The 113,091-nt window shown below is 73.0% G+C and carries 108 protein-coding genes and 2 pseudogenes (2 of these 110 only partly in view); 50 read left to right on the forward strand and 60 right to left on the reverse strand.

Features of this window, described 5'->3' with window-relative positions; translation table 11 throughout:
* The 4 genes from ASG88_RS18905 to catC all read left to right on the forward strand — a co-directional run.
* Positions 1-588: the 3' portion of a LysR substrate-binding domain-containing protein gene (locus tag ASG88_RS18905; RefSeq protein WP_056888999.1), read on the forward strand. The gene continues 339 nt to the left of window position 1, outside the view; 588 of the gene's 927 nt are visible here — the last part of the coding sequence; its start codon lies beyond the left edge, outside the window; it ends in the stop codon at positions 586-588.
* Positions 585-1,685 carry a mandelate racemase/muconate lactonizing enzyme family protein gene (locus ASG88_RS18910; RefSeq protein ID WP_056889000.1) on the forward strand — a complete coding sequence of 367 codons (1,101 nt, stop codon included), beginning with the start codon at positions 585-587 and terminating at the stop codon, positions 1,683-1,685. Before ASG88_RS18905 ends, ASG88_RS18910 begins: the two co-directional genes overlap by 4 nt.
* A gap of 61 nt (positions 1,686-1,746) precedes the next feature.
* Positions 1,747-2,610: a catechol 1,2-dioxygenase gene (gene catA / locus ASG88_RS18915; RefSeq protein WP_056889001.1), complete on the forward strand. Its 864-nt coding sequence runs from the start codon at positions 1,747-1,749 to the stop codon at positions 2,608-2,610.
* 5 nt (positions 2,611-2,615) lie between these two features.
* On the forward strand, positions 2,616-2,897 hold the full coding sequence (gene catC, locus ASG88_RS18920; protein ID WP_056889002.1) for a muconolactone Delta-isomerase: 282 nt from the start codon (positions 2,616-2,618) through the stop codon (positions 2,895-2,897).
* A gap of 5 nt (positions 2,898-2,902) precedes the next feature.
* Here the strand turns inward: catC and ASG88_RS18925 are convergent, their stop codons facing one another.
* The 3 genes from ASG88_RS18925 to ASG88_RS18935 are packed head-to-tail and all read right to left on the reverse strand — an operon-like array spanning position 2,903 to position 7,418.
* Positions 2,903-4,930: a glycosyl hydrolase gene (locus ASG88_RS18925; protein ID WP_157559827.1), complete on the reverse strand. Its 2,028-nt coding sequence runs from the start codon at positions 4,928-4,930 to the stop codon at positions 2,903-2,905.
* 56 nt (positions 4,931-4,986) lie between these two features.
* Complete coding sequence (locus ASG88_RS18930) at positions 4,987-5,712, reverse strand: HlyD family efflux transporter periplasmic adaptor subunit (protein WP_056889004.1); 726 nt, start codon at positions 5,710-5,712, stop codon at positions 4,987-4,989.
* Entirely contained in the window at positions 5,709-7,418 is a 1,710-nt protein-coding gene (locus ASG88_RS18935; RefSeq protein ID WP_056889005.1) for a glycosyltransferase, read from the reverse strand. Before ASG88_RS18935 ends, ASG88_RS18930 begins: the two co-directional genes overlap by 4 nt.
* 362 nt (positions 7,419-7,780) lie before the next feature.
* Between ASG88_RS18935 and ASG88_RS18940 the strand changes: the two genes are divergently transcribed.
* Positions 7,781-10,477 (forward strand): GNAT family N-acetyltransferase, encoded by a 2,697-nt coding sequence (locus ASG88_RS18940; RefSeq protein WP_056889006.1) that lies wholly within the window; start codon positions 7,781-7,783, stop codon positions 10,475-10,477.
* Positions 10,478-10,487: 10 nt separating this feature from the next.
* On the opposite strand, the gene ASG88_RS18945 is transcribed toward ASG88_RS18940, so the two are convergent.
* From ASG88_RS18945 to ASG88_RS18955, 3 genes are all read right to left on the reverse strand, one after another.
* A complete protein-coding gene (locus ASG88_RS18945; protein WP_235534923.1) occupies positions 10,488-11,210 on the reverse strand; it encodes an FAD-binding oxidoreductase in 723 nt (240 codons plus the stop codon).
* Positions 11,207-11,818, reverse strand: a complete 612-nt coding sequence (locus ASG88_RS18950) for a sulfite oxidase-like oxidoreductase (protein WP_056889007.1) — start codon at positions 11,816-11,818, stop codon at positions 11,207-11,209. Before ASG88_RS18950 ends, ASG88_RS18945 begins: the two co-directional genes overlap by 4 nt.
* Positions 11,819-11,881: 63 nt before the next feature.
* Positions 11,882-12,328, reverse strand: a complete 447-nt coding sequence (locus tag ASG88_RS18955; RefSeq protein ID WP_162259876.1) for a cyclic nucleotide-binding/CBS domain-containing protein — start codon at positions 12,326-12,328, stop codon at positions 11,882-11,884.
* 198 nt (positions 12,329-12,526) lie between these two features.
* Between ASG88_RS18955 and ASG88_RS18960 the strand changes: the two genes are divergently transcribed.
* The gene (locus ASG88_RS18960; RefSeq protein WP_056889009.1) at positions 12,527-14,206 is read left to right on the forward strand and encodes a long-chain-fatty-acid--CoA ligase; all 1,680 of its coding nucleotides are present in this window, start codon (positions 12,527-12,529) and stop codon (positions 14,204-14,206) included.
* A gap of 108 nt (positions 14,207-14,314) precedes the next feature.
* Positions 14,315-14,935: a YceI family protein gene (locus ASG88_RS18965; RefSeq protein WP_056889010.1), complete on the forward strand. Its 621-nt coding sequence runs from the start codon at positions 14,315-14,317 to the stop codon at positions 14,933-14,935.
* A 48-nt stretch (positions 14,936-14,983) separates the two neighbouring features.
* Here the strand turns inward: ASG88_RS18965 and ASG88_RS18970 are convergent, their stop codons facing one another.
* Positions 14,984-15,649, reverse strand: a complete 666-nt coding sequence (locus ASG88_RS18970) for a hypothetical protein (RefSeq protein WP_200956503.1) — start codon at positions 15,647-15,649, stop codon at positions 14,984-14,986.
* Positions 15,650-15,957: 308 nt separating this feature from the next.
* Positions 15,958-16,416 (reverse strand): DUF6325 family protein, encoded by a 459-nt coding sequence (locus ASG88_RS18975; RefSeq protein WP_056889012.1) that lies wholly within the window; start codon positions 16,414-16,416, stop codon positions 15,958-15,960.
* 412 nt (positions 16,417-16,828) lie between these two features.
* Between ASG88_RS18975 and ASG88_RS18980 the strand changes: the two genes are divergently transcribed.
* Positions 16,829-17,068, forward strand: coding sequence for a hypothetical protein (locus ASG88_RS18980; RefSeq protein ID WP_056889013.1), 240 nt, complete (start codon positions 16,829-16,831; stop codon positions 17,066-17,068).
* Between the two features lie 33 nt (positions 17,069-17,101).
* On the opposite strand, the gene ASG88_RS18985 is transcribed toward ASG88_RS18980, so the two are convergent.
* The 5 genes from ASG88_RS18985 to ASG88_RS19005 are packed head-to-tail and all read right to left on the reverse strand — an operon-like array spanning position 17,102 to position 22,177.
* Complete coding sequence (locus ASG88_RS18985) at positions 17,102-18,181, reverse strand: sulfite oxidase (protein WP_056889014.1); 1,080 nt, start codon at positions 18,179-18,181, stop codon at positions 17,102-17,104.
* A 39-nt stretch (positions 18,182-18,220) separates the two neighbouring features.
* Positions 18,221-19,081: an enoyl-CoA hydratase/isomerase family protein gene (locus ASG88_RS18990; protein ID WP_056889015.1), complete on the reverse strand. Its 861-nt coding sequence runs from the start codon at positions 19,079-19,081 to the stop codon at positions 18,221-18,223.
* A 24-nt stretch (positions 19,082-19,105) separates the two neighbouring features.
* A complete protein-coding gene (locus ASG88_RS18995) occupies positions 19,106-20,452 on the reverse strand; it encodes a Dyp-type peroxidase (RefSeq protein WP_056889016.1) in 1,347 nt (448 codons plus the stop codon).
* A gap of 16 nt (positions 20,453-20,468) precedes the next feature.
* On the reverse strand, positions 20,469-21,605 hold the full coding sequence (locus ASG88_RS19000) for a DUF4331 family protein (RefSeq protein WP_056889017.1): 1,137 nt from the start codon (positions 21,603-21,605) through the stop codon (positions 20,469-20,471).
* Positions 21,606-21,631: 26 nt separating this feature from the next.
* Positions 21,632-22,177, reverse strand: coding sequence for a hypothetical protein (locus ASG88_RS19005; protein WP_157559830.1), 546 nt, complete (start codon positions 22,175-22,177; stop codon positions 21,632-21,634).
* Between the two features lie 253 nt (positions 22,178-22,430).
* Here ASG88_RS19005 and ASG88_RS19010 point away from each other — a divergent pair, with 253 nt between their 5' ends.
* Positions 22,431-24,548 (forward strand): PP2C family protein-serine/threonine phosphatase, encoded by a 2,118-nt coding sequence (locus ASG88_RS19010; RefSeq protein WP_056889019.1) that lies wholly within the window; start codon positions 22,431-22,433, stop codon positions 24,546-24,548.
* Positions 24,549-24,551: 3 nt separating this feature from the next.
* Here the strand turns inward: ASG88_RS19010 and ASG88_RS24110 are convergent, their stop codons facing one another.
* Positions 24,552-24,686, reverse strand: a complete 135-nt coding sequence (locus tag ASG88_RS24110; RefSeq protein ID WP_268791602.1) for a hypothetical protein — start codon at positions 24,684-24,686, stop codon at positions 24,552-24,554.
* 150 nt (positions 24,687-24,836) lie between these two features.
* On the opposite strand from ASG88_RS24110, the gene ASG88_RS19015 reads away from it, so the two are divergent.
* The 4 genes from ASG88_RS19015 (at position 24,837) to ASG88_RS19030 (ending at position 31,108) form a co-directional block, all read left to right on the forward strand.
* Positions 24,837-25,319 carry a DUF6328 family protein gene (locus ASG88_RS19015; RefSeq protein ID WP_056889020.1) on the forward strand — a complete coding sequence of 161 codons (483 nt, stop codon included), beginning with the start codon at positions 24,837-24,839 and terminating at the stop codon, positions 25,317-25,319.
* A gap of 84 nt (positions 25,320-25,403) precedes the next feature.
* Complete coding sequence (locus tag ASG88_RS19020) at positions 25,404-26,081, forward strand: hypothetical protein (RefSeq protein WP_056889021.1); 678 nt, start codon at positions 25,404-25,406, stop codon at positions 26,079-26,081.
* Positions 26,078-27,670 carry a Y-family DNA polymerase gene (locus ASG88_RS19025; protein ID WP_235534925.1) on the forward strand — a complete coding sequence of 531 codons (1,593 nt, stop codon included), beginning with the start codon at positions 26,078-26,080 and terminating at the stop codon, positions 27,668-27,670. Before ASG88_RS19020 ends, ASG88_RS19025 begins: the two co-directional genes overlap by 4 nt.
* Before the next feature lie 27 nt (positions 27,671-27,697).
* A complete protein-coding gene (locus tag ASG88_RS19030) occupies positions 27,698-31,108 on the forward strand; it encodes an error-prone DNA polymerase (protein WP_056889022.1) in 3,411 nt (1,136 codons plus the stop codon).
* Between the two features lie 19 nt (positions 31,109-31,127).
* On the opposite strand, the gene ASG88_RS19035 is transcribed toward ASG88_RS19030, so the two are convergent.
* Together ASG88_RS19035 and ASG88_RS19040 are read right to left on the reverse strand one after the other, a co-directional pair.
* Positions 31,128-34,814, reverse strand: a complete 3,687-nt coding sequence (locus ASG88_RS19035) for a PKD domain-containing protein (protein ID WP_162259877.1) — start codon at positions 34,812-34,814, stop codon at positions 31,128-31,130.
* 142 nt (positions 34,815-34,956) lie between these two features.
* A complete protein-coding gene (locus ASG88_RS19040) occupies positions 34,957-37,134 on the reverse strand; it encodes a glutamine synthetase III (RefSeq protein ID WP_056889024.1) in 2,178 nt (725 codons plus the stop codon).
* A 194-nt stretch (positions 37,135-37,328) separates the two neighbouring features.
* Here ASG88_RS19040 and ASG88_RS19045 point away from each other — a divergent pair, with 194 nt between their 5' ends.
* From ASG88_RS19045 to ASG88_RS19060, 4 genes are all read left to right on the forward strand, one after another.
* Positions 37,329-39,347: an MFS transporter gene (locus ASG88_RS19045; RefSeq protein ID WP_056889025.1), complete on the forward strand. Its 2,019-nt coding sequence runs from the start codon at positions 37,329-37,331 to the stop codon at positions 39,345-39,347.
* 76 nt (positions 39,348-39,423) lie between these two features.
* The gene (locus tag ASG88_RS19050) at positions 39,424-41,022 is read left to right on the forward strand and encodes a GMC family oxidoreductase (RefSeq protein WP_056889026.1); all 1,599 of its coding nucleotides are present in this window, start codon (positions 39,424-39,426) and stop codon (positions 41,020-41,022) included.
* Position 41,023: 1 nt separating this feature from the next.
* Positions 41,024-42,580 (forward strand): aldehyde dehydrogenase family protein, encoded by a 1,557-nt coding sequence (locus ASG88_RS19055; protein ID WP_082600753.1) that lies wholly within the window; start codon positions 41,024-41,026, stop codon positions 42,578-42,580.
* Between the two features lie 3 nt (positions 42,581-42,583).
* A complete protein-coding gene (locus ASG88_RS19060; protein ID WP_056889027.1) occupies positions 42,584-42,991 on the forward strand; it encodes a YccF domain-containing protein in 408 nt (135 codons plus the stop codon).
* Between the two features lie 11 nt (positions 42,992-43,002).
* Here the strand turns inward: ASG88_RS19060 and ASG88_RS19065 are convergent, their stop codons facing one another.
* The 3 genes from ASG88_RS19065 to ASG88_RS23945 all read right to left on the reverse strand — a co-directional run bounded on the left by ASG88_RS19065 (position 43,003) and on the right by ASG88_RS23945 (position 46,416).
* On the reverse strand, positions 43,003-43,662 hold the full coding sequence (locus ASG88_RS19065; RefSeq protein WP_056889028.1) for a maleylpyruvate isomerase family mycothiol-dependent enzyme: 660 nt from the start codon (positions 43,660-43,662) through the stop codon (positions 43,003-43,005).
* Positions 43,659-44,459 carry a disulfide bond formation protein DsbA gene (locus tag ASG88_RS19070; RefSeq protein ID WP_200956504.1) on the reverse strand — a complete coding sequence of 267 codons (801 nt, stop codon included), beginning with the start codon at positions 44,457-44,459 and terminating at the stop codon, positions 43,659-43,661. The genes ASG88_RS19065 and ASG88_RS19070 overlap by 4 nt, the downstream gene beginning before the upstream one ends.
* A 61-nt stretch (positions 44,460-44,520) precedes the next feature.
* A complete protein-coding gene (locus ASG88_RS23945; protein WP_056889029.1) occupies positions 44,521-46,416 on the reverse strand; it encodes a helix-turn-helix domain-containing protein in 1,896 nt (631 codons plus the stop codon).
* A gap of 117 nt (positions 46,417-46,533) precedes the next feature.
* Between ASG88_RS23945 and ASG88_RS19080 the strand changes: the two genes are divergently transcribed.
* Positions 46,534-46,776: a hypothetical protein gene (locus tag ASG88_RS19080; RefSeq protein ID WP_157559831.1), complete on the forward strand. Its 243-nt coding sequence runs from the start codon at positions 46,534-46,536 to the stop codon at positions 46,774-46,776.
* On the opposite strand, the gene ASG88_RS19085 is transcribed toward ASG88_RS19080, so the two are convergent.
* Both ASG88_RS19085 and ASG88_RS19090 read right to left on the reverse strand, forming a co-directional pair.
* Positions 46,773-47,672 (reverse strand): NAD-dependent epimerase/dehydratase family protein, encoded by a 900-nt coding sequence (locus ASG88_RS19085; protein ID WP_056889031.1) that lies wholly within the window; start codon positions 47,670-47,672, stop codon positions 46,773-46,775. The two genes, ASG88_RS19080 and ASG88_RS19085, sit on opposite strands and share 4 nt — an antisense overlap.
* A gap of 41 nt (positions 47,673-47,713) precedes the next feature.
* Entirely contained in the window at positions 47,714-48,553 is an 840-nt protein-coding gene (locus ASG88_RS19090) for a universal stress protein (RefSeq protein WP_056889032.1), read from the reverse strand.
* 400 nt (positions 48,554-48,953) lie between these two features.
* Between ASG88_RS19090 and ASG88_RS19095 the strand changes: the two genes are divergently transcribed.
* Entirely contained in the window at positions 48,954-49,691 is a 738-nt protein-coding gene (locus tag ASG88_RS19095) for a GAF and ANTAR domain-containing protein (RefSeq protein ID WP_056889033.1), read from the forward strand.
* Between the two features lie 48 nt (positions 49,692-49,739).
* Complete coding sequence (gene uvrA / locus ASG88_RS19100) at positions 49,740-52,187, forward strand: excinuclease ABC subunit UvrA (protein WP_414858649.1); 2,448 nt, start codon at positions 49,740-49,742, stop codon at positions 52,185-52,187.
* A gap of 1 nt (position 52,188) precedes the next feature.
* On the opposite strand, the gene speB is transcribed toward uvrA, so the two are convergent.
* Positions 52,189-53,202, reverse strand: a complete 1,014-nt coding sequence (gene speB, locus ASG88_RS19105; protein WP_056889035.1) for an agmatinase — start codon at positions 53,200-53,202, stop codon at positions 52,189-52,191.
* Positions 53,203-53,206: 4 nt separating this feature from the next.
* Positions 53,207-53,830: a hypothetical protein gene (locus tag ASG88_RS19110; protein WP_056889036.1), complete on the reverse strand. Its 624-nt coding sequence runs from the start codon at positions 53,828-53,830 to the stop codon at positions 53,207-53,209.
* A gap of 143 nt (positions 53,831-53,973) precedes the next feature.
* Between ASG88_RS19110 and ASG88_RS19115 the strand changes: the two genes are divergently transcribed.
* Positions 53,974-54,366, forward strand: coding sequence for a PLDc N-terminal domain-containing protein (locus ASG88_RS19115; RefSeq protein ID WP_056889037.1), 393 nt, complete (start codon positions 53,974-53,976; stop codon positions 54,364-54,366).
* A 38-nt stretch (positions 54,367-54,404) separates the two neighbouring features.
* Here the strand turns inward: ASG88_RS19115 and ASG88_RS23190 are convergent, their stop codons facing one another.
* Complete coding sequence (locus ASG88_RS23190) at positions 54,405-54,584, reverse strand: hypothetical protein (RefSeq protein WP_056889038.1); 180 nt, start codon at positions 54,582-54,584, stop codon at positions 54,405-54,407.
* A 226-nt stretch (positions 54,585-54,810) separates the two neighbouring features.
* Between ASG88_RS23190 and ASG88_RS19125 the strand changes: the two genes are divergently transcribed.
* The 7 genes from ASG88_RS19125 (at position 54,811) to ASG88_RS19155 (ending at position 62,522) form a co-directional block, all read left to right on the forward strand.
* The gene (locus ASG88_RS19125; RefSeq protein ID WP_056889274.1) at positions 54,811-55,347 is read left to right on the forward strand and encodes a DUF1269 domain-containing protein; all 537 of its coding nucleotides are present in this window, start codon (positions 54,811-54,813) and stop codon (positions 55,345-55,347) included.
* Positions 55,348-55,361: 14 nt separating this feature from the next.
* On the forward strand, positions 55,362-56,495 hold the full coding sequence (locus tag ASG88_RS19130; RefSeq protein WP_056889039.1) for an aminopeptidase P family protein: 1,134 nt from the start codon (positions 55,362-55,364) through the stop codon (positions 56,493-56,495).
* Between the two features lie 7 nt (positions 56,496-56,502).
* Entirely contained in the window at positions 56,503-57,816 is a 1,314-nt protein-coding gene (locus ASG88_RS19135; protein ID WP_056889040.1) for an APC family permease, read from the forward strand.
* A gap of 147 nt (positions 57,817-57,963) precedes the next feature.
* Entirely contained in the window at positions 57,964-59,400 is a 1,437-nt protein-coding gene (locus tag ASG88_RS19140) for an APC family permease (RefSeq protein ID WP_056889041.1), read from the forward strand.
* Positions 59,397-59,843, forward strand: coding sequence for a hypothetical protein (locus ASG88_RS19145; protein ID WP_056889042.1), 447 nt, complete (start codon positions 59,397-59,399; stop codon positions 59,841-59,843). The genes ASG88_RS19140 and ASG88_RS19145 overlap by 4 nt, the downstream gene beginning before the upstream one ends.
* Before the next feature lie 3 nt (positions 59,844-59,846).
* The gene (locus ASG88_RS19150) at positions 59,847-61,193 is read left to right on the forward strand and encodes a dipeptidase (RefSeq protein ID WP_056889043.1); all 1,347 of its coding nucleotides are present in this window, start codon (positions 59,847-59,849) and stop codon (positions 61,191-61,193) included.
* Between the two features lie 18 nt (positions 61,194-61,211).
* The gene (locus tag ASG88_RS19155; protein ID WP_056889044.1) at positions 61,212-62,522 is read left to right on the forward strand and encodes a threonine/serine exporter family protein; all 1,311 of its coding nucleotides are present in this window, start codon (positions 61,212-61,214) and stop codon (positions 62,520-62,522) included.
* Here ASG88_RS19155 and ASG88_RS19160 read toward each other — a convergent pair.
* Complete coding sequence (locus ASG88_RS19160; protein ID WP_056889045.1) at positions 62,478-63,911, reverse strand: WS/DGAT/MGAT family O-acyltransferase; 1,434 nt, start codon at positions 63,909-63,911, stop codon at positions 62,478-62,480. The two genes, ASG88_RS19155 and ASG88_RS19160, sit on opposite strands and share 45 nt — an antisense overlap.
* A 129-nt stretch (positions 63,912-64,040) precedes the next feature.
* Here ASG88_RS19160 and ASG88_RS19165 point away from each other — a divergent pair, with 129 nt between their 5' ends.
* On the forward strand, positions 64,041-64,442 hold the full coding sequence (locus ASG88_RS19165) for a hypothetical protein (RefSeq protein ID WP_056889046.1): 402 nt from the start codon (positions 64,041-64,043) through the stop codon (positions 64,440-64,442).
* Here ASG88_RS19165 and ASG88_RS19170 read toward each other — a convergent pair.
* The 7 genes from ASG88_RS19170 to ASG88_RS19200 are packed head-to-tail and all read right to left on the reverse strand — an operon-like array spanning position 64,408 to position 69,656.
* Complete coding sequence (locus tag ASG88_RS19170) at positions 64,408-64,848, reverse strand: hypothetical protein (RefSeq protein WP_157559832.1); 441 nt, start codon at positions 64,846-64,848, stop codon at positions 64,408-64,410. The genes ASG88_RS19165 and ASG88_RS19170 overlap by 35 nt on opposite strands.
* 59 nt (positions 64,849-64,907) lie before the next feature.
* Positions 64,908-65,513 carry a GTP cyclohydrolase II gene (locus ASG88_RS19175; protein WP_082600820.1) on the reverse strand — a complete coding sequence of 202 codons (606 nt, stop codon included), beginning with the start codon at positions 65,511-65,513 and terminating at the stop codon, positions 64,908-64,910.
* A gap of 50 nt (positions 65,514-65,563) precedes the next feature.
* Positions 65,564-66,259: a RibD family protein gene (locus ASG88_RS19180; RefSeq protein WP_056889049.1), complete on the reverse strand. Its 696-nt coding sequence runs from the start codon at positions 66,257-66,259 to the stop codon at positions 65,564-65,566.
* The gene (locus ASG88_RS19185) at positions 66,252-67,205 is read right to left on the reverse strand and encodes a lysylphosphatidylglycerol synthase domain-containing protein (protein ID WP_056889050.1); all 954 of its coding nucleotides are present in this window, start codon (positions 67,203-67,205) and stop codon (positions 66,252-66,254) included. The genes ASG88_RS19180 and ASG88_RS19185 overlap by 8 nt, the downstream gene beginning before the upstream one ends.
* A complete protein-coding gene (locus ASG88_RS19190; RefSeq protein WP_056889051.1) occupies positions 67,202-68,266 on the reverse strand; it encodes a glycosyltransferase family 4 protein in 1,065 nt (354 codons plus the stop codon). Before ASG88_RS19190 ends, ASG88_RS19185 begins: the two co-directional genes overlap by 4 nt.
* Positions 68,263-68,649 (reverse strand): 6-pyruvoyl trahydropterin synthase family protein, encoded by a 387-nt coding sequence (locus ASG88_RS19195; protein WP_235534926.1) that lies wholly within the window; start codon positions 68,647-68,649, stop codon positions 68,263-68,265. The genes ASG88_RS19190 and ASG88_RS19195 overlap by 4 nt, the downstream gene beginning before the upstream one ends.
* On the reverse strand, positions 68,646-69,656 hold the full coding sequence (locus tag ASG88_RS19200) for a zinc-dependent alcohol dehydrogenase (RefSeq protein WP_056889053.1): 1,011 nt from the start codon (positions 69,654-69,656) through the stop codon (positions 68,646-68,648). Before ASG88_RS19200 ends, ASG88_RS19195 begins: the two co-directional genes overlap by 4 nt.
* A gap of 85 nt (positions 69,657-69,741) precedes the next feature.
* Here ASG88_RS19200 and ASG88_RS19205 point away from each other — a divergent pair, with 85 nt between their 5' ends.
* From ASG88_RS19205 to ASG88_RS19215, 3 genes are read left to right on the forward strand one after another with little or no spacing between them, the layout of a single operon-like run.
* The gene (locus ASG88_RS19205) at positions 69,742-71,457 is read left to right on the forward strand and encodes a sulfatase-like hydrolase/transferase (RefSeq protein WP_200956506.1); all 1,716 of its coding nucleotides are present in this window, start codon (positions 69,742-69,744) and stop codon (positions 71,455-71,457) included.
* Between the two features lie 42 nt (positions 71,458-71,499).
* The gene (locus ASG88_RS19210; RefSeq protein ID WP_056889055.1) at positions 71,500-72,012 is read left to right on the forward strand and encodes a sigma-70 family RNA polymerase sigma factor; all 513 of its coding nucleotides are present in this window, start codon (positions 71,500-71,502) and stop codon (positions 72,010-72,012) included.
* A complete protein-coding gene (locus ASG88_RS19215) occupies positions 72,009-72,716 on the forward strand; it encodes an anti-sigma factor family protein (RefSeq protein ID WP_056889056.1) in 708 nt (235 codons plus the stop codon). The genes ASG88_RS19210 and ASG88_RS19215 overlap by 4 nt, the downstream gene beginning before the upstream one ends.
* Here the strand turns inward: ASG88_RS19215 and ASG88_RS19220 are convergent.
* The 3 genes from ASG88_RS19220 to ASG88_RS19230 form a co-directional block, all read right to left on the reverse strand.
* Entirely contained in the window at positions 72,663-73,070 is a 408-nt protein-coding gene (locus ASG88_RS19220; protein ID WP_056889057.1) for a hypothetical protein, read from the reverse strand. The two genes, ASG88_RS19215 and ASG88_RS19220, sit on opposite strands and share 54 nt — an antisense overlap.
* An 87-nt stretch (positions 73,071-73,157) precedes the next feature.
* Positions 73,158-73,928 (reverse strand): class I SAM-dependent methyltransferase, encoded by a 771-nt coding sequence (locus tag ASG88_RS19225; RefSeq protein ID WP_200956507.1) that lies wholly within the window; start codon positions 73,926-73,928, stop codon positions 73,158-73,160.
* On the reverse strand, positions 73,925-74,650 hold the full coding sequence (locus tag ASG88_RS19230) for a CDP-alcohol phosphatidyltransferase family protein (RefSeq protein WP_056889058.1): 726 nt from the start codon (positions 74,648-74,650) through the stop codon (positions 73,925-73,927). The genes ASG88_RS19225 and ASG88_RS19230 overlap by 4 nt, the downstream gene beginning before the upstream one ends.
* A 76-nt stretch (positions 74,651-74,726) precedes the next feature.
* Between ASG88_RS19230 and ASG88_RS19235 the strand changes: the two genes are divergently transcribed.
* Complete coding sequence (locus ASG88_RS19235) at positions 74,727-75,527, forward strand: class I SAM-dependent methyltransferase (RefSeq protein WP_056889059.1); 801 nt, start codon at positions 74,727-74,729, stop codon at positions 75,525-75,527.
* 12 nt (positions 75,528-75,539) lie between these two features.
* Here ASG88_RS19235 and ASG88_RS19240 read toward each other — a convergent pair whose 3' ends face one another.
* Positions 75,540-76,022: a MarR family winged helix-turn-helix transcriptional regulator gene (locus ASG88_RS19240; protein WP_056889060.1), complete on the reverse strand. Its 483-nt coding sequence runs from the start codon at positions 76,020-76,022 to the stop codon at positions 75,540-75,542.
* A gap of 84 nt (positions 76,023-76,106) precedes the next feature.
* On the opposite strand from ASG88_RS19240, the gene ASG88_RS19245 reads away from it, so the two are divergent.
* The 6 genes and pseudogenes from ASG88_RS19245 to ASG88_RS19265 all read left to right on the forward strand — a co-directional run bounded on the left by ASG88_RS19245 (position 76,107) and on the right by ASG88_RS19265 (position 79,537).
* Positions 76,107-77,009 (forward strand): dioxygenase, encoded by a 903-nt coding sequence (locus ASG88_RS19245; RefSeq protein WP_082600758.1) that lies wholly within the window; start codon positions 76,107-76,109, stop codon positions 77,007-77,009.
* A gap of 90 nt (positions 77,010-77,099) precedes the next feature.
* Positions 77,100-77,861: pseudogene (locus ASG88_RS24240) on the forward strand (alpha/beta fold hydrolase); the annotation flags it as partial.
* Between the two features lie 84 nt (positions 77,862-77,945).
* Positions 77,946-78,299: pseudogene (gene pcaC / locus ASG88_RS24245) on the forward strand (4-carboxymuconolactone decarboxylase); the annotation flags it as partial.
* Between the two features lie 25 nt (positions 78,300-78,324).
* A complete protein-coding gene (locus tag ASG88_RS19255) occupies positions 78,325-78,876 on the forward strand; it encodes a TetR/AcrR family transcriptional regulator (RefSeq protein ID WP_056889062.1) in 552 nt (183 codons plus the stop codon).
* Positions 78,873-79,217 carry a DMT family transporter gene (locus ASG88_RS19260; protein ID WP_056889063.1) on the forward strand — a complete coding sequence of 115 codons (345 nt, stop codon included), beginning with the start codon at positions 78,873-78,875 and terminating at the stop codon, positions 79,215-79,217. Before ASG88_RS19255 ends, ASG88_RS19260 begins: the two co-directional genes overlap by 4 nt.
* Positions 79,217-79,537, forward strand: a complete 321-nt coding sequence (locus ASG88_RS19265) for a DMT family transporter (RefSeq protein WP_056889064.1) — start codon at positions 79,217-79,219, stop codon at positions 79,535-79,537. The genes ASG88_RS19260 and ASG88_RS19265 overlap by 1 nt, the downstream gene beginning before the upstream one ends.
* Before the next feature lie 24 nt (positions 79,538-79,561).
* Here the strand turns inward: ASG88_RS19265 and aroQ are convergent, their stop codons facing one another.
* Together aroQ and ASG88_RS23200 are read right to left on the reverse strand one after the other, a co-directional pair.
* A complete protein-coding gene (aroQ, locus tag ASG88_RS23195) occupies positions 79,562-80,002 on the reverse strand; it encodes a type II 3-dehydroquinate dehydratase (RefSeq protein WP_056889065.1) in 441 nt (146 codons plus the stop codon).
* Positions 80,003-80,022: 20 nt separating this feature from the next.
* The gene (locus ASG88_RS23200) at positions 80,023-80,307 is read right to left on the reverse strand and encodes a DUF2218 domain-containing protein (protein WP_056889066.1); all 285 of its coding nucleotides are present in this window, start codon (positions 80,305-80,307) and stop codon (positions 80,023-80,025) included.
* 41 nt (positions 80,308-80,348) lie between these two features.
* On the opposite strand from ASG88_RS23200, the gene ASG88_RS19280 reads away from it, so the two are divergent.
* The 3 genes from ASG88_RS19280 to ASG88_RS19290 all read left to right on the forward strand — a co-directional run bounded on the left by ASG88_RS19280 (position 80,349) and on the right by ASG88_RS19290 (position 83,328).
* Positions 80,349-81,014, forward strand: a complete 666-nt coding sequence (locus tag ASG88_RS19280; RefSeq protein ID WP_056889067.1) for a pyridoxamine 5'-phosphate oxidase family protein — start codon at positions 80,349-80,351, stop codon at positions 81,012-81,014.
* A gap of 16 nt (positions 81,015-81,030) precedes the next feature.
* Positions 81,031-81,762 carry a nucleotidyltransferase domain-containing protein gene (locus ASG88_RS19285; protein WP_056889277.1) on the forward strand — a complete coding sequence of 244 codons (732 nt, stop codon included), beginning with the start codon at positions 81,031-81,033 and terminating at the stop codon, positions 81,760-81,762.
* A gap of 102 nt (positions 81,763-81,864) precedes the next feature.
* Complete coding sequence (locus tag ASG88_RS19290; RefSeq protein ID WP_056889068.1) at positions 81,865-83,328, forward strand: hypothetical protein; 1,464 nt, start codon at positions 81,865-81,867, stop codon at positions 83,326-83,328.
* A 155-nt stretch (positions 83,329-83,483) separates the two neighbouring features.
* On the opposite strand, the gene ASG88_RS19295 is transcribed toward ASG88_RS19290, so the two are convergent.
* From ASG88_RS19295 to ASG88_RS19310, 4 genes are all read right to left on the reverse strand, one after another.
* Positions 83,484-84,785: a serine hydrolase domain-containing protein gene (locus tag ASG88_RS19295; RefSeq protein ID WP_056889069.1), complete on the reverse strand. Its 1,302-nt coding sequence runs from the start codon at positions 84,783-84,785 to the stop codon at positions 83,484-83,486.
* 6 nt (positions 84,786-84,791) lie between these two features.
* Entirely contained in the window at positions 84,792-85,550 is a 759-nt protein-coding gene (locus tag ASG88_RS19300) for an MOSC domain-containing protein (protein ID WP_056889070.1), read from the reverse strand.
* A 322-nt stretch (positions 85,551-85,872) separates the two neighbouring features.
* The gene (locus ASG88_RS19305; RefSeq protein WP_056889071.1) at positions 85,873-86,103 is read right to left on the reverse strand and encodes a hypothetical protein; all 231 of its coding nucleotides are present in this window, start codon (positions 86,101-86,103) and stop codon (positions 85,873-85,875) included.
* Positions 86,103-86,348: a hypothetical protein gene (locus tag ASG88_RS19310; RefSeq protein ID WP_056889072.1), complete on the reverse strand. Its 246-nt coding sequence runs from the start codon at positions 86,346-86,348 to the stop codon at positions 86,103-86,105. Before ASG88_RS19310 ends, ASG88_RS19305 begins: the two co-directional genes overlap by 1 nt.
* A gap of 94 nt (positions 86,349-86,442) precedes the next feature.
* Between ASG88_RS19310 and ASG88_RS19315 the strand changes: the two genes are divergently transcribed.
* Together ASG88_RS19315 and ASG88_RS19320 are read left to right on the forward strand one after the other, a co-directional pair.
* On the forward strand, positions 86,443-87,492 hold the full coding sequence (locus tag ASG88_RS19315; protein WP_082600764.1) for a 5'-3' exonuclease: 1,050 nt from the start codon (positions 86,443-86,445) through the stop codon (positions 87,490-87,492).
* Positions 87,493-87,618: 126 nt separating this feature from the next.
* On the forward strand, positions 87,619-88,524 hold the full coding sequence (locus ASG88_RS19320; RefSeq protein ID WP_056889073.1) for a universal stress protein: 906 nt from the start codon (positions 87,619-87,621) through the stop codon (positions 88,522-88,524).
* A 6-nt stretch (positions 88,525-88,530) separates the two neighbouring features.
* Here ASG88_RS19320 and ASG88_RS19325 read toward each other — a convergent pair whose 3' ends face one another.
* From ASG88_RS19325 to ASG88_RS19335, 3 genes are all read right to left on the reverse strand, one after another.
* Entirely contained in the window at positions 88,531-89,421 is an 891-nt protein-coding gene (locus ASG88_RS19325; RefSeq protein ID WP_056889074.1) for a GerMN domain-containing protein, read from the reverse strand.
* A gap of 65 nt (positions 89,422-89,486) precedes the next feature.
* Positions 89,487-90,089, reverse strand: coding sequence for a hypothetical protein (locus ASG88_RS19330; RefSeq protein WP_056889075.1), 603 nt, complete (start codon positions 90,087-90,089; stop codon positions 89,487-89,489).
* Positions 90,090-90,131: 42 nt separating this feature from the next.
* The gene (locus ASG88_RS19335) at positions 90,132-90,566 is read right to left on the reverse strand and encodes a hypothetical protein (protein ID WP_056889076.1); all 435 of its coding nucleotides are present in this window, start codon (positions 90,564-90,566) and stop codon (positions 90,132-90,134) included.
* 120 nt (positions 90,567-90,686) lie between these two features.
* On the opposite strand from ASG88_RS19335, the gene ASG88_RS19340 reads away from it, so the two are divergent.
* Complete coding sequence (locus ASG88_RS19340) at positions 90,687-91,904, forward strand: MgtC/SapB family protein (protein WP_056889077.1); 1,218 nt, start codon at positions 90,687-90,689, stop codon at positions 91,902-91,904.
* An 8-nt stretch (positions 91,905-91,912) separates the two neighbouring features.
* Here the strand turns inward: ASG88_RS19340 and ASG88_RS19345 are convergent, their stop codons facing one another.
* The gene (locus ASG88_RS19345) at positions 91,913-93,295 is read right to left on the reverse strand and encodes an MBL fold metallo-hydrolase (RefSeq protein WP_056889279.1); all 1,383 of its coding nucleotides are present in this window, start codon (positions 93,293-93,295) and stop codon (positions 91,913-91,915) included.
* Positions 93,296-93,300: 5 nt separating this feature from the next.
* Entirely contained in the window at positions 93,301-94,311 is a 1,011-nt protein-coding gene (locus ASG88_RS19350) for a magnesium transporter (protein ID WP_200956508.1), read from the reverse strand.
* A gap of 173 nt (positions 94,312-94,484) precedes the next feature.
* On the opposite strand from ASG88_RS19350, the gene ASG88_RS19355 reads away from it, so the two are divergent.
* Together ASG88_RS19355 and ASG88_RS19360 are read left to right on the forward strand one after the other, a co-directional pair.
* The gene (locus ASG88_RS19355) at positions 94,485-95,549 is read left to right on the forward strand and encodes an NAD(P)-dependent alcohol dehydrogenase (protein ID WP_056889078.1); all 1,065 of its coding nucleotides are present in this window, start codon (positions 94,485-94,487) and stop codon (positions 95,547-95,549) included.
* Positions 95,550-95,553: 4 nt separating this feature from the next.
* Positions 95,554-98,289, forward strand: a complete 2,736-nt coding sequence (locus ASG88_RS19360; RefSeq protein WP_056889079.1) for an HAD-IC family P-type ATPase — start codon at positions 95,554-95,556, stop codon at positions 98,287-98,289.
* Between the two features lie 13 nt (positions 98,290-98,302).
* On the opposite strand, the gene ASG88_RS19365 is transcribed toward ASG88_RS19360, so the two are convergent.
* Genes ASG88_RS19365 through ASG88_RS19385 form a run of 5 tightly spaced genes read right to left on the reverse strand, consistent with a single transcriptional unit; the run spans position 98,303 to position 102,674 of the window.
* Positions 98,303-99,094, reverse strand: coding sequence for a putative hydro-lyase (locus ASG88_RS19365; protein ID WP_056889080.1), 792 nt, complete (start codon positions 99,092-99,094; stop codon positions 98,303-98,305).
* Positions 99,087-100,031, reverse strand: a complete 945-nt coding sequence (locus tag ASG88_RS19370; RefSeq protein ID WP_056889081.1) for a biotin-dependent carboxyltransferase family protein — start codon at positions 100,029-100,031, stop codon at positions 99,087-99,089. Before ASG88_RS19370 ends, ASG88_RS19365 begins: the two co-directional genes overlap by 8 nt.
* Complete coding sequence (locus ASG88_RS19375; protein WP_056889082.1) at positions 100,031-100,639, reverse strand: 5-oxoprolinase subunit B family protein; 609 nt, start codon at positions 100,637-100,639, stop codon at positions 100,031-100,033. Before ASG88_RS19375 ends, ASG88_RS19370 begins: the two co-directional genes overlap by 1 nt.
* A complete protein-coding gene (locus ASG88_RS19380) occupies positions 100,636-101,415 on the reverse strand; it encodes a LamB/YcsF family protein (RefSeq protein ID WP_056889281.1) in 780 nt (259 codons plus the stop codon). The genes ASG88_RS19375 and ASG88_RS19380 overlap by 4 nt, the downstream gene beginning before the upstream one ends.
* Entirely contained in the window at positions 101,415-102,674 is a 1,260-nt protein-coding gene (locus tag ASG88_RS19385) for an NRAMP family divalent metal transporter (RefSeq protein WP_056889083.1), read from the reverse strand. The genes ASG88_RS19380 and ASG88_RS19385 overlap by 1 nt, the downstream gene beginning before the upstream one ends.
* 112 nt (positions 102,675-102,786) lie before the next feature.
* Between ASG88_RS19385 and ASG88_RS19390 the strand changes: the two genes are divergently transcribed.
* Complete coding sequence (locus ASG88_RS19390) at positions 102,787-103,506, forward strand: GntR family transcriptional regulator (protein ID WP_056889084.1); 720 nt, start codon at positions 102,787-102,789, stop codon at positions 103,504-103,506.
* Here ASG88_RS19390 and ASG88_RS19395 read toward each other — a convergent pair.
* On the reverse strand, positions 103,491-103,952 hold the full coding sequence (locus ASG88_RS19395; RefSeq protein ID WP_056889085.1) for a MarR family winged helix-turn-helix transcriptional regulator: 462 nt from the start codon (positions 103,950-103,952) through the stop codon (positions 103,491-103,493). The genes ASG88_RS19390 and ASG88_RS19395 overlap by 16 nt on opposite strands.
* Positions 103,953-104,009: 57 nt before the next feature.
* On the opposite strand from ASG88_RS19395, the gene ASG88_RS19400 reads away from it, so the two are divergent.
* On the forward strand, positions 104,010-105,233 hold the full coding sequence (locus ASG88_RS19400; RefSeq protein ID WP_056889086.1) for a hypothetical protein: 1,224 nt from the start codon (positions 104,010-104,012) through the stop codon (positions 105,231-105,233).
* Here ASG88_RS19400 and ctlX read toward each other — a convergent pair.
* From ctlX to ASG88_RS19420, 4 genes are all read right to left on the reverse strand, one after another.
* Positions 105,208-106,245, reverse strand: coding sequence for a citrulline utilization hydrolase CtlX (gene ctlX, locus ASG88_RS19405; RefSeq protein ID WP_056889087.1), 1,038 nt, complete (start codon positions 106,243-106,245; stop codon positions 105,208-105,210). The genes ASG88_RS19400 and ctlX overlap by 26 nt on opposite strands.
* Before the next feature lie 30 nt (positions 106,246-106,275).
* Positions 106,276-107,493 carry a hypothetical protein gene (locus ASG88_RS19410; RefSeq protein WP_056889088.1) on the reverse strand — a complete coding sequence of 406 codons (1,218 nt, stop codon included), beginning with the start codon at positions 107,491-107,493 and terminating at the stop codon, positions 106,276-106,278.
* A gap of 116 nt (positions 107,494-107,609) precedes the next feature.
* Complete coding sequence (locus tag ASG88_RS19415; RefSeq protein WP_056889089.1) at positions 107,610-108,488, reverse strand: glycerophosphodiester phosphodiesterase; 879 nt, start codon at positions 108,486-108,488, stop codon at positions 107,610-107,612.
* 118 nt (positions 108,489-108,606) lie between these two features.
* Positions 108,607-109,548, reverse strand: coding sequence for a universal stress protein (locus ASG88_RS19420; RefSeq protein WP_056889090.1), 942 nt, complete (start codon positions 109,546-109,548; stop codon positions 108,607-108,609).
* Between the two features lie 283 nt (positions 109,549-109,831).
* On the opposite strand from ASG88_RS19420, the gene ASG88_RS23950 reads away from it, so the two are divergent.
* Positions 109,832-110,107 (forward strand): HU family DNA-binding protein, encoded by a 276-nt coding sequence (locus ASG88_RS23950; protein ID WP_056889091.1) that lies wholly within the window; start codon positions 109,832-109,834, stop codon positions 110,105-110,107.
* 79 nt (positions 110,108-110,186) lie between these two features.
* Here the strand turns inward: ASG88_RS23950 and ASG88_RS19430 are convergent, their stop codons facing one another.
* The 3 genes from ASG88_RS19430 to ASG88_RS19440 all read right to left on the reverse strand — a co-directional run.
* On the reverse strand, positions 110,187-111,284 hold the full coding sequence (locus ASG88_RS19430; RefSeq protein ID WP_056889092.1) for a threonine aldolase family protein: 1,098 nt from the start codon (positions 111,282-111,284) through the stop codon (positions 110,187-110,189).
* Positions 111,281-112,687, reverse strand: a complete 1,407-nt coding sequence (locus tag ASG88_RS19435) for a PepSY-associated TM helix domain-containing protein (protein WP_056889093.1) — start codon at positions 112,685-112,687, stop codon at positions 111,281-111,283. The genes ASG88_RS19430 and ASG88_RS19435 overlap by 4 nt, the downstream gene beginning before the upstream one ends.
* A gap of 71 nt (positions 112,688-112,758) precedes the next feature.
* Positions 112,759-113,091 carry the 3' portion of a hypothetical protein gene (locus ASG88_RS19440; protein ID WP_157559834.1) on the reverse strand. Its footprint extends 366 nt past the window's final position, so 333 of the gene's 699 nt are visible here — the last part of the coding sequence; its start codon lies beyond the right edge, outside the window; its stop codon occupies positions 112,759-112,761.

The raw sequence follows: 113,091 nt of genomic DNA on the forward strand, positions 1-113,091 counted from the left end.
AAGCGGGACCTGCCGGGCGTCGCGCTGGAGATCCACGCCGACCTGCTGACGCCGGCCCAGGCCGCCGGCCTGCGCGAGGGCAGCCTCGACATCGGCGTCCTCCGCCCGCCCGTCTCCGGGGACGGGATCGCCCTGCGCACCATCGAGATCGAGCCGCTGGTGCTGGCCGCCCCCGCCGACCACCGGCTCGCCACCGAGCCCGTGCTGGCGATGACGGACCTCCGTACCGAGGACTTCATCCTCTACGCCGACAGCCACTCGGCCGTCAACGACGCCGTCCTGCGCAGCTGCTCCGAGGCCGGCTTCGCCCCTCGCCGCGAGCACGAGGCACCGGGCACCTCCGCCCTGCTGGCCCTGGTCGCCGCCGGCCTGGGCATCGCCCTGGTGCCGGCCTCCGTGCGCGCCGTCCCCCTGGCCGGCGTCGTGTTCCGCGACATCGCCGACAGCGCGTCGGTCGAGCTCGCCTGCGCCTGGAGCGAGGACGTCGACTCCACCCTGATCCGCTCGGTGCTGCAGGTCCTCGAGACCGCCGGCCTGTTCGCCGACTCCCCCACCCCCGCACCCGTCCCCGAAGAGGCCGACCGATGAAGATCACCGCCGTCGAGGCGATCCCCTACGCCATCCCCTACGCCAAGCCGTTGAAGTTCGCCAGCGGCGAGATCCACGTGGCCCAGCACGTCCTCGTGCGCGTGCACACCGACGACGGCGTCGTCGGCGTCGCCGACGCGCCCCCGCGGCCGATGACCTACGGCGAGACGCAGGCCGGGGTCGTCGCGGTGATCGACACCATCTTCGCCCCGGCCGTGGTCGGCCTCGGCCTGATGGAGCGCGAGGAGATCCAGTCGCGCCTCAACCGCACGGTCGCCAACCCGGTCGCCAAGGCCAGCCTCGACATGGCGATCTGGGACGCGATGGGCAAGACCATGGGCTACCAGGTCACCGAGCTGCTGGGCGGCTACACCGACCGGATGCGCGTCTCGCACATGCTCGGCTTCGACTCGCCGGCAGCGATGGTGACCGAGGCCGAGCGGATGCGCGACACCTACGGCATCACCACCTTCAAGGTGAAGGTCGGCCGTCGCCCCTACACGCTGGACACCGCCGTCGTCCGCGCCCTGCGCGAGGAGCTCGGCGACGGCATCGAGCTGTACGTCGACGCCAACCGTGGCTGGTCGGCCTCGGAGTCGGCCCGCGCCATGAAGGAGATGGCCGACCTCGGGCTCACGTTCGCCGAGGAGCTCAACCCCGCCGACGACGTCCTCGGCCGCCGCTGGCTGGTCCAGCAGCTCGACGTCCCCTTCATCGCCGACGAGTCGGTCTCGACCGCGGCGGAGGTCACGCGCGAGGTGCTCGGGGGGTCGGCCACGGCCATCAGCATCAAGACCTCCCGCACCGGCTTCACGCAGAGCCGCCGCGTGCACCACCTCGCCGAGGGCCTCGGACTGGAGGTCGTGATGGGCAACCAGATCGACACCCAGCTCGGCTCGATCTGCACGGTGGCCTTCGGCGCCGCCTTCGAGCTCACCTCGAGGCGCGCGGGCGAGCTGTCCAACTTCCTCGACATGAGCGACGACCTGCTCGCCGAGCCGCTGGAGATCCACGACGGCGAGCTCACGATCCGGCCCGGAGCCGGGCTCGGGGTCGAGATCGATCCCGACAAGCTCTCGCACTACCGCCAGGACTGAACGCACCAGCCACACGCAGGCATCGAGCACCCGTCACACCACCCACCGAAGGAGCACCACCATGAGCACCACCACCCCCGAGTCCGCGACCGCTGCCGCTTCCGGAGCGAGCGCGACCGAGCGGTTCCACACCGACAAGTCGCCGTACGCCGCCGTCAAGGACGTCCCCGCCGAGCGGGTCGACGCCATGGCTCGCGAGGTCCTCGAGGCCATCTACGCGACGGTGCGCAAGCACAAGGTCACCTACGACGAGTTCAACGCCCTCAAGGCGTGGATGATCAACGTCGGGGAGGACGGCGAGTGGCCGCTGTTCCTCGACGTGTGGCTCGAGCACGTCGTGGAGGACGTCAACACCGAGCACCGCGAGGGCAACAAGGGCTCCATCGAGGGCCCCTACTATGTGCCCGACGCCCCGGAGCAGGGTGCCCACGGCACCATCCCCATGCGTGACGGCGAGGGCGGCACGCCCCTCTCCTGGTCCGGCAGCATCACCTCCACGGACGGCAGCGTGCTCGGCGGCGCCAAGGTCGAGCTCTGGCACGCCGACGCCGACGGCTTCTACTCGCAGTTCGCCCCCGGGATCCCGGAGTGGAACCTCCGCGGCAGCTTCACCACCGGCGAGGACGGCACGTTCGAGATCCACACGGTCCAGCCCGCGCCGTACCAGATCCCCACGGACGGCTCCTGCGGCAAGCTGATCAAGGCAGCCGGGTGGCACGCGTGGCGCCCCGCGCACCTGCACGTCAAGGTCTCCGCACCCGGGCACGAGCTCCTCACCGCCCAGCTCTACTTCCCCGGCGACGAGCACAACGACGACGACATCGCCTCGGCGGTCAAGCCGGAGCTGGTCCTCGACCCGACGACCCACGACGACGGGACGGCCACCGTGCGCTACGACTTCGTGCTCGACCCGGTCAAGGGCTGATCGCGGTGCTCTTCCTGGTCCGCATGGACGTCGCCCTGCCCGACACCCTGGTCGGGCAGGAGCGCGACGAGCTCCTCGCCCGTGAGAAGGCCTACAGCCAGGAGCTCCAGCGTGCCGGGTCGTGGCCGCACATCTGGCGGGTCGTGGGCGAGTACGCCAACTACTCGGTCTTCGACGTGGGGTCCAACGACGAGCTGCACGACCTGCTCTCCGGGCTGCCGCTGTTCCCGCACATGGCCATCACCGTGACACCGCTGGCCACCCACCCCAGCGACGTGCACGCCTGAGCAGGTCAGCCGGGTCCTTGCAGCTGACCTGCTCGGGCGGCGAGCAGCCACGCCAACAGGTAGCTGCGCGTGTTGCCGTCGTCGATCGCGGAGTCAGGCAGCCTCCGGCCGACCGCGAGGGCGCGTCCGGGGTCGGCCAGGGCGAGGTACATCGTCAGGGAGTCACCGAACATGGTGTCGAACCCGGCGACGGAGGCCTCGGAGACGCTGGCGCGCACGCGCTTCTCGTCGACCCGCCCCTGTGCCAGCACCGGCGACATGGGCAGCAGCTGGATGCCGAGCATCGCCGACGGCTCGGCGCTGAACCACGTGGCCCACTCCCGCTTGCCGCCCCAGTTGAGGGCGAAGATCGAGTGGTCGTAGGCGGCCGGGAGGTTCCGCGGCTGCAACCAGTAGGCGCGCGCTGACGCGGCTTCCAGGCTCAGCTGCCACGTCGCCTGCCGGGCGAGCGCCCGGTTGCCGTCCGCCTCGGCCCACAGCGCCAGACCGTTCCAGGCGTTCACCGCCTCGGAGCTCGACTCCTGGTTGTTGCCGTCGGCGAAGTCGGAGCGCCCCGCGGCCCACGAGTGACCGGCGTACGGGTCGAAGCTGCGCAGTGCGGGCAGCGTGCTGTTCGTCGCCGGGGAGGCGATGTCCTCCGCCAGCGCGGTGAGCGTGGGTCGCCACCGGTCCAGCAACCGGGGCTCGCCCTCGGCGAGCAACGCGGCCGCAGCGAGGAAGTAGCCGTAGTGGAAGTGGTGGTCGTTGAACTCCTCCGAACCGAATGCCGCGGTCCGGCCCACCACTCCCTTCCACGCGGTGTCGTAGGAGAAGCACCGGGTCGAGGTCTCCGTGCACTCGGCGGAACCCCCGAGCCATGCGTCCAGCTCCGAGACCGCGCGCTCGCGGATCGTGCGGGCGGCAGCGTCGGCCCCAGCAGCCTCGGCGATCCGGGTGAGCTGCGCCATCCGGTGGACGTCCTTGCCGCCGAAGTAGGTGTCCTGCCTCGGTGGGGTCCCGGAGACCTCCCGCGCCACGTCCGCGACGACCTGCCGCCGCACCTCGGCGCGGGCGTCCTCGTCGAGGCGGGCGACGTCCGGCGTCGCATCCGGCTCGAGGGTCGAGACGCTCGAGACGAGCGAGCGCGAGCTCACCAGCCGCAGCGGTCCGTACAGCGAGTCGACGCGACCGACGACCTGCGGGCGGTCCAGGCGCTGGTGCGGCATCGCCGCCAGCACGGTGCGCCGGCCTGGTGGGGTCGCGTAGGTGATCCTGGTCCGGGCCTGTCCCCCGCTGATGTCGTAGCTGGTGGACGTCCCGTGCACGGGGACCGCCCCGCGGGCGAGGTGGGCGAGCGTCCGCTCCCCGCGGGCGGCGAAGGCGAGCAGGGTCTCCCCGCGATCCAGCCCGACGACGTCGCCGGAGGACTCGACCACACGACGGCTGCCGTCGGAGCCGGCGACCGCGAGCCCGTACGTCGTGTCGCCGACGCCCATCGCCAGCCACCGGCCGCCGTCACGCGGGACGAGACCCGCGGGCACGGTGACCTCCTGGTCCTGCAACGCGGTGTAGCCGACGTACGGCCAGCCCTCGGCCAGGTCCAGCTCGCCGACCGGGGTGCCGGACGAGGTGTAGGTCGAGGTCACCGAGACGGGGTCGGCACGCGTGGCGGTGAAGGCGTCGGCCGCCAGTCCGAGCCGCAGCTCGGGGATGAACGGGGCGGTGATGGTCCGCTCCGAGGCGGACACCCGGGGCAGCCCCACGGCCACGCCCGTGTCGTCGGCCTGGGCAGCCAGCGGCATCGCGAAGACCGGCTGCGGCTCGGCACCGAGGAACATGCCCGAGTACCACCGGTTGGTCGGCGGCGCGAGGTCCTCGTCCACGCGGATCGCGCCGGGCGCGCCCTCCGTCCGGGGCAGTCGTGCCGCGGCAGGCGTCCACGACGGCGGCGCCTCCCGCGACACCGAGGTCCACCCCGAGGAGTCCGCGGGCCGGAAGGGGTGGAAGGCCTCGCGCCCGGTGGACGGGTCGCCCCCGCCGAGGAGGGAGCCCATCCCCACTCCGCCGACGACGACCAGCGCGACCACCGCGGCCGCGCCGGTGCGGCCGCTCAGCGGAGACCCCCCGGGGTGAGCAGTCCGGCCAGGGCGGCGCGGACGGAGTCGACGAGCCCGTCCCTGCGCAGCGCGACATCGACGTTGACCGGCGTCCCGGACGCGAAGAGGCCGCGGTTGTTCAGGGCCGGCGACACCGCACGCAGGCGCGTGGCGGCGCTGTCCCCGTCGGTGTGCACGCGGATGCGGTCGATCTCGGCCTGCACCGTCTCCTCGTCCGGCAACCGGACCGTGACCTCGTCGGCACCGCGCATCAGCGCGTACTGCTTCGGGGTGAGCCGGAAGTCGGCCTGCACGTAGCTCGTCCCCTGCTCCTGGACGGTCGCCATCGACGAGTTGGCCGCCACGAACGCGCCCTCGATCGGCGCGACCTCCGAGACCTTCCCGGCCGAGGTCGCGCGGATCACGACCTTGCTCCCGCCGCGGATGTCGTAGGGCGACTCCTCGGGCTCGAGCGCGTCGTTCGCGATGTCGCGGGCGAGCTCACTGCTCTGGACGACGAACAGGCGGTCGCCCTCGTCGACGTGGTCCCCCACGTCGACGGTGCGCCGGAGCACCATGCCGGCGTACGGCGTGCCGACGGTGTAGTCGTCGGTGCGCACGGTGGCACTGACGTCGTGGACGGTGCTGATGCGGTTGTTCATGCTCAGCGTCAACGCGGCCACGGCAGCGACGACGACGAGCACGCCGATCAGGTACTTCAGACGGGTGAGAAAGGTCATCGGGTGCCTCCAACGAGGTTCGTGGACGGGTCGGACGTGGGCGGAAGGGGTGCCGGGACTGACGTGCGCCGAGCGCCACGCCGGGCCTCCCGGCGGGTCCTCCGGCGGGAGGCACGCGCGGTGCGCGCCTCGCGGTAGGTGATCGTCAGGAAGCTCCCGAGGACGACCGTGTTCAGGGCGTTCCAGACGAGCGCCACGTTGAACGTGCCGGTCACCTCGGCCTTCCAGGCGCCCACGACCGTGGTGAGCAGCAGGAACAGGAAGACCAGCACCTGCGGGAAGGTGAAGTTGAACGGGGACCGGGCCTCGCCCAGGCGACCGGTCACGTGCCACTGGCGATCGCGCCTGGTGATGGCGTTCCACATGGCCTGGATGTAGATCGGGAAGGAGGCCGAGGCCAGCATCAGCGTCTCCCAGCGGAAGCTGCCCATGGTGTAGAGCGCCACGACGATCTGCATGAAGTAGAAGCCGGCGTAGTACATGAGCCAGGTGCCGGTGGGCACCCCGAGGGCGACCGGGGTGAGGTCGAAGTAGATCTGCAGCGGCGGCACCATCAGGAGCAGCGCCGGTGCGATGCCGTTGAGGTAGAACGTCGCCGTCGTGAGGTACTGGATCCGCTGGTCGGTGGTCAGCTGGCGCTTGCGGCTCAGCGGGTTGTGCCGCAGCAGGATCTCGAAGGCGCCGGTGGCCCAGCGCAGCTGTTGCTTGCTGTAGGCCTCGACGGACTCCGGGGTGTCGCCGACGGCCAGCACCGCACCGGTGTAGATGGACCGCCAGCCGCGCTCGTGCAGGTGGATCGAGGTCCAGATGTCCTCGGACTTCGACTCCTGGTAGATGCCGCCGATGTCGGCGACCGCGTTGCGGCGGAAGACGACGTTGGTCCCCACGCAGAACGCGGCGTTGAAGCGGTTCTTCCCGGACTGGATCAGGGAGTAGAAGACCGACTGCATGTAGCCGGACCCGCGGGACAGGACCGTGTGGAGGTTGCCGTACGTCTGGGGCGTCTGGACGAAGGCGACCTTGTCGGTCGCGAAGTACGGGAGCGTCTCGTGGAAGAACTCCGGCCGCGGCGCGAAGTCGGCGTCGAAGACGGCGAAGAACTCGCCGTCGGTGATCGAGAGCGCGTGGTTGAGGTTCCCGGCCTTGGCACCACTGTTGTCGGGACGACGCACGTACTCGGCCCCGAGCTCGAGCGCCAGCTCGCGGACCTCCTCCGAACGTCCGTCGTCGAGCACCAGCGTGCGATGGCGACCGCGGATCGCCAGCGCCGCGGAGACGGTACGGCGGATCACGTCGAGGTCCTCGCCGTAGGTGGTGACGAAGACGTCGACGGAGGCTTCTCCGTCATTGATGCGCATCGGCCACAGGCTCGGGCTGGACTCCAGTCCCCGGGTCGTGATCTGCCCGGGATCGAAGAGGCTGCGCTTGGCCTGGTGGTAGGAGAAGTCGCGGGCGTCGTACCCGCTGGAGAGGATGGTCCACAGGGCGAGCAGCGCCTGCGCGATCAAGAACGTCTCGGCGGTGACGACGAGGGCGAACGGCAGGAGGTCACCGTGGTGGGAGGGCCGGAAGATGAACGTCGCGTAGGCCAGCACACCGATCGTGGCCAGCAGGACCAGCATCATCAGGGACGGTGAGCTGGACTTGGTGGCGTCGCGGGTGTGCGCGGAGCTCAGTCCTTCCGTGCCCGGTGCGGGGCGGAGCAAGTGTTCGAAGTCTGCGGTGGTGATGCTGTTCTCCTTCGGTGGTACCGCTGCCCGAGCACAGCGAAGCGTCGGCCGGGGGGCCGGGGTCAGGGTGTCCGGGCGGGGGGCCGCGGAGACGTCCGGCTGCGTGAGCGGACGCGTACGGGGGGCACACATCGCGTGCCTCGCACCGGTGTTTGGATCGATCCAACGTAACGACCGGAAGGAGCCTGCGGCCAATCGAAACACCCCGGAGAGGCGTCGACGTGGGGACACTCACAGTGTGTGACGGCGTGCCTCGACGCGCTCGTGCAGCCCGGGCCGGCGCCTGCGGTGGCCGCACGAGGCTGGCACACCGCCGCCGGCTCTGACACGTTGGTGACGTGACCTCCGAGGCTGGCCCGACCGTCGCCCCGCGGGACTGGAGCGCCGAGCCGGCGGACGTGCTGCTGGCCGACGGAACGATCGCCGTGATCCGATCCGCGCACGAGGACGACCGCGACGCCGTCCTCGATCTGCACGAATCGGTCTCGGAGGACACGCTGCGGCTGCGCTTCTTCTCCGCCAGCCGGGACGCCGGGCGCCGCTACGTCGACCACCTCTTCGCTCCCGACAACACCGCGTCGGCTGCGCTGGTCGCGCTCGTCCGCGGACGCGTCGCCGGCCTGGCGACAGCCGAGCTGCTCTCCCCGGACAGGGCCGAGGTGGCCTTCCTGATCGCCGACCAGGACCGTGGCCGCGGTCTGGGGAGCCTGCTGCTGGAGCACCTCGCCGCCCTCGGTCGGCGCCACGGGGTCAGCCGCTTCGAGGCCGAGGTCCTCGGCGACAACTACGGCATGCTGCGCGTCTTCCGCGCGGCCGGGTTCGCCGCGACCCGCAGGACGGTGGCCGGCGAGGTGGAGGTCGAGCTGCGCACGGACGTCTCCCGCGAGGCCGTGGAGGCGGCCGACCGGCGGGAGTGGCGGGCCGCCGCACGGTCCCTCCGTCCGCTGCTCCACCCGACCAGCGTGGCGGTCGTCGGCGTACGACGCTCCGCGGGCGGCTTCGGCCACGGCGTGCTCGAGGCGATCCGCAGCTCGCCGTACGCCGGGACGCTCCACGTGATCCACCCCGAGGCGGACTCGATCGACGGCCTCCCCACGAGCCGCAGCCTCGGCGACCTGGACGCCCCGGTCGACCTGGTCGTCGTCGCCGTTCCGGCCGACAGGGTGGCCGACGTGCTCCGCGACGCGGCCGCGAACGGCGCGGGCGCCGCCGTGGTCATCTCGTCCGGCTTCTCCGGCACCGGCAGCGACGAGCGTCGCCTGGAGCTGCTGGGGATCGCCCGCGCGCACAGCCTGCGCCTGGTCGGCCCCAACTCCCAGGGCGTCCTGGACAACGGTGACGGCCTCGACGCGACGCTGCTCCACGACGTGCCCGAGGTCGGCGGCCTGGCGGTGGCCTCCCAGTCCGGCGGCATGGGCTTCGCGCTCCTCGACCTCGCCCGCGACGTGGGCCTCGGGGTGCAGTCCTTCGTCTCGCTCGGCGACAAGCTCGACGTGTCCAGCAACGACCTGCTCGCCGCCTGGATGGAGGACGACCAGGTCGCGGCCGGTGCGCTCTACCTGGAGTCGTTCGGCAACGCCCTCAAGTTCGCTCGCACCGCTCGCCGCTTCGCCGAGCAGAAGCCGCTGCTGGCCGTGATCGGGGGCCGGTCCCGGTCCCGTCGGGACCCGACCGTCGCCTCCACCGTCGGTGTGGGCGTCGATGCGCTGCTCGACCAGTCCGGGGTGATCGCCTGCCGGACCGGTGCCGAGCTGACCGAGACCGCGCTGCTGCTCGTGGAGCAGCCGCTCCCCGCCGGGCTCCGGGTGTGCATCGTCTCCAACACGGGCGGCGTGGGCGCGCTCACGACCGACCGTGCCGACCTGCAGGGCATGATCGTCACGACGACCTCCGACGAGCTGGGTGCCGTCCTGCGCGCCGAGGTCCCCGGTGCGGTCGACGTCCGCAACCCGGTCGACCTGGGAGCCGACGTCACGCCCGGGGAGCTCACGGCCGCGCTGCGTGCAGTGCTCGAGGCCGGCGAGGCCGACGCCGTCCTGGTCCTGCTCGTCGCCAACCGGCTCACCGACCGCGACGCGCTGTTCGCGGCGGTCGGTCAGGCGCGGCCCTCGGGGGCCGACGTCCCGCTGCTCCTCGTCACCCCCGGCGCCGCGTTCGACACGGCGCGCGGCCTCGACGGCGTCGACGGCGTCACCGTCTTCCGCACGACCGATGCGGCGATCGGGGCGCTGGGTCGGGCGATGCGGTACGCCGCGTGGCGGCGTGTCCCGGCGGACCGCCCGGAGGTCGAGCTCGGCACCCGCGGCGTCCACGCCCGCACCTGGGTGCGGTCACGACTGGCCGCCCGCGAGGGCGAGCCGGAGTGGCTCGCCCCCTCCGCCCAGGCAGAGCTGCTGGCGCCCTACGGCATCCACCTCGTCGGCCGGCTCGCCGCCGGACTGGAGGAGGCCGAATCGGTCGCGGCGGAGATCGGCTACCCGGTGGCCGTCAAGGTGGCCGACCCGACGGTGCTGCACAAGTCCGACCGCGGCCTCGTCCGCATCGACGTGCGCACCGGCGACGACGTCGCCGATGCCGTACGACGCTTCGCCGAGGAGGTGGGCCACGACCACGTCGACGTGCTGGTGCAGCCGCTGGTGCTCGGGCACGTCGTCTCGGTGGGCCTCGTGCGCGACCCGCAGCTCGGCCCGCTGGTCCGGGTCGGCGGAGGAGCCCCGGGACCGGTCGGCACCTGGGCCGAGGAGGTGCTGCTGCTGCCACCCGTCGAGGCCGCCGACGCCGCCCGCGCCGTGCGTGCCCTGAGGATCTGGCCGCAGCTGGTCGGCGACCACGGCCTGGAGGAGGTGGACCTGGCCCCGCTCGAGGCGCTGTTGATGTCCGTGGGTCGGCTCGCCGTCGACGTGCCCCACGTCGCCGACCTCACGCTCGAGCCCGTGGTCCTCAACGCGCACGGGATCTTCTGCGTCGACGTGAAGGTCCGCATCGCCGAACCGCCCGAGCTCGACACGGGCGTCCCGCGGCGGCTCCGCTCCTGACGACCCTGGATCAGCCGGTGACGCCGAATCTCTCGACCCGGATCGCCTCCGGGCTCATGCCCGCATCGATCAGGAGGTTCTCGGCGAACTCGGCGAACCGGGCGGAGCCGCAGACGTACGCGACGTCGGCACCGGCGAGGAGCGGGGTGATCTCAGCCTCGGTCGGAGGGCCTGCCGGTCGGTCGCTCGTGGCGTGCCGGGTGAAGGCGGTCGCGGCACCCGCTTGCGCGAGCTCCTCGGCGTACGGCAGGTCCTCTGGGCTGCGCCCGACGGCCATCACGCGAAGCAGGTCGGGACGGCCGAGGTGTCGTGCCGCACGCAGCATGGCGACCGCCGGGACGACGCCGGTGCCACCGACGAGGCACACCGCCGGGGTGTGGGTGTCCCACCTGAACCAGCGCCCGATCGGGCCGCGCAGCTCGAGGACGTCGCCGACCTCGGCCACGTCGGCGAGGAACTCCGAGACCTCCCCGTCCGGGAGCCGCTCGACGAGGAACTCCACGAGCGGGTCGCTGTCGTCGGACGCGACGGAGTAGGACCGCTGGGCGGTGTAGTCGTCGGGGGCACGCAACCGGATGAGGTAGTGCTGTCCGGGCCAGTGGCGTTGCCGGTCGTCGACGTGCATGCGGAGCCGCACGAGGTGCGGGGCGGGGAGGTCCTTGGTGATGATGCGTCCGGTCGTCCACGCCGTCGCACCCGTGCCGCCCGGCTCGAAGGACTCGTCCCCGCTCACGGATCACCCTGGTAGCGCTGCTCGAGCCACGGGTCCCCGCGGTCGTGGTAGCCGTTGCTCTCCCAGAACCCGGGGCGGTCCTCCGCCGTCAGCTCGAGACGGCTGATCCACTTCGCGGACTTCCAGAAGTAGAGGTGCGGGACCAGCAGCCGCACCGGCCCTCCGTGCTCCGGGGTCAGCGGTCGCCCGTCGTACTCCCACACGACCCATGCCTTGCCGCCGGTGACGTCCGACAACGGCAGGTTGGTCGTGTAGCCGGTCGTGGAGTGGGCCATCACGAAGCCCGCCTCCGCCCGGGGTCCGGCGGCCTCGAGGAGGCTGTCGACCGAGACACCGCCGAACGCCACGTCGAACTTCGACCAGGTCGTCACGCAGTGGATGTCACCGCGGTACGTCGACCGCGGCAGCTGCTGCACCGTGTCCCAGGTCCAGGTCGTCGGCCGGTCCACGAGGCCGTCGACACCCAGGGTCCAGGACTCGCGGTCGATCCGCGGGGTCGCCTCGGCCGTCAGGACCGGCCAGTTCCCACCGACGTCGTACTGCCCGGGAGGCAACCGGCCTGCGGGGCCGTCGGGTCGACGTCGGAAGAAGCCTCGCGTCACCGGCATCGGGCGCTCCTCTGGGATGGGGTGGCCGACGTGCTGTCGACGACAGCCTACGTGCGCACGGCCTCACTCCTGCCGCACCACGACCCGGGTCCCGCTCGGAACCACCACCACGTCCTCCTCGTGCGACGCGACGTCGAGGAGCACCGCGAAGATGTCGCGCATCGAGACGAAGCCGGCGATCTTCTCCTCGTCGACGACCGGCAGGTGCCGGATCTCCGCCTCGAGCATCCGCCGGGCCGTGTCGAGGATCGGGTCGTCCTGGTGGGCGGTCACCAGGTCGGTGGTCATCATCTCCGCGGCCGTCACGTGCTCCGGGTTCGCCCCCTGTGCGAGGTGGTTCACGACGTCGCGCTCGGACACGACACCGGCCAGGTGTCCGTTCTCCACGACGCCCACGGCACCGATGCCGTCGGCTGCGAGCGACTCCGCGACCTCCCGCAGGGAGGCCTCACCGGGCACCGTGGCCACCGGCCACACCATGATGCGGGCGACCACATCGGTGGGGTGCATGCTGCGTCTGCTGCTGGTGTACATGGTGGCCTCCACGGGTCGATGCCCTGTTGCTGATGGCCCCAGCCTCCACCCTCGACGGACCCAGGATCAGGGGACTTGGTCCTCAGCGGGTGGACCGAACTGCTCCCGGCACCGGGGCGATACGTTGGCTCCAGTCGCGCACCCCGTCACGCGACACAGGACGTGAGGAACGCCGTGTCGGCTCGAGAGCCCCTCTGGGCAGACTCCTACGCACCCGGGGTGCCCCTGCACCTCGACTACGGCGACACCACGGTGCTCGACCTGTGGGAGCGCTCGGCGCAGCACCACCCCGACCGTCCCGCGCTGGACTTCCTCGGCCGTGCCTCGACCTACGCCGAGGTCGACGACGAGGTACGCCGCGTGGCGGGCGGGCTGCACGCACTCGGCGTACGTCCCGGCGACAACGTCGCCCTGGTCATGCCCAACTGCCCGCAGAACGTGATCGCGTTCTTCGCGGTGCTGCGGCTCGGTGCCGCCGTCGTGGAGCACAACCCCCTCTACACCGCCGCCGAGCTGCGGCACCCGTTCGTCGACCACGGCGCCCGGGTGGCGATCGTGTGGGACAAGGTGGTGCCCGTCATCGAGGCGCTCAGGGCCGGTTCGGCCCTGGAGCACGTGATCGCCGTGGACATGACCACGCGGTTGCCGTGGCGCAAGCGACTCGCGCTGCGGCTGCCGATCCCGAAGGCACGTGCGGCCCGGGACCAGCTGACCGCCCCGGCCCCGGAGGCCATGCAGTGGGCCGAGCTGGCCTCGGCAGCACCGCTGGCCGACTCGCATCCCCGCCCCGGCAAGGACGACGTCGCGCTGCTGCTCTACACCTCCGGAACGACCGGGGTGCCGAAGGGGGTGCCGCTGCTGCACCGCAACCTCGTCGCCAACGTGGTCCAGGGTCGCGCCTGGGTGTCGGGGCTGCAGGAGGGCAGGGAGTCCTTCCTGGTGGCACTGCCGTTGTTCCACGCCTACGGCGTCACGGTCAGCGTGCTGCTGGGCGTTGCCCTGGCCGCAAAGCTGGTGCTGCTGCCCAAGCCCGAGATCGGCCTGATCATGGACGCGATCTCGCGCGAGGTGCCGAGCTTCGTGCCCGCAGTGCCGCCTCTCTACCAGCGCATCGTCGACGAGGCGGAGCGCCGCCATGTCTCGATCACCGGCATCCGCTATGCGCTGTCGGGCGCGATGCCGCTCCCCGCCGCCCTCGTGGAGCGCTGGGAGTCCGCCACGGGCGGGCTGCTGGTCGAGGGGTACGGCCTGACCGAGACGTCACCGGTCATCGTGGGCAACCCGATGTCCGGCGCGCGCCGCCCGGGCGCGATCGGGGTGCCCTTCCCCGACGTGGAGATCCGCATCGCGGACTCCGAGGACCTCGACCACGACGTCCCCCTGGGTGAGCGCGGCGAGCTGCTGGTGCGCGGCCCGCAGGTCTTCTCCGGCTACCGCGGACTCCCGGAGGAGACGGCAGCCGCCTTCCACGACGGGTGGTTCCGCACGGGAGACGTGGTGACCATGTCGCCGGACGGGTTCCTGACGATCGTCGACCGGATCAAGGAGATCATCATCACCGGCGGCTTCAACGTCTATCCCTCGGAGGTGGAGGGGGTCCTCCGTACCCACGCCGGGGTCGTGGACGTGGCGGTCGTGGGCCTCCCCCACGAGGACGGCGGCGAGGAGGTCGTCGCCGCAGTGGTGCTGGTCGAAGGGGTCCCGGTGCAGCCGGAGGAGCTGCGGGCCCACACCCGGCAGGAGCTGACGCCCTACAAGGTGCCGCGGCGGGTCGTCTTCATGGACGAGCTGCCGGTCAACCCGATGGGCAAGGTCCTGCGCCGCGAGGTGGTGGCCCGGATCCGGGAGCACTGAGCCCCGCACCCGGCACGTGACCCAGATCACGGCGGGGCGGGAATGAACCAGACAGGTGAGGACTTCTATTACTTGAAGCGTCAACCAATCCCTCTGTCTGGAGTTCCCATGTCGTTCTTCCGCCGCAAGCCCAAGACCACCGCCGCCGCCCCCGCGGCCGCTGCCCCCGCCGCCGTGGCCGTCGTCGAGAGCGGCTCCGTCGTCACCGGTGACTACGCCGTCGACGCCAGCCACAGCCGCCTCGGCTTCTCCGCCCGCCACGCCATGGTCACCACCGTGCGCGGCGACTTCACCGACTTCGAGGGCACCGCCCACGTCGACGCCGAGACGCCCGCCAACTCCAGCGTCCGTCTCACCATCCGCACCGCGAGCATCAACACCGCCTCCGCGGACCGCGACGGCCACCTGCGCTCGGGCGACTTCTTCGACACCGAGACCCACCCCGAGATCACCTTCGTCTCCACCGACGTCGAGCGTGACGGCACCGACTGGACCATCTCCGGGGACCTCACGATCAAGGGCATCACCCGTCCCGTCACCATCCCCTTCGAGGAGAACGGCACCGCCGTCGACCCCTTCGGCAACACCCGCGTCGGCTTCGAGGGTGCGACCACGATCAACCGCAAGGACTGGGACCTGACCTGGAACGCCGCCCTCGAGACCGGCGGCGTCCTCGTCTCCGAGAAGATCAAGCTCGAGTTCGACGTCTCCGCGATCAAGAGCGCCTGACGCTCGGCAGGTGGGGCTCGCGCACCTCGTCGTGCGGCCGACCGGCCGTCAGGGGGTGACCTCGCGGGCCTCACCGACCGTGTCGACCACCGGGTGCCTGGGCGGGGTGAACAGGATCGCCAGGCTGACCACCAGCACCCACGCGGGGAAGAGCAGCTGGGTCCACACCTGCTCCCCGGCGGACAGGAACAGCATGAGCGCCACCAGGTACCCGAGGTAGGAGACCCAGCGCGGCATCGCTCCCGTGCGCATGCCGACGGTGCTCACCGAGAGGGTGAAGACCGCCGCCATCCGCATCGCGTACACCGAGACGAGCACCTGCGTGCTGCTGCGGCCGAACGCCCACACGTCAGGGTTGGCGTTCGGCCCCTCCACCATGCTCAGCAGGCTGCTGGTGGTCACGGCACTGATGAAGATCATGGCGAGGAAGAGCAGCCCGCTGCCGAGGAACACCGTCGAGAACAACCGGTCCTCCATCGCGCCCAGCTGGTCACGGACGACGCCGATGAACCACAGGAACGCGATGCCGGCGAACGGCACCAGGTTGAGGCTCGTCCGGATGAGACCCCGCCGGTCCGCGTCGGACTGCAGCGACGTGAAGCTCCCGCCGGACACCGCCATGCGCATCATGACCATGGCCGCGATGAGCAGCACCGCGAAGGCGAGGCCCGCCACTGCTGCTGCGCGTCGGCTCCGCCACAGGCTCCGGGTCACTTCGGGCGGGTGTGCGCCACGGACCATGGAGCACCTCCGTGGCGTGCGATGAGGAGACGTGGAGGATGGCGATCGCCGGTCGAGCGCGGGCTGCCGGGCGATCCGGGTGAGGGCCGACGCTCAGGTCGGCCCCCTCACGTGGTGGAACGGATCAGCGACGGCGGTCGCGCCGGTCCTCGCGGCGATCGCCTCGGTCGTCGCGGCGGTCCTCGCGTCGGTCGCCTCGACGGTTGATGCCGTGTGCGACCACGACGGCCCCGCCCACTGCGGCGACCGTCCTTCTCCTGCGCCTGGCTGCCATGGGCATGTCAGTCTCCTTCCTCGTCGGTTTCTGCGGCGTCGGCCTCTGCGGCCGCGATCACTGCCTGGATCGGGATTCGACCGCTGGCGGCCAGCTGGCCACCGGCGCGACGCACGGCCGACCCGAAGGGTGCGGCCCACAGGTTCTCCCACACCAGGACGGCGGCCGAGCTGCCGGGCTCGATGGTCTCGACGAGGTCGATGACGTCCTGCTCGCTGAGCAGCATCGCCAGCTCCGTCTCGTAGGCGCGCAGCTCGCCGATCTCGCTGTCCTCCATGTCGGTGACCTCGAGGACCTCGAATCCTCCGTCGAGGTCCTTGGTCAGGAAGATCAGGTCCAGGACGCGTATCAGCTCACGGTCGACGAGGTCCTTCAGGATCGGGGCGATCTCGCCGGTGAGCTTGGTCTCCGGGAACTCGACGACGATCCAGTCGACCGGGCCGAGCTCGTCGATGTTGATGCTCATGCATGACTCCTCTCGTGCTCGGTGTTCTGCAGACCGGGGGTTCGAGGCCCGCCTCTCAGGTATCCCAGCGCCGAGGACGGTTGGCCAAGTGCCGAAGGTCCCGAGCCCGTGCCCGTGCCGGCGAGAGGGGCTCGAGGGGTCGGGACCTTCGGCTCTGCCACGCCACCGGGACCGGTGGTGGGATTCGTACAGACGCACCGGGCGGGCCCCACCCGCCGTCGCCACCGCGATCGGAGGATGGGCATGATCTGGCTGATCCTCGCGTTCCTCGGCGTGCCCCTGTGGCTGTGTGCCCTGGGCATCGCTGCCCTGGTGCTCCGCAACCGCGCTCTTCGCAACCGGTTCGGGGACCTGCCGGTGCGGGTGCTCCGGGCCCGGCCACACCCGGTGGACCCGAGGGCACGGCGTCTGGGTGAAGGACGTGTTCGCCTGGCGAGGCAGTCCCGCCGCCTGGACCGAGCAGCTGGTGCCCGTCGAGTCGGTGGAGGCGCGGCCGGCAACGAAGGCCGAGCTCGCGTCGCTGCGTCGACTGGGCGAGAGTCCGGCGCTGGCGGTGCTCACCGCGACGGACGGTACGACGCTCGTCGTGGCGACCGCGTCAGAGCAGCGGACGGCGCTCCTGGGCCCGTTCGCCCCTGAACCGGTCACCTGATCCGCCCGCCGGTGTGGGTGCCGCGCGCCGCGCTCAGGCCCGGTCGACGTAGATGACCTCGACGGCGTTGTTCCCGTAGCCGAGGCGGTTCCACGGGGGCACCTCGGGTTGCACGTTGCCGGCGGCGTCGGTCGCCCTCGCCCGCAGGGTGTGGCGCCCGACGCCGATCGCGTCCCAGGTGAAGCGCCACTCCTGCCAGTGGTGGTCGCTGGTCGCGGCTTCGAGATGCGCGGGCTGCCAGTCGCCCTCGCCGGTGAGGCTGACCTCGACGCGGGTCACGGGACCGGTGCCCGACCAGGCCTTGCCCCGGACGGTGTACGTCGCCCGGTCGATGACCGACCCGGGTCGCGGGTCGGTGATGCGGGCACGCACGCGCATCAACGAGACGGGCTCGTGGGGGCGGTCCGGCCACTCGTAGATGTAGTGCCCCGTCTGGAACTCACCGGAGTACGGCTCGGTGAGGACGTCCAGGCGCTTCAGCCACTTCACGGACGCGACGGCGTACCAGTGCGGCACGATCAGCCGGAACGGAGCGCCGTGGTCGCGGCCGAGGGGCATCCCGTTCATCTCGTAGGCGATGAGGATCCCCGACGCGGGATCGGTGGCCTGCTCGATCGGGAGGGACCGGGTGAAGGACAGGTTGTCCTGGTCGGTCTCGGGCAGGATCGCCTGGAGGTGGTACGGACCGTGGTCGGCCCCCTGCGCGAGGAGCTCGACCCCCCGCGCGTCCGGCGCGACCCTGGCCAGGACCTCGTGCAGGGGGACGCCGGTCCAGCGCGCCGTCGAGACGGCGAAGTCGCCCCAGGGCTCCCCGGTGGGCAACGGCCGCATCTCCAGGCGACCGTTGCCCGCGCACTCGAGGGTGACGGTGGCGTCGTGGGCCGGCATCGACCGCAGGTCGTCGAGGGTCAGCCTCGTCGGGGCGCCGACCGCTCCGCCGATCTCCAGGACACCGTCGTGCTCCGGCACGGCGAAGTTGCTGCGCACGTAGTGCAGCTCGGTGGGGGTGATCTCACCGAGCAGGGCCTCCGGTGGTGCCTCCGCGTTGTACGGCGCGGGGTTGATCATCACGAGCGACGCGCGGGCCGCCTCGAGATCGTCAGCAGCAGTCATGGGACCAGCCTCCTTGGGACGGGTGAGGACGAGGACGTCTCAAAAGTCGGAGTCGTCGAAGGTCGGTTCGCGACCGTCGTTGAAGGCACCGATGCCCTCGACGCGGTCGGGATGGACGGCCGAACGCCAGTGGGCGTCCATCATGATCGCGATCGCCTGCTCGACCGGTTGACCCTCGCCCAGCTGCACCGCACGCTTCACCGACTGCACGGCGGTCGGTGAGTTGGCGGCGATCTTGTCGGCGATGCGCAGCGCCGCCGGCATCAGCTCACCGGGGTCGTGGAGCTCGTTGACCATGCCGAGCCGGTACGCCTCCCGGGCATCGACGGGGTCTCCGGTCATGAGCATCTGCAGGGCCTTGCCGCGGGGCAGCAGACGCGGCAGCAGCGCCGGCGAGCCGCCGCCGGCCGCGAGTCCCAGCATGGCCTCGGGCTGCCCGAAGGTCGCACTGGTCGAGGCGATGATGAAGTCGGTGCTCTGGGCCAGCTCGCAGCCGCCGCCGTACGCGATCCCGTTGACGGCGGCGAAGATCGGCTTGCGCAGCTGCCGGACCGTGTAGAGGGTGCGGTCGAAGGCCTGGCGTTGGCGCAGCCAGTCCTCCTTGGTCATGGCCTTGCGTTGGCGCAGGTCGCTGCCCACCGAGAAGGCGCGGTCGCCGGCGCCGGTGAGGACGACCACGCGCACCGCCGTACGCACGGCGACCTCCTCGACGACCTCGGTCAGCAACGCGCCCATCTCGGTGGTGATCGCGTTGTCGGCGTGCGGCCGGTTCAGGGTGATCCGGGCGACCCGCCCGTCGGACAGGTAGTCGAGGAGCACGGGCGCCTCGGTCTCCTCGACGTCGGGGGCGGGCGGCCCGAAGTCGAGCGCTGCCCAACGGTCGGTGGGTGGTGAGCTCATCGTGCGTCCTCTCTGTGGAGCAGGTCAGGTGTCCAGCTCGGCGAGCCAGCGCAGCGCGCTCAGGCTCGGCGCGAAGCAGTACTCACCGCCACGGGTGATCACGAACGGCGGCAGGTCGTGCAGCTTCCGGCGGATCGGGCGCTGCGGGATCGTGAAGCTGCTGGGGTCGTGGTGAGGGCCGACGAGGGGGTCGGACTCGAGCGGGGCGCCGATGAAGATGCCGTCGTTGAGCCACTGCGTCTTGACGAACTCGAACTGACGCTTGAGGTGGGCGCCGGCGAAGACGAAGACGATGCCCCGGTCGACGCCGTCGTCCTCGGTCACCCCGTCGGGCAGCATCGGCCCGTAGCTGGTGCCCCGTCGGATCATCCGGTGCAGCCGGACGTCCACGCTGCCCTCGTCGTCGAGGGCGTCGCGCGGGTTCGCCCGGCGCGCGTGGGCACCCACCGGGCACTTGAACCCGCGGGGGTCGTCGCCGAAGCCGAAGTCGTTGTTGCGCCGTGGGTCTCCCCCGAGCTCCGGGTCGTCCGCGTCGGGCGAGACCGCGAGGGGTGCGCCGCTCTGCCAGCGCCCGACCATCTTGGCCCCGAGCAGGTCCTCCTCGGCCCGGGTCGCGGCCCGGGCGCGGAGATAGCTGCGGTACGCCGCCACCTTGGTGTGCAGCTTGCGGAACACGACGTACGTGCCGTTGCGTCCCAGCACGTCGGGGCTCGGCATGGGCGGCAGCTCTCCCGTCTCGTCGGGATAGCCGAGGATGATCTCGCCGGCCCGCAGTGGCCGCTCGCGGGCATCCGTGGCAGGTCGCCCGCTCCCCTCCACCGCAGGCTGGCCGATGCCGTCCTTGAAGCCGAACGACGTCCGCCCGGTCGCGAGCTGGTAGCAGTCCTGGCGCCAGACCAGGTCGATCCCGGGGAGCTCGGCGTGGGCCGCGCGGGCCTTCTCCGCGACGGCAGCGAGCCGGTCCTCGTCGGAGGACAGGACGGCGATGGCGACGTGCACGTCGTCGGTGCCCAGGGGCTTCTCCCACTGGTCGGGAGCACTCTCGCCCGTGTCCCCCAGGATCTCGGCCCGGGCCGCCATCCCCTGACGGAACTCGGGTGCGAACGTGTCCAGGGACTCTTGCGGCACCCCGAGCGCCTCGAGCCCGCGGTAGGTGAAGGCGACCGTCAGCGAGGTCTCACCGCCTCCGTCGGCACCCCCGGCCGGGTTGACGATCCGGTGCAGCCGACGGACGAGCTCACGACCGTCGGCGCGGTCGGCGATGCGCAGGAGCAGGTAGGTGCCGACGTAGGGAGAGGGGCGCTCGTACAACGCGCCGGCCTGGATGTCCTCGAGCTCCAGGGTCACACCCGGGGTGGCGTCCACCCGCATCACGCACCTTCCATGCTCAGTGGTGCTCGGGCGGCTCGGGCGGGTCCGGGTTCGGCCGCGCCAGGTACGGGAAGGCGTCGGTCCCCGGACGGGTGGCGCCGTCGACGCCGTCGCGGATCGTGGGGCCGCGGCCGGCGTTGACGAGCTGGGTGAAGATCGTGTCCATCACGTCGTCGTTCAGGGTCCGGCCCCCGCACGTCGCGTGGGGCTCACCTCGTCGGGCGGCCAGCTCGATCTCGAGGAACGACCCCGTCTCCACGTAGGGCCTGGTGATGTCGAGGACGAGGTGGTCGGCGAGCACCAGGTCGGTGAGCGGGTGGCTGCCGTCCTCGCCGACCGGCCAGTCCTGGGTGCCGTCGAGGCCGTCCCAGAAGGCGAGGTTGGCGTCGAGCCGGGCCCGGAAGGCGCCTGCGTAGGAGTCGCCGAGGTGGAACGCGTCCTCCATGTTGTAGAGGTCGCGGATCTCCAGGTCCCTGTTGACCGGATCGAACTCCTTCGGGGCAAGCATCATGTTCTTGACCTCGGGGCGGCCGACCCGCTCGATCCGGACGTTGAACTCGCCGCGGGTCAGGGTCTCGGCGACGACCCCCACGAGCTCCCAGCCCGGCAGGAAGCCGGTGTCGAGCTCGATGACGAGGCCCAGCACGTTCTTTCCGTCCAGGAAGATCGAGCCGGGATCGGTGAACGCGAGCTTCCGCGTCGCGATCGTGGCCAGGGCCGCGCGGGCGTCCATGATGAACGGGTCCCACCGGACACCGGCGAAGACCCTCAGGCCGCGCCCCTCACCACCTGCCTCGTCGTTGACGAGGAAGGACACCTGCTCCCCACCGGGTGTCACGCACGTCCCCCGTTGCCGATGCTCACCCGTCCCGTCCGCCACGTGCTCCGGCGCGTCGAACACGCAGTCGAGCACCAGCTCCTCGTCGCCGGGCACGAAGCCCCACCCGGACCCGTCGTCCGAGCGCGTGAGCGGCCTCAACCGGAAGCGGTAGAGCAGACCGGCGGAGAACAGCGCGTCCGGCGCTGCCATCGGCAGGGTGTTGACGACCAGCACGAGGCGCCCCGCGGTCTCGGGACTGGGGAAGGCATAGACGTCGGTGATGTCCGCGATCGGGTCCGAGAGGGCGCGGGGTCCGGAGATGTGGTCAGACACAGCGGCACCTCCACGCCCGCACGCCGCTAATCGGCGGCCTCGTCCAGCAGGGGCTGCAGAGCCGGGTGGGCCAGGGCCTCGGCGGCCTGAGGATGGTCGAGCACCTGCTGGAACGCCGCACTGACGCGCTGCGCCTTGCGGATCTCCTTGACCGTGCCCGGGTAGTTGCGGGCGTACGCCGCCGCCGGCTGCTCGGCGCCGAGGACGAAGGCTCGCACGGCCGCCAGGTCGGGGAGCCCGTCGTACCCCTCGACGTGTCGGAAGATCACGTCGAACAGGGCCAGGGTCGGCCCGGAGGTGAAGAAGTCCTCCATGTAGGCGTCCCACGGTCCGTCGAAGCTGGTGATGAAGGCGAGCCGGGTGTCGTCGTCGAACAGCACGAACCGGGCCTCGTGGATCGTCTGGATCGCCATCCCGTAGTCACCGGGGCGATAGCCCGGCGTCCCCTGCAGCTCCAGGAGGGCGGCCCGGAGGGAAGGCCCCTGGCCGTCCAGGACCCGGAAGAACAGGCTGAACTCGCTCGTCGGCCCGACACGCATTCCGGGCTCGGTGGTCTCCGCGTCTGCTGCCATCGTGAGCCGCCTCCACGCTCCCCCGCACCGTTGGCAGCGCACCGCCACGAGCGGATCCCGGCTGGAGGGACCCAGCCGATGTCGACACTAGGCGTCCCCGTCGCGGGTCGTCCCCACCCGCTTAGGGTGAGCCCGCACGTACTTCCGGAGAACCGCGACCGGGCGGCCCCGACGGGATTATCGTGGGCACACGGTCATCAGTGCGGCGCCCGCGACCGGCTGACCCTGGCGCCCCGGAGATCCGAGGGACACCGTGGCCTCACCCACCCCAGCGCGCGGCGAGCCCGGGGGCCTGTCCTGGGTCACCGGGGTGCTGCTGCTCGGGGTGATGATCGCCGTGGACGTCGTCCTCGGACGCCAGATCAACGGCGCCTACGCCGGCGCGGCCGTGCTGACCGCGATCAACGCGGACCTGCGCCGCACGGCAGGCGTCGCCGGCCTGACCCTCGTGGCCTCGATCGCGTCCGGCGTCTGGAACGACAACCTCGGCGAGCGCGACTGGGCCATCCGCTTCGCCACCTGCGTGCTCATCTGCGGCCTGGCCCTGCTGGCCGCCCGGGCCAACACCGCCCGTCGCGAACGCCTCGTCCGCACGACGACCCTTGCACAGCGAGTGCTCGACGCCCTCGCCGTGGAGCTGACCGGCGCCCGCACGGTCAAGGACGTGGCGGAGGGGTTCGTCGGCCACACGATGGGCACCCTGGGCGCCACGTCGGCCATGGTGCTCACCCTGGACGCCGACGGCGTGCTGAGGACCCTCACGTGGCACGGGCGGTCCGGGAGCGGGGCGGACCACTATCAGGAGGTCCCGCTCACCAGCGACCTGCCCGGCGCGGTCGCGGTGCGCGAGGGCAGGGACGTGCACTACCGGTCGGTCAAGGAGATCGTGGCTGCCTTCCCCGACCTGGCCGGCTACTACTCGACCGACCGCAGCCTCCACCTGCTCCCCCTCCACAGGGACGGCACGACGTACGGGCTCCTGGCCATCACCTTCCCCCCGGACCTCTTCACGCCGCACGAGGACGGGTTCCTCCACTCGCTCGCGGGGGCCCTCACCAGTGCCGTACGCCGCGCCGCTGAGCTCCAGGACCACGATGCCGCCACGCAGCGCACCGTCCTGCTCGCCGAGGCCTCGATGAGCCTGTCCCGCAGCCTCGACATGGACACCACGGTCACGGAGGTCGGTCGACTCCTCGTGCCGCGCTTCGCGGACTGGTGCTCGCTCCAGCTCCTCCGCGACGGCCGGCTCGAGACCGTGTCCCTCCAGCACCGTGACCCCGACACCACGGAGTGGGCACGCTCGCTGATGGGAGCCTTCCCGACCCGGATGGACGCACCCGAGGGGTCCGCCCTCGTCGCGCGCACCGGGCAGACGGAGATCTACCCGTTCATCCCCGCCGAGCTCATCGAGGCGTCCGCCACCAGCGCCGAGCACCTGGAGCTCCTCCAGGGGCTGGGCCTCACCAGCGCCATCATCGTGCCGCTCATCGGGCGCGACGGCGTGGTGGGGACGCTCACGCTCATCCACGCCGAGTCGGGCCGACGCTACGGCGAGGAGGACGTCGCCTTCCTCGAGGCGGTGGCCGACCGGGTGGCCGTCGCCCTGGACACGGCCGCCACCTTCGAGCACCAGTCCGAGCGGCTCGCCGGAGTGACCCTGGTCGCCGAGGCCGCGCAGCGTGCCATCCTGGCACCACCGCCCGCCCGGGTCGGGCCGGTGGCCCTGTCCGCCCGCTACCTGTCCGCGGCCGTCGAGGCACAGATCGGCGGCGACCTCTACGAGATCGTCCCCGGCCCCTCGTCCGTGCGCATGCTGGTCGGCGACGTGCGGGGCAAGGGCCTCGCCGCCGTCCGCACCGCGACCGTGGTGCTCGGTGAGTTCCGGGCGGCCGCCGCCGGCACCGGCGACGTCGCCCACGTGGCCCGGGAGATCGATCGCCGCATCCTGCCCTACCTGCCGGACGCCGAGGACTTCGTGACCGGGATCCTCGTCGACATCCGTGCCGACGGCTGCTTCGACGTCGTCTCGTGCGGACATCCCGCGCCGGTCCTGCTGTCCGCCCGGGGCGTGGTCGAGGCGATCGCCCTGGACCACTCACCGCCGCTCGGCCTCGGCGTCGATCCCGTGGTCGGCCGCGGCAGGCTCGCCCCCGGGGACCGCCTGCTGCTGTTCACCGACGGGCTGATCGAGGCCCGCTCGCCCGGTGGCGGCTTCGTCGACCCGACGCCGTTCCTGCCTTCGGTGGGCCGGTCGGACTTCGGCACGGCGCTGGACGGCCTGCTGGCGTCGCTGAAGGAGGCCGCGGGCCACGCCCTCGACGACGACCTGGCGCTGCTGCTCGCCTGCTACGACCCCGAGGGCGCGACGTAGCCGTCAGGTGCGCGCGTCGTACGCCGGGAGCTCGGTGCCGGTCAGCTTGCGGTAGATCCGGTCGGCCTCCTGCTCGCACTCCCAGAAGTCGCGCTCGGAGAATCCCATGGCCTGTCGCATCGCGTCGATCAGCTCCACCGTGCACCTGCTTTCGTCGTCAGCTGCCCCTCGGGGAGTGGGACGACCGAGGAGCGCATTCATGACACGACGAGTCGAAGGTGATCTGCAGATCCCCCCAGGGGTGGTCGGACCGCGCTCGGCGCGTCGCGGACGTCGTACGCTCGGAGCGTGACGCAAGGCCACGACGAGGGCCGGAGCGAGACCCGCGAGGAGCGCGCCGACCGCAACTGGATCGACCTGCTGCAGGAGCTGCGGGTCAGCCAGACCGGCGTGCAGCTCTTGGCGGGCTTCCTGGTGACGCTCCCCTTCCAGTCCGGCTTCGGCGACCTCGACGCCTTCCAGCGACGGTGGTACGTCGGCTTGCTCGGGCTCGCCTTCCTGACCGTCGGGGTGACGTTGTCGCCCGTGGCCATCCACCGGCGCCTGTTCCGGGACGGGAGCAAGCCCGAGCTCGTCCACGCGGCCCACCTGCTGACCGAGCTGGCCCTCGCCCTCATCGCCCTGCTGCTGGCGGGCATCGCGTTCCTCGTCGTCGACGTGGTGCTCGACCGGAGCGCCGCGGTCGTGGCCGGCACGCTCTCGCTGCTCGTGCTCCTGGTGCTGCTGGTAGGTCTGCCTCGCCTCGTGGCGCACCGGGCGGACTCGCGCTGACCCTGTGTACGGTGGCGCCCTCGTCACCTGTCCACCGGTGGGCGCGCGCTTGACGGACTCGAACACGTGTTCGATCATGGACGCATGTCGTCCGCCCGCTCCGTCACCCCGCTCGACCCCGGGCGTTCGGTGGTCGAGCAGCTGCGCGAGCGCATGGTCGCCATGGAGGGCCGGACCGCACGCCAGCCCGTGGCGACGTTGCCCGGGCTCGCCGACCTCGTGTCGCTGCAGGCCGGCTCGACGTACGCCGTCGACTCCGCCTCGCTCGCGCTCGCGCTGGCCGCCGGAGCCTCCCGGGCCGGGGAGTGGATCGGCTTCGCCGGGTGCGCCGACTTCGGTGCCGAGGCGGCCGCCGAGCTGGGCATCGAGCTGTCGCGCACCGTGCTGGTCCCGGACCCGGGCGAGCACTGGCTCGAGGTGACGGCGGCGCTGGTCGACGTGCTCCGGGTCGTGGTGCTGCGGCCCCCGGCCTCCGTCGACGAGAAGACGGCGGGGCTCCTCGACTCGCGCCTGCGGACGCGCTCCTCGGTGCTGGTGGTCCACGGCGACTGGCCGCGGGTGGAGGCCAGGGTCGGCGTCGAGGCCTCCGACTGGGACGGTCCGGCGGCCGGCACCGGGCACCTGCGGGAGCGGCGTGGTCGCGTCGTCGTACGCCGCGGAGCGCGCCCGCCGCGGCGGGAGGACCTGACCTGGCCGGGGGTGCACCGGGTCGAGCCACGCGTCGACCGCCAGGTGCGCGAGATCCGCCAGGCGTCCGGGTGAGCCTGGCGATGAGGGTCATGGTGGTCTGGTGCCCCGACTGGTCGGTGGTGGCCGCGCTCGACGAGGCCGGACGGTCCAACCGCTCCCCCGCCGCCGTGCTCTCCGCCAACGTCGTCGAGGTGTGCAACGGCCCCGCCCGCAGCGAGGGCGTGCGGCGCGGACAACGCCGACGAGACGCCCAGTCCCGGTGCCCCGAGCTGGTGCTGCTGCCGGCCAACCCCGACCGTGACGCCCGGGCCTTCGAGCCGGTCCTGGCCCTCGTCGAGGACCTGCGTCCCGGGGTGGCCGCGCTGCGCCCCGGCCTGCTCGCCGTGCGAGCCCCCGGCAGCTGGTACGGCACCGAGACCGCGGCCGCCGCGACGGCGTGCCAGGCCCTGGTCGAGGGCGGCGTCTGGGACGTGCGGGTCGGCATCGCCGACGACCTCTTCACCGCCGAGCAGGCGGCTCGCACCTCCGAGGTCCAGTCGTGGGTGGTCGTCCCGGCCGGCGGTTCCGCGTCGTTCCTGCGCGGCCTGCCCGTGCACGTGCTGCAGGACGACGGCAGCCGGGGCCGGGAGCTGGTCGGCCTGCTGCAGCGGCTCGGCCTCCGTACGCTGGGCGACCTGGCCGACCTGCCGGGTGACGCCGTCGAGCACCGGCTGGGCAGCTACGGCGCCGAGGTCCGGCGGCGGGCCCGCGGAGAGGACCGCGCCCTCTTCGCCGCCCGCACCCCTCCCCCCGAGCTCGACGCCGACGTGTCGTTCGAGCCGCCCCTGGACTCGGTCGAGGCGATCACGTTCAGCGTGCGCACCACCGCCGAGCGGTTCGTCTCGCAGCTGGCGCACCACCAGCTCGTCGCCACCGGGGTGCGCGTCGAGGCCGAGGCCGACGGGGTCGTCTGCTCGTCCCGCGCGTGGCTGCACCCGCGCCACTTCGGTGCCCGCGACCTGGTCGACCGGGTGCACTGGCAGCTGCAGGGGGCGGGAGTCGGCGGCTCGCTGCGCGCGCGCAAGCAGTCCGGCACGGTGCGTGCCCCGATCGACCGGGTCCGCTTCGTGCCCGAGGTGGTCGAGCCGGCGGCCGCCCACGGCGAGGCGCTGTGGGGTGCGGCGTCCGACGACCTCGTCGAGCGGGGCGTGGCCCGGGTGCAGGGCATGGTCGGTTTCGACGCCGTACGCCGTCCGGTGCTGCAGGGCGGTCGCAGCCCCGCGGCCCGGCAGGCGCTGGTGCCGTGGGGCGAGCGCGCGGTCGACCTGCGCCCGGTCGACCGGCCGTGGCCGGGTCGGGTGCCGGGGCCCGCCCCGGTCCGCGTGTTCGCGACGCCACCGGTCGCCGAGGTCGTGGACGACGCGGGCCGCGAAGTCTGCGTCACCGACCGGGGCGTGGTCACCGGCGAGCCCCGGCGCTTCCGTGTCGGGGGCGGCGCAGGAGGGCAGGGCCTGCCGTGGCAGCCGGTGACCGCCTGGGCCGGGCCGTGGCCCACCGACGAGGGCTGGTGGTCGGGAGGGTCCGGCCCCAGCGCCCGCTTCCAGCTGGTCGGGGCCGACGGACGGGCCTGGCTGCTGCTGCGTGGGCCGGAGGGCTGGTCCCTGGAGGCCGGTTATGACTGACCGACGTCTCGCCGAGGGGGCGCGCTGATGGGCTGGAACAACCCCGCCATGCACTGGAAGGAGCTCGAGCGCCGGCTGAGCGGCCTGCCGGGGGCCGACGACGCGCCGGTGTCCCGACGCAAGCGCGCCTCCACCGAGGCCAGGTCGATCGAGCGACCCGCGGCCGTCACGCCGTACGCCGAGCTGCACTGCCACAGCCACTTCAGCTTCCTCGACGGGGCCAGCTCCCCCGCCGAGCTCGTCGAGGAGGCCGTGCGCCTCGGCCTGCACGCCCTCGCGGTCACCGACCACGACGGCTTCTACGCCGCGCCGATGCTCGCCGAGGCCGCGGCGGCGTACGCCCTGCCCACCGTCTTCGGCGCCGAGCTGTCCCTCGACCTCACCGCGCCGCAGAACGGCGTGCCCGACCCCGAGGGGAGCCACCTGCTGGTGCTGGCCCGGGGGGTCGAGGGCTACCACCGGCTCGCCGCCGCGATGACCGACGCCCACCTGCGCGGCGACGAGAAGGGCCGCCCCCACTACGACCTCGACGACCTGGCCGAGCGCGGCCGCGGTCACTGGGTGGTGCTGACGGGGTGCCGCAAGGGCACGGTCCGGCAGGCGCTCGCACAGGGCGGTGAGGGCGCGGCCGGCTTGGCTCTCGACCGGCTGACGGCCCTCTTCGGACCCGAGCACGTCCTCGCCGAGCTCTCCCCGCGCCCCGGCGCCGACGCCACCAACGAGTCGCTCGTCCGGCTGGCCGCTGCCCGCGGCCTCGACGTCGTCGCGGCCGGCAACGTCCACCACGCCACGCCCCGGAAGCACCGGCTGGCCTCGGCGATGGCCGCGGTGCGCGCTCGCCGCAGCCTGGCCGAGCTGGACGGCTGGCTCGACCTGTCCGGCTCGGCCCACCTGCGCAGCGGCGCCGAGACGGCCGCGGCGCTCGCGGCGTACCCCCACGACATCGGACGCAGGGCGGTCGCGCGCAGCGTCTCGCTCGCCGACGAGCTGGCCTTCGACCTGCGCAAGGCGTCGCCCGCGCTGCCCAAGCGGCAGATCCCCGACGGCCACACCGCGGACTCGTGGTTGCGGGTGCTCGCCGAGCGTGGCTTCACCGAGCGGTACGCCGGTGTGCCCCACGAGCGTGAGGCGCGCGAGCGCCTCGAGCACGAGCTGCGGGTCATCGCGGACAAGGACTTCGCCGGCTACTTCGTCATCGTCCACGACATCGTCGCCTTCGCCCGCGAGCAGCGCATCCTGTGCCAGGGCCGGGGATCCGCGGCGAGCTCCGCGGTCTGCTACGCCCTCGGGATCACCGCGGTCGACGCCGTCTTCTACCGGCTGCCCTTCGAGCGGTTCATCTCCGCCCACCGCGACGAGGAGCCCGACATCGACGTCGACTTCGACTCCGACCGGCGCGAGGAGGTCATCCAGTGGGTCTACGACACCTACGGTCGCCGCAACGCCGCCCAGGTCGCCAACGTCATCACCTACCGGCCGCGGATGGCGGTGCGTGACGCCGCGAAGGCGCTCGGCTTCTCCCCCGGCCAGCAGGACGCCTGGTCCAAGCAGATCGACGGATGGCAGTCCGTGGTGGCAGGAGACCAGGGCGACCCGGCTGCCCACGACGTCCCGCCGAGCGTCGTGGCGCTCGCCGAGGAGCTGATGGGTGCCCCCCGCCACCTCGGCATCCACTCCGGCGGGATGGTCCTCACCGAGCGGCCGATCGGCGAGGTCTGCCCGATCGAGCGGGCCCGGATGGACCGCCGCACCGTGCTGCAGTGGGACAAGGACGCCTGCGAGTCGATGGGCCTGGTGAAGTTCGACCTGCTCGGCCTGGGCATGCTCGGCGCGCTCGACCACATGATGCGCCTGGTCGCCGACCACCTGGGCGAGCAGTGGGACCTCGCGACGATGCCCAAGGAGGAGCCCGCGGTCTACGACATGCTCTGCCGGGCCGACTCGATCGGGGTGTTCCAGGTCGAGAGCCGGGCCCAGATCGGCACGCTGCCGCGACTGCGCCCGCGCGAGTTCTACGACCTCGCCATCGAGATCGCCCTCATCCGCCCCGGCCCTATCCAGGGCGGCGCCGTCCATCCCTACGTACGCCGGGCCACCGGGCAGGAGGCGGTCACCTACGACCACCCCGAGCTCGTCCCCGTGCTGGAGCGCACCAAGGGCGTGCCGTTGTTCCAGGAGCAGCTGATGGCGATGGCGGTCACCCTGGGCGACTGCAGCCGCGACGACGCCGACCTGCTGCGGCGCGCCATGGGCTCAAAGCGCGGTGTCGAGCGCATCGAGTCGGTCAAGCAGAAGCTGTACGCCGGCATGGAGCGACGCGGGATCACCGGCGACCTGGCCGACTCGATCTACGTCAAGATCCTCTCCTTCGCCAACTTCGGCTTCGCCGAGTCGCACGCCCTGTCCTTCGCGCTGCTGGTCTACGCCTCGTCCTGGTTCAAGCTGCACTACCCGGCGGCGTTCCTGGCCGGCCTGCTGCGCAACCAGCCGATGGGCTTCTACTCCCCGCAGTCGCTGGTCGGCGACGCGCGGCGGCACGGGGTCGACGTACGCCGTCCGGACGTCACCCGGTCCGCGGCACAGGCCGACCTCGAGGCGGTCGTGACCGGCCCGGTCGCCGCCACCGGGATCGACGGGTGCTGCCGGCCCCGATTCGAGCGCGTCGAGTGGGTGCCGGGCACCCCGGACCCGGTCCCCGCCCACCGGCGGGACGGCGCGCTGGCCGTGCGGCTGGGGCTCGACTCGGTGCGCGGCATCGGCCTCGAGGTGGCGCGCCGGATCGTCGCCGCCCGCGACGAGGCGCCGTTCACCGGCATCACCGACCTGTCCCGCCGGGCGGACCTGACCACCGGCCAGCTCGAGGCGCTGGCCACGGCGGGCGCGTTCGACGCGTGGGGGCTGGACCGCCGGGAGGCCCTCTGGGCGGCGGGCTTCGCCGAGGGCGCCGAGCACCTGCCCGGCACCACCCCGTCCCCGGCCTCGCCCACCCTGCCCGGCATGAGCGAGCCGGAGATCACCCTGGCCGACCTGTGGGCCACGGGGGTCTCGCCCGAGCGGCACCCGATCGATCACCTGCGCGCCGACCTGCGCCGCGCCGGAGTCCGGTCGGTCGCCGAGCTCGACGACGTCGAGCACGGGCGCCGTGTCCACGTGGGTGGGCTGGTCACCCACCGCCAGCGTCCGGGCACCGCCATGGGCGTCACCTTCCTCAACCTCGAGGACGAGACGGGCATGCTCAACGTCGTGTGCTCGATCGGGGTGATGAAGGCCCACCGGCACGCCGCCCGCAACCGCGTGGCCGTGGTCATCCGTGGGCGGCTCGAGCGCAACGAGGGCGTCACCAACCTCGTCGCCGACCGGGTTGAGGCCATCGACGTCGTCGTGCCGGGGGCGGACGCCGTGCTGCAGGCGCGGGCGTCGTCGCGCGACTTCCGCTAGCCGCGCCCGCGCTCGTCCCTCAGCCGTTGGGCGCGGGCCGCAGCATCACCGTCCACGTGCTCGCCATCCCGGTCGTGTCGTCGGTCCGGGCCTCGAGACCACCCTGCGACCCGGCGGACCCCGCCCCGCCACCGTCGGTGACGAGGGTGAGGACCCGGCCGCTGCCCTCGCCGGTGGTGGAGTCGCGCACGACCTCCTGGGCGGGACCCGTCAGTGTCGTGACGGTGGACGACTTGACCGCCCAGTAGGAGATCCGCCAGGCCCCGTCGTCGACGTTGGCGACGACCGGCGTCTGGTGGGTCGCGCTGGTGCCCTGCTTGGCCGCACCGGCCCAGGCTCCCACCGGGTTGTCGGGGTGCGCTCCGCGGTAGACGAGCAGGGTCGTCGCTGCCTTGGTCCGGAGGTCGACCGAGACGGACACCTGGTCGCCGGCGTCCCCGTCCTGGGCGACCCGGGACCACGCGGTCGTCCTCGACGTGCCGTCGACGACGGGAGCACCGAGCCGGCTCCACCCCGGGCCCGGGCCCGTCACCACGGTCTCGGAGCGGTTCTCGGTCAGGAAGAGGAGCATCGCGTCACCCTGCTCCGTCGTGGCGGGCACGGTCACCGGGAAGGTGAGCGCGTTGCGGTTGACCGAGCTGGCACCGACCGGCGTGATCTCCCCCGGCTGGGTGGCCCCGGTCTCGACCTCGACGGACCGGGTGGTCGCGTCGGTCGCGCCGAGCGGGTCGGTCACCGTCAGCGTCACGTCGTAGGCACCCGCAGCCCCGTAGGTGTGGCTCGGCGTGCTCCCGGCCCCGGTGTCACCGTCACCGAACGACCATGCGTACTGCAGGTCGTCGCCGTCCGGGTCCTGCGAGCCCGAGGCGTCGAACGTGCACGCGAGCCCGTCGCAGCCGGAGGTGAAGGCGGCGACGGGGTCGCCGTTGGCGCGCACCGCACCGACCACGACCGTCGAGGTCGCCGTCGCTCCCGCGTCGTCGGTGACCGTCAGGGTCACCTCGTAGTCGCCCGGGGCGTCGTAGGTGTGGGTGGGCGCAGCCCCGCTGCCCGACGTGCCGTCCCCGAAGTCCCACGCGAGCTGGAGCGGGCCGCCCTCGGGGTCGGAGCCGCTCCCGGTGAACCCGCAGGTCAACACTGTGCAGGACCCGGCGGCGGCGGCGGTCGGCGGCTGGTTGACCGCGACGGTGCCCTCCCCGGCCACGATGGTGCGGTAGCGCCACGTCCCGTCCGTGCTGAGCGTGGTGGGACCTCCGGTGACGCGCCCGTCCGCGAACGGCACCGAGCGCAGGGCACCGTCGGCCGAGGAGCCGTAGAGGACGCGGTCGCCCGCGAGGGTCATGCCGGCCACGGCCCCGAGGCCCACCCCACCGGAGTCGGCGACGAAGGTCTGGGCTCCGACCACCCGGCTCTCGGGGGTGAAGTAGCGGTAGAACAGCCGGTCGTCGTTGAAGACGGTGTAGTAGATCCGGTGGGTGCCGGGGTCGTAGAAGGTGCCGGTGAGGTTGGCGATCGCGAACGGGATGCGCTCCCCGGTGTCGGGGTCGTCGTAGAGGTTGACGGTCTGCTGGCTGCCCACGGCGCCCGTGGACGGGTCGAACGAGCGACGGTAGAAGCCCCCGTCGGGCAGGCCGTAGTAGAGCGTCCCGTCGACCAGGAAGCCTCCGCGCAGCCGCGACCAGTCGATCGCGGTGTTGACCGGGGTCGCGGCACCGGTGGGCGCGCCGGTGGCGTCGACGGACCGTCGCAGCAGGGCACCCTCGGTGGCGGTCGGGTCGGCGGCCGCGGGGTCGACGATCTCGATCGCGTTGATCAGGGGGTTCTCGGTGATCGCGCGGAGGTCCACGTCGATCCCGTCGGCGTCGGCGGTGATCGGGAACGACCGCATCGTGCCGCGGTTGTCGCCCGCCGCGGCGACGATGTCGAAGCGCGACAGCCTCGTCACGCCGTCGATGAGCACGTCGAACACCCGGGCGCCGACGGTGCCGGTGCCGTCGTACTGGTTGGCGAAGTAGAGGCGCACCTCGACCGCTCGACCCGGAGCGACCGGGAAGTTCCAGTCCTGGGCGCCGTAGCGCTCCGTCACGAACACCTCCGGCGGGGTGCCGTCCGGCACCGTGCTGTCGACCGGCACCGCAGCGCCCCAGCCGGCAGCGCTGCCTCCGCTGACGACCCCGTTGTCGGTGCTCCACTCCGGGCCGCCGTCCCCGGACTGCAGCGCAGGTCCGCCGGCGTTGGACCGGAAGAGCACTCCCGCCCCCGCGCCCGTGGTGCGCTCGGCGAGGAACAGGTCGTTGGGCAGCCGGGCCGCCTCCACGGCCGGCACCGTGGTGCCGCCGGCCAGCGGCATGAACGCGATGCGCGCATGCCTCTCCCCGCCCAGGGAGTTGGTGTCGCTGCCGACCCAGAGGCCCTGGGGCGTCGCGTGCAGGGCCTGCGCCCCGACCCCCCGCGCGCGTCCCGGGTTCCACGAGAGCGGCAGGCCGTTGACCGGGTCGAGCGCGGCGATCCCTTCGCGCGGGACCGCGCCGGGCCCGGCCTGGTCACCCTGGAAGGAGTTGTTGGACCAGCGCTGGTGGCCGCCGACGTAGACCGCGCTGCCGGTGACCGCGACGCCATAGAGGGTGTCCCCACCGCTGTAGTTGGCCCATGTGGGGTCGTTGCCCGACGACGACGTCTCCCAGCGCGTGGTCGTGTCGCACAGGGTGCCGCTCGACGCACCGCCGGCGAACGCGCCGGTGGTGTTGACCGCGAACCAGCTGCCGTCGGGGGCGAAGTCGACGTCGCGCATGAACGTGTCGAACACGGCGGCGCAGTTGTTGTGGGCCCGGTCGAACCGGTTGGTCGCCCACGACGCGACCGTCGCACTCGGACCGCTGGTGTCGAGCATCGCGATCTGCACCCGCGGCTGGCCGCCGACCGTGGCGAAGTTGCCCACGGCGACCAGGCGGCTGCCGTCGGCGCTGACGTCGAACCGCTTGATGACCGTGCCGCCCCCACCGCCGTTGGCGGGGTCGTAGACGCCCGTGAACGGGACGTCGAGGCTGGACGACACCGCCCCGGTCGAGGCGTCGAGCACGGCCAGCCTGCTGCGTGGCGTCGTCGTCGTGCCCGAGCGGATGCCGGAGAAGCTGCCGCCGACGTAGAGGCGGGATCCGCGGACCACGACCTCGTTGACGCCGCCGTCGGGCACCGCGTTGAAGGAGCCGACGACCGCGCCGCCGGCGGTCAGCTTGACCACCCGCCGGATCGCGCTGTTGCCGCCGACGGAGCCGAAGCTGCCCCCGACGTAGACGTGGGTCCCGTCGGTGTCGAGCGAGTTGACCGCCCCACCGAGGTTGGGGTTGAAGGCGGTGTCGATGGCTCCGGTGGTCGCGTCGAAGGCGAAGATGCGGTTGCGGACCAGGTCGTCGCCGGTGTTGGTGAAGGTGCTCGACGGGCTGACCGAGGTGAAGGTCCCGGCCGCGATGACCTTGTTGCCGATCTGCGTCACCGCGTCGACCGAGCCGTTCATGACGTGCGGTGTCACGTTGACCGGGTCGTCGGAGACCACCTGCTGACCGTGGTCCGCGTTGACCGCCACGGCCGGTGCCGGCACCGCCGCACCGGCGGCGAGGAGGAGCCCGCTCGCGAGCACCGCCCCCGCGGACCGTCCTCGGGACCGGCGGGCACCGAGCGGGTGGTGGGCATGGTGGTGCGTGTGCATCGGACCTCCGAGTGGCAGCGCCGTCCCCCGTAGGCCGACTGTCTGCTCGACCCTAGGAGCCGATCCGGCCCCCGACATCGTCGAAGGTGGGTATGTGCCTCACCCCGCCGGAGCCCGCCCGGCGGCTGCCGCGGAGCACGACTCAGAGGATGTAGAGCATCTCCTGGTAGGTCGGCAGCGGCCACAGGTCGTCGGCGACGAGGGTCTCCAGCGTGTCGGCCGCGGCGCGGACCGAGGCCATCGCGGGGATGACCGAGTCACGCATGAACGTCGCGGCCTCGAGCAGGTCCACCGGGTGCTCGTGGGCGATCGCCGCCGTCAGGTCGGCGAGACCGGCCCGCAGCTCCGTGATGTGGGCGCTGATGGTCTCGAGGCCCGAGGAGTCGGCGTCGATGCCGGCGGCCTTCAGGGCGACGACGTTCTGGGCGAGCTCGGTCTGGTAGCGCGTGGCCGCCGGCAGGATCGTCGTCGTACCGATCTCGAGGGTCAGGTTGGCCTCGACCGCGACGGCGAGGACGTACTGCTCGGCACCGATCTCGAAGCGGCTGTGGGCCTCGTGCTCGTTGAACACGCCGTACGTCGCGAACAGCTCGATGGCCTCGGGCGAGATCAGCTCGGGCAGCGCGTCGACCGTGGTGCGCAGGTTCTTCAGCCCGCGCTGCTCGGCCTCGATCGGCCACTCGTCCGAGTAGCCGTTGCCGTTGAAGATGACCGCCCCGTGGTCGGCGACGATCTCGGCCAGCAGCGTCTGGACCGCCTCGTTGAAGTCGGTGCCGGCGGCGACGGCCTCCTCGAGCGTGGTGGCGCAGTGGTCGAGCGCCTCGGCCATGATCGTGTTGAGCATGACCATCGGGCCGGCGACGGTCTGGTTGGAGCCCGGGGCGCGGAACTCGAACCGGTTGCCGGTGAAGGCGAACGGCGAGGTGCGGTTGCGATCACCCGGGTCCTTGGTGAGGTTGGGCAGCGTGTCGACGCCGATGGTGAGCGTGCCCTTCTCCTTGGAGCGGGTCGCGCCACCCTTGGCGATCTGGTCGAACACGTCGGCCAGCTGGTCGCCGAGGAAGATCGAGATGATCGCGGGCGGGGCCTCGTTGGCGCCGAGGCGGTGGTCGTTGGACGCCGAGGCGACCGAGACACGCAGCAGGCCGCCGTACTTGTGCACGGCGCGGATGACCGCGGCGCAGAACACGAGGAACTGGGCGTTGTCGTGCGGGGTGTCGCCGGGCACGAGCAGGCTGCCGAGCTCGGAGCTGCCGAGGGAGAAGTTGACGTGCTTGCCCGAGCCGTTGACGCCCTCGAACGGCTTCTCGTGGAAGAGGCACTCCATGCCGTGCTTCTTGGCGACGGCCTTGAAGGTGGTCATCAGCAGCTGCTGGTGGTCGGAGGCCTCGTTGGCCCGCTCGAACATCGGCGCCACCTCGAACTGGCCGGGCGCGACCTCGTTGTGGCGGGTCTTGGCGGGGATGCCGAGCTTGAAGAGCTCCCGCTCGGTGTCCATCATGAAGCCGAGCACGCGCGAGGGGATCGCCCCGAAGTAGTGGTCGTCGAACTCCTGGCCCTTCGGCGGCTTGGCCCCGAAGAGGGTGCGACCGGCGTTGAGCAGGTCCGGGCGGGCGAGGAAGAAGTGGCTGTCGACCAGGAAGTACTCCTGCTCGGGACCGCAGTAGGCCACCACGTTCTCGGGGTCCTGGTGGCCGAAGAGCTGGAGCACCCGCCGGGCGTGCACCGCCATCGCCTGCTGCGAGCGCAGGACCGGGGTCTTGTGGTCGAGCGCCTCCCCGGTCATCGAGATGAAGATGGTGGGGATGCAGAGCGTGTTGCCGTTGGGGTTCTCGAGGATGTACGCCGGGCTCATCACGTCCCAGCCCGTGTAGCCGCGTGCCTCGAACGTGTTGCGCAGGCCGCCGTTGGGGAAGGACGAGGCGTCCGGCTCGCCCTGGGTCAGGGTCTTGCCGGAGAACGACGCGAACGCGGTGCCGTCGCCGACCGGGTCGAGGAAGCTGTCGTGCTTCTCCGCGGTCAGGCCGGTCAGCGGGTAGAAGACGTGGGCGTAGTGGGTCGCGCCCTTCTCCAGGGCCCAGTCCTTCATCGCCGACGCGATCGCGTCCGCGACGTCGGGGTCGAGGGGCGTGGACTTCTCGATGGTCGAGAGGACCGACTTGTAGACCGCCTTCGGCAGCCGCTTCTGCATCACGGTGAGGCTGAAGACGTTCTCGCCGAAGATCTCGCCGGGCTCCTCGCCGGGGTCGAAGGTGATCGGCGGCGGCACGAAGGCCTCGACGGCGGTGATGGCAGACAGTCGGACCGGGTTGGCGCTCACAGCAGGCTCCTCAGGCGTACGCCGCTCTCCGCGGCACTGCGGCGACCGTACGGCGGCCACATGTCGGTCTCGTTTCGTGGCGGTGACGTCCGGAGGCAGGGACGGGACTGTGTCGGAGGACACACAGGGTGCGCCGAGGGCACCCGCGGCCGCCGCTAGGGTCGCCGCATGGGAGTCGACGGGCGGGATCACCGGTGACGGCGACCGCGACCACCTCGACGGTGGCGCCCGAGCAGACGGGTCGCTCCCGGCAGATCGTGCTGGTGCTCGCCCTCTGCGGCACGGCGGTCTCGCTCATGCAGACGCTGGTCGTGCCCCTGCTGACCGACTTCCCCCGGCTGCTCGGCACGACGCCGGACAACGCCGCGTGGCTGGTGACGGTCACGCTGCTCACCAGCGCCGTCGCGACGCCGATCCTGTCCCGCCTCGCCGACATGCACGGCAAGCGCCGGATGATCGTCGTCTCGCTGGTCGCCCTGCTCCTCGGGTCCCTGCTCGGCGCTCTGAGCGACTCGCTCGCGCTCCTCATCGTGGCCCGGATGCTCCAGGGCTTCGCGCCGGCCCTCATCCCGATCGGCATCTCGACGATGCGCGACGAGCTGCCGCCGGAGCGGATCGGCGGCGCCGTCGCCCTGATGAGCGCCACGCTGGGCATCGGCGGCGCCGTGGGGCTCCCCCTGTCGGGGGTGATCTACGAGGCCTTCGGCTGGCAGGCCGTCTTCTGGGGCAGCGTCGTCATGTCGGTCGTGATGCTCGTGCTCGTCCTGACGGTGGTGCCGGAGTCGGGGGTCCGCACGCCCGGTCGCTTCGACTGGCTGGGCGCGATCCTCATGTCCATCGCGCTGACGGCCCTCCTGCTCGGCATCTCCAAGGGCGGCGCCTGGGGCTGGACCTCCCAGTGGACGGTCCTGTCCTTCGTGGTCGCCGTCCTGGTCTTCTCGATGTGGGCCCCGTGGGAGCTCCGCACCGGCGAGCCGCTGGTGGACCTGCGCACCTCGACGCGTCGGCCGGTGCTGCTCACCAACATCGCGTCGCTGCTGGCCGGCTTCGCGATGTTCACCAACCTGCTCGTCGCCACCCAGCAGCTGCAGATCCCGGTCGAGACCGGCGTGGGGTTCGGGCTCGGGGTCACCGAGGCCGGTCTGGCGATGCTCCCCGGCGGCATCCTGATGGTCCTGATGGCGCCGGTGTCGGCGTCGATCACCCGCCGCTTCGGGGCCCGGATCACCCTGATCCTCGGTCTGGGCATCACGGGCCTGGGGTACGTCGTCCGGGTGCTGCTCGACGCCTCCCTCGGACAGCTGGTCCTCGGCGTGGCCGTGGTCTCCGTCGGCATCGCGGTGAGCTTTGCCGCGATGCCGGTGCTGATCATGCAGTCGGTGCCGATCAGCGAGACGGCGGCGGCCAACGGGCTCAACACCGTCGTGCGCTCCATCGGCACATCGACGTGCTCGGCGACCGTCGCCGCGGTGCTGACGGCCGGGACCGTCGCCGGCGGGCTCTATCCCTCCGAGGGTGCCCTGCACTCGATGAGCTGGCTCGCCGCAGTCGCGGCGTTCCTCGGCGCCGGCGTCGCCTTCCTCATCCCCGCCCGCCTCTCGCCCGTCCTGGCCGCGCGTGCCGCCGGACCCGTCGTACGACCCGCGCCCGCGCGCGGCGACTCGGTCCGCCGCGCGGACTCCGGCACCGAGGTGGTGGTGCGCGGCCGGGTGCGTCGCCCGGACGGCCAGGCGGCCCGGTTGGCGGTGGTCTCGGTGCTCGAGCCGAACGGTCGCCAGGCGGACTGGGCACGCGCCGACAACGACGGCCGCTGGTCGGTCGTGCTGCCCGGCGCCGGGGAGTACCTCGTCGTCTACGCGGCCGAGGGGTGGGCGGCCCGATCCGAGCTGCGGCACCTCTCCCCCGACTCCGCGCCCCTGCTCGAGATCGACCAGCGGCTCACGGTGGCCGGCGTGGTGTCCCGCGGGGGCTGGCCGATCGACGACGCGCTCGTCGTGCTCACCGACGCCTCCGGCGAGTCCGTGGGGGCGACCCGGACCGACGACGAGGGCCACTACGAGCTCGGCCTCCCGCCGCTGGGGCGCTACGTCCTCACCGCCCTCGACCCGCGCACCGGGACCGCCGAGTCCGAGGACGTCGTCATCAGTGCCCAGCGGCGACGCTTCAACGTCGTCCTGCCCGACCTGCCGGACCGCCCGGAAGGGGCCGACTGACCCTTGCTGCCGGTGGTCGCCCTCCCTAGGGTGCGAACGAGGGGCCACGCGGGCCGCTCTGGGCGAGGAGGATGTCGTGGGCGACCGGGAGAGCTTCGACTACATCGTGGTGGGAGCCGGCAGCGCCGGCGCCGTCGTGGCGGCGAGGCTGAGCGAGGATCCGGGCACCTCGGTGCTGCTGCTCGAGGCGGGCGGTGAAGCGGTCGGTGACGAGATCACCATCCCGGCAGCCTTCCCCAACCTCTTCAAGACGAAGTGGGACTGGAACTACACGACCAGCGAGCAGAAGCAGCTCGAGGGCCGTCGTGCCTACTGGCCGCGGATGAAGGCGCTCGGCGGCTGCTCGTCGATGAACGCGATGATCTACATCCGTGGCCACCGGGCCGACTACGACGCCTGGCGCGACGCGTACGGCGCGACGGGCTGGGGGTACGACGACGTGCTCCCCGCCTTCGTCCGGTCGGAGGGCAACACCCGCCTGGGCGGGCCGTTCCACGGCCAGGACGGGCCGCTGCACGTCGAGGACCGGCGCTACACCCACCCGTTGACGACCGCCTGGGTCGAGTCGGCGGTGGCCGCGGGCTTCAAGCCCACCGACGACTTCAACGGCGCCGAGCAGGAGGGTGCCGGGCTCTACCAGGTGACCTGCCGCAAGGGCCGCCGCTGGTCGACCGCGAACGCCTACCTCGACCCCGCCCGGGACCGGCCCAACCTCACCATCCGCACCGGCGCGCTCGTCGAGCGGATCCTCGTCGAGGGCGGCCGCGCCGTCGGCGTGACCTACCAACACGGACCCGCCACCCACACGACGTACGTCGACGCGGAGGTCGTCCTGTCCGGGGGTGCCGTCAACTCCCCCCAGCTGTTGATGCTGTCCGGCATCGGCCCCGGCGCGCACCTGCGCGAGGTGGGCGTCGACGTCCTGGTCGACCTCCCCGGCGTCGGCCAGAACCTCCACGACCACCCGGCCGCCCCGCTCGTCTTCCGCACCCGCGGCGTCTCGGACCTGGCGGACCACAACAACCTCGTCCAGTTCGCCCGGGCGAAGGCGACCGGCACCGGCCCGCTCGTCTCCAACATCGGCGAGGGCGGCGGGTTCTGGCGCACCCGCGACGACCTCGAGGCCCCCGACCTGCAGGTGCACGTGGCCCCGAGCGGCTTCTACGACAACGGCCTGCACGAGGCGACGAGCCGCAACGTCACCGTCGCACCGACGCTGGTCAGCGTGCAGAGCCGTGGCACCCTCCGCCTGCGTTCCACCGACCCGCGCTGGCACCCGGACATCGACCCCGGCTACTACGACGACCAGGCCGACCTCGATGCCATGGTCGCCGGCGTCCGCCGCCTGCTCGAGACGGTCTCCACGGGTCCGCTGGCCGAGCACGTCGCCGGTCCCGGGCTGCCCACGATGGAGGGCTGGGGCCCGGATCCCTCCGACGCGCAGATCGAGACCCACCTGCGCGCCTACACGCAGACGCTCTACCACCCGGTCGGCACCTGTGCGATGGGCGGCGACGAGCGCGCCGTCGTCGACCCCGAGCTGCGGGTGCGGGGCGTCGAGGGCCTCCGCGTCGCCGACGCCAGCGTGATGCCGGTCGTCCCGCGTGGCAACACCAACGCCCCCTCGGTCATGGTCGGCGAGCGTGCCGCCGACCTCCTGCGCGGAAAGGCCTGACATGACGACCCACGACAAGCTCGAGTCGATCAACCCCGCCACCGGCGACGTCGTCGGCATCCACACCGTCGACGACACCGCCTCCGTGGACGCGGCCGTCGCCCGTGCCCGGGAGGCCAGCCACTGGTGGGCCGGCCTCGGCTTCGACGGCCGCGCGGAGGTGCTGGGTCAGTGGCGCGGCGTCCTGACCCGCCGGATGGCCCAGCTCGGTGACGTCGTGCACCAGGAGACGGGCAAGCCCCACGGCGACGCGCAGCTCGAGATCGGGCTCGCGATCGACCACCTCGCCTGGATCGGGTCGCACGCCGGGAAGGTGCTCGGTCGACGGCGCGTCTCCCCGGGTCTGCTGCTGGCCAACCAGGCCGCCTCGGTGGAGTACCTCCCGCTGGGCGTCGTCGGGGTCATCGGCCCCTGGAACTACCCGGTCTTCACCCCGATGGGCTCGATCGCCTACGCCCTCGGCGCCGGCAACGCCGTGGTCTTCAAGCCCAGCGAGCTGACGCCCGGCGTCGGCGTCTGGCTGGCCGAGAGCCTGCGCGAGGTGGTGCCGGACCGCGACCTCCTGCAGGTCGTCATCGGCGGCGGCGAGACCGGCGCGGCGCTGTGCCGGGCCGACATCGACAAGCTCGCCTTCACCGGGTCGACCCGGACCGCCAAGGTGGTGATGGCCACCTGCGCCGAGAACCTCACTCCGGTGCTCATCGAGGCCGGCGGCAAGGACGCGATGCTCGTCGACCACGACGCCGACGTCGACGCCGCCGCCGACGCGGCCGCCTGGGGTGCGTTCTCCAACGCCGGCCAGACCTGCACCGGCATCGAGCGGATCTACGTGCACGACCGGGTCCACGACCGGTTCGTCGCGGAGCTGACCCGGCGGGCCGGCACGATCCACGCCGGCACCGACGCAGAGGCACAGCTCGGGCCGATGACGATGCCGAGCCAGGTCGACGTCGTACGCCGCCACGTCGAGGACGCGCTGGCCCGGGGAGGTCGGGCCGTGGTCGGCGGGGTCGACGCCGTGGGCGACCGGTTCATCCAGCCGACCGTGCTCGTCGACGTGCCCGAGGACTCCGCCGCGATCCGCGAGGAGACCTTCGGGCCGACCGTCACCGTGCGCCGGGTGCGTGACATGGACGAGGCCGTCGAGCTGGCCAACGCCACCCGCTACGGCCTGGGTGCGTCGGTGTTCTCCGCGGCACGCGGCCCCGAGCTGGCCCGTCGCCTGCGGTCGGGGATGACCTCGATCAACTCCGTGATCTCGTTCGCCGCCGTCCCCGGTCTGCCCTTCGGCGGCGTCGGCGATTCCGGCTTCGGCCGCATCCACGGCCCCGACGGGCTCAAGGAGTTCACCTACGCCAAGGCCGTCACCCGGGTGCGGTTCAAGCCGGTGCTCAACCTGACCACCTTCGACCGCACGCCGGAGCAGGACAGTGCGATGGCCTCCTTGCTCACCGCCCTGCACGGGCGCGCGACCCAGCTGCCGAAGGTGCCCCGCCGTCCGATCGCCACCCTGCGCGAGCGCGCCGGCCGGGGTCCGCGACAGTCCGGGCGGTCCTGACCCGTGCAGACGATCGGCAACATCCTGTGGCTGGTGCTCGCGGGGTTCTGGCTCGCGATCGGCTACGTCATCGCCGGGTTGCTCGCCTTCGTGCTCATCGTGACGATCCCCTTTGGGATCGCCTCCTTCCGGTTGGCCGCCTTCGTCCTGTGGCCGTTCGGCCGGACGACGACCTGGCGCCGCGACGCGGGCATCTGGTCGGTCATCGGCAACGTCGTGTGGGTCGTCTTCTTCGGCTGGGAGCTGGCCCTGCTGCACCTGGTCACGGGTCTGTTGCTCATGATCACGATCATCGGGATCCCCTTTGGCATCGCCTGCTGGAAGATGATCCCGCTGTCGCTGCTCCCCCTCGGGCGCCAGATCGTCCCGCTCTCCAGCGTGTCCCGGGACCCGTACGGCCTCCCGACCTGACCGGGCGGGGCTCAGCGCTTGGCCCGGGCCAAGCGGAGCCGCTCGGCCAGGACGCCGGCGCCCTCGCCCTCGAGCTGCGGCAGCACCACGGGACGACCGGTGATCAGCAGCAGCAGGGCCAGCACGGGTCCCCGGACCTCCGGTCCGTCACTGACCGTCCAGTCGGTGTCGGTCGCGGCCAGGCGGAGGCCGTCGTGGGGCAACGCCCGGAAGACCTTCGCCTTCCGCGAGTTCCGGTCGCCCCACACCCGCGACGCGGCCGTCGCCGCGACCGTGGGCGGCACCTCGAGGGCGCGGCCCGTCGGAACGGCGATGTCCTGGCCGTGGACGACGATGTCGATGAGGGTCTCGTACGGCGTGACCCCGACGTTGTGCCGGCGCGAGCCGACCATGGCGCGGATCTCCGCGACGATCTCCTCGGGCGCGAGCGCGGCCCGGTCCCGGGCGGACGCGTGGATGACGTGGTTCAGGCTGCCGGGGTGCCGCAGGGCGCTGTGGACGGCCGACCCGAGCCCCATCTGCTGGAGGGTGAGGTGGGCCGCCACGTCGCGGACGCTCCAGCCCTCGCACAGTGACGGTCGGCCCCACTCCCTCGGTGTGAGCTCGCCGAGCAGGTCCGCCGTCCGCAGCCGCTGCGCGTCGATGGCGGCCCAGAGCTCGTCGTCGTTCATGGGTGTTCACCCTGGTGCTGGTCCTCCGGCTGGTAGAGCACGTCCGGAGGGGAGGTGCGGGTGCGCTTCAGCTCGAAGAAGTCGGGTGATCCGGTCACCAGCCTGATGCCGTCGAAGAGGCGGAGCGCCGCGTCCCCCCGGGGTACGGCGTTGAGGACCGGGCCGAAGAAGGCGGCTCCGTCCACGTGGACCACGGGCGTACCGACGTCCGGTCCGACGGGGAGGATGGCCTCGTCGGTGCTGCGGCGCAGCGCGTCGTCGTAGTCGTCGACCCCGGCAGCGTCGGCGAGGTCGGCCGGCAGGCCCGTGGCGACCAGCGCGTCGAGCGTGGCGGCGCGGTACTCCTGCGGCGACGGGAAGCGCCACCGGTCGAATATCCTGTCGCCGAACTCGCCGTGCCAGGCGCGCAGGGCCTCGGGACCGTGGTGCGTGGTCACGGCGGTCGCCACCCGGGAGGGTCCGACCATCCCGCGGTAGCGGTCCTGCAGGACCCCGCCCTCGTTGAGGAGGTGCAGGCTCATGACGTGGTGGCGCACGTCTACCTCCCGATGACGGCCCACCTCCCGCAGCCAGCACGCGACCAGCCAGGTGTAGGGACACACCGGGTCGAGGTAGAGGTCGACGACGGTCGTCGGACCCCGAGGTGCCGTGAGCCTCGCCCGCGCGACCTCGGTGCGATGGTTCGAGCCCGGCGGCGGGGCGTGGCCGTCGACCTTGGTCCGGTACGCCGTGGTGACGGCCTCCCACAGCGCCAGGTCGGACCTGCGGTCCACAGGACGGGTGTCGGGCTTCTGCATGGGTCCCAGAGTCCTCGTCCACGGTCGTCGACCGCATCGTGCGAACTACTCATCGACGTGCTCATCGGGGCCGGGTCCGCTCGATCCACACCGCGATCTGGGCCCGGTTGGTGAAACCGAGCTTGCCCAGGACGTGCTGCACGTGGTTCTGCGCGGTGCGCTCGGAGATGACCAGCCTCTCGGCGATCTCCCTGTTGCTCAGGCCGTCGGCGACCAGGCCGGCGATCTCGCGCTCCCGGGCGCTGAGCGGGTCGTCGGCCGCGGCCAGCCGTTCCAGGCGCTCCACCCACGGTGGCATGGCCAGCGTGCGGGCCAGCGGCAGCGCCTCGCGGGCCAGGATCCGCGCGGCGAGCGGGTCCCCCGCACGGTCCAGCGTCTCGGCGAGCAGGCAGTCGGCCTCGACCCGCGTGGCGGGCGCACCCACCTCCGCGCACAGGGCGCTCGCCCGCCGCAGGTCCGCCAGTGCCGCACCCCAGTCGCCGAGGGCGCTCGAGCACACGCCGGTCGTCAGCTCGACCGGCCCGAGGAAGTTGGTGGCCCCGGCCCCGCCGACGACGTACCGGCCGCGATAGGGCTCGAGCGCCGCGCGGAAGTAGCGGACGTCGTCGACCGCGCCCACGCCGGAGGCCACCCGGGCGCCGATCGCCCACACCAGCAGCAGGCTCATCCGGGGGGCGTCCCACCGTTGTGGCGCACCACAGCGCTGGTAGAGCGCGGCCGCCTCGTCGGTGCGGCCGTTGTCGACCAGCGCGAACGCCCGGCCGAGGTGGGCGAACATCGTCCAGCGCGCGTCCGGGCCGAACTCCCAGGACGCGGGATCGAGCAGCGCGGAGTGACCGCGGTAGTGACCGAGCCACATCTGGAACGACACCGCAGCGCCATGGGCGGCCGGATGGCCGATGCCCTCGAACAGGGCGACCGCCTCCTCCTCGAGGCGCTCGGCCGCCTCGAACTCGGCCCGGACCTCGGCCAGCGCCGCCCGGGTCACCAGCAGGTGCCACCGCGCGTAGGGACCACCGACGCGTCCGACGCAGCTGGCGAGCCGGCTCGTCTCGGCCGCGATCGAGCCGAGGTCACCGCCGAACCACAGCGCGTCGATGCGCCACAGGCGTCCCCACATCTCGACCTCCGCGCGCCCCGTCGACGTCCCGAGGTCCACCATGCGCCGGGCGAGGTGGGCCAGCTCCTCGACGTCGTCGGGTCCGCTGGTGGCCAGCTGGCGAGCCGTGAGCGCCTCGACGAGGAGGTCCGGCTCGCCGAGCTCCTCGGCGCGACGGAGGCAGTCCTCACTCGCCGCGAACGCCTCGTCCCAGCGTCCCGAGTACGCCGCCGCCTGCGTGCGTCGGGCCAGCAACCGGACGCGGGTCCCCGCGTCGAGTGCCGGGTCGGCCAGGGCCTCGGTGCACCACTGGTAGACGTCGCCGTCCCACGTGGCGTCGCCCACCGGCCACAGGGTCGACGCAGCGGCCGCGAGCAGCTCCGTCGAGCCGGACCGACGGCCGGCCGCCACGGCGGCACGTGCCGCCGCACGCGCGGTCGTGAGATCGCCGTCGCGCAGCGACGCGGCTGCGAGGCGGATCTGGAGCCGCGCGCGGTCCTCCGGGTCGAGGGCGCCGGCGACGGCTGCGGACAGGTGCCGCGCGACCTGGGCGTCGTCGGCGTCGGGCTCGGACTCGAGCACCTCGGCGATCCGCCCGTGGAGGGCCGACCGGGAGGCCAGGGGCAACCGGTCTTCGATCGCCCTCCGGGCGTGCTCGTCGGCGAACCACACCTCGCCGGTCTCGGTCTCGGCCACCAGCGCGCCTGCTCGCACGGCGCGGTCCACCACCGCGAGACCCTCGCCCGGATCGAGGTCGAGGACCCTCGCGACGACGGCGAGGCGGCACCGCGGCCCTGCGACAGCGACCACGTCGAGCAACCGGTCCAGGACCGGGTCGTCCGCAGCCGCGGTGGTCATCCGCCCAGTCTGGCAACCCGGGGCCCGTGCGGGCAATCACCCCCACTCAGCCCTCAAAATTGAGCAGGTTCGCGTCGTGGCCACCCTGCGTGGCCCCACGTCGGGAAACATCGCGCCATGACAGAGGTGACCGTCGACTGGCGGACCGTGGCCATCGACTCGCTGAGGGGCGCGGCCGACGACTTCGCCGTCCGCGCGCAGCTGCAGGAGACGTCCCGGGACAGTGCGCGGCCCGGCACCGGCCGGCACCACCACCACGCCCACTCGGCCACCCTGTGGCGCCTGGCCGAGCAAAGCCTCCGGGCCCGCATCAGCGAGCTGGAGCTCCCGTCCGCCCCGTGGACCCGGGCTGGTCCCTAGGAGGCGGCGGGGTCCGGCAGGACGTCGCGCCAGGAGTGCTCCGGAGCGAAGCCGACGAGCTCGCGTGCCTTGTCGATGGAGTAGAACGTCTCGTCGCGGCCCATCTCGCGGCGCAGCTCCACCCCGTCGTAGAACCGCTCGCGGATCTCGTCTGTCGTCGCGGCCACCGACATGTCGGCGTTGGCGACGTTGAAGACCTCGTAGCCCAGCCCGTCGGTCTCCAGGCAGCGCTGCACCATCCGGGACAGGTCCCGGGTGTCGATGTAGGCGAAGACGTTGCGACGCCGCAGCGCGGGGTCCTCGAGGAAGGCCGGGAACATCTCGGCGTACTCGTGCGGCTCGATGACGTTGTTGATCCGCAGGCCGTAGATGTCGGCACCGGTGCGGGCATGGAAGGACCGCGCCGTCACCTCGCCGGCGACCTTGGACATCGCGTAGGAGTCCTCCGGGACGGTCGGGTGCTCCTCGTCGACCGGCAGGTAGAGCGGCCGACGCTCGCCCTGGGCGAAGCAGATCCCGTAGGTCGTCTCCGAGGAGGCGAAGACGACCTTGCGGATGCCGAGACGCGTCGCCGCCTCGAGCACGTGGTAGGTGCTCAGGACGTTCGTCGCGTACGTCGCGGAGTCGGCAGTGCGCAGGATGGCGGGCACCGCCGCGAAGTGCACGACCGCGTCGTACGACGGCTTCTCCGGCAGGTCGAGCTCGTCGAAGGTCGCCAGCCCGGCCAGCGCCGAGTAGGTCTCCCCCGCGTCGGTGAGGTCGACCCGGAGGTCGGCGACGTCGGGATGTCCCAGCGGGACGAGGTCGGCGTTGGTGACCTGGTGGCCCTGGGCTGCGAGGAAGGGGGCGACGTGCTTGCCGGCCTTGCCGCTGCCGCCGGTGAAGAGGATGCGCATGGCTCACCCAACCAGCCCCGACGCCGGATCCTTCCCCCGGGTCAGCGGGGACCGTGCACGAGGCGGGCGGGCACCAGCTCCACGGCGCACCGCGCCAGGTGCAGGACACCGCGCGAGGTGGGACCGAGGGCCGGGGCGGAACTCGCGTCGGACGTGCGCGACACCAGGAGCACGGTGCCCGGACCGACGCTGTCCATCAGTGCCTCGGCAGGGGACGACCGCACCACGTCGACCCGCACGTGGACCCGGGGGTGCCTCCGACGGGGCACCACCAGGTGCTCCTCGACGAGCGCCGTCAGGCCGGGCACCCAGCCCGGGTCGTGTCCCCGCGGGGTCGGTGGGTCGCGGCGGGACCCCTGCGCGCGACCGGCGTGCACGACCTCGAGGTCGCAGTGCCACCGCTCGGCCGCGGCGAAGGCCTCCTCCAGCAGCGCCTCGTCCTCGTGCGGCGGCCACCTCAGGCCGACCACCACCCGGCGGACCACCGTGGGTCCGGCCTCGCGCGGCACCACCGTGACCGGGCAGGCGGCCCTGGTCGCGAGCACCGAGGACAACGCCCCCGGTCGCCATGGGTCGGTGGGTGCCTCCTCGGAGGAGCCGACGACCAGCAGCGCCGCGGACTCCGCGTGCGCCACCAGGGACTCGGCGACGGGCCCGCTGAGCAGGGTCGGGATCACCGGCACGAGCGGAGCCTCCGCGGCGGCCACCTGCTGGGCCCGCCGCAGCGCACCCACCCGCACCTCCTCCAGCCCGCCTGCGGGCCGCGCGGTGCCGGGACGGAGGACGTGGACCAGCTCCAGCGGGGTGCCGCGCGCGGCGGCCTCCCGAGCGGCGTACGAGGCCGCGACGTCGGCGTCCCGACCGCCGGCGACCGCGGCCACGACGTGGTCCCGTCGGCGCGAGTCCCCTCCCCCTGCGGGGGGGCTCGAGCCGACGGGACCTGGTGCGGATGGCGCACCGATCCCCGTCGGCGACCGGTGTCGACTGCTGGCTGCGTGAGCCGTGGGCATCATCAACTCCGGTCATCTCACGGAGCGGTGCTCGGCGTGGGCACCGTCCCCCGCGGGCTCTCGGTGTCCGTCCGAACGGGCGCCTATCCACACCCGAGGTCGAAGTTAGCAGCCGTCCTGCCGGGCAGGAAGAGGACCAAAGTCCCTAGGTGCGCACCCTCAGCGGCGTAGCGTGGACTTACCGAGTCACAGGAGTGGCGACAGGGGTCGGGTGGCACCACCTGGTGCCACGTGACCGCCCTTCGGACGACCTTGCAGGCGGGACCCGACAGTGGACCAGCAACCGCTCGACCTCTCGACGGCCTGCGTCGAGCTGCAGAACCTCATCCTCGACAGCCCCGACGTCACCGACTTCCTGCACCAGCTCGCGATGCTGGCCGCCGCGATCGTGCCCGCCACGCACTGCGGCATCACGATGCACCGCGCCGGCCAGGTCGCCACCGTGGTCAGCAGTGACGACGTCGCGACGCGGATGGACGAGGTCCAGTACACCCGCGGCCACGGACCGTGCCTGGAGGCCATCGCCCGGGGGGTCCGCGTCGAGGTGCCCGACATGTCGCTCGAGGTGAGGTGGGGCGACTACGCCGCCCACGCCGTGGCCCACGGCATCCTCAGCGTCGTCTCCGTGCCCCTGCGCATCGACGGCCACCCCGTGGCCGCCCTCAACCTCTATGCCGCTGTCCCCCGCGCCTTCACCGACGACGACGTCACCCGGGCCGAGGCGTTCGCCGGCCAGGCCGCCACCGCGCTGACGATCCTGCTGCGCCACGCCGGGCACACCGTCCTCGACGACGAGCTGCGTGAGGCGCTGGCCACCCGGGCCGTGATCGACCAGGCCCTCGGGATCCTCATGGTGACGCGCAGGATCACCTCTCGCGAGGCGTTCGAGGTCCTGCGCCATGCCTCGCAGACCACCAACCGCAAGGTCAGCGTCATCGCCGCCGAGCTCATCGAGACCATGACGGGCCACCCGCCCCAGCCGCCCCGCCCCCTCGCCGGGCGGCGGTGACCCGCCCGCAGGACACGGCGGGTCGTCCGTTAGACAGAGGCGGTGAACATCGAGGAGCGGGCCGGCTTCGTGCGCGTCCGCGGAGCACGCGAGCACAACCTCCGTGACGTGGACGTCGACCTGCCGCGCGACGCGATCGTCGCGTTCACCGGGGTCTCCGGCTCCGGCAAGTCCTCCCTCGCCTTCGGCACGTTGTACGCCGAGGCGCAGCGTCGCTACTTCGAGTCCGTCGCGCCCTACGCCCGTCGCCTGCTCCACCAGGTCGGGGCGCCCCACGTGCAGGAGATCACCGGCCTGCCCCCGGCGGTCGCGTTGCAGCAGCGGCGCGGCGCGGCCAGCTCCCGCTCCACGGTCGGCACCATCACCACGCTCTCCAACCTGCTGCGCATCCTCTACTCGCGGGTCGGCACCTACCCCGCCGGCGCCGACCACCTGGCGGCCGAGGCCTTCTCCCCGCACACCGCCGCCGGCGCCTGCCCCGAGTGCCACGGCCTCGGGGTCGTGCACGACGTGGCCGAGGACCTGCTCGTCCCCGACACGTCGCTGAGCATCCGCGACGGCGCGATCGCGGCGTGGCCGGGTGCCTGGCAGGGCCACAACCTGCGCCGGATCGTCAAGAACCTCGGCATCGACGTCGACCGTCCGTGGCGCGAGCTGTCGCCGGAGGACCGGCAGTGGCTCCTCTTCACCGACGAGCAGCCCTCGGTCCTGATCCGGCCGCAGGACAAGGACGGCGGCGGGGGCCGGGACTACCACGGCACCTTCCGCAGTGCCCGGCGGCACGTGCGCCAGGTGCTGGCCTCGTCGCCGAGCGAGGCGATGCGGGCCAGGATGACGCCGTTCGTCCGCAGCACCCCCTGCTTCACCTGCCACGGCAGCGGCGTGCGTCCCGAGGCCCTCGCGGTCACCTTCGCCGGGGCCTCGATCGCGGAGGTCAACGCGCTGCCGTTCACCGAGCTCGCCGACCTGCTCCGACCGTCGGTCACCGACGACGGCGACGACGTCGCCGGACGCATCAGCGGCGACCTGGTGGCCCGCATCGAGGTGCTGCTGGACCTCGGTCTCGGCTACCTCTCCCTGGGCCGCAGCTCGACGACGCTGTCGCCGGGCGAGGCGCAGCGCCTGCGGATCGCCACCCAGCTGCGCTCGGGACTCTTCGGCGTCGTCTACGTGCTCGACGAGCCCTCGGCCGGCCTGCACCCCGCGGACGCCGAGCCGCTGCTGGCGGTGCTCGACCGGCTCAAGGCGGCGGGCAACTCGCTCTTCGTGGTCGAGCACGACATGGACGTCGTACGCCGCGCCGACTGGGTCGTGGACATCGGGCCCGCCGCGGGCGAGGGCGGCGGCCGGGTCCTCTACTCCGGACCGATCGCCGGGTTGGAGGAGGTCGCCGAGTCCCCCACCAGTGCCCACCTCTTCGGTCGTGCCGAGCGGTTCCAGCACGCCCCCCGCACACCTGCGGGGTGGATCCACCTCGGCGGCGTCTCGCGGCACAACCTCCAAGACGTGTCCGTCGACCTCCCCCTGGGGACCCTGACCGCGGTGACCGGCGTCTCGGGCTCCGGGAAGTCGAGCCTGGTCGTCCAGGTCCTGGCCGAGGTCGTCCGGCGCCACCTCGGCCACCCGCCGGTCGACGTCGGGGACGAGGAGGAGGACCGGGACGCCGCGACCGGCGACCTCGACGTCCGCGAGGTGTCGGGCATCGACTCCTTCGACCGTCTCGTCGTCGTGGACCAGCGGCCCATCGGCCGGACGCCCCGGTCCAACCTGGCGACGTACACCGGGCTCTTCGACGCGGTCCGCAAGGTGTACGCCGCCACCCCCGAGGCGAGGGAGCGCGGCTACAACGCCGGCCGCTTCTCCTTCAACGTCGCCGCCGGACGCTGCGAGACCTGCCAGGGCGAGGGCTTCGTCTCGGTCGAGCTGGTGTTCCTGCCGAGCACCTACGCCCCCTGCCCGACCTGTCACGGCGCGCGCTACAACGCCGAGACCCTCGAGGTGACCCATCGCGACCGGACGATCGCCGACGTGCTGGCGATGTCGGTCGACGACGCCGCCACGTTCCTGGCCGACGTGCCGTCGGCCGCCCGCGGCCTGCAGACCCTGCGCGAGGTCGGGCTGGGCTACCTGCGGCTCGGACAGCCCGCGACCGAGCTCAGCGGCGGCGAGGCCCAGCGGATCAAGCTGGCCACCGAGCTGCAGCGCGCCAACCGCGGCCACTCGCTCTACCTCCTCGACGAGCCGACCTCGGGCCTGCACCCCTCCGACACCGACCTGCTGATGCGCCAGCTGCACCGGCTGGTGGACGCGGGCAACACGGTCGTGCTGGTCGAGCACGACCTGGACACCATCGCGACCGCCGACTGGGTCGTCGACCTCGGCCCCGGCGGTGGCGACGCGGGCGGGCAGGTCGTCGCCACCGGCACCCCGCGCGACGTGGCGGCGGCCGGCGTCGGGGTCACGGCGACCTACCTGGCACGCCGCATCCAGGGGTAGCTCAGCGACCGTCGAGCAGCGGCTGGGCGGGGTCCCACGTGGTCCCGTCGCGCTCGTCGCGGCGCCGCCGCGCGATCGCCGAGAGCGCCTCGAGCACGACCCGGTTGGCGAGCGCCGCGGTGATGTCGGCGTGGTCGTAGGGCGGGCTGACCTCGACCACGTCGATCCCGACGACCGGCAGCTCGAGGCAGATGCGGCGTACGGAGTCGAGCAGCTCGCGCGCCGTCAGGCCGCCGGGCTCCGGGGTGCCCGTGCCCGGTGCGTGCCCGGGGTCGCAGACGTCGATGTCGACCGACAGGAAGACGCCGTCGCACTCGTCGGTCGCGATCGTGAAGGCCTCGGTCAGGACGTCGGACAGCCCGCGGTGGACGATCTCGGTCATCTCGTAGGACCGCATCCGCTGCTCGGCCATCCAGCCCAGGGTCTCCGGCCCCGGCCAGTAGCCCCGCAGCCCGACCTGGAGGAACCGGTCGCCGCGCAGCGCGCCCGACTCGATCAGCCGGCGCATCGGCTGTCCGTGCCCCCACAGCGAGCCGAACTCGATGTCGCCGGTGTCGGCGTGCGCGTCGAAGTGGATCATCGACACCCGTCCGTGGCCGAGCACGTTGGCGACCCCCTTGGCGTCGGGGAAGGCGATCGAGTGGTCGCCCCCGAGCACGACCGGGATGGCCCCGGCACGGGTGACCTTCTCGACCGCCGCCTCGAGCACCCCGAGGGCCTTCTCGATGTCGCCGGGCGGCATCTCCACGTCGCCGGCGTCGAGGACCGTGAGGTCGGTGAGCCCGTCGGTCCGCAGCGCCAGGGACGGCCGGGACCCGTCGTGGCCCAGGTAGTCGGTCATCCGGATCGCCTGCGGCCCGAAACGGGTGCCGGGACGGTGGGAGGTGCCGCCGTCGAAGGGTGCGCCGACGATCACCACGTCGGCACCGGCGTACGACGCCTCGTCGTCCAGGTCGCAGGGGGCGACGCCGAGGAAGGTGATGTCGGGGCCGTACTGCCCGCCGTACCTGGTCATGCGGTCATGATGCTCGCGCGCCGGGGCCCTGACCAGCCGGCTCGCCCTGGTGCACGTCGAGGTGGAGCAACCGGCTGGCCAGGTCGACCCCGGGGCCGAGCAGCAGGATGACCGCGACCGTGCCGACGCCGACGGTCGCGCCGAGCAGCCATCCGAGGAGCGCTCCCCCGCCCTGCACGGCGCTGTAGCTCCACCGGAACGGCACGGGCGGGTCCCACGCCAGCGCGGCCGCCTCGGCCGGGCCCGCACCGGTGTGGCTGCCGAGGTAGACCGCGATCCCCACGGCGAGCACCGGGAACGCCCCGGCCAGCAGCAGCAGCCGCGGGCCCAGGCCGTCCGGGGTGTCGAGCACGTCGACGAGCAGCGACACGGTGACGCCCACGACGACCACCTGGACGACCGTGCCGACGCCGGGGAACACCCGTCGTACGGCGGCGAGGGCGACCAGCGTGACGCCGACCAGCAGGTTGGCGACCCAGAAGGCCAGGCCGGTGGCCAGGGCGATGCCGTTGACGAGCGTGGAGTAGCCGTCCGAGCCCAGGTCCGCGGTGAGGAAGAGGGCGACACCGGCGCCGAGCACCACACACCCCACCAGCAGCACGAGCAGTCGCCCCGGTGCGTACGTCACCAGCCCAGCATGACAGTCCGTCCACCGCCCCCGGACGCCGCAGGGTCATCCGAAACGTGGGATGTGGACGTCGTCGCGGCCGGGCAGGCTGGACGGGACGGGCCTGGAACCAGGCATCCTGCCGTCACGACTCAAGGACTGACATGGACTCGATCACTTCGGACTTCGGAGAAGTCCTCCTCTGGAGCTTCTGGTTCTTCATCTGGTTCGGCGCCATCATGGTGTGGTTCCGCTGCCTCTTCGACATGTTCGGCGACACCACGCTCAGCGGCTGGGCCAAGGCCGGATGGGCCATCGTGCTCGTCTTCCTGCCTTGGCTGGGCGCCCTGATCTACCTGATCGCCCGGGGCCGCAGCATGCAGGACCGTCAGGCGGCGGCCGTGCAGAAGCAGATGGACGAGCAGGCCAGCTACATCAGGTCGGTCTCGGGCACGCAGGCGGCGCCCGACCAGATCGCGAGCGCGAAGGCCCTGCTGGACGCCGGGACGATCGACGAGAGGGAGTTCGCCGCCCTCAAGGCCAAGGCACTGGCCTGAGCCCGGCCGGCCCGCCGGCCAGCCGGCGGGTCGGTCACTCAGGACGTGCTGGGGCGACCGGCGCCGAACCGAGCTCGGGGCCGGTCCCCGACGGTCGGCCGGTCGATGACGGCGTCGTGCCGGCCCACCGAGTTCAGCACCCGGGCGGCGTGGACGGCGGACCGGTAGCGCCACCGGTCGACTCGGGTGACGGACGGTGCGGTCGGTCGCTGCTTCAACGTCTGCTCCTCGGTGCGGATGGCATCGCTGGGGTTGCGCTGCCGAGGCTAGGCAGGGGCCCGGGGACCCTGAAGGGCCGAAGGTCCCGACTCCCGTCCCTCGTGGAGGTAAGGCCACCCTGTGCGGCCCACCCGCTCCCGGCCGCCGACCTCACCCGGAGCGGATGAGGCGTCCTCCCCGGGCGCGGTGCCACCGTGGGCCTCCACCCACCTGGAGGTCCTGCACATGGCACTCGACACCCTCATCGTCTTCGCCGGGGTCTACCCGGACCTCGACTCCGCCGAGGCCGACTACGACCTCGTGAAGGCCCTGCACAGCAGCGCGGGGCTCATGGACGCCTACGACGCCGCGGTCATCCACCGTCGTGAGGACGGCAAGGTCAAGATCACGCGCAAGCACGAGACCCCGACCAGGGTCGGCGGCGTCCTCGGCGGCGGCACCGGGCTCGCCACGGGCCTCGTCGTCGCCCTGTTCCCGTTCGCCGCGATCGGCGGCGGCCTGCTCGCGGCCACGACCGCGGGCGGCGCGATCCTGGGCGCCGTGGCCGGCCACGCCGCCGCCGGGATGAGCCGCGACGATCTCAAGGAGCTCGGGGAGTCGCTCGACAAGGGCGAGGCCGGCCTGGTCGTCGTGGGCGTGATGGACATGGAGTCGCGGATCGAGGAGTCCATGCAGCGCTCGGACACGCTGGAGAAGAAGGAGCTCCAGGCGGACGTCGAGGCCCTCGAGCGCGACGCGAAGGACGCCGTCGACCAGTCGTGAACGGGAGAGCCGCGATGAGCGCAGCCGTCGAACCGCCCCGGGCGTTCACCGCCGAGGACTACGCCTCCCGCATGGCGCGGGTCGTCGACCAGGCGGTGGAGGTCGGGCTCGACGGGGTCGTCGTCGCTCCCGGGCCCGACCTGGTGTGGCTGACCGGCTACCAGCCGACCGCCATCACCGAGCGCCTCACGATGCTGGTGCTCGCGCCGGGCGCGACGCCCACCTTGCTGGTCCCGGTCCTCGAGCGACCGGACGCCGAGGCGGCCGTCGGCGCGCCCGCGCTCACGGTCCGCGACTGGACGGACGGCACGGACCCCTACGCAGCTGCGTTCGAGATCCTGCGGACCGAGGGGCAGTACGGGATGTCGGACGCCACCTGGGCCGCGCACCTGCTCGGGCTCCAGCGGGTCCTCCCGGGCTCCGTCTTCCGTGCCCTCGGCGAGTGCCTGCCCATGCTGCGGGCCGTCAAGGGACCCGACGAGCTCGAGCGGCTGGTCGCTGCGGGCGCGGCCGCGGACGCGACGTACGAGGCGATCGTCGGGCTGCCGTTCGCCGGGCGCCTGGAGACGGAGGTGGCGGCCGACCTGGCCCGACTCCTGCGGGAGCACGGTCACGAGCAGGTCGACTTCACGGTGGTCGGCTCGGGACCCAACGGCGCGAACCCGCACCACGAGGCCGGCGACCGGAGGATCGAGCCCGGCGACGCCGTGGTCCTCGACTTCGGCGGCCTCATGTACGGCTACGGCTCGGACACCACCCGCACGGTCTCGGTCGGCGAGCCGACCCAGGAGGTGCGCGACGTCCACGACATCGTGCGACATGCCCAGCAGGCCGCCTTCGAAGCGGTGCGTCCGGGCGTGTCCTGCCAGGAGATCGACCGGGTCGCCCGGGCCGTGATCACCGAGGCGGGGTACGGCGAGCAGTTCATCCACCGCACCGGCCACGGCATCGGGGTCACGACCCACGAGCCGCCGTACCTGGTCGAGGGCGAGCAGCAGGCCCTGCGCCCCGGCATGTGCTTCTCGATCGAGCCGGGGATCTACCTGGGCGGTCGGTTCGGGGTGCGCATCGAGGACATCGTCGTCGTCACCGAGGACGGCGGACGACGGCTCAACAACACCGACCACCGCCTCCACCTCGTCGGCTAGGCGTGACATGACATCCGCGCAGCAGGGCACCGAGGCCGCAGCCGGGGGCGGCATGTCCGTGCGCGGCGCCGCCTTCCTGGGCGTCGGCTCGATGGTGGGGGCCGGCATCTTCGCCCTCCTCGGCGAGGCCGGTGCCGTCGCGGGGTCGGCCGTGTGGCTCTCCTTCCTCGCCGCCGGCACGGTGGCCGCCCTCCAGGGATACGCCGTGGCCAAGCTCGGCGCCACCTATCCCTCGTCGGGTGGCATCGTCACCTTCCTCATCCAGGGCTTCGGTCGCGGACACATCTCGGCGGTGACGTCCTGGCTGCTGTACTTCGCAGCCGTCATCGTGACCGCGATGGTGTCCGTGTCCTTCGGCAGCTACGGCTCCGCGCTGTTCTTCGACGACTCGACGACCTGGAGCAAGATCCTCACGGTCGTGGTCGTGCTGCTGGTCGCCGTGGTCAACATCGCCGGGGCGAAGTTCATCGACCGGGTGCAGAGCCTCATCGTCTTCGTGCTGCTCGCCGTCTTCGCCGTGTTCATCGTGGTCACCCTGCGCCAGGTGGACCCCGAGCTCCTGGCCCCCTCGACCTACCCACCGACCACGGACATCGTCTCGAGCGTCGCCCTGACGTTCTTCGCCTACCTCGGCTTCACCGTCATCAGCTTCACCGGCGCCGACCTGCCCGACCCGAAGCGCAACCTGCCCCGGGCGATGTACCTTGCGCTCGGGATCACCACCGTGCTCTACGTCCTGATCGCCATCGGCGTCTTCGGCACCCTCACCGTCGACGAGGTGATCGCCAACGGCGACACCGCACTGGCCGAGGCGGCCAAGCCGGCCCTGGGACAGGCCGGCTTCGCGATGATGGCGGTGGCGGCCCTGCTGGCGACGTCCTCCTCGGTGAACGCCAACATCTACGCGGCCGCCGGGTCGACGGCCAAGCTGGCGGAGACCGGCACCTTCCCGCCCGTGTTCGGGCAGGCCGCCCGGGTCGGCGGCACCCGGGGACTCGTCATCTCCGTGGTGCTGGTGCTGCTGCTGGCCGCCTTCGTGGACCTCACCGCCATCGCGTCCCTCGGCAGCGCCGTGGCACTGGCCATCTTCCTGGTCGTGTCGATCGCCGCCTTCCGGCTCCGCCGGGAGACGGGATCCAGCACGCCGGTCCTGGTGGCGGCGATCGTGCTGACCGTGCTGGTCCTGCTGGTGTTCGCAGTCCAGACGTTGCGCACCGAGCCGGAGACCTTCGTCGCGATCGTCGGCATCCTCGTCCTGGCCGTCGGCCTCGACCTGGTGTGGTCCCGCGTGCGCGCCGGGCGCGCCGCCTCCGGCGGCTGATCCTGATCGGCATCTCATCCGAACGGGATGATCCCGGTCCCCTCGGCACCTGCCTAGCGTGACGGCAACGAAGCCATCGTCGCGTGACCGAGGAGTGATGAGCGTGCTCAGGAACCGAGTTCTCCAGACACCGCCGGGTCGAGCCACATGAGCACCGCCGAGGTGACGGCGCGCGCCAAGGTCCCCGCCGCCAAGTACATCTCCTGGGTCGCCCTGGCGATGATGACCACGAGCTCCGTCGCGAGCCTGCGAGCGGCACCGACCATGGCCGTCTACGGCCTGGCCTGCGTGTTCCTCTACCTGCTCCCGGCCCTCGTGTTCCTCCTGCCCACCTCGCTGGTCTCGGCGGAGCTCGCCTCCGGGTGGGAGGGCGGCATCTACAAGTGGGTCTCGGAGGGGATCTCCAAGCCGATGGGCTTCCTGGCCGTCTGGTGCCAGTTCGCGATGACGATCTTCTACTATCCGAGCCTCCTCGGATTCGTGGCCAGCACCCTCGCCTACGTGTTCAACCCCGAGCTCGCCAGCAGCGGCGTGTGGACGGCGTGCGTGATCATCGTCGTCTACTGGTCCGGGGTCTGGGTCTCCTCGCGCGGCACCAAGGGCGTGGCGGGTCTCGCGAGCGGTGGCCTCATCATCGGGACCCTGATCCCCGGCGTCGTCCTGGTCCTGCTCGGCATGGTCTTCCTCGGTCAGGGCAACGAGTCCGCGGCCCCGATGACCTCGGACAACATCTTCCCGGTGTGGGCCGGTCTCGCGAGCCTCGTCCTCATCGTCAACAACTTCCTCTCCTACTCGGGCATGGAGATGAACGCGGTCCACGTGTCCTCGCTCAAGGACCCGGGCCGGGAGTTCCCCAGGTCGATGTTCCTGGCCATGGGCCTGGTCCTCGCGATCTTCATCCTCCCGGCACTGGCGATCAGCTGGATCGTGCCCGCCGAGGAGCTGTCCCTCACCGCGGGCGTGATGCAGGCCTTCGACGCGGTCTTCGCCAACTTCGGGTGGCAGTGGCTCACCCCGATCGTCGGCATCATGCTGGTCGCCGCCTCCCTCGGCGGCATGCTGACCTGGCTGGCCGGCCCCTCGAAGGGCCTGCTGCTGATCTCCCGGCAGGAGGGCTACCTTCCCCCGTACCTGCAGCGGCTGAACAAGAACGGCGTCCAGCAGAACATCCTGGTCGTCCAGGGGCTGGTCACCACCGTGATCGGTCTCGCCTACGCCCTGATCCCCGACGTCTCCAGCGTCTACTGGATCTTCTCGGTGATCACCACGCAGGTCTACCTGATCATGTACCTGCTGATGTTCGTGGCCGCGATCCAGCTGCGCCGCAAGCACCCCGACCACCCCCGCGGCTACCGCGCTCCCATGCTCGTCGGCATGTGCGGCATCGGCTTCGCCGCCTCGCTCGCCGCGCTGCTCGTCGGGTTCATCCCTCCGTCGCAGTTCTCGAACGGCAGCGGCGGCGTCTACTTCGCGATCGTGGCCGGAGGTGCCCTCGGACTCGGTCTCGTCGTGCCGTTCATCTTCTACAAGCTCCGCAAGCCGTCCTGGAAGCAGCCTGAGCCGCAGGAAGTGAGCCCGTCATGAGCACCGGAGTCGAGACCCAGGGGCAGCGCGAGCGCAACTGGATCTACATCACCGCCTGGGTCCTCCTCGCTGCCTTCGTCCTCGCCGGACTGATCGCGTTCAGCTCGGCTCGGGAGACCGCCGAGGCGCAGGACAAGGCCGACGAGCTCATCGCGGCGATCGAGGACGCCGGTGCGACCGCCCCGTCGAAGGACCAGATCGTGCGCGTCCTGGGTGACGACGGCGGGGCCACGTGCGAGGACCCGAACGAGGCCCTGAGCCGGGCGGCGCTGCTCGCGCAGCTCGCCAACGGGGCCAGCGGACCCGGGTCCCGTCCGGTCATCTCGGACAGCAGGGTCTTCCAGGGCCAGCTGCTGATCATCGAGGTCTACTGCCCCGACGAGCTCGAGGACTTCCAGGAGTTCGTGGACGACCTCAAGACCGATGACGTGGCGGGCGGCTGACCCATGGACCTGAGGACCCGTATCGCCGAGCTCATGCCCCAGGCACGCGAGGAGCTCGCCGAGCTCGTCGCCATCCCGTCGGTCGCCGACCCCCGCCAGTTCCCGCCCGAGGAGTGCGAGCGCGCCGCGCAGTGGGTGCTCGACCGCTTCGCCGAGGTCGGCTTCACCGACGCGCGGCTCGAGGAGACCGCGGACGGCAGCAACGCCGTCGTCGGCTCCCGCCCGTGCGGGCGTGAGGATGCGCCGACGGTGCTGCTCTACGCCCACTACGACGTGCAGCCACCGCTGGACGACTCCGCCTGGGCGACACCGCCCTTCGAGCTGACCGAGAAGGACGGACGCTGGTACGGCCGCGGGACGGCGGACTGCAAGGGCAACATCCTCATGCACCTCCTCGCCCTCCGAGCACTGGGGGACGACGTGCCCGTCAACCTCAGGCTCGTCGTCGAGGGCTCGGAGGAGCAGGGCACCGGAGGGCTGGAGGCCTACGTGGTCGACCACGCCGACCTGCTCCGCGCCGACGCCATCCTGGTCTGCGACACGGGCAACGCGGCCGTCGGCCTGCCCGCCGCGACCGTCAGCCTGCGCGGGATGGTCAACGTGGTCGTCACCGTCGAGGCACTGGCCTCCGAGGTGCACTCCGGCATGTTCGGCGGCGCCGCCCCGGACGCGCTCGCGGCCCTGGTCGCGATGCTGGCCAGCCTGCGCGACGCGGCCGGCAACACCACCGTCGAGGGCCTGGACAACACCCGTCGCTGGGAGGGCCAGCCCTACCCGCCCGAGCAGTTCCGCGGCGACGCCGGCCTGCTGGACGGCGTGGAGCTGCTCGGCGACGGCACGGTGTCGGACATGTTGTGGGCGCGCCCGGCGATCACGGTGCTGGGCATCGACTGCCCGCCCGTGGTCGGCTCGGCGGCCGCGATCGTCCCGAAGACCGCGGCCCGCCTCAACCTGCGCATCCCGCCCGGGCTCGCTCCCGACGTGGCCGAGAAGGCGCTGCGGGCGCACCTCGAAGCCGCCGCCCCGTGGGGTGTCCACGTCACGGTCGAGGTGGAGGCCACCGGGTCACCGTTCCGCGCCACGACCGACGGACCGGCGTACGCCGCGATGGGGGCGGCGATGCAGGAGGCCTACGACCGGCCGATGGCGAGCCTGGGACAGGGCGGCTCGATCCCGCTCTGCAACGTGTTCACCGACACCTATCCCGACGCCGAGATCATCCTGATGGGCGTGGAGGAGCCGCTGGCGCTGATCCACGCCCCGAACGAGAGCGTGGACCCGAGCGAGATCTCCGCCATGGCCCTGACCGAGGCGCTGTTCCTCCAGCGCTACGCCGCCGCGACGACCTGATCGACCAGCGTCCGAGGCATGGCCATGTCCCAGCCACGGGACGTCTACGGCAGCCTCGACCTGGCCCTGCGCATCGGCGACCTGATGCTCTCCTCGGGAGGCGGGGCCGCCGACGTCGAGGCGACGATGCTCGCGGTCGCGCGCGCCTGCGGACTGCACGGGGTCGATGCCGACGTCACCTTCACCGAGCTGAGGCTCCAGCAGCAGTCGCGCATCGACGTGCCGGCGTCGATCCTCGTCCGCCGGGTGCGCCGTCGACCGGTGGACTACGACCGGCTGATCCGGGTCGACCTGGTCGTCCAGGACCTGCTCGACGGGACGACCACCCCGGACGAGGCCCGGCACCGCACCGTCGCCATCGAGTCCTCCCGCCACCCGCGAGCGCGCTGGCTGGTGACCATGAGCTGGGGCGCCGTGGGCGCCGCGCTCGCGATCACCCTGGGCGGAGGCCCGGTGGTCAGCCTGCTGGCCTTCGTGGCGGCGTGCAGCATCGACCTGGTCGGGCGTGCCACCCGCAACCGGGTGCCGTCGTTCTACCAGCAGGCCGCCGGCGGGTTCCTCGCCACGCTCATCGCGGTGGGCGCCGCCGCCACCGGGATCGAGGCGGACCCCTCCCTCATCGTGACCGCGGGCATCATCGTCCTGCTCGCCGGGATCGGGCTGATGGGCGCCATGTCCGACGCCCTCACGGGCTACCCGGTCACGGCGAGTGCGCGTTTGCTCGAGGCGATGCTGGCGACCACAGGCATCATCGCCGGTGTGGCCGCGGGGCTGACGGTCGCCGACCTGGCGGGTGCCGACCTGGGGCGCGTGGTGCCCGGTGCCACGGGCTTCGTGCAGGGGTCCGCCATGACCGTGGGCGCCGCGCTCGCCGCGGCGGCGTACGGGTTGGCGAGCTACGCCCCGATCCGCGCGGCCTCGGCCGCGGCGGTCGTCGCAGGCTGCGGCCAGGCGCTCTTCCTGGTCGTGGAGAGGGCGCCCGTGGCCCAGACCTGGGCGGCAGCGGCCGCGGCGGTGGTCGTCGGCACGACGAGCTACGGGATCGCCCGCCGCGTGCGCGTCCCGCCCCTGGTCCTCATCGTGCCCGCCATCGTGCCGCTCCTGCCGGGCCTGACCATCTACCGCGGGCTGGCCCTGCTGGCCGAGGGCAAGAAGGACGGCGTCCTGGAGCTGGCCGCCGCGGGGGCCACCGCGATCGCGCTCGCCGCGGGGGTCATCCTCGGGGAGTACCTCGTGCAGCCGCTCCGGCGGGGCAGCCGCATCGCCGGACCCCGCCTCGCCGGGTCACACCTGCCCGGCCCGCGCCGGCGGCGCTCCCGGCCCCGGTGAGCCGGCCTCCCGGGCGATGGCCAGCAGCTCCGCCATGGACGCGGAGATGCCGTCCGCGAGCACGTGCAGGTCGGGCGTCGTGTCGTAGTCGCCGGTGATCCCGAAGGTCAGGGTGTCCCGGTAGGAGAACATGGCCACGCCGATGCGCACCCGGTCCGCGATCGGGACGTAGGGCAGCATCTCCTGGACCTCCCGGCCCAGTGCGTACAGCGTGCTGCGGGGACCGGGCACATTGGTCGTCACCGTGGCGACCTGCCGCTGCGGCAGCCGCATCCCGAGCCGGATCCCCCACGACACGGGCGGGAACGGGCCGTACTCCGCGACCGTCGTGACGCTCCCCCCGGCCTCGGGCTCGTGCCGCGCCCGCAGGCCGCGCACCCGCTCCCGCACGGCCTGCAGCCGCTCGTGGGGATCGGCGAGATCCACGGGGAGGTAGGGCAGCATCAGCGAGACCCGGTTGTCGGGGATCGACTCGGCGCCGGGCTCACGGGTCGAGACCGGGACCAGGGAGCGCAGCGCGTGCGCGTCGGGCTCCTCGCCACGAGACAGCAGCAGCTGCCGGAAGCCGCCGGTCACCGCGGCCAGCGCCACGTCGTTGACCGTCACGCCGTACCTCGCCCGCACGATGCGTACGTCGGCCAGCGAGATGTCCGTCCAGGTGTACCGACGGCTGCCCTCGAGAGGACCCGTCAACGACGTGCTCCGGACCGGGCGCAACGCGGCCGACATGGACAGCAGCCCCCGTGCCGTCTCGACGGTGAGACGAGCCAGGCGACGAGGGTCGGCGAGCGAGCCGGCCACCGCGCGCACCGCTGGGACCGGCGAGGTCGCCAGCTCCCAGGCCGCCTGTGCCGTGACGGACAGGGTGGAGGGCTCGGCCGCGGGCACCCAGGTGTCGGGCACGGGCGGTCGCGGCGTCCGGGTCGGGTCGAGCACCAGCTGGTAGAGGTCCGTGCCGGAGACGCCGTCGACCACGCTGTGGTGCAGCTTGGACAGCAGGGCCCACCTGCCGTCGGGGAGCCCCTCGCAGAACCAGTACTCCCACAGCGGTCGGTCGCGGTTCATCCGGCGCGACATGACCCTGCTCATCAGGCGGCCGATCTCCTGCGGGCCGCCGGGGTGGGGCAGCGCCGTGTTGCGGATGTGCCAGCGGATGTCGAAGTCGGGGTCGTCGACCCACGCCGGTGCCGCCAGGCCGAACGGGACCGTGCGCAGCTTCTGGCGGTAGCGCGGGATCAGGACGAGGCGACCGGCGATGAGCTCGACGAACTCCTCGAACGGCGGCGCCGGCCCCTCGAAGACGGCCAGCGAACCGATGGCGAGCGAGGCCCGGGGATCCACGTCCTCCGCGTCCAGAAAGGCAGTGGCGAGTGGGGTGAGTCGCTCCATGGGGTCTCCTCGGTCGTACGACGGGCACTCCCAGTCTTCGCGCGGCCAGTCCCGCCGCACCAGAGCCCTTCGGCCCTGTCGAGGCCCCTGCAGGCGTCCTAGCGTCGACAGTGACCGGAGGAGGACGTCATGTGGGCAGGGACGGACGGCAGGCGCAGGGTCCTGCTCGGGCTGCTGGTCTTCAACGCACTCAGCGCGACGATCGGCGGTATCGCCCTCATGACCGCCTGGATCCCCGAGCAGCCGGTGTGGGTCCGGGCCACCGACTTCCCCAGCAACTACCTTCCCGGCGTGATCCTGATGGCGATCGTCGGCGGCAGCTCGCTGGTCGCCGCGATCGCCCAGGTGAAGGGCAGCGACGGCTGGCCGCTCGCCAGCATCGTGGCCGGGACCGTCATGGGCTACTGGATCGTCGGCGAGATCGCCTCGATCCGCGCGTTCCACCCGCTACAGGTGGTCTACCTGGTCACGGGCGTCCTCGTGGTGGTGCTCACGCCTAGTACCCGTCCTCCGGGTCACCGTGGACCGTGACGGCGTAGATCACGAGGACGTCGAGGATGATCATGAGCGAGAACCACCACGGGTTGGCCGACAGGAAGGCGAGGTTGGTCAACGCGCTCACCATGGCCACGAGGACCGCGACGATGCGCGCCCACGTGCGCCGGAAGAACAGCCCGTACCCCGTGAACCACATCGCCACTGCGATGGCCATGTGCGCGAATCCCCACAGCTGGTAGTCGGTCTGGATGAGCAGGTCCGACTCCCCCACGAGGTACTGGTCGTCCTCGAGCAGGGCGACGAAGCCGCCGAGGAAGTGGAAGCCTCCGACCAGGAGGAACATGAAGGCGGCGAAGGCGATCATGCCGCTCCAGAACCTCGGGTCCTCGTCCTCTTCCGGACCTCGGGTCGTCTTCGGTGGGGTGGGGCTGGTGGCCATGGCGGATCTCCTCTCCCGGCTCTGTCTCGTCACCATGGCACCGCGGCGGTCCCCGGGGATCACCCTCTTGGGGTGAGGGTGCTGCCGCCGGGGAGGAACAGCCGGTGACCGCCGCGGCCGGCCTTGGCCGCCAGGTAGTCCGCGTTGACCGGTGACAGGTGCAGCCCGGTCGGGACGCGCCTCGCGACGCCGATGCCGGCGGCGCGGAGCTGGTCCGCCTTGTCGGGGTTGTTGGAGAGGAGGTCGATCCGGTCCGCACCCAGGCCGAGCAGCATCTGGGCGGCCACCGTGTAGTCGCGGTCGTCCTCCCCGTAGCCGAGGGCGACGTTGGCCTCGTAGGTGTCCAGCCCGGCGTCCTGCAGGGCGTAGGCGTCGACCTTGTTGTAGAGGCCGATCCCTCGTCCCTCCTGGCGCAGGTAGAGCAGGAAGCCCCCGACGCGGCTGATCCGGTCCACCGCCTCCTGCAGCTGCGGCCCGCAGTCGCACCGCTCGCTGCCCAGCACGTCCCCCGTCAGGCACTCGCTGTGCACCCGGACCAGCGGCACGTCCGGGTCCGACGGCCCCAGGGCCAGCGCCACGTGCTCCCGTCCGTCCCGGAGCCCGTCAAAGGTGAAGAGCCGCGCCTCGACGCTCGACCCGTCCCGCAACCGGACCGGCAGCGGCACCTCCCGGCGGACCAGGGCCGGGACGGGTCGGCGGGGCCCGACTACGCCGGTCACGATGGCCCCTCGAACCGTGCCGAGAGGGCGTAGCGGAGCAGCACCACGTCCCCGATCTGGCACGTCTCGACCAGGCGGGCCCGGTGCGCGGGGTTCCACGGGAAGTCGCCGTCCCCGACGAACCGGCGGGCGTGCGAGCTGCCGACGAAGAAGGGGGCGACGACCAGGTGCAGCTCGTCGGCGATCCCGGTGGTGAGGAACTGGGTGTGGACCCGGCCCCCGCCCTCGACCATGAGGCGTCGTACGCCGCGCGCGTAGAGGTCCTCGGTCAGTCGCGGCACCTCCACCGGCTCGCCGCCGTCCACGACGGTGGCCACCGCGGCCAGCCGACGACGTGCCGCGGGCACCGAGGGGCTCGCGCAGTAGACGATCTTCTCGCCGTCGCCGGCGGCGAAGAAGTTGCTGCAGGCGTCGAGCCGGGCGTGCTCGGTGACGGTCACCTTGGTCGGTGTCTCCTCCATGCCGCGGCTGCGGCGCTGGAGGCGCAGCCGGGGGTCGCGCACCAGCAGCCGGGGGTTGTCCGCGCGCACGGTCGCGGCGCCGACCAGGATCGCGTCGCACCCGGCCCGGACGTGGTCGACGCGGTGGAGGTCGGCCTCGTTGGAGAGCACCAGCCGCTCCGGGGTGGCGCCGCCGAGGTAGCCGTCCAGCGAGACGCTGCAGCTCAGGATCGTGTACGGACGCTCAGCCACGGGACACCACCGGCACGGGTCGTGGTGCTCCGGCGGCCCGCTCCCGCGTGGACAGCAGCACGACCAGACCCGGGAGGTTGGCCACCAGCACCAGCGCGCCGTACGCGACGGCCGTCGCCACGCCCTGCGCGGCGCCCACCCCCGCGGCTGCGAAGGACCAGGCAGCCATGCCCTCCCGGGGCCCCCAGCCGGCGAGGTTGAGCGGCAGTCCCGCGGCGACCAGGACGAGGACGGCGAGCGGCAGCAGCTCGGCCAGGGGCAGGGTGACGCCGACGGCACGCGCGGCGACGACGAACGTCGCCACGTGACAGGCCGTCGCCACGCACGACGCGACCACCACGCCGGGCCACGCCCGGCGCACGAGGAGCCCGCACCGGACGTCGTCGCGCACCGTGGCCAGCAGCCGACCTGTCCGGGACGGGCGCGGGTCCCGCGGACGTCGCGCCACCAGCGCGACCGCCAGCAGGATGACGAGTGCCGGTACGGCGACCACCGGGACCACCTGCTGCAGCGGTGACGGGAGCACGAGCAGGACCACCACCGCGAGGACGAGCTGGACCACCTGCCCTGCGGTGCGCTCCCAGGCGACGGCGCGCAACGCGGGGCCGGTCGCGCCGACGGCCCGACCGTGCAGGACGCCCCGGTGCACGTCGCCGAGGATCCCGCCGGGCAGGACCGTGTTGAGGAACTGGGCGCGGTAGCAGGAGGCCACCGCGGCGGGCACCCCGATCTCGACTCCCAGCCCCCGCGCGACGAGGTGCCACCGCCAGGCACCGGCGACGGTGGTGACGAGGGCCAGCACGGTGCCCCAGGCCAGCGTCGTGGCGTCGAGGGCCCGGACCCCGGCCACGAAGGGAGCGCTGCCGGTCTGACGCACGACGGCCACCAGGACCGCCGCGCCGACGAGGGAGCGCCACGGCATTCGGGACCAGGTCGGGGACGTCATGCCGCCACCTCCCGGAGCACGCGCCCGACGCGGTCCGCGGTGTCCGCCCAGGACGCGAGGTTCGTACGCCGCTCGCGCGCGGCCGCACGGAGGGCGGCGCGCCGGTCCGCGTCGGAGAGCCAGAGCCGCAGCGCCTCGGCGAGGGGCGGGACGTCACCGGGCGGGACCAGGAGGCCGGGCTGCGCCCCGCCGGGTGCAGCACCGAGCGCCTCCGGCACGCCGCCGACGTCCGAGGCGATCACCGGGATGCCCCGGGAGAGGGCCTCGGTGACGACCATGCCGTAGGTCTCCTTCCGGCTGGGCAGCACGAGCACGTCCGTGGCCGCCCAGCGGCGCGCGAGCTCGTCACCGACGAGCGCCCCGGTCAGCACGAACCGCTCGTCCAGCTGGTGGTGCCGGGCGTCGCGCCGCGCCCGGTCGGCGTACTCCGGGAACACGCTCAGGGAGCCGACGCACGTGCACCGCCACGCGAGGTCGGCGACGCGCGACAGCGCCGCGACGAGCACGGCCTGACCCTTGTCCGGCGTGACCGCGCCGACGCAGAGCAGGGCACCACCAGCCTCCGTGCCGTCGACCCGGGGCACCGGGTCCACCCCGGGACGGGCGACGTGGACGAGGTCGGGGTCCAGGCCGTAGGTCGCCAGCAGCCAGGACCTCGCCCAGGCGCTCGGGGTGACGACCGCGGCGGAGGCGCGCAGCAGGGTGCCCTCCTCCGGGTGCAGCCCGCCTGCGGCGTCGAGCCCCAGCGGCATGTGCATCAGCACGACCACCCGCAGCCGGTGGCACGCGGGCACCACGACCGTCCCGAGGGCCGACGCGACGAGGCCGTCGACGAGGGCGACCGACCCGTCGGGCAGGGCCCGGAGCTCCCGCTCCAGCGTGTCCCGCTCCGCCTCTCCGTCGTCGGGCCAGGACCCCGCCAGCTCGACGAGGCGCACCGACCACCCGGCTGCCTCCAGCTCCTCGACCAGGCGCCGGTCGTAGGTGTTGCCGCCACTCGGGCGCAGCGGGTCGTGGATCCCCTCGGGGACCAGCACGTGCACGACCTCGCCCGCCGTCACAGCGACCGCTCGTAGCTCGCCCACGCGACGTGGGACTCGTGCAGGGTCACGACCAGGCCGGTGACCGGGACCGCCGGGCCGAGCGCCCCGGCCCGGATGCCTGCGGCGAGCCGGTCCGCGACGTGCCGGGCCAGCACCTCGGTGGTCGTGTTGGTGCCGGCGAACGCCGGCTCCTCGTCCAGGTTGCGGTAGGACAGCTCCCCCACCACGGAGCGCAGCAGCTCGGTCGCCCGGCCGATGTCGACGAGGATCCCGTCGTCGTCGAGGTGCTCGCCGCGCAGCGTCGCATCGACGACGAACGTGGCGCCGTGCAGCCGCTGGGCCGGTCCGAAGACCTCGCCCGCCAGGCTGTGCGCCACCATCATGTGGTCGCGGACGGTCACGCCGAACACGGGACCTCCACGGTGTCGTAGGTGACCGCGTGGCACAGCGCCGGCAGCGTGCGGGACACGAGGCGGGGCATCACGTCGGGCAGCGTCTCGAAGGGCGACTCCCCGGTGAGCAGGCAGTCGAAGGCCGGGTCGCGGAGGAGCTCGAGGGCGAGCGCCAGCCGGTCGCCCGTCGTACGACGCCCCCGCCGGGCCGGCGACACCGTGCCCACCTGGCTGGCCCGGACGGCGAGGCGCCCCGAGTGGAAGGCGCCCCCGAGGGAGACCGACGTGGCGGCGTCGCCGTACCAGCTGAGCTCGATGACGGTGCCCTCCGCGGCCAGCAGCTCCAGCGAGGCCTGCAGGCCCGCCGACGTCGCGCTGGTGTGGAAGACCAGGTCGCGACCACCCTCGGCGCGGTCGGGAAGGGCGAAGTCCGCGCCGAGGGTGGTGGCCACGGGTGCCCGGCCCGGGTCGACGTCGACCAGCGTCACGGTGACGCCGGGGATGCGCGCCAGCAGCCGGGCCACGCTGCAGCCGACGGCGCCGGCGCCCACCACCGCCACCCGGTCGCCGACAAGGGGCCCGGCGTCCCACAGCGCGTTGACGGCGGTCTCGACCACCCCTGCGAGGACGGCCCGGGCGACGGGTACGTCGTCCGGCACCACCGTGACCGCGGTGGCGGGGACGACGTACGCCGTCTGGTGGGGGTGCAGGCAGAACACCGTGCGGCCGAGGAGCCGGGACGGGCCGTCCTCCACCACGCCGACGTTGAGGTAGCCGTACTTCACCGGTCCGGGGAAGTCGCCGTCCTGGAAGGGGGCGCGCATGGCGTCGTGCTGGCTGCGGGGCACGCGGCCGGAGAAGACCAGGCTCTCGGTCCCCCTGCTCACCCCCGACCGGAGGGTCCGCACGATGACCTCGTCGGGTCGCCGCCCGGGCAGCGTGCTCCGGCGGATCTCGCCCGCGCCCGGCTCCCTCACCCAGAAGGCCAGCGCCTCACCACCCGTGCCACCGCCCATGCGACCACCTCGCGTCCGCTCCCTCGGCCCGCCCCGGGTGAACCGGAGCGTCGCCGTCCTCGTTGCACGACGTGAACCTCCCTGCGTGACCTTGAACGGAGTGGCCGTGCCCCTGGTTCAACGCCGACCTGTCTCGTGGTGGTCGAGGGCCGCCGTCACGGCGGTCGGTGTGCTGGTGACCGGAATGGCGGCGGCCCTGGTCGTGGCCGTCCTGGCGGTCCCGAACCGGCTCGAGGACGTGGAGCGGACGTCGTTCGTGCGGCTGCCGGTGGAGGCCCTCGTGTTCCTGGCGGTCGTGCTCCTGCTGCCCTCCACGATGCACCGGCTGCGGGCCGTGATGGTCGCCGCCGCGTGCGTCCTGCTCGCCCTGGTCGCCGTGTCCACGCTGCTGGACATCGGGTTCTTCCAGGTGCTGAACCGGCCCTTCGACCCGATGATCGACTGGCAGTACGCCGGGTCGCTGGTGGAGACGGTCCGCGGCTCGGCCGGGGGTGCCTGGGGCGAGGGCCTGCTCGTGGCGGCGGCAGCCCTCCTCCTGGCCCTGGTTGTCCTGCCGCCGCTCGCGGTGCTGCGGGTCACGCACGTCGCCGAGCGGCACCGGCGCGGTGCCCTGCAGGCGATCGCGGCCCTCTCCGTCCTCTGGCTGGTGCTGGGTGTGCTGGACGCGCGCACGGGCTCGGGGCCGGTGGCGTCGCACCGGGCCTCCGCCTACGTCTACGACCAGGTGAGCCGGGTCCCGTCGGTCCTGCGGGACCGGCGCGAGTTCGCGCGGGCCGCCGAGGCGGACCCGGTGCGCGACGTGCCGGCCGACGACCTGCTCACCGGGCTGCGGGGCAAGGACGTGCTCGTCGTGTTCGTCGAGAGCCTGGGCCGGGTCGCCCTGGAGGACCCGGCCGTCTCCCCGAGCGTGGTGGACGTGCTCGACGCGGGCACCCGGCGGCTCGAGCGGGCCGGCTTCGCCGCTCGCAGCGCGTTCCTCACCTCCCCGACCTTCGGTGCGGGGAGCTGGCTGGCGCACGCGACCCTCCAGACCGGGCTGTGGGTCGACAGCCAGCAGCGCTACGACCTGCTCGTGACGAGCCCGCGCCTGCCCCTGACGCGCCTCTTCGCGCGGGCGGGGTGGCGGACGGTGGCCTCGGTCCCGGCCAACAACCGGGACTGGCCGCAGGGCGCCTTCTACGGTTTCGACCAGCTGTACGACTCACGCAACGTCGGTTACCGCGGACCGCGGTTCGGCTACCCGACCATGCCGGACCAGTACACCCTCGACGCGTTCCACCGCCTCGAGCTGGCAGCCGAGGTCCGGCGGCCGGTGATGGCCGAGATCGACCTGATCACCAGCCACGCCCCGTGGTCGAAGGTCCCGCGGATGGTGCCCCCGTCCGAGGTCGGCGACGGCTCGGTCTTCGACGGCATGCCCCCCACGCTGCAGTCGGAGGCCGACATCTGGCCCGACCCGGACCGGGTGCGGGCGGCGTACGCCGGTGCGGTCGCGTACTCGCTCGAGGCGCTGGTCTCGTTCGTGCTGACCCACGGCGACGAGGACACCGTCGTCGTGATGCTCGGGGACCACCAGCCGGCCACGATCGTCTCGGGACCGGACGCCGGGTTCGACGTGCCGGTCGCGGTGCTCGCCCGCGACCCCGACGTGCTGGCGGCCATCGACGGCTGGGGCTGGGGCGAGGGACTCCGACCGGACGCGGACGCCCCGGTGTGGCGGATGGACGCGTTCCGGGACGAGTTCCTCGCGGCGTACGGCCCGGACGGCCACACTGGAGTCCTGCCTGCCGGGGCGCGTTGAACCGGTGCCGCCCCGCGGGCGTATCCCCGGGAGGAGGCATGCATGCCCGAGGACGAGGTCGCGCTGATGCGACGGCTGCACGAGGAGCACGCGGACGTGCTCTGGCGCTACTGCCTGCGCCTGGTCGGCAACGACCGGGCGCACGCCGAGGACGTCACGCAGGAGACGCTGCTGCGCGCCTGGCGGCACCGTGACGTGCTCGCCGGTCCGTCGCCCTCCGTGCGTGCCTGGTTGTTCACCGTCGCCCGCAACATCGTCATCGACGACTGGCGCAGCCGGCGGTCCCACCCCGAGACCCCCGTCGCCGACGTGCCCGAGCTGCGCACGACCGACGACGCCAGCGACCAGCTGCTGCTCTCCTGGGTGGTGGCCGAGGCGCTCACGCACCTCTCCGCGGACCATCGCGGCGTCCTGCTCGAGTGCTACTACCGGGGGCGCTCCGTCGCCGAGGCCTCCCAGCGCCTCGGTGTCCCCGAGGGCACCGTCAAGTCCCGCACGCACTACGCGCTGCGGGCGCTCAAGCTGGCGCTCGAGGAGATGGGGGTGAGCGCGTGACCTGCCCCTTCGCCCACGACGGCGCGGCGTACGTCCTGGGGGCCCTCAGCCCCGGCGACCGCCTGGCGCTGGAGCGGCACCTGCCCGGCTGCGAGAGCTGCACCCGCGCCGTGCGCGAGGTCGCCGGCCTCCCCGGGCTCCTGGACCGGGTCGATGCCGGCCTGCTCGAGCACCCGCCCGCCGACGAGCCGCTACCGGACACGCTGCTGCCCGCCCTGACCCGCTCCGTACGCCGCAGCGGGCGGCGGCGCACCCTCGTGGCGGCCGGGCTCGCCGCCGCCTTCGCCGCGGTGGCGTTCGGCGTCCCGGCGCTGCTGTCCGGCGGGGACGACGGCCGGGAGCCGTCGTCGGTCGCGCCGTCCCCGACGGCCACCGAGGCCCCGGTCCCGGACGAGCCCATGAGCCCGGTGGGCGACGTCCCGGTGGAGGCGACCGTCGGGCTCGAGGAGGTCACCTGGGGCACGCGGCTGCTCCTGACCTGCACCTACGAGCCGGAGTCGGTGGAGTACGAGCTGCCGCCCACGGTGGACTACACGATCGTCGTGCGGACCCGCGACGGGCACAGCGAGCAGGTGGGCAGCTGGCGCTCGGTCGGTGGCATGACGATGCGGCTCACGGCCGGGACGTCCTCGGACCGGGACGACATCAGGTCAGTGGAGGTGCGCACCACGTCCGGCCGCGTGGTCCTGCGACTGCGTGCGTGAGTGCAGCGGGTTGTCGTCGCGCAGGAGCATGCCGCCCGCCACGATCGCCACCACCTCGGCCACGGCGGCCGTCCAGACCGCCCAGCCCGACCAGTCCTCCTCGACCCCGAAGAGGCCCACGGTCGCCGAGATGACGAAGGCCCCTAGCGTGGAGAGGCCGAAGCCGACGGCCAGCAGCGGCGGCACCCAGTGCCGCCAGACGACCAGCAGCACGGCGATCACCGCGCCGCCGACCGCGTTGAGCAGGAATGCCGGGCCGACGACGTCTGCCTCCCGCATCCCGTCGAACCACAGGACGAGGTGGACCCCCGCCGACACCAGCACGGCTGCCGCCGCGATCTCACGGATGACCATCACACGCTCCTGCCACGAGGGGTCCTCACGAGGGGTTCTCACGAGGTGGTTTCTCACGAGGAGGTACGACGGGGCGCACCGCGGAGTTCATCCCGCGGCATGCTTCTCCGCGACGATCGCCAGCTTGCGGACCCGGCCCGAGGCCAGCCAGTCGCTCCAGAGCCGGTGCGCCGCGAGGAGGTCGTCGGCGGTCCGGTCGCCGACCTCGCCGGCGATCGCCGAGCGCCCGGCCCCGAGCCGGGTCACCAGCGCTGTGGCGACCCGCTGGTGCGAGCGGGTCTGGTCCTGCATCCAGCGCAGGTCCAGGCCCGCGCCGTCGAGCTGGCCGAGGAGCTCCGCCAGCGGGACCGGCCAGACGGTGTCAGCGGCAGGCATCGCCTCCCGCTCCTCCACCGTCAGCGGCGCGCCCTCCTCCACCGTGAAGGCGAACCGTCCCCCGGGCGCGAGCGCCCCGGCGACCGAGCGGACCAGCGGCACCTTGTCCTCGAAGGCGAGCATCGTCTCCAGGAGCAGCACGACGTCCACGTCCGTCCCCGGGACCGGCGGGACCTCGGCGACGTCGAAGCGGCAGCCGAGGCCGGAGGCACGCGCCCGGGCTACCTCGATCGCGTCCGGGCTGCGGTCGACCCCGCGGTAGTCGCACCCCAGCTCGGCCGCGACCAGGCGACCGGGCCCGGCCACCCCGCAGCACAGGTCCAGCACCGAGACCCCGGGACCGACCGCGGCCGCGCGGGCCAGGTCGAGGATCCCGGTGCGGGTCATGAAGCTCTCCTGCCCGACGAACTCCCCCGGCGGGTAGGCCGCCACGCGCGCCGACCGCAACGCCGCGTCGTACGCCGTCCGCTCGACCTGACTCACGGCGACGCCAGCCCGGCGGCCGGGGCGACCACGGCCACCGAGGCCGAGCGCCGGCGCCACAGCCAGCCGACGTCCCGGCCGAAGGACTCGGCGAGCAGGAGGGTGGCGAGGCCGAGGGCGGCGTAAGTGCCGGGCAGGTCGGCGACCGCCCAGACCAGCGCGATCCCCGCGACGGCGGTGACGACCTTGCGCCAGTGGCGCGGCGGCAGGTCGGCGCGCATCCACGGCAGCACCCACCCGGCCACGGCGAAGGCGTAACGCACCACCCCGATCGCCAGCACCCATGCGCCGACCTCGGCCGCGACGTGCACGCTGAGCACGAGCATGAGGAAGGCGTCGGCCTCCCCGTCGAGGCGGGCGCCGAGCGGCGACACGGTCCCGGTGCGCCTCGCCACCCGTCCGTCGACGGCGTCGAGGGCCAGTGCCACCACGGCGAGCGACACCAGCACCGGGACGGACGGCTGCGCCACCAGGGCGTCGGTGACCAGGGCGGCGACGCCGCACGCCAGCGTGGCCCGCCCGAGCGTCACCACGTCGGCCGGGCCCCACGACCGGACTCCGGCCCGGCGGGCGCTACGGTCCGCAGCGGTGCCCAGCACCGCTGCGCACGCGAGCCCGACCGCCAGGCCGGCGACCCCGATCCCGGGGAAGAGTGCGAGTCCTGCGAGCAGGACGACGAGGCCGGTGACGGCAGCGAGCAGGCCGGCGCGGACACCGATCACGGGACCTCCCTCCCGACTCCTCGCGGGTGGATACGGACGTTGCTAGCGTTCGGTTCACCGGAGCGCGGGAGGTGGCATGACGACCGAGCCCGTCCGTGCCGCCCCCGACTGGCTCGCGCTGCGGGAGCCGGCCGACGCCGCGGCCCGCTCGACCGGGCTGGTCGACCTCCTGCGGGCGCACCTGCCCACGGACGGGCTGCTCGTCCACGACCTCGGCTGCGGCACCGGCTCGATGGCCCGCTGGCTCGCGCCGCGGCTGGCCGGTCCGCAGCGCTGGGTGCTGCACGACCGCGACGCCGAGCTGCTCACGCACGCCGCGGCCCACCCGCCCGTCCCGCAGGTGGAGACGCGCCACGACGACATCACCCGCCTGGCCGCCGACGACCTTGCCGGGGCGTCCCTGGTCACCGCCTCGGCGCTCCTCGACATGTTCACCGGCGAGGAGCTGGACCGGTTCGTCGCGCTGTGCGCCGGTGCGCGGTGTCCGGTGCTCGTCACCCTCAGCGTCGTGGGCACCGTCGGGATCGACCCGCCCGACCCCCTAGACCGGCGGTTGACGGAGTCGTTCAACGCCCACCAGCGGCGGCTCCTCGGCGACGCGCCGCTCTTGGGTCCCGATGCCGCAGGGACGGCTGTGGACGCCTTCCGACGGCGGGGGCTCGAGGTCCACACCCGGCCCAGCCCCTGGCGCCTCGGACCCGACCACGCGGACCTCGCGCTGGCGTGGCTCGACGGCTGGGTGGGCGCCGCCCGCGAGCAGTCACCGGAGCTCGACCGGGTCGCGGCGGACTATGCCGCACGCCGGCGGGCGGAGCTGGACCGCGGCACGGCCACCGTGACCGTGCACCACGTGGACCTGCTCGCCCTGCCGACCTAGTCAGCCGGCCGCTCAGCCTCGCAGGCCCGACGCCACCCGTCGCTCGGGATCGACCTGGCCGAGGATCGCCTCGCCGATGGCCGCGAGCTGGTCGACCTGCTCGGAGGTCAGGGCATCGATCACGCTCGCCCTCACGGTCGCCACGTGGCCCGGCGCGGTCTCGCGCACCTTGTCCCACCCCCCGGGCGTGAGCCGCGCGTTGGTGGCACGGGCGTCCTCGGGGCACGGGAGCCGCTCCACCAGGCCCCGCTCCTCGAGCCGCTTCACGACGTGGGAGAGCCGCGGCAGGGTGGCATTGGTCTGGCCGGCGAGGTGGGTCATCCGGAGGGTGCGCTCGGGAGCCTCCGAGAGCATCGCCAGCACGAAGTACTCGAAGTGCGTCAGCTGGGCGTCGCGCCGCAGCTGGGAGTCCAGGACTCCCGGCAACAGCTCGAGCACCGCGGCGAGGCGCACCCACGCCGTCCGCTCGTCGTCGTCCAGCCAGCGCACGTCCACAGGAAGCTCCTCGAAGGTTGTTTCCACAACCGTACCGGTGTACCGTATTGGTTGTAGCAACAATTAATCTCCCGGAGGCACCTCGTGGCACACGTCGGCACCAGCACCACCGCAGCGGCCGATGCCCGCATCGACGGGCAGCACCCCTTCGCGGCGCACTTGCGCAGGATCGCCGCCGCCGAGAAGGCGGCACCGCACCGCGCGTGGACGCCGGCCGACGGCCCGCTTCCGAGCCTCTACCTCAGCCACGGGGCGCCGATGCTCTTCGAGATGACCGACTGGATGACCCAGCTCGGTCGGTGGGCCCGCAACCTCCCCAGGCCCCGGGCGATCCTGATCGTCTCCGCGCACTGGGAGGCAGCGCCCACCATGCTCAGCACCAGCCGACCGACCGAGCTCGTCTACGACTTCGGCGGCTTCGACCCGATGTACTTCCGGATGCGCTACGACACCCCTGCGGCCACCGACCTCGCCACCCGGGTCGCCGCCCTGATGCCCGACACCGAGCCGCTCCACGAGCACCGCACCCGCGGGCTCGACCACGGCGCCTGGGTGCCGCTCAAGATCATGTATCCCGAGGCCGACATCCCCGTGCTGCAGCTGAGCATGCCCACCCACGACCCGGAGCGGCTGCTCGACCTCGGCCGCCGGTTGCGGTCGCTGCGGGAGTCCGGGGTGCTCGTCATCGGATCCGGCTACATGACCCACGGCCTCCCCTACCTCGACTGGTCCCGGCCCGACGCCGTGCCCGGCTGGTCCGCGGACTTCGACCTCTGGGCGGCCGACGCGCTCCAGCGCGGCGACGTCGACCTGCTCTCCGACTTCCGCGGCAAGGCGCCCGGCATGCCCTTCGCCCACCCCACGGTCGAGCACTTCACGCCGCTCTTCGTGACCCTGGGTGCGTCGGAGGACCCCACCGCGCCCGTGACGACCACGATCGACGGATACGCCATCGGGCTCGCCAAGCGCTCGTTCCAGGCGGCCTGACCGCCGTCTCAGGTGGTCCGCGAGACTGGCGCCCGCGTGTCGCAACTCGCGCACCGCCGACATCGTCGACCCCCGACCCGAGGAGAGCTCGTGATCACGAGCATCACCGCCGTACGCCTGACCGGTGCCCGCCACCGCACAGAGCTCCCGCTACTCGTCCTCGGTCCGTCGCTCGGCACGTCCGCCGCGACGCTCTGGTCGCACTGTGCGGCCGGACTCACCGCCGCCTTCGACGTGCTCGCCTGGGACCTCCCGGGCCACGGCCACAACCGAGCCGTGCCCGACGAGCCCTTCACCATGGCCGAGCTGGCCGAGGGCGTGCTGCGCGTGGTCGACGACGTGCTCGCCGAGCGTGGCGACACCGGGGGTCGGTTCTTCTACGCCGGCGACTCGGTCGGCGGTGCGGTGGGCCTCCAGCTCCTCATCGACCGCCCGGAGCGGGTCGCCGCGGCCGCCCTGCTGTGCACCGGGGCCAGGATCGGTGACGAGGCGATGTGGACGGGCCGGATCGCCCAGGTCAGCATGTCCGGCACCCCGGTGATGGTGTCCGGGTCGGCGGAGCGCTGGTTCGGTCCCGGCTTCCTCGAGCGCAACCCCGAGGTGGGGTCAGCTCTCCTGCACGCACTGCAGGAGGCGGACGACGAGGGCTACTCCCAGGTGTGCTCGGCCCTCGCCACCTTCGACGTGCGCGACCGCCTCGCCGAGATCGGCGTACCGGTGCTGGCGATCGCCGGCTCCCACGACGTGGCGACGCCGCCCGACCTGCTCCGCGCGATCGCGGACGGCGTGCAGGACGGGTCCTACGCCGAGCTCGACGGAGTTGCGCACCTGGCGCCCGCGGAGTCGCCGGACCGGGTCGCGGCGCTGCTGCGCCGGCACTTCCTCGGCGAGGAGCCGGCCGACGCCCGCGACGACCTCACCGTCCGCGAGGTCCGCGACGCGGGCATGGTCGTGCGCCGCGAGGTCCTCGGCGACGCACACGTCGACCGGGCCACGGCCGGCGCCACCGACCTGACCCGGGAGTTCCAGGAGTTCATCACCGAGTACGCCTGGGGCGGCGTCTGGACCCGGCCCGGCCTCGACCGGCGCAGCCGCTCGCTGATCACCCTCACCGCACTGATCGCCCGGGGCCACCACGAGGAGCTCGCGATGCACGTGCGGGCCGCCCGGACCAACGGGTTGACGGCGGACGAGATCAAGGAGGTCATCATGCAGACCGCTATCTATTGCGGCGTTCCGGACGCCAGCACCGCCTTCCGCGTTGCCGAGCGGGCACTCCTCGAAAGTTGACCAACCGGACGGTAAAGTAAGTGGGGTGACTGCAGCCCACCGTCCCTCCCAGCGAGATGCGCTCCTCGACGCCGCTCTCGAGCTGCTGCGCGCCGGCGCTCGCCTGTCGCTGGACTCGGCCGCCCGGGCCGCAGGGCTCACCAAACCGGGCCTGATGTACCACTTCCCCACCAAGAAAGCGTTGGTGGTGGCGCTCGTCGACCACCTCGTCGACGCTCATGAGCGCACCTTCCTCGCACTGCTCCCGCGCGACGGGACCGACCCGACTCCCCGGGAACGCATCGACGCCTACCTCGAGTGGTCGGTCACCCACGAGCACGACGCCGCCGACCTCGTGGCCCTCAGCGACCCGGGGCTCCGTGAGGTCATGGCCGCCCACTGGGCCGAGCGTTTCCGCCCCTGGCTCGACGTTCCCGCCGACCTGCCCGCCGGCCAGCGCGCCCGCCTGCACGCGGTCCGGCTGATCGCCGACGGTTGCTGGCTGGCCGACGCCACCGGCATCCTGCCGGTCCCTGCCGAGGACCGCGCCGCCCTGCTCGTCACCGCCCGCCGGCTCCTCGAGGGAGGCGACGCATGACCAAGTGGTACCTCCTGCTCGGGGCCATCCTCTGCGAGGTGACCGGCTCCCTCTCCCTCAAGGGGGCACTCGACAACCCGGCCCTGTACGTCGTCGTGGCCGCCGGCTTCGTGTCTGCGTTCGCCCTCCTCACCGCCGTCCTGCGCCAGGGCATGCCCATCGGCGTGGCATACGGCGTGTGGGCCGCGCTCGGCGTCGCGCTGACCTCTGTCCTGTCGGCGGTCCTGTACGACGAGCCGTTCACCGGTCTCATGGCCGTCGGGATCGCCCTCATCATGGGCGGCGTCCTGCTCGTCGAGCTCGGCTCCCACTCACCCACCACGACCCGCGGAGCAGCCTGATGGCGTGGGTCTTCCTGGCGATCGCGATCGGCCTCGAGGTGACCGGCACCCTCGCGCTGCGCATGGCCACGACGGGCCGTCGGGCGTGGTTCGGTGTCGTCGCCGTCGGCTACCTCGGCGCCTTCGCGGCACTCACCGTCGCGCTGTCCCAGGGCCTCGGGCTCGGCGTCGCCTACGGCATCTGGGCGGCAGCCGGGGTCGCGTTGACCGCCGTTGCTTCCCGCGTGCTCTTCGAGGAGCCGCTCACGCCGCTCATGGGCATCGGGATCGGGCTCATCGCGGGCGGAGTGCTCCTCGTCGAGCTCGGCGCCGGACACTGAGCGCCCGCCACCCGGAGGTCCGGGTCAGGACTCCCAGAGCGCGACGACCTGCCGCAACGCCTCGACGTACCCGTCGACGCCCTTGCCGATGACGGCGGCGTCGGCGACCTTGCCGACGTACGAGAGGTGCCGGAACTCCTCGCGTGCGTGGATGTCGGAGATGTGCACCTCGACGACCGGGGCGGTGAGCACGACGAGCGCGTCCATGATCGCGATCGAGGTGTGGGTGTAGGCCCCGAAGTTGCCGACGACGGCGGCGCCGGACTCGAAGGCCTCGTGGATCCAGTCGATGAGCTGGCCCTCGTGGTTGCTCTGCCGGCAGTCCACCTGCAGGCCGAGGCGCTCACCCTCGGCGACGCACATGGCCTCGACGTCGTCCAGGGTGGCGTTGCCGTAGACCTCCGGGTCGCGACGGCCGAGCAAGTTGAGGTTGGGCCCGTTGAGGACCAGCACGGAGCGGCTCACGGGGCCAGTATGTCGCGTCGTCACTCGTCCCAGACGACCGTCAGCTCGTCGCGCTGCCCGAAGCGCTCGAGGTGGACCTTGACCACCTGGGCGAAGCGCTCGAGGTCCTCGCCCTCGGGCACGGACACCTGCACGGCGAGGGTGCCGTCCTGGGGTGTCATCGAGATGACCTGGCCACCCTCCCAGCGCAGCACGGTCGCGCCGTCCTCCTCGGTGGCGGGGCCGCGCTCGGCCCAGTGGCTGGCGAGCTGCTTGGCGTAGCGCTCCGGTCGGTCGGTGGCCATCTGGCCGGTGAGGGTCTGCATGGGGCGATCCTGCCCTGTCACGGCTGGTGCATGATCGGCCCATGTCCGACCAACCGCGAGCTGGCCGACGAGCCCGGCGCACCGACGTACGCAGGCTGCCCGAGCTGCAGGTCCACGACGTCGCGACGCTCCACGCGATCCTGGACGAGGCGCTGCACGCCTCCGTCGGCATCCAGGTCGACGACCAGCCGTTCGTGCTGCCAATGGCGTGCGCCCGCGACGGCGACCACCTGCTGCTGCACGGCTCGACCGGGAGCCGGCTGATGCGGGCACTGGCCTCGGGGGCGGCGGTCTGCGTCAGCGTCACCCACCTCGACGGCCTAGTCTACGCCCGCTCGGCCTTCGAGTCGAGCATGCGCTACCGCAGCGCCACCGTTCTCGGCACGGCGACCGAGGTGCCCGCCCCCGACCGGCTCCGCGCCCTCGAGGTGCTCACCGAGCACCTGCTCCCCGGCCGCTGGGCCGAGCTCCGCACCCCGTTGCCCAAGGAGCTGGCCGCCACCTCGGTGCTGCGGGTCCCGCTCGACGAGTGGTCGGTGAAGGTCAGCACCGGCTTCTCCGAGGACCCGGACGAGGACCTCCACCAGCGCGTGTGGGCGGGCGTCGTACCGCTCCGCACCGTCCTCGACGCTCCCGTCGATGCACCCGACCTCGACCCCGGTCTCCCCGCGCCTGCCCACGTCCGGGAGCGCCGGCTGCCCGGCTGACGGCAGGATCGGCACCGTGCGCACACCACCGGCGGTCGAGGCGCTCGGCGACGTCCTACGACCCCTCGGTTGGGTGACTGACCTGTTCGTGGCTGGATCCGCAGCCACCGGCGACCACCGGGAAGGCGTGAGCGACCTCGACCTGGTCGCTCTCACCGACCGCCCCCTCGACCGTCATCACCTCTCGGTCGTCGTCGCCATCCATCGGGACCTCGACGCCCGGGCGGCCTCCGGGGCGAATCTCGGCTGCACCTACGTCGCCGCCTCGACGTTGTCCGACGTCCCTGCCCGTCACCCGACGTGGACCCACGGCGAGCTGGTCGAGCGTCCACTGTCGGGGATCGTGCGGGCGGAGCTCGTCAGGCAGGGGTTCGCAGTCCTCGGCCGCCCTCCTCAGGAGGTGCTGCCCCGCATGAGCGACGACGAGGTACGACGTGCGGCGTTGGCTGAGCTCAGCGGCTACTGGGCGACGGCAGCACGCCATCCGTGGTGGTGGCTCGATCCATCGTTCGCCGACCTCAGCCTGACCTCGATGGCCCGTGGGCGTCACACCCTCGCGACCGGCGAGCTCATCACCAAGACCGCCGCCATCGACCGGGTCCACGCGCCGGCGGGGCTGCGGGCGGACCTCCACGCTCGGCGGGACGGCAGGGCCGTACAGTCCCCGCGCCTGCGTACCGCGTGGATCGCGTGGCGCGACGCGCGCCACACCACGACTGGCGCCCGCCGACGGCGCCCGCCGAAGTAGCTGCGCGTCCTCCATGCGCTTGGTGATGGCTTGGGGCATGAGCTGTCCAGATACCCGAAACTGGGTATGGATTCGAACACACGTTCGAGCGAGAATGGGTTCATGTCCACCCCGACAGCCTCCACCGAGCCCCAGGCGCCCCCTGGGATCGACGAGCTGTCGGCCCGTGACCTGCTGGACGTCGCCACCGGTCGACGCCGCGTACGCCGCCTCGCGGAGGTCGACGAGATGCTCGTCGCCGCCCAGTGGGCCGTCCTCCACGGCGAGCCCGAGGACGCCAAGGACCCGATGACCCAGCCCGGCGGCGACGGCACACCCGACGTGCGGGACTACTGCCTGGCCGAGCTCGCCATGGCCCAGGAGACCCATGCGCTGACCGCCCGGTCACTGATCGCCGACACCCTCGACCTCATCCACCGTCTCCCCCGCACCTGGGCGATCGTGCAGGCCGGCGACTGCGAGCCCTGGGTCGCGCGCCGCGTCGCCGTGATGACACGTCCCCTGCTCGCCGAGACCGTCGGACTCGTCGACCGGGCCGTCGCCCGTGCCATCGCCGGCCACGCCCCCACGACCGTGTTCTCCATCGCGCGCGCCAAGATCATCGAGGCCGACCCCGAGACCCACGCCGCCGAGCGCGAACGCATCCGCCACGAGCGCTACGTCCGCCTCTCCCGCGCCGACGAGTTCGGCTACCGCCACCTCATTGCCCGCGTCACCGCCGGCGACGCCACCTGGATCGACGCCATGGTCGACCGCGTCGCCGACATCCTCGCCCGCACCCACGGCCACGACCACAACCACGACGAGCTTCGCTCGCTGGCCATCGGCTGGCTCGCCCGACCTGTCGACCTCCTCAAGCTCCTCCTCGAACACACCGTCCAGAACAGTGATGACGATCCCGACGAGAACCCCGGCGACGGCAGCCGGCCCGCCTGGGCACCCGAGCACCTGGCCGACACCCTCGGCCGACTGTGCGCGCTGTCCTCACGCAAGCTCGCCTCCCTGCGCGGCCGCGGCCACCTCTATGTCCACGTCACCGACGAGGCCCTCCGCACCCGCACCGGCATCGCCCGCGTCGAGGGCCTCGGACCCGTCGACATCACCCAGCTCGCCGACCTCCTCGGCCACGCCGACGTCACCGTCCAACCCGTCCTCGACCTCCGCGACCGACGCCGCACCGACGCCTACGAGCACCCCGAGGCCACCAAGGACCACGTCTGGACCCAGACCGGCGGCGATGTCTTCCCCTTCAGCCCCCGCACCGCCACGCGTCGCGACGTCGACTTCGACCACAGCACCGCTTACGACCCCACCGGACCACCCGGCCAGACCGGCCCCCACAACAGCGGCCCACTCCGCCGACGACACCACCGCTGGAAGACCCACGGCCGCTACCGCTGCCGCACCATCGGACCAGGCAGACACCTCTGGCAGACCCCCCACGGGCTCAGCTACCTCGTCGACCACGAAGGCACCCGCAAGCTCGACGACGACCAGGCCGACCTCATCCTCACCGCACCCGAAGGCGTCGAGATCTACGTCCCGAAGGTCTCGCTGGTGCTGTAGCTCGAGGAGTGACCCCACCCCCCGCGCAGCCGGTGGGCCTTCCTGACCGAGGGGCCACCGACCCGCAAAGTCGGCGTTGTGCTCTAGCTTGCGGTCTTCCGTTACTGCTCGATCAGGCTCGGACGCGACCCACCGATCCGCATCTACAAGCTGGATCAGCCGGACGACGTGTCCCTGTCGACCCGGTGGGCCCACTCCGTCATCTCCTGCAACACCGGCGACTCCGGACGCACGTCGGCCCACACCCGCAGCAGCGGCCAGGCCAGGTCGGTGCGGTGCAGCTCGATCGCTCCCCACACGGCCTTCTCGAGATCGTCGTCGTCGAGCTCGTGCGTGGCCCGACCCGCGGGGCCGACCAGCCGAGCAACCTCCGACCGCAGGGCGGACACCCCGTCGCCCGCCGGATCGTCGAGCGCGATGTCGAGGGCTGCCTCGACGACAGCCCAGGTGGGGACAGTGTTGGAGTTGGCCAGGACCACGACCCCGGTCCGCCGACCGGGGAGGAGCACGAGCCTCGACCCGAAGCCGGGGTCCGCTCCGCTGTGGCTCACGGCCCGCTGGCCGAGGTAGGTGCCCACGGCCCAGCCGAGTCCCGCGGCCTCCTCCCACGGCGGATCACCCACCGGCACCACCGGCTGCCACATCTGCTCGAGGACGGCCGGGTCCAGGTGGGACGGCTCGAGGAGCGCGAGCATCCAGCGACCCATGTCGTCCACGTGGGAGTGCAGGGTCGAGCTCGGCGCGTGTCGCCGGTTGTAGGGGTAGGCGTCCCCGGGCACCGTCAGTGGCCGCCCGACGTGCGGTGAAGCGGCCAGACGTGCGGGCACCTCGGCGCGCAGGAAGGTGCTGGCCCGCATCGCGAGCGGCTTGAGGACCACCCACCGGACGGCGTCCTCGAACGTCGTACCCGTTACCCGGGACAGCAGCAGCCCGAGCAGCTCGAAGCCGGCGTTGGAGTAGGAGTACGCCGCGCCGGGCTCCGTGCGCAGCCGCCAGTCCGACAGGCTGCGCGCGAAGGCGCTGAGCGCGTCGTCACCGAGCTGCGGGTCGTGCCAGCCGTAGTCCGAGACGTCCGGGAGACCGCTCGTGTGGCTGAGGAGACCCCGGGCCGTGATCTCCCCCTCACGACCGTCGGCCAGCGTGAGCTCCGGGATGCGGTCGACGACCGGGGCGTCGAGGTCGAGCACCGTCGCCACGCCGTCGCGCGGCACCGCGAGCGACACCACGGCGGTCGCCACGAACGGCTTCGACACCGACGCCAGGTGGAACATCGTCTCGCGCGTCACCGGCTCGCCGGTGCCGACGTCCCGGACGCCGAATCCGCGCACCGCCACCTCGCCCTCGCGCACCACGGCCACCGCCAGGCCGGCGACCTCGTGGGTCCCGGCAAGGGCCTCGAGCAGCGGCCAGAGCCGCGTCTCCACGCTGTGCCGGAGGTGCTCGTCACCCGCAGCCACGACGACCTACACCCCGCCCGACAGTGCCGCCGGATCGCCGGCCGTGACCCGCCCGGACCGGGTGACCTCGGCGTCGACCCCGAACGCCACCTCACCATCACCGCGACGGTGCGTCGCCAGCGCCCGGAGGACCTGCAGGTCACGGACCCCGCTCGCGGGGTCGAGGTCGACCACGACGCAGCGCGGGACGAGCCGACGCACCCGCACCTCCGCCGTACCGATCGACAGCCGGCGGCCGACCCACCCGTCCTCGACGTGGGCCGGCTCGTCGCCGACGTCCAGCTCGAAGGTCGCCCGGAACCGCGCCGCGTCCACGGGCGTGCCGAGCCCGTCGGACAGCCGGTCGAGGGACGCGCTCGTCACCAGCGTGACCGATGCGCCGTAGACGACCTCGCCGGGCGCGGCACGGGCGAGCACCACGTCGCGGCCCAGGTGGTCCGAGTACGCCGCGGCCCACGGCCCGTCCACGACCTCCAGCGCCACGGTCCGACCCCAGTAGTCGACCTTGCGCACCTCCCCCGTCGGCTGCGGAGCGCCGGACACCGTGCCTGCGGGCAGCTCCGCGGTCAGGAGCGTGCCGTCCCACGAGACGGAGGTCCGGAGCAGGGTCGGGTTCTCCACGGTGCGCAGGCAGCGGTCGGCTGCGGCGTCGACCAGGCAGAACGCCCGGTCGCCCACCGTGCCGGCTTCCGTCAGGGACACGGCCTCATGGGTCCGGTGCCTCCCGCCCTTCAGCGGAGTGAAGCCGATCCGCGCGACGTGCATGCCGACAGCCTGACACGGCGCCGCATCCGTGCAGGTCGGTCCAGACCAGTGAGCACACCCGGCACCCACGAGAACGCCGCCCAGGACCACGCCGAGCAGCTCCAGGCCTGCCTCGACCGGCCACCCACCGTCGCCTGTGCCGCGAGGGCCTCCCGCCCGAGCAGTCGTCACCCGACTTCGAGACGCTGGCCGTGTGGGACGCCAGGGAGCAGTTCCAGTCCGGGTGGTACTTCGGCGTCTGCTTCGTCCACCGGACCGACGGCCGCTGATGGACCCAGCGACCGAACCAGGCGACCCCCGCTGCGATCCACATGTCGATGGATCAGCGGCCGCGCGCGACCCATCGCACGAGAAGCAGGGACAGCAGGCCGGCCGACAGACCGACAGCGGCGGCCGTGAGGTCGAAACTCACGAGGGCAGCCGGGACGACCACGGACGGGCCGAGGCCACGCGTGTCCGCAACCGGCGCGAGGGCGAGGTACTCCCCGACGGTGCTGCCGACCAGCAGGCACGCGCCGAGGAAGAGTGCCACCGCCAAGACCCGCGCGGGCATCAGCGGGGCTCGTCGGGCTGCTGGGGGCGACGCTGGAACTCGGCACGCAGGCCACGCTCGAGCTGCCAGACCCCCGCGAGGAAGAGCACCACGGCAACGATCGGCGCGGCCGGGTCGGAGCCGCTCGCCGTCGCGAGACCCAGGGCGACGACGACCAGGGCGACCCCCGTCAGCACCGAGTACCAGCCGCGGCTGGGCACGCCCCACGACAGCAGGGAGGACGCGACGGAGCGCAGGGTCGCCATGACCGGGACGCTAGCGGCCGAGCCGACTGCGTGTGCGCCGGACCCGCCGGACCGGCCGAGACAGCACGTCCCGCATAGGCTGTCGCCGATCCCCATGCATCCCTCCCCCGTCGAGTCCGCCGAGTCCGCCGAGCCCACCGCGCCCTCCGACCCCGGCTCCCGCAGGCTGCTCCTGGTCGTCGACGCGCCGTCGCTGCTGCACCGCAACCACCACGCGCGGGCACACACACGGATCAAGGACCGGGCGGGCCGCCCGGTGTGGGCGCTGCACGGGATGCTGCGCCAGATCCTGGAGTCCATCGACCAGTTCGCGCCGGACGCGGTGATCTTCGGCCTCGACGACCGCACCGGCTCCGAGCGGCGCGACTTCTACCCCGACTACAAGGCGGGGCGGGCGGAGAAGGACGCCGAGCTCGTCGAGCAGCTCGAGCGTGCGGGCGCGCTGCTCGACGCCCTCGGCCTGGCCACCCTCACGCCGCCCGGTCTCGAGGCGGACGACGTCAACGCGTCCGGCGCCACGTGGGCCGAGCGGCACGACTGGAACTGCGTCATCATCACCTCCGACCGCGACGCCTTCGCCCACATCAGCGACCACACGCAGGTGCTGCGCCTCATCAACGGCGGGATCAACGGCTCGCCGCTGCTCAACCCGGCGCGCCTGCACGCGATGTACGGCGTGCCCGCCGCCAACTACCTCGAGTACGCCGCCCTGCGCGGCGACGCCAGCGACAACCTGCCAGGCGTGACCGGCATCGGCGAGAAGGCCGCCGCCGCGCTGCTCCTCACCGCGGGCTCGATGGACGCGGTCTGGGCCGACGTCGACCACGACGAGGGGCGCTCGCTGGTCGCGGCACTGGACGCGCTGGCCGCCGAGACCGGCGGTCGCCGCACCGGTGCGGGCGTCGTACGCCGCCTCGCCGCACCCGGCGCCCGCGAGCGCTACGACTTCAACGTGCGGATGATGTCTGGCCGTGACGACCTCGACCTCGGGCTCACCCCGGACGTGCCCGGCACCCCCGGCCTGCTCCCCCTCGACATCGACCGGGTGAGCCGGGTCGTGGGCTTCCTCGGCGTCGAGGCCACGACCTCGCTCGCGGTCCGCGTCCTCACCGGCGACCCGGCGTCGCGCTCCGCGGCTCGCTGAGACCGACGCCGGGGTCCAACGTCCCGGGCATCCGGACCGACGTGCCCTCCCGGCAGCCACCCCGGTCGACAAGTCTGGAGGTACCGGCAGCGATCGCCGCTGACGCGGGCAGGAGGAGATGCAGAGATGAAGACCGCCGAAGCACCCCTGGGCACGATCGTCGCCGCCGTCGACGGCTCCCCGTCGTCGGACCTCGCGGTGGACTTCGCGGTCCACCAGGCCCTGCTCACCCGGCGCCCGCTGACGTTGGTGCACGCCCTGTCCCCCATGGACACCGTCTGGCTCGCGCCGGTCGGCATGTCACCCAGCATGGGCACCGGGGTCGGTCTGGAGGCGCTGGAGACCCAGGCCAAGGAGCTGCTGGCCGAGGTGCGGGCCGACGTGGCCTCCCGCGCGCCCGAGCTCGAGGTGCACGTGCTGCTCCGGTTCGGCGACCCCCGCCAGGTGCTGCTGGACGTCGCGACGCGCGCGTCGATGGTCGTCATGGGCTCCCGGGGTCGCGGTCCGGTGCGCTCCCTCCTGCTCGGCTCGGTGGCGGTGGGAGTCTCGCACCACGTGACCTGCCCGCTGGTCGTGTTGCGCCCGACCGACGGGGCCGAGCGCTCCGGCGTCCTCGTCGCCGTCGACGCCACGGAGCGCTCCATGGCGCCGCTCGAGTTCGCCTTCCAGCACGCCTCGGCGTACGGGCTGCCCCTGACCGTCCTGCACGCCTACTGGGACGTCCGGCACGCGGCCGTGCACGCCCACGGCGAGCAGGAGGGCGTGCACGACGACGAGGACGAGCTGCTGCTGCTCGCCGAGATCCTGGCCGGCATGGCGGAGAAGTACCCCGACGTGGTCGTGCACCGCGCGCTCGCCACCGGCATGGTCGACCTGGCCGTCATGGACGCGGCCGCGGACAAGGAGCTCGTCGTGCTCGGCACCCACCACGGCAGCGGTGCCGGCGAGATGCTCTTCGGCTCGGTGGCGACCACCGTCCTGGAGCACGCGAGCTGCACCGTCGCCGTCGTGCCGCTGCACCTCACGGACTGACGGAGGTCAGGGCTCCAGGCAGGCGGGGATCGAGTCCGTCGGGCCGGTCGGGCTGGCCGTGCGTCCCGCGCGGTCGTAGATCTTGACCCAGTCGACCGTCGGCAGCCGGCGCAACGTCGGCATGATCGAGCCGGCGATGGTCACGGTCGAGCCGCCGCTGCTGCACCGGCCGGTCAGCCGGACGCGTGCGATCCCACCGGCGACCGCGAGGTCGGCGAAGCCGGTCGCCCGTGACCTCACGAGCCGCAGGCCGTCGCGCCGCTCACCGGGCAGCGGCCCCGCGAAGAGCCGGTCCATCAGGTCGGTCGCCGGCGTGCCCGGGCGCACCGGTCGCATCCGCGGGACGAAGAACGGCTCGACGTTGTCGACGAACCGGTCCCGGTCGAGGAAGAAGACCGGACGCTGCACCGTGCGGAAGCCCGCCCGCACGTCGATGACCAGGCGGCTCGGGTCCGCCAGCGTGGTCACCTCGAAGGGCGTCCGCTTCGCGAGCCCGATGCCGTACGTCGTCACCGCCTCGAAGTCACCGGCCCGCACGGTCGTCATCACGTTGGGCAGCGCGTACGCCGTGCGTCGCGGCACCGTCGGGCGGCCCCCGTCGTCGTGGGCCTGCGCGGGGTTCAGCACCACCCGCAGGATCGCGCGACCGGCCACCCGGACCGGCAGCCCGGAGCCGTCGGCGACCAGCCGGTCGACGTACCGCACCCGATGGCTCGCGGGCAGGCCACCGTCGAACTCGAAGACGATCCGGTCGAAGCCGGGGTGGTGGGACGCGCGGACGTCCACCAGGGTCGGTGTCGTCGGCGGGGCAGCATCGGCCACGCCCACGGCGCTCACGAGGCTCGGGGCGACCAGGCAGGCCGACGCGACGAGGACAGCGGGCAGGTTGATCGACATGGGCCAACGGTCTCGACCGGCGGGTGCTCGCGCCAGTGCCGAAGGTCCCGGGCGGACCGCGCGGGTCACCACATCGGGAACGGGCCCGGCGGGCGGCGTCGCTGCGGCAGGTGCGTCTGGCCCGTCTGACCGTGGGCGCTCTCCCAGACGAAGGCGGGCAGCGGGCAGCCGCTGCGGACGGCGATGTCGTCCAGGATCTGCTGGCGCACCTGCACGACGACCAGGCGGTCCGCGACCGTCGCGGCCCGCCGCAGCTGGCGCGTCGACTCCGCCCACTGTCGCCGCAGCGCCTCGTCCTCGTCGGCCATCCCGGCCTGCACGAGGCGCGACGGGAGCAGCCAGGGCTGCACGCTCCGCAGGACCCGCGACACGACCCAGGGCGAGGCGAGCGCGACGACCGCGGCCGTCGCGGTGCCCGCCGGTCCCGCCACCTGTGAGAGTCCCGGGACCAGGGTCGGCACGACGGCCAGGGCCGCACCCTTGAGGACCGGGTGCTTCACGTGCTCGAGGTCGTCCCGCAGGGTCAGGGCGATGAGGGCGCCGAAGACGGCCAGCGCGAACGCGACGGCGAAGACCACCCCGAGGTCCATCGTGAACGCCGTCGCCACCGAGGCCAGCAGGACGGTGATCGTGGCCACGACGCGCCACAGGACTCGATAGGTGCTCATCGGCGGTCTCCTCGCGATCGTGTCGGTCCCGGCCGGGACCGCTCAGTGCTGGTCGTAGTCCCGGTCGCGGTCGTCGTCGTGTCCGTCCGGCAGGTGCTCGAGGGCATCGGCCAGGGACAGGCGGAGACGCGTCGTCTGGTGGTTCCACGCCGCGACCGGCGCGAGGGAGCGCTCCAGCACGGCCAGCTGGCTGTCCAGTGCCGCGAGCTCCGCCTGGACCGCCTGGAGGCCGAGCCGTTGCGCGTGCACCTCCTGCTGCAGCACGTCGACCTGCGCGGCCACGCTCGGCAGCTGGTCCACGGAGCGCGCCAGGGTGGCGAGGGCATGGCGCAGCGGCGGGGGCGTCGCGCCCACGACGGAGCCGCCCGCCGACGCGAGCCGGCGCGTCACCTCGAAGGCATGGGCGGTGAGGCCGTGCGGCGTGCCGGTCCCCTGCCCGGTCCCCCGGCCGGTCTCCGTGGCAGTCGTCTCGTCCATGGCGGTCCTCCCTCCCCTCGACCATGGCACCGCGACGCGGCCGTCGCACGGGTCGTAGGACCCGTTCGTGGGGACCGTCGGGCCCTGCCGGCCGGGCGGTGCCTCCACGACGCTGGACCCATGGGCGAGCTCGAGCTGTGGCAGTCGCTCGGTGTCGCGCTGGCCATCGGCCTGCTCGTGGGTGCCGAGCGCGAGCGCGACCAGCCCGGGCGCACGGCCGGGATCCGCACCTTCGCCCTCGTCGCCGTCATCGGGTCCCTGGCCGTCCAGGTGCCGCTCGTGGTGGCCGCGGTGCTGTGCGCGGGCGTCGCACTGCTCGTCGTCGCGGGCTACGTCGTCACCGGCGACCAGGACCGCGGCATCACCACCGAGACGGCCGTCCTGGCCACCCTCGGCCTCGGCGCGCTCAGCCACACCGACCCGGCCGTCGCGGTCGGGGTCGCCGTGGCGGTCACGGTGCTGCTGGTCTCCCGGGAGACGCTGCACCGCTTCGTCCGCGAGACCGTCACCGACCAGGAGCGCTCGGACGCCCTCGTGTTCTTCGTCGCCGCCTTCGTCGTGCTGCCGATCCTGCCGTCGGGCCCCGTCGGCCCGTACGGCGCGTGGGTGCCGCAGCGGATCTGGCTGCTGGTGGTCCTGATCATCGCGATCGGCTGGGTCGGCTACGCCGCCACCCGGATGTTCGGCGCCCGGCGCGGGGTGATGATCGCGGGCCTCGCGGGTGGCTTCGTCTCCGCGACGGCGACCACCGGGGTGATGGCCGCCCGGGCCCGCCGCCGCGAGGTGCCGGTGCGGGCGGCCCTCGCCGGCACGCTGCTCGCGAGCGTCGCGACCCTGGTCCAGCTGGCCCTGGTCACGGCGCTGGTCGACCCCACGGTGACGGTCCGCCTGCTCCCCGCCGTGGTGGCCGGCAGCCTGGTGCTGGCGCTCGAGGCGTGGTGGCTGGGCCGGTCGGTCCACGGCGAGGACGACTCCACGCCCACCGGTCGCCCCTTCGCCATCGGTCCGGCCCTCCTGCTCGCCGCGATCATCTCCGCGGTGCTGCCCCTGGCCCTGTGGCTCCAGGACCGCTACGGCGCGGCCGGTGCAACAGCGGCGAGCGCCACGGCGGCGCTGGCCGACGTCCACGGCGCCAGCGTCGCCATGGCCACCCTGGTGCACAGCGGCGACCTCCCCCTCACCACCGCCGTGGTGGCGATCGGGGCCGGCCTGGCGACCAACACCCTCGGCAAGGTCCTGGTCGGTGCGGCGGCCGGCGGTGCCCGGTTCGCCGGCGCCCTGCTGCTCCTGCTGCTGCCGGCGGTGGTCGTGGTGGGCGTGGCCCTCTCCCTCTCCTGAGGAGGGACCTAGTCGAGCAGGACCCGCTCGCCGTACCGCGGGACGACGGCGTTCCAGCCGAGGTCGTCGCGGATCCGCCGCACCAGCGCCCGCGCCGAGTCGGGCTCGCCGTGGACGACGTACGCCGTGCCCGGCGCCCCGGGCGCCCGCTCGAGCCAGTCGAGGGTCTCCCCCGCGTCGGAGTGCACGGAGAAGTCGTCGATCGAGACGACCTCGGACCGGACCGGGATGTAGCGACCGTGGATCTTCACGTCCCGCGCCCCCTCGAGGAGCTGCCGTCCGCGGGTGCCGACCGCCTGGTAGCCGGTGAGAACGACGGTGTGCCGCCGGTCCGGAAGCATGTGCTCGAGGTGGTGGATGATCCGGCCGCCGGCGGCCATCCCGGACGCCGAGATGATGATGCACGGGTGGCGCGGGTCGTTGAGCTCGCGGGACTCGGTCGGGGTGCGGGCGGCGTGCAGGTCGCCGGGGTCGAAGAGCCCGCTCGTCCGGGACAGGTCGGCCCGCACCTGGCCGCTGCCCTCCGCGATCGCCCGCTCGTAGACCCGCAGGGCGGCCAGCGCCATCGGGCTGTCCACGTGGACCGGGACGCGGGGTATGTCGCCGGAGACGGTGAGCCGTCGCAACGCCATCAGGACCAGCTCGGTGCGGTCCACGGCGAAGGCCGGCACGAGCACGCTCCCGCCCCTGCCGATCGTGCGCCGGACCGCGTCGGCCAGTCGCTGCGGGTCGGGCACCGGGTGCAACCGGTCGCCGTAGGTCGACTCGACCACGATCGTGTCGGCGGCCGGCGGATCCGCGGGGGGCCGGAGCAGCGGGTGGTGCCGGCGCCCCAGGTCGCCGCTGAAGAGGACCCGGTGCCCGTCGACGGTCAGCGACACCGTCGCCGAGCCGAGGATGTGCCCGGCCGGCCGCAGCCGCAGGACGATGCCCCCGGCGATGGTCACGTCCTCGTCGAGCGGCACCGGCTCGAGCAGCGGCAGGGTGCGCTCGACGTCCTCGGCGTCGTACAACGGGAGGGCGGGCCGGTGCTTGGAGAAGCCCGTCCTGTTGGCGTACACCGCGTCCTCCTCCTGGAGGTGGGCGCTGTCGCGGAGCACGATCGCGGCGAGCTCGGCGGTCTCCGGGGTGGAGCGGACCGGCCCGCGGAAGCCCTCCTTGACCAGGCGCGGCAGGTAGCCGGTGTGGTCGAGGTGGGCGTGGGTCAGCACCACCTCGTCGATGGAGGCGGGGTCGACGGGGAACTCGTCCCAGTTGCGCCGCCGCAGGCTCGACGGGCCCTGGTAGAGGCCGGCGTCCACCAGCACCCGGGCGCCGGCACCCTCCACGAGGAAGCGGCTCCCGGTGACGGTGCCGGCGGCGCCGAGGAAGGTGAGCGTGGGCTGGACCATGTCGATCACCCCAGGACCAGGATGGCGGCGAGGAAGTAGATCACCAGCGAGAGCAGGTCCTGGATGACCGTGGCGAGCGGACCGCTGCCGAACGCCGGGTCCCGCCCCGTCCGGGACATGAGCACCGGCAGCACGGCCGCGACGACGGTCGCGACGCTGCACGCGGCCACCAGGGCGATCGAGACGGTGAGCGCGATGCCCGGGTCGCCGAGGACGGCGAGGATGGCGGGGTAGCCGACCGCGGCCAGCAGGAGACCGAGCAGCGGACCGGTGAGCGCCTCCAGCCGGATCGTCGAGCGCAACGACGTGCCCACCGACAGTCCGCGTACGACGAGTGCCTCGGTCTGGGTGCCTACCGCGTCGGCCAGGTAGATGACGCCCGGGATGAAGAACGCGAGGCGTACGTCGGCGGTGAGCCGGCCCTCGAAGAGCCCGACGAACCAGGCGGACAGCGCCGCGCCGGCCAGGCCCAGCACCAGCCACGGCACCCGGTGCCACAGCCGGTGCGTGACCGGCTCCTCCATGGCCACCCGCGCGGTGTGCGACGACGCGAGGTAGCCGCCGAGCCGGGCGAAGTCCTCGTCGTGGGCCCGCAGCAGCAGGCCGAGCAGCCGCGACGACGGCACCAGCCCGTGGAACAGGCCGTCCTCGTCCACGACCGCGAGGCTCGACTCCCCGTGCCGGACGGCCTTCCAGGCCGCCTGCTCGCTGTCGTGGCCCAGGGCGACGACGGGCGGGTCGGGGTCCAGCAGCTCGGCCGCGGTTGTCCCCGGTGGCGCCGCCAGCATCCGCGCGAACGGCACCAGGCCGAGCAGCCGCGACGGCGTGCCCGGCTCCGTGCACACGGCGACGTCGGCCACCGAGTCGTGGGCGCCCGCGCGCAGCAGCGCCAGGACCTCCTCGACGGTGTCGTCCAGGCCGCACACCGGGATCCGCAGGGAGACGTACTGGTCGACCGGACCGGGCAGCTGGGGCAGCGGCGCGGCCTGCGCGGTCGTGGGGTGGGCGGTCAGCACGGGTGGCTCCTCGCGGGAGGTGGGACCTCCACGATCCCGCGGGCCACGCCCGGCTCCTAGGGACCAACGACCCCCGTCGACGGAGTCGCTGGCCTCTTCATCGCCCACCCGGTCACCGCGATGCTGGATAACGGACTCGGTGCTGGTCACCGGACATCGACGAGGAGGACCCCATGTGGGCATTGCGGTTGCCGTCGTGGAAGAGCGAGCCGGAGCTGGTCGAGGTGCCGGTCCCGGTGCCGGGGCCGGGTGAGGTGCTCGTGCAGGTGGGCGCCGCCGGCGCGTGCCACTCCGACCTGCACCTGATGCACGACTTCGAGCCCGGCGCCCTGCCGTGGGAGCCGCCCTTCACGCTCGGTCACGAGAACGCCGGCTGGGTGCACACGCTCGGCGAGGGCGTCCGGGGCCTCGAGCCCGGCCAGCCGGTCGCCGTCGTCGGCGCCTGGGGCTGCGGGCAGTGCCAGCGCTGCCTGGGCGGCTACGAGACGCTGTGCGCACGCCCCGACCTGGCCCCCGTCGCCGGCGGCGGTGGCGGGCTGGGCCTGGACGGCGGGATGGCGGAGTACCTCCTCGTCCCGGCCGCGCGGCACCTCGTCCCGCTCCCCGACGGGCTCGACCCCGTCTCGGCCGCACCGCTCACCGACGCCGCGTTGACGCCGTACCACGCGGTGCGGCGCTCGCAGCACAAGCTGGGACCCGTCTCGACCGCCGTCGTCATCGGTGTCGGCGGCCTGGGCCACCTCGCCGTCCAGGTGCTCAAGGCCACCACCGCGGCCCGGATCGTCGCCGTCGACCCCCGGGAGTCCTCCCGCGACAGCGCGCTGCGCGGCGGCGCCGACCTCGCGGTCGCCCCCGGCCCCGACGCCGTGCAGGAGATCCGCGACTTCACCGGCGGGCTGGGCGCCGACCTCGTGCTCGACCACGTCGGCAGCGACGACACGCTGGCCCTCGCCGCCGCGGTGTCCCGCTCGCTCGGCGACCTCACCCTCGTCGGGATCGGCGGCGGCACGCTGCCGGTGTCGTTCTTCTCCCTGCCCTACGAGACCAGCGTGCAGACGACCTACTGGGGCAACCGCCACGAGCTGGTCGAGGTCCTCGATCTCGGCGCCCGCGGGCTGCTCACCGCCGAGACCTCGCTCTACACGCTCCATGACGCCGCGCAGGCCTACCTCGACCTGACGCACGGCACGGTGACCGGGCGTGCGGTCGTTGTCCCCACGGACGACTACCGGCCCTGACGAGGTGCCGGACCCCCGCGCCGTCGACACCGGTCCGGAGCGCCACCACCACGCCGTCCCCGTCGAGGAGGTCGTCGCCCACCTGGGCAGCCACCGGGACCGCGGCCTGGACGAGCCGGTCGCGGTCGACCGCCTGGCCCGCGACGGCGCCAACACCCTGCCGGAGGCGCGGGGGGAACCGCTCCTGCGGCGCGTGCTCCTCCAGTTCCACAACCCGCTGATCTACGTCCTCCTGGCGGCCGCCCTGACGACGCTGCTGCTCGGTGAGTACGTCGACGCCGCAGTCATCCTGGGCGTGGTCCTCGTCAACGCGTTGGTCGGCTTCGTCCAGGAGTCGAAGGCCCTCGCCGCCCTCGAGAGCCTGCGGTCGATGGTCCGGGGCGAGGCGCGCGTCGTGCGTGCGGGACAGCGGCGCACCATCGCGTCCGAGCACCTGGTCAGTGGGGACCTCGTCGCGCTGGAGCCGGGCGAGAAGGTGCCCGCCGACCTGCGCGTCGTCGACGCGACCGAGCTCCTGGTCGACGAGTCCAGCCTGACCGGGGAGTCGGCGTCCATCCGCAAGGCCGACGCGGTGCTCGAGCTGGCCGCGCGGGTGGCCGACCGGACCAACATGCTCTACGCCGGCAGCCTGGTGCGCGCCGGGACGGGGCGCGGCCTGGTCGTGGCCACCGCGGAGCGCACCGAGCTGGGGGGCATCCACCGCATGGTCGGAGGGGCGACCGTGCTGGCGACGCCCCTGACGAGCAAGCTCGCGCGCTTCAGCTCGCTGCTCACCGTGGTGATCGTCGCGCTGGCGGTGGTGGCCTTCGTGATCGGGCTGCTGCGCGGCGAGAGTGCCCCGGAGATGTTCACCGCTGCCGTGGCCCTCGCCGTCGGCGCCATCCCGGAGGGGCTTCCGGCCGCCGTGACGATCACCCTGGCGATCGGCGTCAAGCGCATGGTGCGCAGACGTGCCGTCGTACGCCACCTCCCGGCGGTCGAGACCCTGGGCAGCACCACGGTGATCTGCACCGACAAGACCGGCACCCTCACCACCAACGAGATGACCGTACGGCGCGTGTGGACCCCCGACGGCGAGCTCGAGGCCACCGGCCAGGGCTACGACCCGGAGGGGGACCTGCGCCGCGACGGCGTCCGGGCGGACCTGTCCACCGAGGCGGCCCTGCGGTGGTGCCTGACCGCCGGGACGGACTGCAACGACGCCGGGGTCGTCCGCGACGGCGAGGACTGGACGATCTCGGGTGACCCCACCGAGGCCGCCATGAAGGTCGTCGGACTCAAGGGCGGCCCCGCCGCGACCCTCGACTCCGAGACCCTCCGGGTGGCCACGATCCCGTTCGACTCGGAGCGGCAGTACATGGCCACGCTGCACCGTCGCTCCTCCGACGGCCGCCACCTCGTCCTGGTCAAGGGAGCCGTCGAGCGGGTGGCGGACCTGTGCGACCAGTGGATGCGGGCCGACGGCACGGTCGAGCCGCTGGACCGGGCCGCCGTCGTGGACGCGGTCCACCGCCTGGCCGCCCGGGGGCTCCGCGTCCTGGCGACCGGGCTGGTGCGCGACGCGGACCCGGACGACTTCACGGCCGAGGGCCTGCGGGGCCGCGTCGTCCTCACCGGGCTGCAGGCGATGCTCGACCCGCCGCGCCCGGACGTCGCCGCGGCGGTCGCGGCGTGCCACGCGGCCGGGATCGAGGTCAAGATGATCACCGGCGACCACGCCGCCACCGCGGCGGCCATCGCCGACGAGCTGGGGCTGGACCACCGACCAGCGGACCGACGCCGCGTCGTCACGGGCACCGAGCTCGCGTCCCTGCCCGAGGACGAGTACGCCGCGACGGTGGCCGCCGCGGGTGTCTTCGCCCGGGTCTCCCCCGGCGAGAAGCTGCGCCTCGTCGAGTCCCTGCAGTCCGCCGGTCACGTCGTGGCGATGACCGGCGACGGGGTCAACGACGCGCCGGCGCTGCGCCGGGCCGACATCGGCATCGCGATGGGTCGGGGCGGGACACAGGTCGCACAGGACGCCGCGGACATGGTGCTCCTCGACGACGACTTCACGACGATCGAGGCGGCGGTCGAGGAGGGGCGCGGGGTCTTCGACAACCTCACGAAGTTCATCGTCTGGACGCTGCCGACCAACATGGGCGAGGGCCTCGTCATCCTGGTCGCCATCGTGCTCGGGTCGGAGCTGCCGATCCTCCCGACCCAGATCCTGTGGATCAACATGACCACTGCGGTCGTCCTGGGGCTCATGCTGGCGTTCGAGCCGCGGGAGGCCGGCATCATGGACCGGCCTCCACGCGCTCCGGACCTGCCCCTGCTCACCCGCACCCTGGTGTGGCGCACGGTCTTCGTCGCCGGGCTGCTGGTCGTGGGGTCCTGGTGGATCTTCATCTCCGAGCAGGCCCGGGGCGTCGACCTCGCCGAGGCCCGCACGGCCGCCGTCAACCTGTTCGTCGCGGTCGAGGTCTTCTACCTCTACAGCTGCCGCTCGCTGGTCGGACCGTCGTGGCGACTCGGACTCCTCTCCAACCGGTGGATCGTCGGCGGCGTCCTCGTGCAGGTCGCCGCCCAGGCGGCGTTCACCTACCTGCCGTTGATGAACGCGGTCTTCGGCACCGCCCCGCTGGACGGCGCGGCCTGGATCCGGATCCTCGGTGTCGCGGCCGCGATCGCGCTCGTCATCTCGGTCGACAAGCTCCTGGCCCTCCGGCTCGCCGCCAGGCATGCCCCCCACGGGTGAGGGCGCGCCGGCCTCACGGGACGACGTGCTCGCTCTCGCGGATGTCGGTGATCGCCATGTGCCCGGGAGCGTGGCCGATCGCCAGGGCGGGGCGGGACTGCATGACCGCCGCCTGCGGGGTCACCCCGCACGCCCAGAAGACCGGGACCTCACCCGGCCGCACCTCGACGGGGTCCCCGAAGTCGGGGTGGTCGAGGTCGGTGATGCCGAGCTCGGCGGGCGACCCGATGTGCACCGGCGCCCCGTGGACCGCGGGGTAGCGCGAGGTCACCCGCACCGCGGTGGCCACCTGCGACGCGGCCATCGGGCGCATCGACACGACCAGAGGGCCAGAGAGTGATCCGGCCGGGCGGCACGCGACGTCGGTGCGGTACATCGGGACGTTGCTGCCCTGCTCGATGTGTCGGACGGGCACCCCGGCGGCGAGCAGCGCGTCCTCGAAGGTGAAGCTGCAGCCGATCAGGAAGGCCACCATGTCGTCGCGCCAGCGCGCGGTCACGTCGTCGACCTCCTCGACCAGCTCTCCGTGCTCGTAGACGCGGTACGCCGGCAGGTCGGTGCGCAGGTCACCGGCGAAGCGGGGGCTGCTCACCGCCCCGGGCTCGGTCACGTCGAGGACCGGGCACGCCGCCGGGTTGCGCTGGGCGAAGAGCAGGAAGTCGTAGGCGAGGTCGCGCGGCACGGCCAGGAGGTTGGCCTGGGTCCAGCCAGCGCACCACCCCGAGGTCGGCACCCGCAACCCGCCACGGAACAGCTCGCGCGCCTCGGCGGGAGCGAGGGTGTCGGGACGGTCGGTCTCAGTCATCGGTGTCTCCTGTCGCAGTCGGGTTCGTGGCGGCGGGCAGGGGCGGCGCCGACACCCGCCTGAAGGTGATGTGCTGGCCCGGGCGCACCTGAGCAGCCCGCGGCAGGTCGGCGGGCACGACGACGGCGATCACGGGATAGCCGCCGGTGACGGGGTGGTCGGCGAGGAAGAGCGTCGGCTGCCCGGACGGCGGGACCTGCAGCGCACCGCAGACCATCCCCTCGCTGGGCAGCTCCTGGTCCTGCGCCCGCTCGAGCTCCGCCCCGGCGAGCCGCATCCCTACCCGGTTGCTGTCGGCGGTGACCTCGTAGGCCCCCGACACCAGCGCCCCGTGCGCCGCGGGGGTGAACCAGTCGGCGCGGGGCCCGTCGACGAGGCGGAGGGTGACGTCGCCGTCCTCGGGCACCGACACCGGCGCCACGTCCACGCCCGGGTGGACGTCGGTGGCGGTGCCGACGGGCAACCGGTCCCCGGGGGCCAGCGGCGCCGGACCGAGCGCGGCCAGCGTGTCCGAGGCCCGCGAGCCCAGCTGCTCCGGCACGTCGATGCCGCCGCGCACTGCGAGATAGCTGCGCAGGCCGGAGCGCGGCGTACCCAGGCGCACGGTGGCGCCGTCGGGCACCCGGACGACGCCGTACGCCCCGTGGTCGCGGCCGTCGACCGTGACCGCGCAGGGGGCGCCGGTGAGGGTCACCGTCACGCTCCCGCGGGCGACGACCTCCAGTCCCCCGAAGGTCACCTCCAGGGCGGCGGCGGACTCGGGGTTGCCGAGCAGCCGGTTGGCCAGCCGCAGCGCCGGGACGTCCGCGGCACCCGAGTGACCGACGCCGAGCGCTCCCAGACCGGGGCGGCCCAGGTCCTGGACGGTGGTCAGCGGGCCCGGGGCGACCACCTCGAGCCACGACGTGGACCGGGCGGCCCTCCTCCCGAGCGGCATCACGCCGCCACGAACCTGACGCGGACGCCCGGCACCAGCAGGGCGGGCGGCTCGCGGTCGAGGTCCCAGGGCTGGAGCGTGGTGTGCCCGATGAGCTGCCAGCCGCCGGGCGACTCGCGCGGGTAGACGCCGGTGAACTCACCGGCCAGCGCGACCGACCGCGCCGGGACCCGGGTCCGGGGGACGCTGCGCCGGGGCACCGTGAGCCGCTCGTCGGCGCCGACCAGGTAGCCGAAGCCGGGTGCGAAGCCGCAGAAGGCCACGGTCCACTCCTGCGCGGTGTGCGCCTCGACGACACCGCGCTCCCCCAGCCCGGTGAGGCGGCCGACCTCGGCGAGGTCCTCGCCGTCGTAGGTCACCGGCACCTCCACCAGTCCCTCGTCGGGACGCTGTCCGGGTCGCGTCGCCGTGGCACGCACGGCGCGGCCCACCTGGGCGGGGTCGGTCCGGGTCGGGTCGATGCGGAGCATGAGGGTGCGGGCGGCCGGCACCAGGTCGACGACGCCCGCGGGCGGGTCGTCGACGAGCTCGGCATACAGCGCCAGCACCTCGTCGAGGTCCGCCAGCTCGACCAGCAGGCCCGAGTCACCGCACGGGAGCAGCCTCATGTGACGTCGCCTCCGACGAAGGGGGCCACCCGGACGCCCGCCTCCTCGAGGCCGCGTCGTACGGCGGCCGCCATGGCGACGGCGCCCTCGCTGTCGCCGTGCACGCACACCGATCCGGCCAGCACCTCCACGAGCGAGCCGTCGATGGCCACCACCTCGCGGTGGGTGGCCATCCGGACGCTGCGCTCCGCGACGTGGTCGACGTCGTGCAGCACGGCGCCGTCCTCGCGCCGGGACACCAGCGTGCCCTCGGGCGTGTAGGCGCGGTCGGCGAACGCCTCGGGCACGGTGGTCAGCCCCGCCGACTCGGCGGTCGCGAGCCACACCGAGCCGGGCAGGCCGAGCACGGGCAGGGTCGGGTCGTAGCGCAGCACGGCCTCGACCACCGCCTCGGCCTGCGCCTCGTGGTGCACGATCGCGTTGTAGAGCGCGCCGTGCGGCTTGACGTAGCGCACCTGCGTCCCGGCGACCCGGGCGAAGGCCTCGAGCGCGCCGAGCTGGTAGAGCACGTCGTTGGTCAGCTCGTGGGGCTCCACGTCGAGGAAGCGCCGGCCGAAGCCCGCCAGGTCGTTGTAGCCGACCTGGGCGCCGATCACGACGCCGCGCTCGGCGGCACGCTCGCAGGTGCGGCGCAGCACCGTCGGGTCCCCGGCATGGAAGCCGCAGGCCACGTTGGCGCTGGTGATCAGCTCCAGGAGGGCGTCGTCATCGCCGAGGGTCCAGGCGCCGAACGCCTCGCCCAGGTCTGCGTTGAGGTCGATCCGCTGCTCGCCCATCACCACAGCGCCGCGATCCCGCTCAGGGAGTTCCAGCCGAGGTAGACGGTGAGACCCCAGACGAGCACGCCGACGACCAGCAGCCAGCGCGGGTAGCGGTAGCCGCGCAGCAGGTCGGTCCGGCGTGCGGCGACCCACAGGATCACGGCGAAGCCCACCGGGAGGATGAGGCCGTTGAGGGCGCCGGCGAGCACCAGCAGCGTCACCGGGGCCTTGCCCAGCGCGAGGTAGACCACGGTCGAGAAGAGGATGAAGACGACGGTGAGGAGCGGCCTGCGGGCCTCGAGGCGCTTGGAGAAGCCGGCGAGGAAGGACACCGAGGTGTACGACGCGCCGATCACGGAGGTGATGCTCGCGGCCCACAGGATGATGCCGAAGACCCGGACACCGACGTCGCCCAGCGCCGCCTCGAAGGCGGAGGCCGGCGGGTTCTCCGCGGCGAGGGTCACGCCCCCGGCGACGACGCCGAGCACGGCGAGGAACAGCAGGGCCCTCATCACGCCCGTCACCAGGATGCCGGTCACCGAGCCGCGGGTGATGTCACGGACGTGCTCGCTGCCGGTGATGCCGGAGTCGACCAGGCGGTGGGCACCGGCGTAGGTGATGTAGCCACCGACCGTGCCACCGATCAGCGTGGTGATGATGAGGAAGTCGACCTCGTCCGGCAGCACGGTCTGGCGCAGCGCCTCACCGACGGGCGGGCCCGAGACGATGGCGGCATAGGTGACCATGGCGATCATCAGCAGGCCCAGGACCACGACGATGCGGTCCATCGCCACGCCGGCCCGCTTGCTGAGGAAGATGCCGATCGCGATGGCCGCGGAGATCGCACCGCCGATCTTGACGTCGAGGCCGAACATCGCGTTGGTGCCCAGCGCGGTGCCGCCGATGTTGCCGATGTTGAAGACCAGGCCGCCCATGACGACCAGGGCCGCCAGGAAGTAGCCGGCGCCGGGGAGGACCGAGTTGGCCAGCTCCTGGGCGCGCATGCCGGAGACCCCGATGACCCGCCAGACGTTCAGCTGCACGGCGATGTCGACCAGGATCGACACCAGGATCGCGAAAGCGAAGGCCGCCCCGAGCTCGGCGGTGAAGACGGTGGTCTGGGTGATGAAGCCCGGCCCGATGGCGCTGGTGGCCATGAGGAACATGGCGCCGAGGAGTGCCCCGCGGGCTGCTCCGGCCTTGGCCGTCGCGCTGCCTGGCTCGCTGTCCGTCGCGCTGTCGGTCGCGCGGTGCTGGCTGGTGTCGTCGGTCATGTGTGGCCCATCTGTCGGTCCCGCATCGTGCCCGGGAGTGGTGGTCCCCGTCACACCAGAGTGAGGGATTGTTGAACAATTCGTCAATACCCCCGTCCGATACTGTTCCCGCGTGACCACCACCGACTGGCTCGAGGAGCTGCAGGCCGAGCGCCCCCGACTGGGTCGCGCCAGCACCGCCGGCCGGGTCGCCGACGTGCTCCGCACCCGCATCACCGAGGGCCACCTCGCCCCCGGGACCAGGCTCTCCGAGGAGGACATCGGCGCCGCCCTGGGGGTCTCGCGCAACACCCTCCGCGAGGCGTTCCGGCTGCTCGGCCACGAGCGGCTCCTGGTGCACGAGTTCAACCGCGGCGTGTTCGTCCGCAAGCTCACCGTCGACGACGTCCGCGACCTCTACCAGCTGCGCCGCATCCTCGAGTGCGGCGCCGTGCGCCGCGCAGCCGAACGCCTCGCGGCCGACGCGTCGTACGCCGATCGCTGGGCCGTCCTCGTCGAGCCCGCCCGCACGGCCGTCGAGGAGGGCGAGGCCGCGGCCGACGGGGGGCGGTGGGTGGACGTCGGCACCGCCAACATGCACTTCCACCAGGCGATCGCCGCCCTCGCCGAGAGCCCCCGCGTCGCGGAGGCGATGGGCCACCTGCTCGCCGAGCTGCGCCTGGTCTTCCACGTGATGGCGGCGCCGCAGGCCTTCCACGAGGCCTACCTCCCCGACAACCGGAGGATCCTGGGGATGCTGGAGACGCGCGACCTCGCCGCGGCCGAGGCGGCCATGGCGACCTACCTCGACGCCGCCGAGTCCCAGCTGGTCGAGGCCTACTCCGCGGGCTGACCCGGGCCCAGCTCGGCGGCCGCGAGGAGCAGCGCCCGCAGCCGCTCCCAGCGCTGCGCGCCGAGCCGCCGACGCCAGTCGGCCTCCACCTCGGCGATGAGGGCCTCGCCGTCCGCGACCGCGCGGCGGCCCTGCTCGGTCGGGCGCAGGATGCGGATCCGGCGGTCCTGGTCGTCCCGGACGCTCTCCATCAGGCCACGGTCCTCGAGCGCGTTGGCGAACTCGCCCAGCGCCTGCTTGGTCATGCCGACCCGCTCCGCCAGGTCGGTGACCCGCATCCCGTCGACCGGCGTGAGGCTGAGCAGCCGGAGCTGGCTCGAGCGCAGCCCCGTCGCCGCCCCGGCCCCGGCCGCGCTCCTGGCGTGCACGTCGCGGCGCATGCCGTCCATGACGTAGCCGAGCAGCGCCAGCGCGTGGTCCGGGAGATCGTCCTTGACCGATGTCATAAGGCAACCTTACTATCGACAGAACGGTAAGGTTACCTGACAACATCGGGGACGACGATGGACGACACCACCGCAGCACCCACGCGCGGGGCCCGCTCGCGCGACGACCTCCCCGCCGCGCCCACCGCGACCCTGGCCGCGCTGCTCGGCACCGACGAGGCGGACACCGCCGCCGCCCTCGACGGCCTCGTGCACGAGGCCCTCGGCCGCAGCCCCGACCAGGGGACGACCGTCGTCGACAGCGTCCCCCACGCCCTGGGCTCCCCCGCCACCGCCGGGGTGCACCGCGTGCACGGTCGCGACACCGCGGGTGCCCCCTGGTCGCTCTTCTGCAAGGTGCTCCAGCACGTGCGCCACTGGTCGGGCCTCCAGCAGATGCCACCACCCGTGGCGCAGCACTTCTCCGACACGTTCCCCTGGCGCTCCGAGCTGGAGCTCTGGGACCCGCGGGTCCTGGCGTCGCTCCCCCGCGGCCTGCGCGCCCCGCGGCTGCACCGGCTGGTGGAGCTCCCCGACGACCGGGTCGCGGTCTGGCAGGAGGACGTCGCCGAGCGCCCGCTGGCCTGGGACGACTCGGCGTACGCCCACGCGGCCCACCTGCTCGGCCGGTGGAACGCCCGTTCGACGACCGACGAGGTCCTGGCCGTGACCGACCTGCCGCCCGGCTTCGCCCTGAGGATGTACGCCGAGCAGGCGGTCCCCGCCCGCGGCCTCGCCCCGCTGGCCGACGACGACCTGTGGGGCCACCCCTGGCTCGCCGGCGACCGGGACGTGGCCGAGGCCCTCCTCGCCCTCGGGGAGGAGATCCCCACGCTGCTCGACCGCCTCGACGGCTTCACGCAGGCCCTCCCGCACGGCGACGCCAGCCCCCAGAACCTCCTCGTCCCGGCGGACGACCCGGACGGGCTGGTCGCGATCGACGTGTCCTTCCGCAGCCCGCACGCGCTGGGCTTCGACCTCGGACAGCTCCTGGTCGGGCTGGTCCACTCCGACGTCGTCCCCGCCGGCCGGCTGCCGGGGATCGCCGCCGCCGTCGTCCCGGCGTACGTCGAGGGCCTGGCCGCCGAGGGCGTGCACGAGACACCGGCGTCCGTGCGCGAGGCCTTCGCGACGTCCGCGCTGCTCCGCAGCGGATTCGACGGCTTCCTCTACGGGGAGCTCGACGGCGCCCGCGCGGGCGACCCGCCCAGCGCCACCTTCACCCAGCGCGTCGGGCTGGCGCGCTTCCTCGTCGACCTCTACGACCGGACGGCCGTCAGCCCTCCTCGTCGGCGCGGATGAGGTCGCTGCCGTCGAGGGTCTCGGGGTCGTCCTCGTTGATCGCCTCGACCGCCTCGGTGAGCTCGGGCTCCGCCGCGGGGCGACGGTCGAGGTGGACGCCGGCGATCATGCAGCGCACCGACCCGCCCGCGAGCTCGATCGTCGGGATGTCGACCGCGACGATCTCGCACGACTCCTCGATCGCGGCGACCTGCTCGGGACGCAGGCTAGCCCGGGCCCGCGCCGACATGGCCATGATGTAGCGGCGCCGGCCCTCCGGCGTACGACCGCAGAGCTCGACCGCGTTGCCGGCGAACTCGCGGATCTGCTCCTCGGTCAGCTCCACGACGGTCCGGCCGTTGACCGAGAGGCGCTCGCGCACCTGGGCCCGGCGGTCGAGGTCGGGGATCATGTCGAGGGCGATGAGCGCGACGTCCGTGCCGATGCAGGCGATGACGTTGGTGTGGTAGACCGGCACGCCCTCGGAGTCGACCGCCTCGAAGGCCATCGGCTCGTAGCCGAAGTCGGTGCAGAAGCGCTCCAGGACGTGGGTGTCCGCGCGGTGGCTGCGTGCGGTATAGGCCACCCGGGAGACGTGGTCGAGGACCATCGCGCCGGTGCCCTCGAGGAAGATGCCGTCCGGCTCGAGTCCGGAGTAGTCGACGATCGTCTGGACGCGGTACGACGACTTGAGCAGCTCGAGCACGTCGGCGCGACGCTCGTGGCGACGGTTGGAGGCGTACATCGGGTAGACCGCGACCATCCCGCCGGCGTGGGTGGAGAGCCAGTTGTTGGGGAAGACGCTGTCCGGCCGGGTGTGGTCCTCGTCGTCGAAGACGTGGACCCGGACGCCGGCCGCCCGCAGCGCGGCGGCCAGGGCGTCCATCTCGGCCAGCGCCTTCGCGGCGGTGGCGTCGTCGGTCTGTCCCTCCGGGGCGTCGGCCTGGAAGGCGTTGTCGGCGGCCGTCGCCGGATTGGGGGTGAATCGTTCGGCGCGGATCAGGATGACTGCGGAAGGGGCCTGTGCACTCACGGGAGCGCAATCTAGACCATGGGCCGTCCCTCAACGGCCTCGACGGCGCCGGCTGTCCAGGCGCCGGAGGGCGCTGACCGCCCGGTCGACCCCGGGAGCACGGTCGGCGAGGACCAGCGCCCGGCGCTGCGCGTCGAGGGCCGCGGCCCGGGTGGCGCTGGCGAGGGCCTGCGACCGGGTCACCGGGGGCGTCTCCGTGCCGCCCAGCGATCGGCGGTGGCGGCGGTGCAGACGGGCGTGCGCCACCGCGAGGGAGATGAGCGCGGACTCCGCTGCCGCCGCGAGCTCGGCGTCGGTGACGTCGTCCGGGCGGCGACCGTCCGGGGACGGCTCCCCCGGCACCAGGTCGGACAGGTCGCCGTGGATCGGGTACCCGCCCGCCGCCAGCCCGTCGACGATCGCCCGGCTCCGCTCCGACACCCAGGCCCAGTCCTGCGCGGGGAGCACCAGCGACCTCGAACCCGGCACCCGCCACTCCCGGCGGATCCCCTCCTCCACGACGTACCGGTGGGCCGCCGGCCGCAGCCGGCCGCCCAGGGAGGCGTTGACCCGGCGCAGGAGCTCGACCTCGACGGCACCGAGGGAGTCGTTGTGGGACGGCACCCCGGTCCGCCACGCCTCGCGCGGCAGCTCCGCCGCGTCGCCGAAGCGTTCGAGCAGGCACGGTGCCGGGGCGCCGGGCGGCGGCACGGTGACGACCCGGATCCGCTCCGGCGGCACGTGCGCCCCCCAGGTGCGCAGCACCCGCAGCGGGTCGTGCCGGAGGGCGAACGAGGTGCCGGCGCGCAGCGAGCCCGCGCCCGGCTCCCGCACGGCGGCCACGAAGTCGGACCACGACGTCGTCCCGCCCATCACCACGGACTGCTGCCACGCCGAAACCAGCGTGCGCGCGAGGTCCCGGACCCCGACCACGACCACCAGGTCGTGACCGTCCAGCGTGCGCACGAGCCGCCGTACCTGGCCCGGACGCGCCCGGCCGAGCTCCTCCTCCGAGACGACGACGCGCCGCCCGTCGAACGCGTCCACCTCCTCGACGAGGCGGTCCCAGGCCCCGGCGACGGCCGAGCGCTCGTGCCCGGGGACCCGCTGGCCGATGAGGTCGTACGCCGCGAGGCGCTGGCCCCGGTGCCCCCCGCACGGAAGGAGGACGCCGTGCCCGGCGAGGGCGGGAGCGCTCGCGTCGAGGGCGGCCTGGATCGTCGTGGTGCCCGTCTTGGGCAACCCGATGTGCAGCACCACCGCAGTCATCCGGTCCTCCTCCGTCAACGTCCGCCGCCACCAGGAGTGTGGGCGCCGGGCCGTCCCGGACGCATGGGGCTGCGGACCCGTCCCGCCGGGAATGGGTCGCGGCCACCAGCAGCGCGTCAGCACGCGCGGCCGACCACCTCGGGACGGTCCGTCAGGACCCGGGTGACCCCCAGGTCAGCCGCACGGTGCAGGTCGGCGACGGTGTCCACGCCGCGCGCCGAGACCTGGAGCCCGACCTCCTCGGCGTGCCCGACCCAGTCCGCGTCGACGGCACGCAGGTCGACGAGGACCGCGTCCAGCCACGCCGGGAGGGCCTCGATCACCGGGCGGGAGGTGGGGTCGCGGGCGATCAGGCCGACGCGGACCCGGGGGTCGATGGCGTCGATCCGAGCCAGCGTCCGCGGCTCGGACGACGTGTACAGGACCCGGCCGGGGTCGCTGGCCGACAGGTCGGTCGCGACCATGCGTCGGAGCTGCCCGTTGCTGAATGCCGCGCCGTGCTTGACCTCCTGCTGCCGGTGCGCGTCGTACGGCGCCAGTGCGGCGGCGACTGCCCCGAAGGTCGGCACCCGGTCGCCGCTCGGCAGGCGGGCGAGGGAGACCCGGGCCCAGGGGGTGCTGCCGAGCCGGCCCCTGCCGGGCGTCATCCGGTCGAGCGTCGGGTCGTGGTGGGTGGCGATCCGCCCGTCGGCCGTGGGCCAGTAGTCGGCCTCGACCCCGTCCGCCCCGACGCGCAGGGCCTGCTCGAAGGCGGCGAGGGAGTTCTCCGAGAAGGCCTGCCCCCCGATGGTCCGGGTGCCCGGACCGGTCCCCCGGTGGCCCAGGACGAGCACGCGGTCACGGAGGCACCCGGCCGACGTCACCGCCGGGGCCGCGGGCGACGCGCCGGGCGTCGCCCCACCCGACGCGGGCCACGGGACGACGGTGACGAGGGCGACCAGCAGCGCGGTCCTGACGGCCAGTCGGCGAGCGATCGAGCGGTGTGCGGTGTCCATCTCCGCAGGCTCGCGCGAGCGGGATCCCTCGACATGAGGCCGCGGACCCGACCCCGCGAGGAGGTCTCGGCCGCCGCCGGGACCGCCGTCCCGTCACCCGGGCGGGACGGCCATGCGGTCAGACCACGTCGGCGTGCTGGCGGTGCGTGGTCCAGTGGTGCCGGGGTCGGGGGTCGGCCAGCATCACCGGGCAGACGGCCTCACGCAGGACCGCCCGCGCGACCGGGCCGAGGTGCGAACCGGCCGGGACCAGGGGGTCGTGCCGGCCGATCACCAGCAGGTCGGAGGTGCGCGCGGCCTGGATCAGGGCGTCCCCGGGGAAGGCGTGCCTGGCCTCGATCTCGACGGTGAGGCCCGTGGCCTCCTCACCGAGGCCGGAGAGCGCCTCGCGGATGTCGCTGGTGGCCCGCTCCGTCCACCTCTCGTGCTCGACGCGGGACACGATGATGTCGTCGTAGGCACCCGGGAACGACCACGTGTGCAGCACCCGCAGCGTCGCTCCGCGACCACGGGCCTCGTGCACCGCAGCGCGGAGCACGTTCTCGGCGCGCTCCGGAACGTCCACCCCCACGGTGACCACGGGGACCGCGTCCCCGGAGCCGGGCGGGCTCCAGCGCGCCGGCACGGACACCACCGGGACGTGGGCGTGCGCGGCCACGCCGCTGGAGGTGGACCGGGTCACGACCCGCAGCACCCGGGAGAGCGGACGGCGCTGGAGGACGACCATCCGGGTGTCCTTGGAGGTCGCCACGATGGAGGAGACCGGGCCGCCCCACACCAGCTGCGTGGACACGGGCAGCCCTTCCGGCAGGAGGTCGCGCGCCCGCTCCTCGGCGGCCCCCAGGACCAGCCGGGCAGCGTGCTCGAGGTCCACGATGTCGACGAGCACCATCTCCGGGCCCTGCGCCACGTGGTGGAGCACGTGCAGCAGGTGCAGCCCGCACCCCTCGCGGACCGCCACGTGGACGGCGAGCTCGAGCGCCGCGTCCATGGGGTCGTGCCCGACGGCGACCAGGACGGGCGGGACGTCGTGCTCGGCGACGGTGTGGTGCTCGGTCATGACGGCCTCCGCTGCTCGGTGGTGGGTGCTGCCTCCACGGTCCCGCTGCGGGCTGCGTGCCGGGAGGGCCGAAGGGCCCTTGACCTCACGGTCGGACGTCACCACCACCCCGCAGGCGACACCCCGGGGCCCGGTTTGCGGGGATCGGTGCCACGTCGGGGCCGGGTGTGCCTATAGCGTTGCCCACCGAGCACACCGCCCGGGAACAGCCAGGTTTGGGGATCAGCCCCCGGATCATGTTGGGTGGAGTGAAATCCCAAGGATCGAACAAGGAGCAATACACGTGAACAAGACCGAGCTTCGCGACGCCATCGCCCAGCACGCCGACCTGACCAACGCGCAGGCCGACAAGGCCCTCGAGGCCGTGATCACCTCGATCACCTCGACCGTGGCCAAGGGCGAGAAGGTCACCCTCCCCGGCTTCGGCACGTTCGAGTCGCGCGAGCGTTCGGCCCGCACCGGCCGCAACCCGCAGACCGGCGAGACCATGGAGATCGCGGCCAGCAAGGCCCCCGCGTTCAAGGCGGGCTCCGCCTTCAAGTCGGCCGTCAACGGCTGATCGAGCCACCCGGTTCCTCCCGCTGGGACCTGAGTCACCACGTGACTCGGGTCCCAGCGGTCATTTCAGCCCCCTCCACTCACCCGTTCACGACCTGGCCCAGCCAGTCGGCGACCTTCTCCGGGTCGTACGCCGTGGCGGCGGCGTAGCAGGACACCTCGGTGACGACCGTCCCCGGATCGTCGGTCTGGCGGAACGGACCGCACAGCACGGTCCGCTCGGCCGCCATGAGGTCGAGCAGCCGCTCGTTGACCTCCTCGGCCACGCCGTCGGCGTACACCTCGAAGGTGCACATGCCCGGCTCGGCCGGGTGCACCCGCAGACCCCGGGACGGCAGCGCGGCCGCCAGGGAGCGGGCCCAGTCGGCGTACTCCCCCATCCGGGGCAGCTCGTCGCGCAGCCCGAGCAGGGCACCCACGGCGTACGGCGTCATCGCGAACAGCGTGCCGCCCATCCGCTTGCGCCACACCCGCAGCTCGTCGACGACGTCCTGGTCGGCGACGACGCAGGCACCGGCCTGGGCGCCGAGCCCCTTGTAGAACGACACGTAGACGCTGTCGAAGAGCCCCGCGATCTCGGGGAGCGGACGGTCGTAGAACGGCTGGGACTCCCAGAGGCGCGCGCCGTCGAGGTGCAGCGGCACTCCGCGCTCCCGGGCCGCCGCCGACAGCCCGACGAGGTCGTCCCACGAGGGCAGCAGGCAGCCGGCGTCACGCAGGGGCAGCTCGGTGAGGGCGGCGCCGAGCCGGCCCGGGACGGCCGCGAGGTCGGCGGCCACGGGGGTGCGCCGACCGGTGGTGAGGAACTCCCACTCCAGGCCGTGCAGCCGACGCGGCCCGTCCTCCTCGTGGTGGACCAGGTGCGAGAGGTCCGGCAGCGCGACCCGGCGGCTGCCGGAGCGGTCGCACCAGATGCGCAGCACCGCCTGCTGGGCCAGCGTGCCGCTCGGCACGAACAGCGCCGCCGGCTTGCCGAGCAGCGCCGCGACCTGTGACTCCAGCTCGGTCACCGCGCCGCGCGAGCCGTAGCCGTCCCACTCGTCGATCCCCAGCTCCGTGCACGCCGCCGCGAGCCGGGCGAGGTCGTCGGCCGGCCGGGTGAGGCGCCAGAACACGGTGCGGTCGCAGGAGCGCGCGGCGGCGCGGAAGCGGTCGGTGAAGTCCGTCTCGTCGGTCATGCTGCATCGAACCATCCCGCCAGCGCCGGCACGCGCCGCACCACCAGCTGGTCGAGCAGCAGGATCGCGAGCACCGACAGGCCGAAGAGCGGCAGGAAGATCCCCAGCGCCACGAGGCCGACCAGCAGCAGGGGTGACGCCCGCAGCGGCATCCGGCCGCGGGGCGCCCCCATCGAGCCGGACCGCGACGGGCGGCGACGCCACCACATCAGCGGCCCGGTGACGCACGAGAAGACGATCGCCAGGCACATGAGCGTCGTGCCCACCATCGACCAGGTCCCGAACGAGCGGCCCTCGTGGAGCCCGATCCCCTGAGCGACCACCTGGGCGAGCACCGGGTAGTCGTCGAATCCGTACGTCGAGACGACCTCGCCGCCGTACCGGTCGACGTGGACGGTGCGCTCGTCGGACGGGGCGTCGAAGGCGTAGCCGATCACCGAGAACACGCCCTCCTCGTCCGCCGGCAGGGCGATCGTCATCGGGTGGCGCAGGCCGGCATCGGCCGCCGCCAGGACCGCGGTGTCGAGGTTGGCCACGCTGCGCCCCTCCTCGCCGTCCGCGGGCGCCGTCGACCGCGGCACCTCCGACTCCCCCATCCCCCACGGCACCTCGACCGAGTGGCTGTGCGGGAGCGACTCGTCCAGCGAGGAGGTCGGGTCGGAGAGCGCGCCGTGGTCCTCGCTCCACAGCGAGGACCCCTGGGCGGTGGCGAGCTCCTGCACCTTGGCCCCCCACAGGCCGGTCCAGGGCAGCCCGGACACCAGCAGGAAGAGCAGCCCGACGCCGACGACGGCGCCCACGACGCCGTGGCTGGACCGCAACCGCGCCCCGGTGGCGCCCTTGGCCAGCCGCCGTCGGCGGGCCTTCCAGCCGCGCACGAACAGGTAGTAGCCGGTCAGCGCCATCACGATCGCCCAGCAGGCGCCGAGCTCGATGACGAGGTCGCCGACGGTGCCGCTCATCAGCTCGCCGTGCAGCAGCACCGCGATGCCCGACACGGTGCGGTCGGGGTCGAGCGAGCCGAGGACCTCCGCGCCGTACGGGTTGACGAAGACGTCGCGGGCCGCCCCGTCGTCGGTGGTGACCGAGAAGACGGTGCTGCGACCGTCCTCGCGCGGCTCGGACATCGAGACCACGGTGGCGTCCGGGTACTCCCGCTCGACGGCGGCGAGCTGGTTGGCGTAGGGCTGCTGGATCGCGGTGTCGCTGGGCGCCGAGACCGTCATCAGGTCGGGGTGGAGCAGCGGCTCGAGCTGGAAGCGGAACAGGTAGATCAGCCCGGTCACCGACAGCACGAGCAGGATCGGGATGACGAGGAAGCTGGCGTAGAAGTGCCAGCGCCAGAAGGCGCGGAACAGGCCGGGCGCAGTCGTTCGGGCAGGACGGGGTGGTGCGGTGGTCATGCGTCTCCTCGAGGGCGTACGACGCCTCGACCGCCGCACGGCAGGCGTGCGGCGGGAGGCGGAAGGTCAGGTCAGGCGGCGAGGAGGGCCGGCGGACCGCGACGTACGACGCTGCCGTGGACGCGGTCGAGCGCGGTGCGGTGCAGCGGGTGGAGGTGGACGACGGCGGGACGGAGCCGCCGGGCGGGGGTCAGCGGGAGGAGGACCACCAGCGGTGCCAGCACCGCGCGCACGGCCAGGGCGAGCAGGGCCCACACGGCCCGCTCCCCCACGGCCAGCCACAGGCCGACGAGGACCCCGGCGGAGGCGTGGGCGAGGAACATGGGTGCGTGGTCGAGCAGGGACGCCGGGTCCGGGACCGTCAGCCCGGTGGCGACGGGTGCCGCGACGGTCGCCTCGTAGTG

Origin of the sequence: Nocardioides sp. Soil777, assembly GCF_001428425.1 — a bacterium.
Lineage (GTDB): Bacteria > Actinomycetota > Actinomycetes > Propionibacteriales > Nocardioidaceae > Nocardioides > Nocardioides terrigena.

Bases quoted from the DNA above. Each gene is read 5' to 3' on its own strand.
- ASG88_RS18910 (WP_056889000.1), top strand. From the start codon at position 585: ATGAAGATCACCGCCGTCGAGGCGATCCCCTACGCCATCCCCTACGCC.
- catA (WP_056889001.1), top strand. From the start codon at position 1,747: ATGAGCACCACCACCCCCGAGTCCGCGACCGCTGCCGCTTCCGGAGCG.
- ASG88_RS18925 (WP_157559827.1), bottom strand. From the start codon at position 4,930: ATGGGCTCCCTCCTCGGCGGGGGCGACCCGTCCACCGGGCGCGAGGCC.
- ASG88_RS18930 (WP_056889004.1), bottom strand. From the start codon at position 5,712: ATGACCTTTCTCACCCGTCTGAAGTACCTGATCGGCGTGCTCGTCGTC.
- ASG88_RS18950 (WP_056889007.1), bottom strand. From the start codon at position 11,818: ATGCCGGTGACGCGAGGCTTCTTCCGACGTCGACCCGACGGCCCCGCA.
- ASG88_RS18955 (WP_162259876.1), bottom strand. From the start codon at position 12,328: ATGCACCCCACCGATGTGGTCGCCCGCATCATGGTGTGGCCGGTGGCC.
- ASG88_RS18965 (WP_056889010.1), top strand. From the start codon at position 14,315: ATGTCGTTCTTCCGCCGCAAGCCCAAGACCACCGCCGCCGCCCCCGCG.
- ASG88_RS18975 (WP_056889012.1), bottom strand. From the start codon at position 16,416: ATGAGCATCAACATCGACGAGCTCGGCCCGGTCGACTGGATCGTCGTC.
- ASG88_RS18985 (WP_056889014.1), bottom strand. From the start codon at position 18,181: ATGACTGCTGCTGACGATCTCGAGGCGGCCCGCGCGTCGCTCGTGATG.
- ASG88_RS18990 (WP_056889015.1), bottom strand. From the start codon at position 19,081: ATGAGCTCACCACCCACCGACCGTTGGGCAGCGCTCGACTTCGGGCCG.
- ASG88_RS18995 (WP_056889016.1), bottom strand. From the start codon at position 20,452: ATGCGGGTGGACGCCACCCCGGGTGTGACCCTGGAGCTCGAGGACATC.
- ASG88_RS19005 (WP_157559830.1), bottom strand. From the start codon at position 22,177: ATGGCAGCAGACGCGGAGACCACCGAGCCCGGAATGCGTGTCGGGCCG.
- ASG88_RS19020 (WP_056889021.1), top strand. From the start codon at position 25,404: ATGTCGTCCGCCCGCTCCGTCACCCCGCTCGACCCCGGGCGTTCGGTG.
- ASG88_RS19030 (WP_056889022.1), top strand. From the start codon at position 27,698: ATGGGCTGGAACAACCCCGCCATGCACTGGAAGGAGCTCGAGCGCCGG.
- ASG88_RS19035 (WP_162259877.1), bottom strand. From the start codon at position 34,814: ATGCACACGCACCACCATGCCCACCACCCGCTCGGTGCCCGCCGGTCC.
- ASG88_RS19055 (WP_082600753.1), top strand. From the start codon at position 41,024: ATGACGACCCACGACAAGCTCGAGTCGATCAACCCCGCCACCGGCGAC.
- ASG88_RS19065 (WP_056889028.1), bottom strand. From the start codon at position 43,662: ATGAACGACGACGAGCTCTGGGCCGCCATCGACGCGCAGCGGCTGCGG.
- ASG88_RS19070 (WP_200956504.1), bottom strand. From the start codon at position 44,459: ATGCAGAAGCCCGACACCCGTCCTGTGGACCGCAGGTCCGACCTGGCG.
- ASG88_RS23945 (WP_056889029.1), bottom strand. From the start codon at position 46,416: ATGACCACCGCGGCTGCGGACGACCCGGTCCTGGACCGGTTGCTCGAC.
- ASG88_RS19080 (WP_157559831.1), top strand. From the start codon at position 46,534: ATGACAGAGGTGACCGTCGACTGGCGGACCGTGGCCATCGACTCGCTG.
- ASG88_RS19085 (WP_056889031.1), bottom strand. From the start codon at position 47,672: ATGCGCATCCTCTTCACCGGCGGCAGCGGCAAGGCCGGCAAGCACGTC.
- speB (WP_056889035.1), bottom strand. From the start codon at position 53,202: ATGACCAGGTACGGCGGGCAGTACGGCCCCGACATCACCTTCCTCGGC.
- ASG88_RS19115 (WP_056889037.1), top strand. From the start codon at position 53,974: ATGGACTCGATCACTTCGGACTTCGGAGAAGTCCTCCTCTGGAGCTTC.
- ASG88_RS19125 (WP_056889274.1), top strand. From the start codon at position 54,811: ATGGCACTCGACACCCTCATCGTCTTCGCCGGGGTCTACCCGGACCTC.
- ASG88_RS19130 (WP_056889039.1), top strand. From the start codon at position 55,362: ATGAGCGCAGCCGTCGAACCGCCCCGGGCGTTCACCGCCGAGGACTAC.
- ASG88_RS19135 (WP_056889040.1), top strand. From the start codon at position 56,503: ATGACATCCGCGCAGCAGGGCACCGAGGCCGCAGCCGGGGGCGGCATG.
- ASG88_RS19140 (WP_056889041.1), top strand. From the start codon at position 57,964: ATGAGCACCGCCGAGGTGACGGCGCGCGCCAAGGTCCCCGCCGCCAAG.
- ASG88_RS19145 (WP_056889042.1), top strand. From the start codon at position 59,397: ATGAGCACCGGAGTCGAGACCCAGGGGCAGCGCGAGCGCAACTGGATC.
- ASG88_RS19150 (WP_056889043.1), top strand. From the start codon at position 59,847: ATGGACCTGAGGACCCGTATCGCCGAGCTCATGCCCCAGGCACGCGAG.
- ASG88_RS19155 (WP_056889044.1), top strand. From the start codon at position 61,212: ATGGCCATGTCCCAGCCACGGGACGTCTACGGCAGCCTCGACCTGGCC.
- ASG88_RS19160 (WP_056889045.1), bottom strand. From the start codon at position 63,911: ATGGAGCGACTCACCCCACTCGCCACTGCCTTTCTGGACGCGGAGGAC.
- ASG88_RS19165 (WP_056889046.1), top strand. From the start codon at position 64,041: ATGTGGGCAGGGACGGACGGCAGGCGCAGGGTCCTGCTCGGGCTGCTG.
- ASG88_RS19170 (WP_157559832.1), bottom strand. From the start codon at position 64,848: ATGGCCACCAGCCCCACCCCACCGAAGACGACCCGAGGTCCGGAAGAG.
- ASG88_RS19185 (WP_056889050.1), bottom strand. From the start codon at position 67,205: ATGACGTCCCCGACCTGGTCCCGAATGCCGTGGCGCTCCCTCGTCGGC.
- ASG88_RS19200 (WP_056889053.1), bottom strand. From the start codon at position 69,656: ATGGGCGGTGGCACGGGTGGTGAGGCGCTGGCCTTCTGGGTGAGGGAG.
- ASG88_RS19210 (WP_056889055.1), top strand. From the start codon at position 71,500: ATGCCCGAGGACGAGGTCGCGCTGATGCGACGGCTGCACGAGGAGCAC.
- ASG88_RS19220 (WP_056889057.1), bottom strand. From the start codon at position 73,070: ATGGTCATCCGTGAGATCGCGGCGGCAGCCGTGCTGGTGTCGGCGGGG.
- ASG88_RS19235 (WP_056889059.1), top strand. From the start codon at position 74,727: ATGACGACCGAGCCCGTCCGTGCCGCCCCCGACTGGCTCGCGCTGCGG.
- ASG88_RS19260 (WP_056889063.1), top strand. From the start codon at position 78,873: ATGACCAAGTGGTACCTCCTGCTCGGGGCCATCCTCTGCGAGGTGACC.
- ASG88_RS19265 (WP_056889064.1), top strand. From the start codon at position 79,217: ATGGCGTGGGTCTTCCTGGCGATCGCGATCGGCCTCGAGGTGACCGGC.
- ASG88_RS23200 (WP_056889066.1), bottom strand. From the start codon at position 80,307: ATGCAGACCCTCACCGGCCAGATGGCCACCGACCGACCGGAGCGCTAC.
- ASG88_RS19280 (WP_056889067.1), top strand. From the start codon at position 80,349: ATGTCCGACCAACCGCGAGCTGGCCGACGAGCCCGGCGCACCGACGTA.
- ASG88_RS19290 (WP_056889068.1), top strand. From the start codon at position 81,865: ATGTCCACCCCGACAGCCTCCACCGAGCCCCAGGCGCCCCCTGGGATC.
- ASG88_RS19300 (WP_056889070.1), bottom strand. From the start codon at position 85,550: ATGCACGTCGCGCGGATCGGCTTCACTCCGCTGAAGGGCGGGAGGCAC.
- ASG88_RS19305 (WP_056889071.1), bottom strand. From the start codon at position 86,103: ATGCCCGCGCGGGTCTTGGCGGTGGCACTCTTCCTCGGCGCGTGCCTG.
- ASG88_RS19310 (WP_056889072.1), bottom strand. From the start codon at position 86,348: ATGGCGACCCTGCGCTCCGTCGCGTCCTCCCTGCTGTCGTGGGGCGTG.
- ASG88_RS19315 (WP_082600764.1), top strand. From the start codon at position 86,443: ATGCATCCCTCCCCCGTCGAGTCCGCCGAGTCCGCCGAGCCCACCGCG.
- ASG88_RS19320 (WP_056889073.1), top strand. From the start codon at position 87,619: ATGAAGACCGCCGAAGCACCCCTGGGCACGATCGTCGCCGCCGTCGAC.
- ASG88_RS19325 (WP_056889074.1), bottom strand. From the start codon at position 89,421: ATGTCGATCAACCTGCCCGCTGTCCTCGTCGCGTCGGCCTGCCTGGTC.
- ASG88_RS19330 (WP_056889075.1), bottom strand. From the start codon at position 90,089: ATGAGCACCTATCGAGTCCTGTGGCGCGTCGTGGCCACGATCACCGTC.
- ASG88_RS19335 (WP_056889076.1), bottom strand. From the start codon at position 90,566: ATGGACGAGACGACTGCCACGGAGACCGGCCGGGGGACCGGGCAGGGG.
- ASG88_RS19340 (WP_056889077.1), top strand. From the start codon at position 90,687: ATGGGCGAGCTCGAGCTGTGGCAGTCGCTCGGTGTCGCGCTGGCCATC.
- ASG88_RS19345 (WP_056889279.1), bottom strand. From the start codon at position 93,295: ATGGTCCAGCCCACGCTCACCTTCCTCGGCGCCGCCGGCACCGTCACC.
- ASG88_RS19355 (WP_056889078.1), top strand. From the start codon at position 94,485: ATGTGGGCATTGCGGTTGCCGTCGTGGAAGAGCGAGCCGGAGCTGGTC.
- ASG88_RS19365 (WP_056889080.1), bottom strand. From the start codon at position 99,094: ATGACTGAGACCGACCGTCCCGACACCCTCGCTCCCGCCGAGGCGCGC.
- ASG88_RS19370 (WP_056889081.1), bottom strand. From the start codon at position 100,031: ATGCCGCTCGGGAGGAGGGCCGCCCGGTCCACGTCGTGGCTCGAGGTG.
- ASG88_RS19375 (WP_056889082.1), bottom strand. From the start codon at position 100,639: ATGAGGCTGCTCCCGTGCGGTGACTCGGGCCTGCTGGTCGAGCTGGCG.
- ASG88_RS19380 (WP_056889281.1), bottom strand. From the start codon at position 101,415: ATGGGCGAGCAGCGGATCGACCTCAACGCAGACCTGGGCGAGGCGTTC.
- ASG88_RS19385 (WP_056889083.1), bottom strand. From the start codon at position 102,674: ATGACCGACGACACCAGCCAGCACCGCGCGACCGACAGCGCGACGGAC.
- ASG88_RS19395 (WP_056889085.1), bottom strand. From the start codon at position 103,952: ATGACATCGGTCAAGGACGATCTCCCGGACCACGCGCTGGCGCTGCTC.
- ASG88_RS19400 (WP_056889086.1), top strand. From the start codon at position 104,010: ATGGACGACACCACCGCAGCACCCACGCGCGGGGCCCGCTCGCGCGAC.
- ASG88_RS19410 (WP_056889088.1), bottom strand. From the start codon at position 107,493: ATGACTGCGGTGGTGCTGCACATCGGGTTGCCCAAGACGGGCACCACG.
- ASG88_RS19415 (WP_056889089.1), bottom strand. From the start codon at position 108,488: ATGGACACCGCACACCGCTCGATCGCTCGCCGACTGGCCGTCAGGACC.
- ASG88_RS19420 (WP_056889090.1), bottom strand. From the start codon at position 109,548: ATGACCGAGCACCACACCGTCGCCGAGCACGACGTCCCGCCCGTCCTG.
- ASG88_RS19430 (WP_056889092.1), bottom strand. From the start codon at position 111,284: ATGACCGACGAGACGGACTTCACCGACCGCTTCCGCGCCGCCGCGCGC.
- ASG88_RS19435 (WP_056889093.1), bottom strand. From the start codon at position 112,687: ATGACCACCGCACCACCCCGTCCTGCCCGAACGACTGCGCCCGGCCTG.